This is a genomic window from Deinococcus sp. KSM4-11, assembly GCF_004801415.1.
Taxonomy (GTDB): Bacteria; Deinococcota; Deinococci; order Deinococcales; family Deinococcaceae; genus Deinococcus.
Window position 1 is genome coordinate 221,349 of the sequence record NZ_SSNX01000005.1, and the last position, 103,299, is coordinate 324,647.

The 103,299-nt window shown below is 68.1% G+C and carries 103 protein-coding genes and 2 tRNA genes (1 of these 105 cut by a window edge); 50 read left to right on the forward strand and 55 right to left on the reverse strand.

Features of this window, described 5'->3' with window-relative positions; all coding sequences use genetic code 11:
* Together E7T09_RS15185 and E7T09_RS15190 are read right to left on the reverse strand one after the other, a co-directional pair.
* On the reverse strand, positions 1-558 hold the 5' portion of the coding sequence (locus E7T09_RS15185; protein ID WP_136390030.1) for a CoA transferase. 270 nt of this gene lie to the left of the window's left edge; only the first 558 of its 828 coding nucleotides appear in the window; its start codon is at positions 556-558; its stop codon lies beyond the left edge, outside the window.
* A gap of 25 nt (positions 559-583) precedes the next feature.
* Positions 584-1,369, reverse strand: a complete 786-nt coding sequence (locus tag E7T09_RS15190; RefSeq protein ID WP_136390031.1) for a DUF664 domain-containing protein — start codon at positions 1,367-1,369, stop codon at positions 584-586.
* A gap of 234 nt (positions 1,370-1,603) precedes the next feature.
* On the opposite strand from E7T09_RS15190, the gene E7T09_RS15195 reads away from it, so the two are divergent.
* Positions 1,604-2,839: an erythromycin esterase family protein gene (locus E7T09_RS15195; protein WP_136390032.1), complete on the forward strand. Its 1,236-nt coding sequence runs from the start codon at positions 1,604-1,606 to the stop codon at positions 2,837-2,839.
* Positions 2,840-2,918: 79 nt separating this feature from the next.
* Here the strand turns inward: E7T09_RS15195 and E7T09_RS15200 are convergent, their stop codons facing one another.
* The gene (locus E7T09_RS15200) at positions 2,919-3,752 is read right to left on the reverse strand and encodes a hypothetical protein (protein ID WP_240741816.1); all 834 of its coding nucleotides are present in this window, start codon (positions 3,750-3,752) and stop codon (positions 2,919-2,921) included.
* A 194-nt stretch (positions 3,753-3,946) separates the two neighbouring features.
* On the opposite strand from E7T09_RS15200, the gene acnA reads away from it, so the two are divergent.
* The 4 genes from acnA to E7T09_RS15220 all read left to right on the forward strand — a co-directional run bounded on the left by acnA (position 3,947) and on the right by E7T09_RS15220 (position 9,336).
* Positions 3,947-6,658, forward strand: a complete 2,712-nt coding sequence (gene acnA, locus E7T09_RS15205) for an aconitate hydratase AcnA (RefSeq protein WP_136390034.1) — start codon at positions 3,947-3,949, stop codon at positions 6,656-6,658.
* Positions 6,659-6,896: 238 nt separating this feature from the next.
* The gene (locus E7T09_RS15210; RefSeq protein ID WP_136390035.1) at positions 6,897-7,151 is read left to right on the forward strand and encodes a hypothetical protein; all 255 of its coding nucleotides are present in this window, start codon (positions 6,897-6,899) and stop codon (positions 7,149-7,151) included.
* Between the two features lie 19 nt (positions 7,152-7,170).
* Positions 7,171-8,991, forward strand: a complete 1,821-nt coding sequence (locus tag E7T09_RS15215) for a glycosyl hydrolase 53 family protein (RefSeq protein ID WP_136390036.1) — start codon at positions 7,171-7,173, stop codon at positions 8,989-8,991.
* Between the two features lie 18 nt (positions 8,992-9,009).
* Positions 9,010-9,336: an HNH endonuclease gene (locus E7T09_RS15220; RefSeq protein ID WP_136390037.1), complete on the forward strand. Its 327-nt coding sequence runs from the start codon at positions 9,010-9,012 to the stop codon at positions 9,334-9,336.
* Between the two features lie 9 nt (positions 9,337-9,345).
* On the opposite strand, the gene E7T09_RS15225 is transcribed toward E7T09_RS15220, so the two are convergent.
* Together E7T09_RS15225 and E7T09_RS15230 are read right to left on the reverse strand one after the other, a co-directional pair.
* The gene (locus tag E7T09_RS15225) at positions 9,346-9,693 is read right to left on the reverse strand and encodes a heavy metal-binding domain-containing protein (protein WP_136390038.1); all 348 of its coding nucleotides are present in this window, start codon (positions 9,691-9,693) and stop codon (positions 9,346-9,348) included.
* 39 nt (positions 9,694-9,732) lie between these two features.
* Positions 9,733-10,128, reverse strand: a complete 396-nt coding sequence (locus E7T09_RS15230) for a hypothetical protein (protein ID WP_136390039.1) — start codon at positions 10,126-10,128, stop codon at positions 9,733-9,735.
* Between the two features lie 124 nt (positions 10,129-10,252).
* On the opposite strand from E7T09_RS15230, the gene E7T09_RS15235 reads away from it, so the two are divergent.
* The gene (locus E7T09_RS15235) at positions 10,253-11,638 is read left to right on the forward strand and encodes a S8 family serine peptidase (protein WP_136390040.1); all 1,386 of its coding nucleotides are present in this window, start codon (positions 10,253-10,255) and stop codon (positions 11,636-11,638) included.
* Positions 11,639-11,746: 108 nt separating this feature from the next.
* Here the strand turns inward: E7T09_RS15235 and E7T09_RS15240 are convergent, their stop codons facing one another.
* The 3 genes from E7T09_RS15240 to E7T09_RS15250 all read right to left on the reverse strand — a co-directional run bounded on the left by E7T09_RS15240 (position 11,747) and on the right by E7T09_RS15250 (position 13,969).
* Positions 11,747-12,007 carry a hypothetical protein gene (locus tag E7T09_RS15240; protein WP_240741817.1) on the reverse strand — a complete coding sequence of 87 codons (261 nt, stop codon included), beginning with the start codon at positions 12,005-12,007 and terminating at the stop codon, positions 11,747-11,749.
* A gap of 73 nt (positions 12,008-12,080) precedes the next feature.
* Complete coding sequence (locus E7T09_RS15245; RefSeq protein ID WP_136390042.1) at positions 12,081-13,205, reverse strand: enolase C-terminal domain-like protein; 1,125 nt, start codon at positions 13,203-13,205, stop codon at positions 12,081-12,083.
* The gene (locus E7T09_RS15250) at positions 13,202-13,969 is read right to left on the reverse strand and encodes an ATPase (RefSeq protein WP_370293986.1); all 768 of its coding nucleotides are present in this window, start codon (positions 13,967-13,969) and stop codon (positions 13,202-13,204) included. Before E7T09_RS15250 ends, E7T09_RS15245 begins: the two co-directional genes overlap by 4 nt.
* A 118-nt stretch (positions 13,970-14,087) precedes the next feature.
* Between E7T09_RS15250 and E7T09_RS22465 the strand changes: the two genes are divergently transcribed.
* From E7T09_RS22465 to E7T09_RS15280, 7 genes are all read left to right on the forward strand, one after another.
* Positions 14,088-14,219 (forward strand): hypothetical protein, encoded by a 132-nt coding sequence (locus E7T09_RS22465; RefSeq protein ID WP_255578435.1) that lies wholly within the window; start codon positions 14,088-14,090, stop codon positions 14,217-14,219.
* A 46-nt stretch (positions 14,220-14,265) separates the two neighbouring features.
* Positions 14,266-15,963, forward strand: a complete 1,698-nt coding sequence (locus E7T09_RS15255; protein ID WP_136390043.1) for a PRC-barrel domain-containing protein — start codon at positions 14,266-14,268, stop codon at positions 15,961-15,963.
* A gap of 72 nt (positions 15,964-16,035) precedes the next feature.
* Positions 16,036-17,247, forward strand: a complete 1,212-nt coding sequence (locus E7T09_RS15260) for a cysteine desulfurase-like protein (protein ID WP_136390044.1) — start codon at positions 16,036-16,038, stop codon at positions 17,245-17,247.
* A gap of 51 nt (positions 17,248-17,298) precedes the next feature.
* Positions 17,299-17,871, forward strand: a complete 573-nt coding sequence (locus E7T09_RS15265; protein ID WP_136390045.1) for a biliverdin-producing heme oxygenase — start codon at positions 17,299-17,301, stop codon at positions 17,869-17,871.
* Entirely contained in the window at positions 17,868-20,150 is a 2,283-nt protein-coding gene (locus E7T09_RS15270) for an ATP-binding protein (protein WP_136390046.1), read from the forward strand. The genes E7T09_RS15265 and E7T09_RS15270 overlap by 4 nt, the downstream gene beginning before the upstream one ends.
* A 1-nt stretch (position 20,151) precedes the next feature.
* Positions 20,152-20,589, forward strand: a complete 438-nt coding sequence (locus E7T09_RS15275) for a response regulator (RefSeq protein ID WP_136390047.1) — start codon at positions 20,152-20,154, stop codon at positions 20,587-20,589.
* A 2-nt stretch (positions 20,590-20,591) separates the two neighbouring features.
* A complete protein-coding gene (locus tag E7T09_RS15280) occupies positions 20,592-22,568 on the forward strand; it encodes an ATP-binding protein (protein ID WP_136390048.1) in 1,977 nt (658 codons plus the stop codon).
* Positions 22,569-22,583: 15 nt separating this feature from the next.
* On the opposite strand, the gene pyrF is transcribed toward E7T09_RS15280, so the two are convergent.
* On the reverse strand, positions 22,584-23,399 hold the full coding sequence (pyrF, locus tag E7T09_RS15285; RefSeq protein ID WP_136390049.1) for an orotidine-5'-phosphate decarboxylase: 816 nt from the start codon (positions 23,397-23,399) through the stop codon (positions 22,584-22,586).
* A complete protein-coding gene (locus E7T09_RS15290) occupies positions 23,396-24,133 on the reverse strand; it encodes a 3-keto-5-aminohexanoate cleavage protein (protein ID WP_136390050.1) in 738 nt (245 codons plus the stop codon). The genes pyrF and E7T09_RS15290 overlap by 4 nt, the downstream gene beginning before the upstream one ends.
* Before the next feature lie 36 nt (positions 24,134-24,169).
* On the opposite strand from E7T09_RS15290, the gene E7T09_RS15295 reads away from it, so the two are divergent.
* A complete protein-coding gene (locus E7T09_RS15295; RefSeq protein ID WP_136390051.1) occupies positions 24,170-25,018 on the forward strand; it encodes a DUF1028 domain-containing protein in 849 nt (282 codons plus the stop codon).
* Between the two features lie 53 nt (positions 25,019-25,071).
* Positions 25,072-25,539 (forward strand): RrF2 family transcriptional regulator, encoded by a 468-nt coding sequence (locus tag E7T09_RS15300; protein WP_136390052.1) that lies wholly within the window; start codon positions 25,072-25,074, stop codon positions 25,537-25,539.
* A 10-nt stretch (positions 25,540-25,549) separates the two neighbouring features.
* Here E7T09_RS15300 and E7T09_RS15305 read toward each other — a convergent pair whose 3' ends face one another.
* Positions 25,550-26,191 (reverse strand): hypothetical protein, encoded by a 642-nt coding sequence (locus E7T09_RS15305; protein ID WP_136390053.1) that lies wholly within the window; start codon positions 26,189-26,191, stop codon positions 25,550-25,552.
* Positions 26,192-26,319: 128 nt separating this feature from the next.
* On the opposite strand from E7T09_RS15305, the gene E7T09_RS15310 reads away from it, so the two are divergent.
* Together E7T09_RS15310 and E7T09_RS15315 are read left to right on the forward strand one after the other, a co-directional pair.
* Positions 26,320-27,483 (forward strand): N-acetylmuramoyl-L-alanine amidase, encoded by a 1,164-nt coding sequence (locus E7T09_RS15310; RefSeq protein WP_240741818.1) that lies wholly within the window; start codon positions 26,320-26,322, stop codon positions 27,481-27,483.
* Positions 27,484-27,638: 155 nt separating this feature from the next.
* Entirely contained in the window at positions 27,639-29,804 is a 2,166-nt protein-coding gene (locus E7T09_RS15315; protein ID WP_168734865.1) for an ATP-binding protein, read from the forward strand.
* Positions 29,805-29,872: 68 nt separating this feature from the next.
* Here the strand turns inward: E7T09_RS15315 and E7T09_RS15320 are convergent.
* The 3 genes from E7T09_RS15320 to E7T09_RS15330 form a co-directional block, all read right to left on the reverse strand.
* Positions 29,873-29,948: transfer RNA gene (locus tag E7T09_RS15320), tRNA-Lys, on the reverse strand.
* 89 nt (positions 29,949-30,037) lie between these two features.
* Positions 30,038-30,622, reverse strand: a complete 585-nt coding sequence (locus E7T09_RS15325; protein ID WP_136390056.1) for a hypothetical protein — start codon at positions 30,620-30,622, stop codon at positions 30,038-30,040.
* Between the two features lie 34 nt (positions 30,623-30,656).
* On the reverse strand, positions 30,657-31,847 hold the full coding sequence (locus E7T09_RS15330; RefSeq protein WP_136390057.1) for a Mur ligase family protein: 1,191 nt from the start codon (positions 31,845-31,847) through the stop codon (positions 30,657-30,659).
* A gap of 106 nt (positions 31,848-31,953) precedes the next feature.
* Here E7T09_RS15330 and purE point away from each other — a divergent pair, with 106 nt between their 5' ends.
* From purE to E7T09_RS22580, 4 genes are all read left to right on the forward strand, one after another.
* Positions 31,954-32,451 carry a 5-(carboxyamino)imidazole ribonucleotide mutase gene (gene purE, locus E7T09_RS15335; RefSeq protein WP_255578436.1) on the forward strand — a complete coding sequence of 166 codons (498 nt, stop codon included), beginning with the start codon at positions 31,954-31,956 and terminating at the stop codon, positions 32,449-32,451.
* Complete coding sequence (gene purK / locus E7T09_RS15340) at positions 32,448-33,590, forward strand: 5-(carboxyamino)imidazole ribonucleotide synthase (protein WP_136390059.1); 1,143 nt, start codon at positions 32,448-32,450, stop codon at positions 33,588-33,590. The genes purE and purK overlap by 4 nt, the downstream gene beginning before the upstream one ends.
* 107 nt (positions 33,591-33,697) lie before the next feature.
* Positions 33,698-34,852, forward strand: a complete 1,155-nt coding sequence (locus E7T09_RS15345) for a VanW family protein (protein WP_136390060.1) — start codon at positions 33,698-33,700, stop codon at positions 34,850-34,852.
* A gap of 70 nt (positions 34,853-34,922) precedes the next feature.
* Positions 34,923-35,960: a GNAT family N-acetyltransferase gene (locus tag E7T09_RS22580; RefSeq protein WP_370293989.1), complete on the forward strand. Its 1,038-nt coding sequence runs from the start codon at positions 34,923-34,925 to the stop codon at positions 35,958-35,960.
* Positions 35,961-35,987: 27 nt separating this feature from the next.
* On the opposite strand, the gene argB is transcribed toward E7T09_RS22580, so the two are convergent.
* Positions 35,988-36,737 carry an acetylglutamate kinase gene (gene argB / locus E7T09_RS15355; RefSeq protein WP_136390061.1) on the reverse strand — a complete coding sequence of 250 codons (750 nt, stop codon included), beginning with the start codon at positions 36,735-36,737 and terminating at the stop codon, positions 35,988-35,990.
* 68 nt (positions 36,738-36,805) lie between these two features.
* On the opposite strand from argB, the gene E7T09_RS15360 reads away from it, so the two are divergent.
* Positions 36,806-37,264 (forward strand): DinB family protein, encoded by a 459-nt coding sequence (locus E7T09_RS15360; RefSeq protein ID WP_168734866.1) that lies wholly within the window; start codon positions 36,806-36,808, stop codon positions 37,262-37,264.
* Positions 37,265-37,327: 63 nt separating this feature from the next.
* Here E7T09_RS15360 and E7T09_RS15365 read toward each other — a convergent pair whose 3' ends face one another.
* The 3 genes from E7T09_RS15365 to E7T09_RS15375 form a co-directional block, all read right to left on the reverse strand.
* Positions 37,328-38,404, reverse strand: coding sequence for a PilT/PilU family type 4a pilus ATPase (locus tag E7T09_RS15365; protein ID WP_136390063.1), 1,077 nt, complete (start codon positions 38,402-38,404; stop codon positions 37,328-37,330).
* Positions 38,405-38,561: 157 nt separating this feature from the next.
* Positions 38,562-39,161, reverse strand: a complete 600-nt coding sequence (locus E7T09_RS15370; RefSeq protein WP_136390064.1) for a DinB family protein — start codon at positions 39,159-39,161, stop codon at positions 38,562-38,564.
* 25 nt (positions 39,162-39,186) lie between these two features.
* The gene (locus E7T09_RS15375; RefSeq protein WP_136390065.1) at positions 39,187-39,810 is read right to left on the reverse strand and encodes a 5-formyltetrahydrofolate cyclo-ligase; all 624 of its coding nucleotides are present in this window, start codon (positions 39,808-39,810) and stop codon (positions 39,187-39,189) included.
* 71 nt (positions 39,811-39,881) lie between these two features.
* Here E7T09_RS15375 and E7T09_RS15380 point away from each other — a divergent pair, with 71 nt between their 5' ends.
* From E7T09_RS15380 to E7T09_RS15400, 5 genes are all read left to right on the forward strand, one after another.
* Complete coding sequence (locus E7T09_RS15380; RefSeq protein ID WP_136390066.1) at positions 39,882-40,364, forward strand: hypothetical protein; 483 nt, start codon at positions 39,882-39,884, stop codon at positions 40,362-40,364.
* 32 nt (positions 40,365-40,396) lie between these two features.
* Positions 40,397-41,308, forward strand: a complete 912-nt coding sequence (locus E7T09_RS15385; protein WP_136390067.1) for a carbon-nitrogen hydrolase family protein — start codon at positions 40,397-40,399, stop codon at positions 41,306-41,308.
* Positions 41,309-41,327: 19 nt separating this feature from the next.
* Positions 41,328-41,828: a GNAT family N-acetyltransferase gene (locus E7T09_RS15390; protein ID WP_240741819.1), complete on the forward strand. Its 501-nt coding sequence runs from the start codon at positions 41,328-41,330 to the stop codon at positions 41,826-41,828.
* Between the two features lie 79 nt (positions 41,829-41,907).
* Positions 41,908-42,669 (forward strand): metallophosphoesterase, encoded by a 762-nt coding sequence (locus E7T09_RS15395; protein WP_136390069.1) that lies wholly within the window; start codon positions 41,908-41,910, stop codon positions 42,667-42,669.
* 1 nt (position 42,670) lies between these two features.
* On the forward strand, positions 42,671-43,606 hold the full coding sequence (locus E7T09_RS15400) for a DNA polymerase III subunit delta' (protein ID WP_136390070.1): 936 nt from the start codon (positions 42,671-42,673) through the stop codon (positions 43,604-43,606).
* Positions 43,607-43,784: 178 nt separating this feature from the next.
* Here E7T09_RS15400 and E7T09_RS15405 read toward each other — a convergent pair whose 3' ends face one another.
* The 4 genes from E7T09_RS15405 to E7T09_RS15420 form a co-directional block, all read right to left on the reverse strand.
* Positions 43,785-44,450, reverse strand: a complete 666-nt coding sequence (locus tag E7T09_RS15405) for a Type 1 glutamine amidotransferase-like domain-containing protein (RefSeq protein ID WP_136390071.1) — start codon at positions 44,448-44,450, stop codon at positions 43,785-43,787.
* A gap of 187 nt (positions 44,451-44,637) precedes the next feature.
* Positions 44,638-45,381 (reverse strand): ScpA family protein, encoded by a 744-nt coding sequence (locus E7T09_RS15410; protein ID WP_136390072.1) that lies wholly within the window; start codon positions 45,379-45,381, stop codon positions 44,638-44,640.
* A gap of 19 nt (positions 45,382-45,400) precedes the next feature.
* Positions 45,401-46,399, reverse strand: a complete 999-nt coding sequence (trpS, locus tag E7T09_RS15415) for a tryptophan--tRNA ligase (protein ID WP_136390073.1) — start codon at positions 46,397-46,399, stop codon at positions 45,401-45,403.
* 136 nt (positions 46,400-46,535) lie between these two features.
* On the reverse strand, positions 46,536-48,452 hold the full coding sequence (locus E7T09_RS15420) for a peptidylprolyl isomerase (protein ID WP_136390074.1): 1,917 nt from the start codon (positions 48,450-48,452) through the stop codon (positions 46,536-46,538).
* Between the two features lie 58 nt (positions 48,453-48,510).
* On the opposite strand from E7T09_RS15420, the gene E7T09_RS15425 reads away from it, so the two are divergent.
* Both E7T09_RS15425 and E7T09_RS15430 read left to right on the forward strand, forming a co-directional pair.
* A tRNA-Arg gene (locus tag E7T09_RS15425) sits at positions 48,511-48,587 on the forward strand.
* Positions 48,588-48,781: 194 nt separating this feature from the next.
* A complete protein-coding gene (locus E7T09_RS15430) occupies positions 48,782-49,792 on the forward strand; it encodes an SIS domain-containing protein (protein WP_136390075.1) in 1,011 nt (336 codons plus the stop codon).
* A 19-nt stretch (positions 49,793-49,811) separates the two neighbouring features.
* Here the strand turns inward: E7T09_RS15430 and E7T09_RS15435 are convergent, their stop codons facing one another.
* Positions 49,812-50,186 (reverse strand): hypothetical protein, encoded by a 375-nt coding sequence (locus tag E7T09_RS15435; RefSeq protein WP_136390076.1) that lies wholly within the window; start codon positions 50,184-50,186, stop codon positions 49,812-49,814.
* Positions 50,187-50,245: 59 nt separating this feature from the next.
* On the reverse strand, positions 50,246-50,464 hold the full coding sequence (locus E7T09_RS15440; RefSeq protein ID WP_136390077.1) for a hypothetical protein: 219 nt from the start codon (positions 50,462-50,464) through the stop codon (positions 50,246-50,248).
* A 358-nt stretch (positions 50,465-50,822) separates the two neighbouring features.
* Here E7T09_RS15440 and E7T09_RS15445 point away from each other — a divergent pair, with 358 nt between their 5' ends.
* Positions 50,823-52,751, forward strand: a complete 1,929-nt coding sequence (locus E7T09_RS15445) for a glycosyl hydrolase family 28-related protein (RefSeq protein WP_136390078.1) — start codon at positions 50,823-50,825, stop codon at positions 52,749-52,751.
* 48 nt (positions 52,752-52,799) lie between these two features.
* Here E7T09_RS15445 and E7T09_RS15450 read toward each other — a convergent pair whose 3' ends face one another.
* Genes E7T09_RS15450 through dcd form a run of 3 tightly spaced genes read right to left on the reverse strand, consistent with a single transcriptional unit; the run spans position 52,800 to position 53,874 of the window.
* The gene (locus E7T09_RS15450) at positions 52,800-53,159 is read right to left on the reverse strand and encodes a GNAT family N-acetyltransferase (protein WP_370293993.1); all 360 of its coding nucleotides are present in this window, start codon (positions 53,157-53,159) and stop codon (positions 52,800-52,802) included.
* Entirely contained in the window at positions 53,160-53,300 is a 141-nt protein-coding gene (locus E7T09_RS22265) for a hypothetical protein (RefSeq protein WP_240741821.1), read from the reverse strand.
* 13 nt (positions 53,301-53,313) lie between these two features.
* Positions 53,314-53,874: a dCTP deaminase gene (gene dcd, locus E7T09_RS15455; protein ID WP_136390079.1), complete on the reverse strand. Its 561-nt coding sequence runs from the start codon at positions 53,872-53,874 to the stop codon at positions 53,314-53,316.
* 78 nt (positions 53,875-53,952) lie between these two features.
* Between dcd and E7T09_RS15460 the strand changes: the two genes are divergently transcribed.
* Both E7T09_RS15460 and E7T09_RS15465 read left to right on the forward strand, forming a co-directional pair.
* Entirely contained in the window at positions 53,953-54,711 is a 759-nt protein-coding gene (locus E7T09_RS15460; protein ID WP_136390080.1) for a metallophosphoesterase, read from the forward strand.
* Between the two features lie 131 nt (positions 54,712-54,842).
* Positions 54,843-55,940 (forward strand): hypothetical protein, encoded by a 1,098-nt coding sequence (locus tag E7T09_RS15465; protein ID WP_240741822.1) that lies wholly within the window; start codon positions 54,843-54,845, stop codon positions 55,938-55,940.
* Between the two features lie 58 nt (positions 55,941-55,998).
* Here the strand turns inward: E7T09_RS15465 and E7T09_RS15470 are convergent, their stop codons facing one another.
* The 8 genes from E7T09_RS15470 to E7T09_RS15505 form a co-directional block, all read right to left on the reverse strand.
* The gene (locus tag E7T09_RS15470) at positions 55,999-56,685 is read right to left on the reverse strand and encodes a Bax inhibitor-1/YccA family protein (RefSeq protein ID WP_136390081.1); all 687 of its coding nucleotides are present in this window, start codon (positions 56,683-56,685) and stop codon (positions 55,999-56,001) included.
* Between the two features lie 75 nt (positions 56,686-56,760).
* Positions 56,761-59,622 carry a malto-oligosyltrehalose synthase gene (gene treY, locus E7T09_RS15475; protein ID WP_136390082.1) on the reverse strand — a complete coding sequence of 954 codons (2,862 nt, stop codon included), beginning with the start codon at positions 59,620-59,622 and terminating at the stop codon, positions 56,761-56,763.
* Positions 59,619-61,439, reverse strand: coding sequence for a malto-oligosyltrehalose trehalohydrolase (treZ, locus tag E7T09_RS15480; protein WP_136390083.1), 1,821 nt, complete (start codon positions 61,437-61,439; stop codon positions 59,619-59,621). Before treZ ends, treY begins: the two co-directional genes overlap by 4 nt.
* Before the next feature lie 83 nt (positions 61,440-61,522).
* On the reverse strand, positions 61,523-63,661 hold the full coding sequence (gene glgX / locus E7T09_RS15485) for a glycogen debranching protein GlgX (RefSeq protein ID WP_136390084.1): 2,139 nt from the start codon (positions 63,659-63,661) through the stop codon (positions 61,523-61,525).
* Between the two features lie 219 nt (positions 63,662-63,880).
* Positions 63,881-64,765, reverse strand: a complete 885-nt coding sequence (locus E7T09_RS15490) for a hypothetical protein (RefSeq protein WP_136390085.1) — start codon at positions 64,763-64,765, stop codon at positions 63,881-63,883.
* Between the two features lie 62 nt (positions 64,766-64,827).
* Positions 64,828-65,814 (reverse strand): ABC transporter substrate-binding protein, encoded by a 987-nt coding sequence (locus E7T09_RS15495; RefSeq protein ID WP_168734867.1) that lies wholly within the window; start codon positions 65,812-65,814, stop codon positions 64,828-64,830.
* A 407-nt stretch (positions 65,815-66,221) separates the two neighbouring features.
* Entirely contained in the window at positions 66,222-66,722 is a 501-nt protein-coding gene (locus E7T09_RS15500) for a DinB family protein (RefSeq protein WP_136390087.1), read from the reverse strand.
* Positions 66,723-66,737: 15 nt separating this feature from the next.
* Positions 66,738-67,166, reverse strand: a complete 429-nt coding sequence (locus E7T09_RS15505; RefSeq protein WP_136390088.1) for a tetratricopeptide repeat protein — start codon at positions 67,164-67,166, stop codon at positions 66,738-66,740.
* A gap of 262 nt (positions 67,167-67,428) precedes the next feature.
* Between E7T09_RS15505 and E7T09_RS15510 the strand changes: the two genes are divergently transcribed.
* On the forward strand, positions 67,429-67,971 hold the full coding sequence (locus E7T09_RS15510) for a hypothetical protein (RefSeq protein WP_136390089.1): 543 nt from the start codon (positions 67,429-67,431) through the stop codon (positions 67,969-67,971).
* A 34-nt stretch (positions 67,972-68,005) separates the two neighbouring features.
* Here E7T09_RS15510 and proS read toward each other — a convergent pair whose 3' ends face one another.
* Complete coding sequence (proS, locus tag E7T09_RS15515; RefSeq protein WP_136390090.1) at positions 68,006-69,499, reverse strand: proline--tRNA ligase; 1,494 nt, start codon at positions 69,497-69,499, stop codon at positions 68,006-68,008.
* 111 nt (positions 69,500-69,610) lie between these two features.
* Here proS and E7T09_RS15520 point away from each other — a divergent pair, with 111 nt between their 5' ends.
* Positions 69,611-69,874 (forward strand): DUF2171 domain-containing protein, encoded by a 264-nt coding sequence (locus E7T09_RS15520; RefSeq protein ID WP_136390091.1) that lies wholly within the window; start codon positions 69,611-69,613, stop codon positions 69,872-69,874.
* A 227-nt stretch (positions 69,875-70,101) separates the two neighbouring features.
* Here E7T09_RS15520 and E7T09_RS21965 read toward each other — a convergent pair whose 3' ends face one another.
* On the reverse strand, positions 70,102-70,242 hold the full coding sequence (locus E7T09_RS21965; protein WP_168734868.1) for a hypothetical protein: 141 nt from the start codon (positions 70,240-70,242) through the stop codon (positions 70,102-70,104).
* 64 nt (positions 70,243-70,306) lie between these two features.
* On the opposite strand from E7T09_RS21965, the gene E7T09_RS15525 reads away from it, so the two are divergent.
* From E7T09_RS15525 to rplT, 6 genes are all read left to right on the forward strand, one after another.
* Positions 70,307-72,235, forward strand: a complete 1,929-nt coding sequence (locus E7T09_RS15525) for an alpha-amylase family protein (RefSeq protein ID WP_136390092.1) — start codon at positions 70,307-70,309, stop codon at positions 72,233-72,235.
* Positions 72,232-72,417: a hypothetical protein gene (locus E7T09_RS15530; protein ID WP_136390093.1), complete on the forward strand. Its 186-nt coding sequence runs from the start codon at positions 72,232-72,234 to the stop codon at positions 72,415-72,417. Before E7T09_RS15525 ends, E7T09_RS15530 begins: the two co-directional genes overlap by 4 nt.
* Before the next feature lie 225 nt (positions 72,418-72,642).
* Complete coding sequence (locus E7T09_RS21970; RefSeq protein WP_168734869.1) at positions 72,643-73,128, forward strand: hypothetical protein; 486 nt, start codon at positions 72,643-72,645, stop codon at positions 73,126-73,128.
* Complete coding sequence (locus E7T09_RS15535) at positions 73,059-73,460, forward strand: GNAT family N-acetyltransferase (protein WP_168734870.1); 402 nt, start codon at positions 73,059-73,061, stop codon at positions 73,458-73,460. The genes E7T09_RS21970 and E7T09_RS15535 overlap by 70 nt, the downstream gene beginning before the upstream one ends.
* 139 nt (positions 73,461-73,599) lie before the next feature.
* On the forward strand, positions 73,600-73,800 hold the full coding sequence (rpmI, locus tag E7T09_RS15540) for a 50S ribosomal protein L35 (RefSeq protein WP_136390095.1): 201 nt from the start codon (positions 73,600-73,602) through the stop codon (positions 73,798-73,800).
* 5 nt (positions 73,801-73,805) lie between these two features.
* A complete protein-coding gene (gene rplT / locus E7T09_RS15545; protein ID WP_136390096.1) occupies positions 73,806-74,159 on the forward strand; it encodes a 50S ribosomal protein L20 in 354 nt (117 codons plus the stop codon).
* Between the two features lie 75 nt (positions 74,160-74,234).
* On the opposite strand, the gene E7T09_RS15550 is transcribed toward rplT, so the two are convergent.
* The gene (locus E7T09_RS15550) at positions 74,235-74,927 is read right to left on the reverse strand and encodes a GntR family transcriptional regulator (protein WP_136390097.1); all 693 of its coding nucleotides are present in this window, start codon (positions 74,925-74,927) and stop codon (positions 74,235-74,237) included.
* A 139-nt stretch (positions 74,928-75,066) separates the two neighbouring features.
* Positions 75,067-76,074: a GTP 3',8-cyclase MoaA gene (gene moaA / locus E7T09_RS15555; protein WP_136390098.1), complete on the reverse strand. Its 1,008-nt coding sequence runs from the start codon at positions 76,072-76,074 to the stop codon at positions 75,067-75,069.
* 288 nt (positions 76,075-76,362) lie between these two features.
* On the opposite strand from moaA, the gene E7T09_RS15560 reads away from it, so the two are divergent.
* The 3 genes from E7T09_RS15560 (at position 76,363) to acs (ending at position 80,652) form a co-directional block, all read left to right on the forward strand.
* Positions 76,363-76,662 carry a DUF485 domain-containing protein gene (locus E7T09_RS15560; protein WP_136390099.1) on the forward strand — a complete coding sequence of 100 codons (300 nt, stop codon included), beginning with the start codon at positions 76,363-76,365 and terminating at the stop codon, positions 76,660-76,662.
* The gene (locus E7T09_RS15565) at positions 76,659-78,254 is read left to right on the forward strand and encodes a cation acetate symporter (RefSeq protein ID WP_136390100.1); all 1,596 of its coding nucleotides are present in this window, start codon (positions 76,659-76,661) and stop codon (positions 78,252-78,254) included. Before E7T09_RS15560 ends, E7T09_RS15565 begins: the two co-directional genes overlap by 4 nt.
* Before the next feature lie 448 nt (positions 78,255-78,702).
* Positions 78,703-80,652, forward strand: a complete 1,950-nt coding sequence (gene acs, locus E7T09_RS15570) for an acetate--CoA ligase (protein WP_136390101.1) — start codon at positions 78,703-78,705, stop codon at positions 80,650-80,652.
* Positions 80,653-80,748: 96 nt separating this feature from the next.
* Here the strand turns inward: acs and E7T09_RS15575 are convergent, their stop codons facing one another.
* The 3 genes from E7T09_RS15575 to E7T09_RS15585 form a co-directional block, all read right to left on the reverse strand.
* Positions 80,749-81,192, reverse strand: a complete 444-nt coding sequence (locus E7T09_RS15575) for a response regulator (protein ID WP_168734871.1) — start codon at positions 81,190-81,192, stop codon at positions 80,749-80,751.
* Positions 81,193-81,270: 78 nt separating this feature from the next.
* Positions 81,271-81,891 carry an SIMPL domain-containing protein gene (locus E7T09_RS15580; RefSeq protein WP_136390103.1) on the reverse strand — a complete coding sequence of 207 codons (621 nt, stop codon included), beginning with the start codon at positions 81,889-81,891 and terminating at the stop codon, positions 81,271-81,273.
* Positions 81,892-81,915: 24 nt separating this feature from the next.
* A complete protein-coding gene (locus tag E7T09_RS15585; protein WP_136390104.1) occupies positions 81,916-83,085 on the reverse strand; it encodes an aminotransferase class I/II-fold pyridoxal phosphate-dependent enzyme in 1,170 nt (389 codons plus the stop codon).
* 139 nt (positions 83,086-83,224) lie between these two features.
* Here E7T09_RS15585 and E7T09_RS15590 point away from each other — a divergent pair, with 139 nt between their 5' ends.
* Complete coding sequence (locus tag E7T09_RS15590) at positions 83,225-84,364, forward strand: N-acetylglucosamine-6-phosphate deacetylase (RefSeq protein ID WP_136390105.1); 1,140 nt, start codon at positions 83,225-83,227, stop codon at positions 84,362-84,364.
* Positions 84,361-85,389: an SIS domain-containing protein gene (locus tag E7T09_RS15595; RefSeq protein WP_136390106.1), complete on the forward strand. Its 1,029-nt coding sequence runs from the start codon at positions 84,361-84,363 to the stop codon at positions 85,387-85,389. The genes E7T09_RS15590 and E7T09_RS15595 overlap by 4 nt, the downstream gene beginning before the upstream one ends.
* 50 nt (positions 85,390-85,439) lie before the next feature.
* On the opposite strand, the gene E7T09_RS15600 is transcribed toward E7T09_RS15595, so the two are convergent.
* Entirely contained in the window at positions 85,440-85,838 is a 399-nt protein-coding gene (locus tag E7T09_RS15600) for a hypothetical protein (RefSeq protein WP_136390107.1), read from the reverse strand.
* Between the two features lie 200 nt (positions 85,839-86,038).
* Between E7T09_RS15600 and E7T09_RS15605 the strand changes: the two genes are divergently transcribed.
* Positions 86,039-86,551: a DUF2721 domain-containing protein gene (locus E7T09_RS15605; protein ID WP_136390108.1), complete on the forward strand. Its 513-nt coding sequence runs from the start codon at positions 86,039-86,041 to the stop codon at positions 86,549-86,551.
* Between the two features lie 89 nt (positions 86,552-86,640).
* Here the strand turns inward: E7T09_RS15605 and rpoC are convergent, their stop codons facing one another.
* Entirely contained in the window at positions 86,641-91,305 is a 4,665-nt protein-coding gene (rpoC, locus tag E7T09_RS15610; RefSeq protein ID WP_136390109.1) for a DNA-directed RNA polymerase subunit beta', read from the reverse strand.
* Between the two features lie 89 nt (positions 91,306-91,394).
* Entirely contained in the window at positions 91,395-94,850 is a 3,456-nt protein-coding gene (locus E7T09_RS15615; protein ID WP_136390110.1) for a DNA-directed RNA polymerase subunit beta, read from the reverse strand.
* 409 nt (positions 94,851-95,259) lie between these two features.
* Here E7T09_RS15615 and E7T09_RS15620 point away from each other — a divergent pair, with 409 nt between their 5' ends.
* The 4 genes from E7T09_RS15620 (at position 95,260) to E7T09_RS15635 (ending at position 98,133) form a co-directional block, all read left to right on the forward strand.
* Positions 95,260-96,051, forward strand: coding sequence for a hypothetical protein (locus E7T09_RS15620; protein WP_240741824.1), 792 nt, complete (start codon positions 95,260-95,262; stop codon positions 96,049-96,051).
* Between the two features lie 590 nt (positions 96,052-96,641).
* On the forward strand, positions 96,642-97,214 hold the full coding sequence (locus E7T09_RS15625) for a DUF2239 family protein (RefSeq protein ID WP_136390111.1): 573 nt from the start codon (positions 96,642-96,644) through the stop codon (positions 97,212-97,214).
* Positions 97,211-97,537, forward strand: coding sequence for a GIY-YIG nuclease family protein (locus tag E7T09_RS15630; protein WP_136390112.1), 327 nt, complete (start codon positions 97,211-97,213; stop codon positions 97,535-97,537). The genes E7T09_RS15625 and E7T09_RS15630 overlap by 4 nt, the downstream gene beginning before the upstream one ends.
* A complete protein-coding gene (locus E7T09_RS15635) occupies positions 97,525-98,133 on the forward strand; it encodes a hypothetical protein (RefSeq protein WP_168734872.1) in 609 nt (202 codons plus the stop codon). The genes E7T09_RS15630 and E7T09_RS15635 overlap by 13 nt, the downstream gene beginning before the upstream one ends.
* Before the next feature lie 239 nt (positions 98,134-98,372).
* On the opposite strand, the gene rplL is transcribed toward E7T09_RS15635, so the two are convergent.
* The 10 genes from rplL to E7T09_RS22585 all read right to left on the reverse strand — a co-directional run.
* Positions 98,373-98,738: a 50S ribosomal protein L7/L12 gene (gene rplL / locus E7T09_RS15640; protein WP_136390114.1), complete on the reverse strand. Its 366-nt coding sequence runs from the start codon at positions 98,736-98,738 to the stop codon at positions 98,373-98,375.
* 60 nt (positions 98,739-98,798) lie between these two features.
* Positions 98,799-99,296 carry a 50S ribosomal protein L10 gene (rplJ, locus tag E7T09_RS15645; protein WP_136390115.1) on the reverse strand — a complete coding sequence of 166 codons (498 nt, stop codon included), beginning with the start codon at positions 99,294-99,296 and terminating at the stop codon, positions 98,799-98,801.
* A 214-nt stretch (positions 99,297-99,510) separates the two neighbouring features.
* Positions 99,511-100,212, reverse strand: a complete 702-nt coding sequence (gene rplA, locus E7T09_RS15650; protein ID WP_136390116.1) for a 50S ribosomal protein L1 — start codon at positions 100,210-100,212, stop codon at positions 99,511-99,513.
* Complete coding sequence (rplK, locus tag E7T09_RS15655; RefSeq protein ID WP_136390117.1) at positions 100,205-100,639, reverse strand: 50S ribosomal protein L11; 435 nt, start codon at positions 100,637-100,639, stop codon at positions 100,205-100,207. The genes rplA and rplK overlap by 8 nt, the downstream gene beginning before the upstream one ends.
* A gap of 155 nt (positions 100,640-100,794) precedes the next feature.
* Positions 100,795-101,367 carry a transcription termination/antitermination protein NusG gene (nusG, locus tag E7T09_RS15660; protein WP_136390118.1) on the reverse strand — a complete coding sequence of 191 codons (573 nt, stop codon included), beginning with the start codon at positions 101,365-101,367 and terminating at the stop codon, positions 100,795-100,797.
* Positions 101,364-101,555, reverse strand: coding sequence for a preprotein translocase subunit SecE (gene secE / locus E7T09_RS15665; protein WP_136390119.1), 192 nt, complete (start codon positions 101,553-101,555; stop codon positions 101,364-101,366). The genes nusG and secE overlap by 4 nt, the downstream gene beginning before the upstream one ends.
* Positions 101,556-101,619: 64 nt before the next feature.
* The gene (gene rpmG, locus E7T09_RS15670; protein ID WP_022800165.1) at positions 101,620-101,787 is read right to left on the reverse strand and encodes a 50S ribosomal protein L33; all 168 of its coding nucleotides are present in this window, start codon (positions 101,785-101,787) and stop codon (positions 101,620-101,622) included.
* A 139-nt stretch (positions 101,788-101,926) separates the two neighbouring features.
* Entirely contained in the window at positions 101,927-102,520 is a 594-nt protein-coding gene (locus E7T09_RS15675; protein WP_168734873.1) for a hypothetical protein, read from the reverse strand.
* A gap of 88 nt (positions 102,521-102,608) precedes the next feature.
* Positions 102,609-103,169, reverse strand: coding sequence for a pyridoxamine 5'-phosphate oxidase family protein (locus E7T09_RS15680; protein ID WP_136390121.1), 561 nt, complete (start codon positions 103,167-103,169; stop codon positions 102,609-102,611).
* A 62-nt stretch (positions 103,170-103,231) separates the two neighbouring features.
* A partial coding sequence (locus E7T09_RS22585; protein WP_205747034.1) for a hypothetical protein occupies positions 103,232-103,299 on the reverse strand: 68 nt, incomplete at its 5' end.

Consider the following 103,299-nt stretch of genomic DNA (forward strand, 5'->3'; position numbering starts at 1 on the left):
GTCGGCCAGCCCCACCACCCGCTCGCGCGCCGCCGATCCGCGCTCGCGGCCCAGCAGCAGCGCCAGCGCCGCCGCGTAGGCCTCGCGGCTTCCGACCATGTCGGCCAGCAGCGTGCGCGGCATGACCGGCACGGCCGGGTCAATCAGGCCCGCCTCCACCTGATACGTCAGATCATGGCCGGGTTCCTCCGGTGCACGGCGGTCGCCCACGATCAGCACGCGGCACAGGGCCGGGTAGCGGTCGTCCAGCAGGGTTCGTCCCAGCCCGAGGCGCTCCAGGGCCGACGGCCGGAACGACGTGAGCAGCAGGTCGGCGCCAGTCAGCAGGCTCAGCAGGTCCGTCGTTCCTTCGGGCGTCTTCAGGTTCAGGGGCCGCACCTCGACGCCCTGGTGCAGGTTCGCGTACCAGCCGGGAGCCATCCAGGCCAGCGGATCGCCTGCCGGGGGTTCGATCTTCACGATCCGTGCGCCGTCATCCCGCAGACTGGCCGCCGCGACCGGGCCGGGCACGTTCAGCGCGAGGGTGACGACCGTGAAGCCTTGCAGCGGGCCGGGCATACGCCCATTGTGCCCCGGCCTGCGCTCAGCCGGGCCGCGCCCCCCGCGTCACCGTGAGGTCGTGCACGCCACCCTCCCGCTGCACCCGGAACCGGCTGGTAACTCCCGCCGCCTGCACCAGCGGCACCTCGTCGTAGAGCGTCCCGGTCATGTCCAGACCGTCGTAGTCCAGCACCACGTCCCCCACGCGCAGGCCGGCGAGGTCGGCGGGGCCACCCTCCTGCACCACCGTACAGCGCAGCCCCACGCCGTCCGACAGGGCTTCGAAGCCCGCGCCCAGCAGTCCACGGGTGCGCAGGCGGGGAATGAACTTGTGAATCAGGCGGATCTGCCCCCGGTGGTTCAGCTCGTCCTCGAACACGTGGAACCACATGAAATGCCGGTTGCCTGTGGTGCTCCACAGCGCCAGCGGCTCGTCCAGCCAGGCGTCGTCGTGCACGGCGAACCGCCGCAGCGTCTCGGCACGCACCTCCGCGAGCTGCGTCAGGTAATGCCGCAGCGGACGACCCCGGATCGCCTCGCGGCCCCGTGTGCCCAGGTCGAGCCCCGGCAGCCAGCGTGGATCGAGGAGCGTTTCCGGATCGGCGGGGTGGTCGAACGTCGCGTGCTGGTAGTAGGCCTCCACCGCCGCGAAGTGTTCCAACAGCATGCCCGCACTGTTTCCGAACTCCGGTGGAATCAGGTCGAGTTCCTCCACGCTCAGGCCCTGCACCGCCTGCAGAGTCGTCGCGCGGGCGTACTCCATCATGCCGACCAGCCGCGCGATCATGGGGGTGAAACCGGGCCGGTTGGAGAGCAGCAGGTCGGGCATGGAGTCAAGCGTACTGCGGGGTCATGACGTTACCTGCCGCACTTCTGGACGTTCACGGTGGGTCGGGGTTGCAGGGGGCGAGGTGCCCTCCCGTCTGTTTTGTAATCCGATCAAACCCACCTCGGATGATGTCAATGAAGGTGAGGTGAACGGATCCTCGTCAGTGTTCTCACATCTTCCACAGGAATGCTGGAGGAGCCAAAGCGGGCGCGCCCTCTGGCACAGGAGCCGCACATGCCAAACCGAACGCCGTCCTCGCCGGGCTGGGCACTCACCCCGCCGTCCGCTGCCCTTCACGCCTTCCTGGGCACCCTGCCCACCCCGCCCCGCCTGCTTGGCCTGGGCGAACCGAGCCACGCCATCGACGCGTTCCCAGCGTGGGCCCACCGCCTGCTCCGAACGCTGGTCGAGGAACATGGCTACCTTTCCATTGCCATCGAGAGTGATGCCATTGCTGGCCTGCGGGTGAACGACCACGTCATGACCGGCCGAGGCACCGTGGATGACGTCCTGTTTACCGGGTTCAGCCACGGCTTCGGGGCCCGGCCAGCCAACCGGGCACTGGTCGAGTGGCTGCGGGACTTCAATACGAACCGTGATCCTGCCGATCAGGTGCGGTTCTACGGCTTCGATGCCTCCACTGAGACCATGTGGGCGGCCAGCCCGCGCGCGTCCCTGCTGGCCCTCCATGGCTTCCTGGCAGCGCACCTGCCTGCGCTGCCCGCCGACGAAGCCACCATTGTCCGCCTGTGCGGAGACGACGCGCGCTGGACGAACCGGGCCGCCGCGATGGACGCCACGCAGTCCGTGGGGGCCGACGGGCACGCCCGGAGCCTGCGCTGGCTGGCCGATGACCTGCAGAGCATTCTGGAAGCGGAACTGGCCCGGCTGTCCGCGCACCCCGACGCCCTGTGGCATGCCCGCATGCACGCCCGGACGGCCCTGGGGCTGCTGCGTTATCACGCCGTGATGGCCGACGCGGCGCCCCACCGCCTGGCCCGCATGCTCACGCTGCGGGACGCGGTCATGGCCGATCACCTGCGTGCCCTGGCCGAACGTGAGGCGCCGCGCGGCCCGACCCTAGTCTTCGCCCACAACCAGCACCTGCACCGTCACCTCAACCAGTGGCGGTTCGGAGGACAGGTGCTGGACTGGTGCCCCGTCGGCGTTCGCTTGACCGAACGGCTGGGCGACCGCTACGCCTTCATCGTCACGGCCGTCGGCGAGGGCGAGGGCCTGCCGGTGCCGGCGCCGGACACCGTGGAAGGTTGGTTGACTGGGCAGTCAACGTCGCCCCGGCTGTACGCCACGCGCGACCTGCTGCCCACCGTTCCCGAGTCCCTGAGGAGACGGACGGACACGGCCGGGAACCACGCCTATTCCCCCATGAAACCCGAACACCTCCAGCAGACGGACGGGGTGCTCTTCCTCCCCAGGGTCGGGCCGCCGATGTCCACGCCGGCAGGGTGATCCGAGCGACGGCTGGCCGACAGCTTGGGCGAGTCCATCCCCCACTCCCTTCAAACCGAGTTCCGGGGTGGTTGCGATGTCAGCCCTTCACTTCCGCCACGAGGTTCAGCACGGCCTTCTTCAGGAATGGAGCCCCCTGACCCTCGGCCAGCAGCTCGCCGGTCGCGCCGTCCACGATGCGCGCCTGGGCCCGGGCCGCGCCGCCGCCATCGCGTTCCACGACGATCTCGATGCGCTGCCCCGGCCCCAAGGCCTGTCCGGCGTAGTTCACGCACCAGTCGGTCCAGTTCACGTTCTCCACGGGAGCCTTGTTGGCCTTCGCCTCCTGTTTCTCGTGGTAGGCGTGCGTTCTCTGATCCACGTGCGTGCGGATGACCTCGAAGCGCTCGGGGCTGCTCAGCGACTCGAAGGGCACCTCGTCGCCGCTGTGCGGGTGATGCACCGTGGATTCCGGCGTGAGCTTCTGCACCACGTTCGCCATGATCCGCACCTCGGCCGGGTGGGCGGAGGCGTCCCAGGGCAGGTCGTCATCTGCTCCCCCGGCGGCCTCCACCAGCCGGGCGACCATGCGCCGCTGCTCGGGCTCCAGCTCGGTCAGGATCTTAGCGGCAGGTTTCAGGGCGCGGGCCTGCCGCTCACTCTGCGGGGCGATGCCCAGGGGTTCGAGCACCCGGGCGGTCTCGGCGGCGTCGATCAGGCGGCCGGCCTGCGTGCGCGTGAAGCCCCAGCGCTGTTCCAGGTACTCCTCGAAACTCTCGAAGCTGGCGCGGTACAGCTGGTTGTCGCGGATCTGGGCGAGCGCCTCGCCGGTCCGCTGGAAGTCGCGCAGGCCGTCGCGCACGGTGCGTTCCAGGGCGTCCATGCGGGCGCGCTCGTGGGGTTCCAGGGCGGTCGGGGCGGGGGAGACGTGCATGGTCATCAGGGGAAACCTCGGAGGAGTGGGATGTCGGGCGCAGGGTAGCAAACGCATCTGTTGTCCCTGGAGTGGTTACATTAAATCGGCGTCCGTGCCTGTCCCGGTAACGCCCGGCAGCACAGCGGGCAGGCTTATGATGGGTGGGCAAAAAGCCCACGACCCACATCCGGCGGGCAAGGAGGAGTTCCACCATGGCGATGAATCTGTTCGGAGCGCGCGACACGCTCACCACCAAGAGCGGCCAGAAACTGTACTTCTACAACCTCCAGAAATTCGCGGAGCAGGGCCACGACATCAGCAAGCTCCCCGTGAGCATCAAGGTGCTGCTCGAAAGCGTGCTGCGCGAGGCCAACGATTACGACGTCCGGCGCGAGGACGTCACCACCGTCGCCGGCTGGAGCCCCAAAAACGACGAGGTGGAGATTCCCTTCAAGCCCGCCCGCGTGATCCTGCAGGACTTCACCGGCGTGCCCGCCGTGGTCGATCTGGCTGCTATGCGAAGCGCGATGGTTGCCCTGGGCGGCGACCCCAGCAAGATCAACCCGCTGATCCCGGTGGATCTGGTCATCGACCATAGCGTGCAGGTGGACGAGTTCGGCACCGACTTCGCGCTGGCGAACAACATGGCCCTGGAGTTCGAGCGCAACCGCGAGCGCTACGAGTTCCTGCGCTGGGGCCAGCAGGCCTTCGACAACTTCGGTGTCGTGCCGCCCGCCTCCGGCATCGTGCACCAGGTCAACCTGGAGTACCTCGCCAAGGGCGTGCAGAGCCGCCCCGAGGACGACGGCGTGGTCGTGTACCCCGACAGCCTCGTCGGTACCGATTCGCACACCACCATGATCAACGGCCTGGGCATTGTGGGCTGGGGCGTCGGCGGGATCGAGGCCGAGGCCGTCATGCTGGGCCAGCCCATCTACATGCTGATGCCCGAGGTGATCGGCTTCAAGATCACTGGGGCCATGCCCGAAGGCGCCACCGCCACCGACCTCGCGCTGCGCGTGACCGAGATGCTGCGCGTCAAGGGCGTGGTGGGCAAGTTCGTGGAGTTCTACGGTGCGGGCCTGAGCAACATGACCCTGCCGGACCGGGCCACCATTGCCAACATGGCCCCCGAGTACGGCGCGACCATGGGCTTCTTCCCGGTGGACGACGAGGCGCTGCGTTACCTGCGCCGCACCGGCCGCCTGGAAGACGAGATCGAGCTGGTCGAGTCGTACTACAAGGCCCAGGGCATGTTCCGCACCGACGCCACGCCCGATCCCGTGTTCACGGACACCATCGAACTCGACCTGGGCACCATCGTCCCCAGCCTCGCTGGCCCCAAGCGCCCGCAGGATCGCGTGAACCTGTCCGACATGCACACCGTGTTCGCGGACGCGCTGACTGCTCCGATCAAGGGTCGCGGCTTCGAATTGAGCGCCGACAAGCTCGCCGCGCAGGGCACCATCGGCGGCACCGACCTGAAGATCGGGCACGGCGCCGTCACCCTGGCCAGCATCACATCCTGCACGAACACCAGCAACCCCAGCGTGCTGATCGCCGCCGGTCTGGTCGCCAAGAAGGCCGTCGAACTGGGCCTGAAGAGCCAGCCGTGGGTCAAGACCAGCCTCGCCCCGGGCAGCCGCGTGGTCACCGAGTACCTGGAAGCCGCCGGGCTCCAGACGTACCTCGACCAGATCGGCTTCAATACGGTCGGCTACGGCTGCATGACCTGCATCGGCAACAGCGGCCCGCTGCCCGAACCCGTCGTGCAGGCCATCCAGGAAGGCGACCTCGTGGCCGCCAGCGTCCTGTCGGGCAACCGCAACTTCGAGGGCCGCGTGAACCCGCACATCCGCGCGAACTACCTGGCCTCGCCGCCGCTGGTCGTGGCCTACGCCCTGGCGGGCACCGTCGTGAACGACATCGTGAACGACCCCATCGGCACCGGCAAGGACGGCCAGAAGGTCTACCTGCGCGACATCTGGCCCACCGCCAGCGAAATCCAGACCGTCATGGATGGCGCGATCAACGCCGAGATGTTCCGTAAGGTCTACGACGGCATCGAGAAGAGCAACGCCGACTGGAACGCCATTCCCGTCGCCGAGGGCGCCCTGTTCGACTGGAAGGAAGACAGCACATACATCCAGAACCCGCCCTTCTTCGACAACCTCGCCGGCGGCCCCAGCGACATCATCAGCATCGAGGGAGCCCGCGCCCTGGTGAAGGTCGGCGACAGCGTCACCACGGATCACATCAGCCCGGCCGGTTCCTTCAAGGCCGACACGCCCGCCGGGAAGTTCCTGGCCGAACGCGGCATTGCGCCCAAGGACTTCAACTCCTACGGCAGCCGCCGGGGCAACGACCGCATCATGACGCGCGGCACCTTCGCCAACATCCGCCTGAAGAACCAGCTCGCGCCCGGCACCGAAGGCGGCTTCACCACCGACTACACCACCGGGCAGGTCAGCAGCATCTACGACGCCAGCGTGAACTACAAGGCCAGTAACATTCCCCTGGTCATCTTCGCGGGCAAGGACTACGGCATGGGCAGCAGCCGCGACTGGGCCGCCAAGGGCACCTTCCTGCTGGGTGTGAAGGCCGTGATCGCCGAGAGTTTCGAGCGTATCCACCGCAGCAACCTGGTCGGCATGGGCGTGCTGCCCCTGCAATACAAGAACGGTGAGACCGCCGACAGCCTGGGGATTACCGGCGATGAGACCTTCGACGTGATCCTGCCCGGCGACTTGAAGCCCCGCCAGGACGTGGTCGTGAAGGTCACGCCGCAGAACGGCCCCACCCGCGAGATCACCGTGCAGTGCCGCATCGACACCCCTGTGGAGATCGACTACTACAAGAACGGCGGGATTCTCCAGACCGTATTGCGCGGCATTTTGGCGAAGGGGAACGAAGTCAAGGCCTGAGCCTGAACGCTCTATACCGCAATGGAAAAGCCCCGCCTGGGAAACTGGGCGGGGCTTATACGATGGTTGCAGGCTTGCCCGGACAGGCTCGCCGCTCCAAGACGTCAGGGATCTGAACCCTTCAGCTGGCTCTCTTCCCTCGCTGAAGCAAAGGTTACGCCGCCACAAGTTTTGCCGGGACGCCCGAAGGCAAATGACGGGCGGTGTGCGCGACCATCATTTCGGCGATCGGGATGCCATGAGCGTCATCGATTCGGGATATTCACTCGGGGTTGTGTTAGGGTTCACACTTTGCGATCAGTGTTCGATCCTGTCCTCTCGTTGCTCTGTTCCTGCCGTGGCGAACGTGGCCGATTTTATTGTGAATGCCGCTACGACTGTTAGGGTTAACAGCCCGTACGGTGGGCGGGTCGAACCATTCAATTCCATGCCGCGCCGCGCGGTGATCCTCACGCTTGTCGTCTGCCGTGCTGGTGCTCGCGCGGCGGCCTGACCGTCCCAGGAGCTGACCCATGACCCGACCCACCTCGTTCCGCTGTGCCGTCCTCGCTCTGTCGCTCGCCGTGTCCTGCTCTGCCGTCTCCCGCGCGGCCTCCGTGCAGGACTTCATCAAGGGCGTGGACATCTCGACCCTTCAGGCGCTGGAGGACAAGGGCATCGCGTTCTCTGACGCGGGAAAGAAGGAGGATCTGCTGGCGATCCTGAAGGCGCATGGCGTGAATTACGTGCGCCTGCGCGTGTGGAACCATCCCACGGAATCCGGCGGCTACAACGACAAGGCGAAGCTCCTGCTGCTCGCGCCGCGCGTGAAGGCGGCGGGCCTGAAGCTGCTGGTGGACTTCCATTACTCGGATTTCTGGGCTGATCCGGGAAAGCAGGTCAAGCCGGCGGCGTGGGCGAACCTCAGCGGCGCGAAGTTGCAGCAGGCGGTGTACGACTACACGAAGGACGTGCTGAGTGGCCTGAAGGTCGTGAACGCCTACCCGGACATGGTGCAGATCGGCAACGAGATCAACAGCGGAATGCTCCTCCCGGACGGCGCGGTGGGGAACTTTGATGGTCTGGCGGGCCTGCTCAAGCAGGGTGTGGAGGCGGTGCGCGACACGACGCCGGCGGGGCAGCACACGAAGGTCATGATCCACCTCGCCAATGGGGGAGACAACGCCACGTTCGTGCACTTCTTCGATCAGGTGAAGGCCCGCGGGATTGATTACGACGTGATCGGCCTGTCGTACTACCCCTACTGGCACGGGACGTTCCAGGAGCTGAAGGCGAATCTCGCCGATCTGGCCGGGCGCTATGGCAAGGAGCTCGTGGTGGCCGAGACGGCGTACCCATACACGCTGGCGAACGGCGATACAAGCGAGAGGAACATCGCCGGGCAAAAGGAGACGGACACCGTGGGCCTGTCGGCCTCGGTGGCAAACCAGAAACTGGTCGTTCAGACGGTACTGAATACCGTGGCCAGCGTGCCAGGCGGGCTGGGTCTGGGCGCGTTCTACTGGGAGCCTGCGTGGCTGCCCGGTGTCGGCTGGAAGACCGGGGAGACGAACGGCTGGGAGAACCAGGCCATGTTCGACTTCAAGGGGAATGCACTGGACTCGCTGAACGCCTTCCGGTTCACGCCGGGCAGCCTGGGGGCGGCCGCTCCCGTGGCCGTGCTCGCCCCGCCACCCGTGACGGTAGCGAAGGGCCTCACGCCTACCCTCCCCGAGAAGGTGAATGTCCTGTACAGCGAGGGCAGCATCAAACCCATGCCCGTGACGTGGAGCGCCGTATCCACCGCGACGCCGGGCGGGTTCACCGTATCCGGTACCGTCGCAGACCTGCCGCAGAAGGCGACGCTGGCGCTCACGGTGACGGCCGCGGCGGTTCCGGCACAGACGAATTCCGCACAGGCGAACCTCGTGCAGAATCCGGGGTTCGAGGACGACCTGGCGCATTGGACGCTGACCGGCACGGACGCCGGGAAGATCGACAGCAAGGCCGGGAACGCGCACGGCGGCGCGAAGGCCTTCAACTACTGGTACGGCACGCCCTTCGCGTACACCCTGAATCAGACCCTCACGGGTCTGAAGGACGGCACGTACACGCTGCGCGCGTGGGCGTCCGGCCTGGGCGGCGACACGAAGGTCGCCCTGACCGCGCAGGGAGCGGGCGGTGCGCTCCGCACACCGATCACCAATACCGGCTGGAATGTCTGGAAGCTGTACACCGTGGAGAACATCCACGTGACCGGCGGCACGCTGACCATCGGCTTCGACGTGGCCGCACCCGGCGGAGTCTGGGGCTTCTTCGACGACGTGGAACTCGTGCCGGTGGCCGGGAACTGAGCACCGTATCCTGCGCGCATGGCACGTAAACGTGGAGAAGAGAGCTGGTACGCGGAACCCAAACCCCCGGAAGTGTGCGTGCTGTGCGGGCGCGAGGCCCCGAACCTCACTGACCACCACCTGGTGCCCAAATCGCAGGGCCGCCGCCAGGGCGTGAAACTGGGCGACATTCCCACCGTGAAGATGTGCCCGGCGTGCCAGGGGTACCTCAGCAAGACCTTCAGCAATGCGGAACTGGCCAACGAACTGAACACCGTGGAGGCCATCCTGGCGCGCGAGGAGGTTCAGAAGTTCGTGAAGTGGGTGCAGAAGCAGCCGATGACCAGGGGCGTGCGGGTGCACTGATAGCGGCGCTCACCGGTCATCGAGGCTGATGGTGATGCCCACCGGCGCCATGGCAGGGGCCGTGGCCGGGGTGTCCACCTGCGTCACGCTGGTGCCGGCGGCCAGGAATTCGAACACCTGTTTGTCCCAGTGCCGGGCCTGCTCAGTGAATTTCACGCCGATGATGCCTGTCGCGCCGTCGTTGATGGCCTCGGCCTGCATGCGGTCCATGGCCAGTTCGCGGGCGTGGTAGATGGCCTGGGTGTACTGTTCCAGTTCACCGTTTCGCGTGGGTTTCTGATAGGAATAGTTGCCCTGCGCCGCCACGTGATACACGCAGTTGCCTATCACCAGACTGACCGGCCGGAAGCCGATCACTCCGTTGGGTCGTCCGTTCGCGGCGCTGCACGGGTGGAATTACGGGGATGCATGCACGGTGAGCGCCGCGCCGCAGGCCGTGGTGTTGACGAGGTTGGTCATGCCGCCCAGCGTGACCGGTGTGGACGTGATGGTGCGGACATCGCTGCCGGGAACTCGGCGCCCGTCTGGCAGGGTCACGGTCACGTCCCCGGCGGCGAGGGCGTCAGTCCACGAGGGGCAGATCGCCTGCACGCCCGTGATGGTGCCCCGGATGGTCTCGCCGGAAGCCAGGGTCAGGAGGGCGGGCGTACTGAGGCTCAGGGTGGCGTCGCCCGGCGGGGGAGCCGCGGTGGCGGCGGGCGCGGCGCCGCCCGAATGGGCCATCAGCCACCACACGCCGGAGAGGAGCACGCTCAGGATCGCCCAGGCCGCCTGGTTGCGGAGGAACTTCATGGTTCAGGGTACGCGCCGGCGTGGTCTCGGTGGAGGTTCGGCGTGCGTGATGGGCCACTCGCTAGGTCTGTGAGGGCTGGACGCGGTTCACTGTCCCATCAGCCCGAAGCGGTATATGTGTGCCATGACCTTCACGAGGGCGGCCCTGGCGCTGCCATGCCTGCCCCTGCTGCTGCTGGCCTGTTCGGCCCCGACCACGCCAGTGCCGGTCGTGGTCTGCCCCCAGTCCGTGTCTACGGGCCTGTCGGCTTCCAGCCTGCAGACCCCCGGCGCGCTGTCGTCGTTGGGGGTGGCCCAGGCGGTGGCGGCCGCCTCGCCCGTGGCGGCGAACTGGTCGGCACCGCATGTGGCAGGGCGGGTGCTGGTCACGACAGGTGCTGGTTCGGGCGCGCCGTCCCTGAGGGCACAGTCTCTCGAGGCGTTGGGGGCCGTGTCGGTGCAGACGGTCATGCCGGGCCTGCTGCGTGTGGCGACGCCAACCGGACAGTCCGATCAGGTGTTCGCGGCGGGCCTGAGGGCAGCGGGCCTGCATGTGCAGCCGGATTACCTGTACCGGGCCCTGGCCACGCCGGATGATCCCGGGGCACCCGGCAACAAGGGCATTACGGTCGCGACCGCGCAGGGCACCAAGACCATGAACCAGACGTACTTGACCCGGATCGCCGCTCCGCAGGCCTGGGCGTTCCTGAGGGCCTGCGGCAAGACCCCGGCTGCCGCGTCGACCGCCATGCTGGATACGGCGGTCGACACCACGCACCCGGAATTGCAGGGCCGGATCGTCAACCAGATGTCCTACCTGCCCTCCACCTTCACCCAGACACAGGATCACGGCACGGCGACCACCGGTGTGCTCGGGGCGACCACGAACAACGGCGCCGGATTGGCGGGCCTCACGTGGAGCGGGCCGGTGGTGTCGGTGGAGGTGCTGGGAGCCGAGGGCACGTCTACCTCAGCGGTCGCGCAGGGCGTGAACTACGCCGTGCAGAAGGGCGCGAAGGTCATCAACATGAGCCTGGGAGCGGCCGGGATCACCTCCGACTCGGTGCTCGACGCGGCCCTGACGGCCGCTGCGAATTCCGCCGTGCTGGTCGCGGCGGCGGGGAACACGCCGGGGGACGGCGTGTATTACCCGGCCAGTCACCCGGATGTGATCGCGGTCGGCGCTGTGGGCGTCAAGGACTCGGTGCTGGCGTGCTACAGCGCGCGGCCGTCGGCCAAGCTGCCGCGCAAGTTGGACATCGTCGCTCCGGGCGGCGCGAGCTACGGCACGTGTGCTGGCACGGTCGCCACGGATGACCTGCTGCTGCTCGCTCCGGGCGGCGGGTACGCCCTGGAGGCCGGGACGAGTTTCTCGGCCCCGCTGGTGAGCGGGGTGGCCGCCCTGATGCGCGCCGCGAATCCCGCGCTGACGGCTGCCCAGACGAAGACGCTGCTGCTGGGCAGCGTGAACAGCGCCGGCGGTCTCCCCCTGCTGGACGCGAACGCGGCCGTGCAGGCGGCCACCCACTGATCGGCGAGTCAGAAGATCGCCCGGAGAAGGACCGGGAAAAGCGCGCCCTGCTCGTGGCTGGGGCGCGCTCGTTGTGGTGCTCTGGGTGATCCTGGGTCAGGATGGCAGTCAGCGCTGGTGGGATCGGGATTCGGGGGCCAGCGTCGGGGTCTGGAGGTGATGCACCAGCAGGAAGAACACGACGGTGGCGTGCACGGCAAGCAGGGCGAACAGTGGCGCCCCCTGCTGCGTGAAGTACCCGTACGAGCCGAGCAGCTGGAACAGGGTCATGACCAGCAGCGCGCGCGGGCGGCGGTCGTGGAAGCGCAGGTAGGCGTACGTGCCCGCGCCCATGCTGAAGAGCAGCGGGAAGAAGAGTGTATTAAGCATTTCTTGACCCATGCCTCATTGTCGTCTTCACACTCTTGCAAATTTGTGACTTGCCCGCAGCCCGTTCCCAGGGTCACACGCGGTAACGGGCCACGCGCTCCGGGTCGAGGGCATGGTCGCGCAGAGCCGGAACATCGAGCCAGCCGTCGTTGAAGGTCACAGGTGCGCTTAGCAGATCCTCCCGCAGCTTGAGCACGAAGCTCAGTTCGCACGGCTCGGTCACCTCGCCCTGAGTAGACAGGAGCGCGGCGTGCAGGGTGCCCAGGCCACTGCTCGCCTGCGAGCCCACCATGCCGCGCCGGCCCTGCGCAGAGGCGCGGCGCAGCATGCCCAGGCCGTCCGTGAAGCCGTTGCGGGCCGTTTTCACATTCAGGATGTCGAAAGTGCCGAAGTCCAGTTCGCGTTCCAGATCGGCGGGTGTGAAACAGGAATCGTCCGCGACGATGGGCAGCACGCCCTGCGCGTGCAACTCGGCGCGGGCCCGCAGGTCGCGCACGGGCAGCGGTTCCTCCACGTAGGTCAGGCCCGCGTCCTTCATGGCCGCCAGGATGTCCGGCGCGCGGTCGGCCGTCAGGGTCTCGTTCGAGTCGGCGTACAGCTGCACGGCGTCCCCGTATTCGGCCCGCAGGTCGCGGATCACCGCGAGGTCCTTGACGTGGTTCCGGCCGACCTTCACCTTCAGGCAGCGCACGCCCGCCGCCACGACCTCGCGCGCCTCGGCGAGCATGTCGGCGGGCGGCGCGATGCCCAGGATGAAACTGACGCGCACACGGAGATTGGGCCCCAGGAGGGTGTCGAACAGGCTCGTGCCCTGGGCGCGGGCGCGGGCGTCGTGCAGGGCCATGTCGAGGGCTCCGCGCGCCGTGTGGTTGTTCGCCACCGAGTTCCGCCCCCGGTTCAGGGCGGCCGTGTCCGCAATGTCCACGCCGCGCAGGCTGCCCTCCAGGTGGGCCAGGATGGCGACCACGCTCGCGGGCGTCTCGCCGTAGATGGTCGGGCGCGGCGGGGCCTCCGCGATGCCCACCGTGCCGTCCGAGAGGGTCACCCGCACCAGGACGTGCTCGGCGGCGGTCATGGCCGAGTGCGCGCCCCACGCCAGCGCCGACCGCAGCGGCAGCCGGAAGGGCCAGCCCTCGACGCGCTGCACGGTCACGCCCGTCGGCATGAAGTCCGTGCCCGGCGTGTCCGGGCCGGTCATGCCCACGCCCGCACAGCCTGCCCGACCTGTGCGGCGTCCAGCGCCACGGTATCCAGCAGCAGGGCCCGCTGCGGCCCGAGGGTGCCCAGGAAGGCCTCGGCGGCGGCCGGATCGTAATTGCGGCGCTCGCTCACCACGATCCGCACCTTCGCGAGCACGTCGGCTGGCGCGAACCCCTCGCCTGGCAGGGCTGCCAGGGCGTCCCGCTGCTCCGGCGTGAACACGCTGTCGATCCCGGTCAGGGCGTCCAGGGCGGCGCGCAGGTCTGTGCCGGTCGCGCCGCCCTTCACGCGGTCGAAACTGTCGGCGCGGCCCAGCAGGCGTCGCACCCGCACGCTGTCCGGCGCGCCCAGCGCCACGAAGCGCCACGCGGGGTAGGTGGTCGCCGCGTACTGCACCTCGTCCAGGCCGCGCAGGCCGTCGAACACCGGCCGCTGCCCCCAGTGGCGGGTGTCGCCCACCAGGGATCCCAGCGCCTGCGCCATGCCGCCCGGATGCCCCTGGCGGTACGCGGCGGTCAGGCGGAAGCGTTCCTCACGGTCTGCCACGCCCTGCGGCGCGTGCGGCAGGATCATCACGGCGTCCGTCACGCGGCGGCGGTCCGGCAGCACGCGTTCGCCGCCCAGGGCGCCCAGCGCGGTGCTCTTGCCCACGCCGGTCACGCCCACCAGCACGGTCAGCGCGAGGTCGCCCAGCCGCGCCTCGAAGGTGGCCGGGGGTGGCGGTTCAGTCCGCAGGAAGGGCAGGGTCATGCTGGCGGTCACGTCCCAGAGGCTACAGGCAAGCGCGCATAAAGGCGCACGCAAGGTTCAGTCAAGTGACCGTAAGTGGCTGGCATGACCGGCCGGTCAGCCGCGTCCATACACTGACCCTGGAGGCTCTATGACCCGACTCAAAGGCAGCTCAGGCGGCGGTGGCCGCTGGTGGCTGATCATCCTGATCCTCGTGATCCTGTTCCTGCTCGTCTACTTCCTGTACCTCAAGCCCCAGGGCATCCTCAACCTCGGCTTCTGAGCCACGTTGACTGCCTGTCATCACCCAACCCCCAGGAGGCATGTTCATGATCAAAGGCAAAGACATTCTCGGCCGTCCCATCGTCGCCGTGAACAACGGTGAGAAGGTCGATACCGTGCACGACGTCGTGTTCGACCACAATGCCAACCAGGTGCTGGCCCTGCTCGTTGATGAGGGCGGCTGGTTCAGCGCGGCGAAGGCCGTGCCGTTCGCCAGCATCCGCTCGTTCGGCGAGGACGCCATCATGATCGGCTCGGCCGACGACGTGACCACCAGCCGCGAGGACGGTCAGCTCAAGGACGCGCTGGCCGCCAAGCACAGCCTGATCGGCATGAAACTGCTGACCAGCGACGGGCAGGATCTCGGGCGCATCGCCGACGTGTACTTCGACGAAGAGACCGGGCACGTGCAGGGGTACGAGGCGACCGGCGGGCTGTTCTCGGACATGAGCAGCGGGCGCACCTTCGTGCCAGCGCCCGAGCAGGTGCAGATCGGCGAGGACGCCGCCATCGTTCCCGTAACGGTCGCGGCCGCCATGCAGGAACAGGAACCCGGCGGCATCAAGGGAGCGCTGCAGTCCGCGTCGGCCAGCGTGAAGGACGCCTACGGCAACGTGGCCGAGGGCGTGCAGGGGGCCTACGTCAGCGCGGCCGGTTCGGTGAAGGAGACCTACAGCAATATCGCCGACGCGACCCGCGAACGCCAGAAGGAGTACGTCGTGGGCCGCACCGCCGGCAGCGATCTGCTGCTCGACGACGGCAGCGTGCTCGTTCACAAGGGCGACACCATCACCGCCCTGCAGGCCGAGCGGGCCGACACCGCCGGGAAGCTCACGGCCCTGGCGACCAGCGCCACCGGCGGCACCCTGGCCGACGCCTACGGCACGGCCGTGCAGGGCGTACAGGAGCGCTACGAGGACGTCCGGGACGCCACCGCCGAGCGCCAGAAGGCGTACGTGGTCGGCAAGACCGCCAGCCGCGACATCACCACTGAGGCAGGCGAGGTGATCGTGCCGCAGGGCGCGGTGATCACCACCTTCCAGGCGGATCGGGCCGAGGCGACCGGCAAGCTCGCCGCCCTGACCGCCGCCGCGACCGCCGGAGCACTCAGCACCAGCGCTCAGGCCCTCACGGCACGCGCGGATCTCGATCCGAACGATCCCCAGGCCGCCGTGGGCCGCCGCCTGCAGGCGGACGTCCGCGCGCCCGGCGGCAGCCTCGTCGGCGCGCAGGGGCAGATCGTGACACCCGCGATCCTGGAGCGGGCACGCCACCTGGGCGTGGAGCAGCAACTGCTGGCGGCCACGCGGTCCGGAGGCACGGCGGTCGGTTCCAGTGTGGCCGGAGCGGGCGCGGCCGTGGCTGGCGGTCTCGCGACCGTGTCCGAGGGAGCCAGCGGCCTGCTCGACCGTGCCAAGTCCTGGCTGGGCGACAAGCGCGAGCAGGCCGAGTCGGCCCTCGACGAGCGGCAGCAGGAGGCGCAGGAACAGAAAGTCCGGGACGCCCTGGGCCGTCCCGTGAACCGGGTGATCCTGGCGCCGGACGACTCGATCATCCTGAACGTCGGCGAGATCATCACGCACAAGGCCGTCCAAGCGGCCCGCACGGGCGACGTCCTCGACATCCTGCTCGACAGTGTCAGTAAGGAAGTGCCGGACATCGACCCGCTAGCCAGCCGCCCGCATGAAACGGGCACCGCCGCGCTCGACGGTCAGCCGGATCCGACCGCGCCGCAGCGCAGCTGACCCCAGTTCTTGGCGGGCCGCCCACGCTGAGTGGGCGGCCCGCGCCCTGTGGCTGGCACTATGCTGGGCGGCATGACCACCTCCACGGTTGAAGCTGTCGCCCAGGCAGCCCTGCGCGCGCAGTTCCCCCCGCTGGCGTCGGGCCGCGCATACCTCGACAACGCGGCGGGCGGCCTGCTCCCGGAACGCAGCATCCACGCCGTCACCGCCCACCTCACGCAGTACGGCGCGGTGAACGCCATGCCCTCGCACGAGCCGGGGCGGGTGGTCGCCGGGCTGCGGGGGCAGGCGCGGGCGGGCACGGCCCTGTTCCTGAACGCCGATCCGGCCGACGTGGCCCTGGGGCCGAGCGCCACGGCCCTGGCCTTCCGGGTCGCGGCGGCCCTCGCGCGCGTGTGGGGGCCGGGCGACGAAGTGATCGTGTCGGGCCTGGAGCACGAGGCGAACGCCAGTCCGTGGCGGGAACTGGAGCGCGTGGGCGTGACTGTACGCGTGTGGCACGCCCGGCAGCCGGACATGCGGCTGCACCCGGACGATCTGGCGGCGCTGCTCGGTGCCCGGACGCGGCTGGTCGCGGTGACCGCCGCGAGCAACGTGTTGGGCGTCATGCCGGACATTGCCGCCATCACCGCGCAGGTGCGGGCCGCCGGAGCGTGGACGGCCGTGGATGCCGTCCATGCTGGGCCGCATCTCCTGCCGGACGTCCAGGCCTGGGGAGCGGAGATCGTGACCTTCAGTCCGTACAAGGTCTTCGGCCCGCACCTGGGCGCCCTGTGGCTGCGGCCCGAGGTGCGCGCCACCCTGCCGTGGCCCCGGCTGAGCTTCATGCCGGAGGGCGATATCGCCGGCATCGAGCACGGCACGCCGCAGTTCGAGCTGCTGGCCGGCTGGCTGGGCACCCTGGACTACCTCAGGGAGCTCGGCGGCGCGGAGTCCCTGACGCGTTCCGCACTGGAACAAGCCTACGTGCAGATCGCGGCCCTGGAAGCTCCGGTGGCCGCCCGCCTCGTTCAGGGGCTGCTGGACACGCCCGGCGTCACCGTGTACGGCCCCCAGAACCTCGAGCACCGGGTGGGTACCGTCGCCTTCCGCGTGCACGGCGAGACGCCGGACGCCACCGCCGTCCGCCTCAGCGCGCAGGGAGTAGACGCCGGTGCCGGTCATTTCTACGCCGTGCAGCCCCTCACGGATCTGAACCTGTATCCGCAGGGCGTGGTGCGCGCCAGCATCGCGCACTACACCAGTGTCGACGACGTGAACCGGCTGCTCTCGGCGCTGGGGTGACCGCCGCCCGCCCGCCGAACTCCCCGGCGTTTTTGCGGTAAAACAGGGGGCGTGATCCTCGCCCAACTCAAGGCTGACACGCGTGAGCTGCATGACCACGCCGAGGCCGCCCTGAACCTCCTCGACCCGGCCCTGACCCGTGAGCGGTACGTGGACGTCCTGCGCGGCCTGCACGCGCTGTACACGCCGCTGTGTGAGGACATCGGCTCCTGGCTGGCGCGGCGCGCGGAGCTGGACTGGCCCGCGCGCCACGCCGTGAAGGCCGACGCCCTGCGCGCCGATCTGCACGACCTCGGCATTCGGCCCAGCGCACCCCGCGTTCTGGCCCCCCTGCCGGACGAGGCGCATGCCTGGGGCGCGCTGTACGTGCTGGAGGGTGCGACCCTGGGGGGTCAGCTGCTGCGGCGCCACCTGGCCTCACGGTTGAACCTGGATGGGCGGGGGCTGGCGTTCTTCAGCAGTTACGGCGAGCAGGTCGGCCCCCGCTGGAAGGCCTTCGGGGCGGCCCTGGCTGCCCGGTGCAGCACAGAGGACGCCGCCTTTCAGGCCGGCGTGCTCGACGGGGCCACCCGTACCTTCGCCCTGTTCGGCACGCTGACCGAACGAGCGGGTGTGGGCGCATGACCGGCAATCCTGGCGAATCCCGGCCCGTGGTGCAGCTCGGCGCGCAGCCGGTCGACCTGACGAACTGCGACCGGGAACCCATCCACATTCCCGGCGCGGTTCAGCCCCACGGCGCGCTGATCGCCCTGGATCACGGCCGCATCGTGGTCGCCAGCGACTCGGTTCGCGAGCATTTCGGCCTGGACGTCTCACAGCTGCTCGGGCAGGGCCTGGACCTGCTGCTCGAGCCCGAGGTCCGGCAGCGGGTCGAGACGGCCCTGACGCGGGAGAACCTGGAGCACAACCCGCTGTTCCTGCTGAGCACCTCCGTGCGTGGGCGCGGCTCCTTCGACGTGATCGCACACGCGCGGGACGGCCTGCACCTGCTGGAGTTCGAGCCGGGGGGCGGGCGCACCCAGGTGGATCCGGCGGCCCTGATCCGTGGGTCGCTCGGCGCCCTGAACGCCACGCGCTCCCTGTCGGACTTCGCGGGCGTGCTGGCACGCGAGGTGCGCCACCTGACCGGCTTCGACCGCGTGATGGTGTACCAGTTCGCGCCCAACGGCACGGGAACGGTGGTCGCAGAGGAACTCGCGGCGGGCATGGAGTCGTTCCTGGGCCTGCGCTACCCCGCGTCCGACATCCCGCAGCAGGCGCGGGCGCTGTACGTGCTCAACATGATCCGCATCATCAGCGACGTGCAGGGCACCCCGTCGCCCCTCTCGGCCCTGCCGGAGCACGCGCAGCCGCTGAACCTCAGTTACGCGGGCCTGCGGGCCGTGTCGCCCATCCACATCCAGTACCTGCGCAACATGGGGGTGGGGGCCAGCATGAGCATCTCCATCGTGCGCGGCCAGGAACTGTGGGGCCTGATCGCCTGCCACCACAACAGCGTGCGTGTGCTGCCCTACGACGTGCGCGGCGCCTGCGAGTTTCTGGGACAGGTGGCCAGCGTGCAGCTCAGTGCGCGGCAGGAGCGCGACGAGCAGGCCTACGAGCTGCGCCTGCGGTCGGCGGAATCCGGACTGATCAGTCAGCTCGCGCAGCAGCTGGATCCGCTGGAGGCGCTCAGCGACCCGGAGGCCAACCTGCTGGGCTTCATCGACGCGCCCGGCGCGGCCATCTCCTACGGTGGAGAACTCGTGCGGCTGGGGGTGACGCCCAGCGCGCCGCAGATCACGGAGCTGTGCCGGTGGCTGGCCACGCAACCCCAGGCGCAGGTGCTGCACACGGACGCCCTGGGCCAGGAGTATCCGGCCGCGCAGGCCTACGCGGATCGCGCGAGCGGCGTGCTGGCCGTCCCCCTGAGCGGCAACCGCCACGACTACGTGCTGTGGTTCCGCCCGGAGCAGCTTCAGACCGTCACGTGGGCCGGTGACCCGAACAAGCCCGTGCAGGTCGACGAGTCCGGCCTGGGCCGCCTGACTCCCCGGCAGTCCTTCGCGGCGTGGCAGGAGACCGTGCGGGGCCGCTCGGCCCCGTGGCAGGGTGCGGAACTGCAGGCCGCGCAGGCGCTGCGCCGCGCCATCACGTCGGTCACCCTGCGCCGTGCCGAGGAAACCCACGAGCTGAACGTGGAATTGCAACGCTCGAACGCCGAGCTGGACGCCTTCGCGTACATCGCCAGCCACGACCTCAAGGAACCGCTGCGGGGCCTGCACAACTACTCGGTGTTCCTGCTCGACACCTACGGCCAGCAGCTCGACGAGGACGGCGTCGCGAAACTCAGGACGCTGGTGCGCCTCACGCAGCGCATGGACGACCTGCTCGACTCGCTGCTGCTGTACTCCCGCGTGGGCCGCGTGGACCTGCACTTCCAGCCCACCCCCCTGGACACGCTGGTACGGGAGGCGCTCGACACGCTCAGTCCCCGGCTGCATGAGACCGGCGCGGCCGTCACGGTGCACGACCTGCCCACCGTGAAGGTCGACCGGGTGCGCGTGGCCGAGATCTACCAGAACCTCATCGCCAACGCCCTCAAATACACGACCCGCGCGCACCCGCAGATCGAGATCGGGATGCTGGCCCCCGCAGACCGGGCCGCTCATCGGGTGCCGCCCGAGGTTCGGCCCGACGCCCGGATTCTGTACGTGAAGGACGACGGCATCGGCATCCGCGAGCAGCATTACGAGAACATCTTCCGTATTTTCAAGCGGTTGCATGCCCGCGAGCAGTTCGGGGGCGGCACCGGGGCCGGACTGACCATCGTGCGCAAGATCGTCGAGCGGCACGGTGGGCAGGTCTGGGTAGAGAGCGAGTTCGGGCAGGGCAGCACCTTCCTGTTCACGTTGGAGGCCTGACATGAACCTGCTGCGCCCCCTGCTGGTCATCGAGGACAGCGACGAGGATTTCGAGGCCGTGCGCTGGGCCATGCAGCGCCTGGGCCGCACCGTGCTCCTGGAACGCTGCATCGACGGCGACAGCGCCCTGATCCGTCTGCATGACGCCGCCCTGCCGTATCCGGGTCTGATCCTGCTCGACCTGAACCTGCCCGGCACGGACGGCCGCGAGGTGCTGGTACACCTGAAACGCGATCCGATCCTGCACGTCCTGCCGGTGCTGGTCATGTCCACCTCGGTCAGTGAACGCGACGTGCGCGCGTGCTACGACGCCGGCGCCAACGGCTACCTGGTCAAGCCCGTGAACTTCGAGCAGTTCACCCACCAGATCCGCGTGATGTGCGACTTCTGGCTCGATACCGCCCAGTTGCCGATGCCGGCGGCCCCGGAGCAGGCCTGACCATGTCGCGACCCGAGCCCCTGCGCGTGCTGATCGTGGACGACAGCCCGGAAGACACCGAGATCTTCTGCCGCTACCTCACCCGCTGGCCCGAGCAGCCGGTCGAACTGCACACCGCCCTGCTGGGCGAGGACGCCGTGGACATCCTGCGCGCCACGCCGCCGGACCTGCTGCTGCTCGACTACTCGCTGCCCGACATGACCGGCCTGGAATTCCTGACCGTGGCCCACCCGGACTGCGCGGTGATCATGCTGACCGGCCTGGGCGACGAGCGGGTGGCGGTCAGCGCCATGCGGGCCGGCGCGCAGGACTACCTCGTCAAGGGCCAGCTGAAGGCCGAGGACCTGTGGCGCGCGGCTGCGAACGCCGTCGAGCGCCGCAGTCTGGAACGCGACCTGCGCCGCGAGCAGCAGCGGTCACAGGCGATCCTGGACAGCGTCACGGACGGGGTGCTGTCGCTGGATCGCGACCTGAACGTGAGCTACCTGAACCCGGCAGCCGAGCAGCTGCTGGACGTCCGTGCTGCCAGCATCCTGCGCCAGCCGCTGGAGCGGGCCCTGCCGTGGGTCGCCGGTACGGCCCTGCTCCCCTCGCTCCAGGAGGCCCAGCGGGATCAGCGTACGGTGGCGCAGGAGATCCACGACCCCGGCAGTGGCCGCTCGCTGGAACTGCGCGTGTACCCGGCCGGCGACGGTCTCTCGGTCTACGTGGCCGACATCACCCTGCGCGTGCAGATCCAGAACCGCGACCGCCACGCCACCAACCGGCTGAGGCAGCTGTACAGCGCGTCCCTGGCCATGAACACCGTGCTGCTTCAGGCCGACGTCCAGCAGCTGATCGTGGATCAGGCCCGGCAGGTGCTGGGCGCCCACGCGGCCGCCCTGGCCCTCTACGTGCATCCGGGCGAGGATCTGCAACTGGATCTGGTGGCGACGGCCGGCCCGACCCTGGACCTGCCGGCCCCGCCCGCCCGCCTGCCGCTGGACGCCGCCCACCCCCTGGCCCACGTGGCCCGTGACGTCGAGGCGGACCGGTCGGACGTCGCCCCCCTGGCGCCCGGCGACCATCCGGGCACCTGGACGGTGCTGCCGGTCATGCAGGGAGGGCGTCCCCTGGGTGTGCTGGGCGTGCTGGACGCCCCCCTCGCCTCCGCGGACGACCGCACGCTGCTGCTCACCTACGCGGAACTGTGCGCCCAGGCGCTCGACCGCGCCACCCTGGTCGAAGCCGAACGGCAGCACCGCCTGACGCTGGAACGCCGGGTGCAGGAACGCACCGCCGCGCTGGAACGCAGCAACCGGGAACTGGAGCAGTTCGCGTACGTCGCCAGCCACGACCTCAAGGAACCCCTGCGCACCGTCAGCTCCTTCGCGCAGCTCCTGCAGGGCCGGCACGGGAACCAGCTCGACGAGCGGGGCCAGCGCTACGTGACCATCGTGATCGAGGGCGCGCAGCGCATGTTCACCCTGATCGAGGACGTGCTCGCCATGGCCCGCGTGAGTCACGCCGCCAGCCCCCGCACCGTGAACCTGGATGCCCTGCTGGACGACGTGATCTCCAGCCTGGAGTCACTGACCCGGGAGACCGGCGCGCAGATCACCGTGTCGTCCCTGCCCAGCGTGCTGGGCGACCCCACACAGTTCGTGCAGCTGTTCCAGAACCTGATCGGAAACGCCCTGAAGTTCCGGCAGTCCGGCGTCCCGCCCCGCGTGCAGGTGAGCGCGCAGGCCAACCCCGACGGGTGGCAGTTCACGGTCGCGGACAACGGGATCGGCATGGAATCCCAGTACCTCAAGCAGGTGTTCACCATCTTCCAGCGCCTGCACAGCCGACAGGCCTACCCCGGAAACGGCATCGGCCTGTCGGTGTGCCAGAAGATCGTGGAGAGCCATGGGGGCCGCATCTGGCTGGATTCCACGCCCGGCGAGGGCACGTCGATTCACTTCACGCTGCCAGACCGGCCGGTCATCCCGGCCTGAGTCCGGCCGCCTTCGTCAGCGGCCCGTGACGCCGAGGGCCGCGTTCAGGTCATCCCGGAAGGTGTGCGCGGCGTGAACGCTGGCCTGCACGTCCAGCCCGTTCGCATACTGCACGCCCCGGCTCGCGCTGGCGAGCGCCCCCACTCCGCCCGGCCCGAAGGCCCCGGCCAGGTCTGCGGCCACGCCACCCTGCGCCCCCAGGCCCGGCAGCAGCAGCAGCGCGCGCGGCATCAGCGCCCGGAAGAGCGTGAGATCCTGCGGGTGGGTGGCGCCCACCACCGCGCCCACGCTGGCGTACTCGCCCTGCGGTTCCTGGGCGCACAGCCGGGCGACCTCGACCGCCACCCGCTCGCTGACCCCGCTGCCCTGTAGGTCGCCCTGGCCGGGATTGCTGGTCTTCACGAGCACGAACACCGCGCCGCCGTGCGCCCGCGCGGTCTCCACGAAGGGCGTCATGGTCTCGAAGCCCAGGAAGGGACTGATGGTCAGGGCCGCACCGGCGTGCCGGCCGGTCAGCCAGCCCTGCGCGTAGGCCAGGGCGGTGCTGCCGATATCGCCGCGCTTGCCGTCCAGCAGGACGGGCAGCCCCAGCGTCCGGGCCGCCGCGCAGACGTCCTCCAGGATCTTCAGGCCCTGCAGGCCCAGCGCCTCGTAGAAGGCCAGCTGCGGTTTCACACACGCGGCGTAGGGAGCGGTGGCCTCCAGCACATCCAGGGTATGGTCTCGCAGCTGATCGGAGTCGCGGTAGGCGTCCAGGCGAGGGTCGAGGCCCACGCACAGGCGCGTGCCGAGGCGGCGGGTGCGGTCCGTGACTGCATACGCGAACGTCATCGGGCCGAGGCTAACACGTCACGGGCGGCGCTCACGAGGGCCGCGTTGCCCGGTGCGGACGAGCCGTCCGGGAGGTGCAGCGTGTCTTCCAGGCCGATCCGCGTGAAGAGGCCCCGGCGGGCGGCCAGCTGCACCAGCGGCCACGCGCTGCGATCCAGGCCGTGCAGAAGCACCAGAATACCAGGCACGACCCCCTCCAGGCCGCGCAGGAGGTCGTCGGCCAGCGGGAGGGCCATCTCCTCCGGCTGATCCGGGAGTTCCACCAGCACCCGCAGTACCTGCGTCCGCGGCGGCCAGTCACGGAACACTGCGAGCGCCGCCGGCGTCCACAGACCCGCCTCGACCCCGATCCCGGCGTCCAGCAGCACTCCGGCCAGCGCCAGCGCGTGCGGCTCGTGCAGGTTCACAGAGACGAAGTCCGGGCGCTCCACCGGCCCCAGAGCCGCGTAGTCGCGGGCCGCGGCCAGCTGCGCTGCCACATCCGGCAACATCCAGTACCCGCTCGAGATGCCGACCGGCACGCCAGGGCACGCGGCACGCACGGCGCGCAGGGCCGCCGCGACATCGGCCACCGCGAGGCTTTCCTGTCCGTCCGGGCCACGGGGGTGCAGGTGCAGGGCTTCGGCGCCCGCCCTGACCGAGGCAGCCGACTCGCGCGCCAGGGCGTCCGGCGTGACGGGAACCACCGGCCACCGCAAGGCGTTCCGGGGGCCGTTCAGGCAGGCCTTGAGCATGGCCCGATGCTACGCCCGCACTGCTACGCTGCGCGCATGACCTTCTCGATCGTGGCGCGCGACCCGCTCACCGGCGACCTGGGAGTGGCCGTCGCCAGCAAGTTCCTGGCCGTGGGGGCGCTGGTGCCGTGGGTGCGGGCCGGGGTGGGGGCGGTCGCCACCCAGAGTTACGTGAACCCCACCTTCGGCCCGGAGGGGCTGGCCCGTCTCCACGCGGGCCACGCTGCTTCCGAGGTCGGCGCGCAGTTCCAGCGCGAGGACGGGGGCATCGCGCAGCGGCAGTTCGGGATCGTGGACGCGCAGGGGCGCAGCGTCACCTTCACCGGCCCGTCATGCCACGCCTGGGCGGGGGGCGTGGCACTGCCAGACATCGCCATCCAGGGCAACATCCTGACCGGGCCGGAGGTCGTGGATGCCATGCTCGACGCGTGGCACGCGGGCCATCAGCTGGCGCTGCCCGCACGGCTGCTGTGGGTGCTGCGGGCCGGTGACGACGCGGGCGGCGACCGGCGGGGCCGGCAGTCCGCCGCGCTGCTGTGTGCCGGGCCGGGACGCGGCTACGGCGGCCTCAGCGACGACTGGGTGAACCTCCGCGCCGACGACCACCCGAACCCCTGCCAGGAACTCGTCCGGCTGTTGGACGTCCACGACCTGCTGTTCGGCCGTCCGCGGGACACCCGCCCGCTGGACGCCTCCGAACTGGGCTGGCTGCGCGCCCGCCTGATCCGCCAGGGCTACGCGGCCCAGCTTCCGGACGGCCCCTGGGACGACGCCACCGAACGGGCCGCCTGGGCGCTGTACGGCACGGAGAACCTGGAGGAACGCTGGGTGCCCGGAGGGAAGATCGATCCCGTCGCCCTGGCCTACCTGCAGGGCCAGGACTGAGCGGGACGACCGGGACAGCGCGGAAATCGGCGCGCAGCCGCTAGACTGCGGGCATGCGGCTTTCCGCGACGGACGTGTACGCCTTCCAGGCGCTCGGCTTCCTGGGCTCCCAGGACCTCGGCCGCTGGATTTCCAGCGATGAGATCAGTGAATCCACCGGCGTGCACCGCCCATACCTGGTGCGCATTCTGGCCGCCCTGACGGCCAAGGGCGTCGTAAAGAGCAAGAAAGGCATCGGCGGCGGCTACGCCCTGGCGCGCAAGCCCCACCTGATCAGCCTGTGTGAGGTCGTCCGCTCGATCGACGGGCCGGTGGCGCCGCTCTCGTGCATCAGCCTGAACTGGCATGACGCCTGCGAGGAGGAGGATCGCTGCCACGCCCGCGCCACCGTCTACACCCGCATGCGCGACGCCATGCTCGGCGTGTTGCAGGAATTCAGCGTGCAGGATCTGGTGACCGACGCGAAGCAGGGAGTGTCATACGGTCACTGCCTGACTCACCTGCTCAAACCCAACGCCTGACGGCCGGATCTCACTTCAGGTAGGGCTGGAAGCGGGCCAGGTCGCCCGTGTCGGGATCCGCTGAGGATCGCACGACGCGGTTCCCGCCGAACACCAGCAGCAGCCGCGAACCTGCCGCGCCCGAGGCGTTCAGGGTGCCCTGCTGCGCGCGGTACGGGCCGGTCAGAACCGCCTGCATGGTCGCCGGATCGAAGACCAGCGTGCTGCCCGCCAGGCCTGGCGCGGCGGCCTTCACGCTGCCCGACGCGACCACGAACCCGGTCTTGACATCCACTGTGATCTGCCTGGCGCTCAGGCCCCGGAGGCGGGCGTCCGAGTACGTCACGTCCCCGGTGGCGGTGACCGTGCCCGCCGCGAGGTCGTAGCGCACCTGCGCGGCCCGGAGGGTGCCGCCCTGTCTGGTGGTGAGGGTCGCCCCGGTCGCGATCAGGTACGCGCCGGGCTTGAACTGCATGCGCCCCGCGTCCAGCGTCAACTGCCCCCGGCTGTCGGTGGCCTTTCCGCCCTGCGGCAGTTCGGTCAGGCCCGTTTCGAGGTTCAGGGACTGGGGGCCGCGCGGCGTAATGGTCAGGCCGCCGAAACTGACGGCGCACGCGGCCCCCAGGAACAGCGCGGCCACGGCGGCGGCACGGATGGACGAAAGCACTCTCATGAGGTCACCGTAGCGCCCGCACCGGAGCGCCCTGTGAGGACGTCGGTCAGACCCGGTTCAGACAGGCGGCGCCGATGCCCTCATGCCCTCCCATCCGCAGATCACGCCGGGCAGGTACACTCCGCGCAGTGAACGGCTTTTCCCTCCCCCGCACCAAAGGGGCGTCCGGACGACTTCCACGCCCCAGGCTCCTGCCGGCCCTGCTGCTCACCGCGCTGTGCACGCTGCCCCACGCCGCCCACGCCGCCCCGCGCATCGGCACCCACGACACCTACACCCGGCTGGTCTTCGACCTCCCCAAGACCAGTGCCCTCGATGTCAACGTCACCGCCCAGAGCATCACCGTGAAACTGGGCGTCAAGCTCAAGTCCGAACAGGGCGCGCTCAAATCCCCTGGCGTCACCGCGTATGCCGTCTCTGGAGGCACAGTCACCGTGACCCTCGCCAGCGGGTACGGACACGCCAAGGCCAGCGTGCTCCCCGCCCCGGCCGGCCAGGGCGCGCGGCTCGTAATCGACGTGCTCAAGGGCGCGACCGTGGGTTCCGTGCCGGTCACTCCGCCCCGCACGCCGAGCGCCGTGACCCGCCCCGCCAGCACGTCCTCGCTGCGCCGCCCCAGGGTGGTGCTGGATGCCGGGCACGGCGGCATCGACCCCGGCATGTCCAGCGCATGGGTCGTGGAGAAGGACGTGACCCTGGACGTCGCCCTGCGCACCCGCGCCGAACTCGTGCGGCACGGGGTGGATGTCACTATGGTGCGTTCCACCGACACGCAGCTCAGCACCGTCAAGCGCACGGATCTCGACGCCCGCTCGCGCCTCGCCACCTCCGGCACCGTGAGTGCGTACGTCAGCATTCACGTGAACTCCGGCGGGGCGGCCGCGCAGGGCATCGAAACGTACTACTTCGGACAGCCGCTGGGAGGCAGCAACCGCAGCCTGGCCGTCGAGGAAAACGGTGGCGGCAGCACCGGCGAGGAACTCACCCGGCAGGCGGCCAGCAGTGCCCAAAGCGCCCTGGGCGACATCCTCTCGCAGGCGAAACTGTCGTTCAGCCGCGACCTGGCCCGCCGCGTGCAGATCAGCCTGGTGGCCGCCACCGGCGCCGTGAACCGGGGCGTGCTCACCGACGCCTTCTATGTGATCAAGAACCCCACCACGCCCGCCGTGCTGGTCGAGGTCGGCTACGGCTCCAACCCCAGCGAGGGGCAGAAACTGGCCACCGCCGCCTACCGCGACCGCCTCGCGCAGGGGCTCGCCCGGGCCATCCTGGACTTCCTGCACACCGACTGACGGGGAGCACACCCGTCTCCAGCCGGGGGACACGTTGAGGCCGATGTGCGGGGGGATCGCACGGCCCGGCGGCAGCGCACCCCGGTCCACGCTCAGCACCCTGACCAGCCCCGTTCACCCACGGGCCACCTTCGATGTCAGACTGGGCACGACCCATGACCCTGCCCCCGTCCCAAGACCCCGGCCTCGCTGCCACCGACCTGCAGGCCATCCTCGACAGCAGTTCGGACTGCATCAAGGTGCTCGACCTGGACGCCCACCTGCTGTCCATGAACGCCGGTGGGATGGCCGTCATGGAGATCGAGGATTTCAGCGTCTGCGAGCACGCGCTGTGGCCCACCTTCTGGGAGGGCGTCGCCCGCGAACAGGTGGAGCACGCGCTGGAGGCCGCCCGTGCCGGGCACACCACGACCTTCGAGGGCCCGGCGCAGACCTTTGCCGGGACGCCGAAGTGGTGGGAGGTGCGGGTCTCTCCGCTGCGCGATCCGGACGGCGGGATCACCCGCCTGCTGGCCATCTCACGGGACATCACCGCGCGCAAGGTGGCCGAACAGCAGTTGCAGGAGATCCAGCAGCTGCTGAGTGACCGGGCCCAGACGCTCGAAGTGCGGGTCAGTCAACAGGAACGGGCGCTGGACGCTTTCGTGCGCTTCACGACCCAGGTGGCCAGCATCACGGACCTCGAGGAACTCGCCATGGCCGCCGGCGACATCATCAAGGACGCCGTGGGGGGAGCCACCAGCGGCCTGTACCTGATTCGTGGACAGACCGCGTTCCCGCTGGCGTTCTCCCGGAACACCCCGCCTGCCGTCCGGGTCGCCCGGCAGACGGGGGTGCCGCTCAGCATGCCCCTGGCGGCGGAGGCTGTGCAGGCGCGCCGGACGGTCTTCGCTCAGGGTGAGGACGGCCGGGTGCAGTCGGTGGGGTATGCCAGTGCCCTGAGCATCACGCCGTATTTCAGCGGTCAGCGACCGTACGCCCTGTTCGCGGCCGGAACGGGCCGGCCCGAGTGGACGGCCCAGGAACAGGCGATCATCGAATCGGTCGGGCGCGGCCTGGGCCTGGCCCTGGAGCGGGCCGAGCAGACCCGGCAACTCCAGGAGCGCACCGCCAGCCTGGACGCCTTCGTGGCCTTCACGGAAGCGGCGGGGGTCGCCGTGGACGGCCTGGTGCTGGCCCGACAGGCGGAACTGGTGCTCCGCGCCACCCTGGATCAGGTCAGCGTGGCGGTGTATGAACTCGAAGACGGCCTGTGGAAAGCCCGGATCTGGTCCGGAGACATCCAGCCGGAGGTGATCGCCGCCATCCAGCAGGGCATTCCTCAGGATGCCCCGAACTTCGCCGAGGCGGCGCAGTCCGGCACCGGGGTCTTCGTGGACGGCTGGAAGGCCGAGGATGACCTCGCACCGAGCGCCTCGAACTATGGAGCGGTGGCCATCATCCCCACACAGGGGGGGCCGACGCCACAACTGTTCACCGTGGGCACCCTGGCAGCCCGTGCCTGGACGCCCCGCGAGCAGGCCATCATCCGGGCCGTCGGCGGCGCCCTGACCCTGGCCCTGAAACGCACCGAGCTGGCCCGGCAACTCCTCCTCCAGCGCGACGCCCTGGATCGCCGCACCCAGGAACTGATGGCGGCCAACGAAGAACTCGAGGCCTTCACCTACTCCGCCTCACACGACCTGCGCACTCCGGTGCGGCATGTCATGGGATTCGCGGATCTGGCACGGCGCGCCCTGGATCAGCAGCAGCCCGAGAAGGTCGTACGCAGCCTGGGCATCATCCAGCAGGGAGCCGCGCGCATGGAGCAGCTCATCGACGGCATGCTGATGCTGTCCCGTGCCGGCCGGCAGGACTACCACCCCCGGATGGTCGCTCTGGAACCGCTGCTCACGCAGGCCCAGCGGGACGCCGAGCTGGACTTCCCGGCGCAGACCATCGAGGTGACCCTGCCCACGCCGGTCATGGTGTGGGGCGACGCGACCCTGCTCCAGCAGGTGATGACCAACCTGATCAACAACGCGGTGAAGTACTCCAGCGGGCGGGACGTCTCGGAGGTCACGGTGCACGTCAGCGACACCGACGCGGAATGGGTGATCACCGTTCAGGACAATGGCGTGGGATTCGATCCGCGCTACGCCGGGAAGCTCTTCGGGATCTTCCAGCGGCTGCACACCCACGACGCCTTTCCGGGCATCGGGGTGGGACTGGCGACCGTACGGCGGATCGTGCTCAAGCACGGCGGCCGGGTCTTCGCCGACAGCGTGGATGGCCAGGGAGCCACGTTCGGCGTGGCCCTGCCCAAACCGCCGGAAGCGTGACGAACTCGGGACACTGAACGTCCGGCGGCTGTGGTGCAAAAAATACCCCGTCTGGGACGGGGTCTATCTGGTGGATCGTGTAGGAATCGAACCTACAACCCGCTGATTAAGAGTCAGCTGCTCTGCCAATTGAGCTAACGATCCGGTCTGCTGGGGCGCCGGCGGTGACCGGGCGGAGTGGAGTATAGGCAGGGCCCGGCGGCACTGTCAAGCGCGGGCCCTCCCAGCGGTCGTCAGTCGGGCAGGGCGGCGTTCAGCGCGGCGGCGGCCACGCCCAGGCCCAGTCCGTACGCGAGGTGAGCGCCCAGCCGGTTGGCATGCGTGCGGAGCTCGGCGCCGCGAGGGCCGTCCTGGAGGCCCAGCAGGGGGGTGATGGTTTCATCCAGCACCAGCCACAGCCCAGTGCCGAACAGCAGGCCGGTCAGCGGCCCCTGCCGGCGTGCGGCGAGCGCGCCATAGGCGGCGCCGCCTACAACTCCGGTGCCCCAGTGCACGGCCTCGCTTAGCGCGGTGCGGGTGCCCTTCTGCGGCATCTGGTGGTTGATGAGCTGGTAGAGGTGGCGGCCGAGGGCGGCGGTGGAACTCTCGCCGGGCACATGCTCCTGACCCAGTGGGCTGATCACATCCTGGTCGGGCTTGGGCGGTGCGGATGCTTCCTGCCCGCCCGTGATCAGTGGAGCGATGCGGGTCGACCACTGGCCCATCAGGAGGGTGCCGGCGGTTCCGGCCAGCAGGCCGATCACAGCGTCGCGGTAGGCGGGCGAGGACACGGGCTCGGGGTGCAGCAGGGCGCGGGCAGCGGACAGCAGGGAGGGCATACCTCACCCTAGGCCAGGGCACGGCGGAACAGCATTACGAGTCGCTTGACCTGCGGCTCAGCTCGGCGCGTACCGTGCCCGCCAGATACAGGCTCCCCGCGACCAGCAACGTGCCTCCCGCCGGGGTGAGGGCCAGCGCACGGGCCAGGGCGGCCCTGGGTTCAGGCACGGCCTCGCCACCGAACGTGGCCGCCAGATCGGCGGGCGGGGTAGCCAGATCGCCGGGCGACGTGTAGACGCGCACGGGCGCCAGGGTCAGCAGGGGGGCCAGGGTCGCGGCCGTGTCCTTGCGGGCCAGGTTTCCGAACAGCAGCACGTCCGCGCGGGGCACGGCGGCGGCCAGGGCGCGGGTGGCGTGTGGGTTGTGCGCGCCGTCCACCAGCACGGTGCGGCCGCTCACCGTGAAGCGTTCCAGTCGGGCGGGGTGGGTGGCCAACAGCGCGCCATCTACCCCGCCCGCGTACCCCAGCGTCCGGAGGGTCGCCACGGCCAGCGCGGCATTCTGGAGCTGGTGCGGCCCAACCAGGGCGGGCGGCCGGGGCAAGCTGAAGAGTTCCGGATGCGTGTCAGGGGTGAACAGGGGAGCCCCGGCCGCCGTGGCGACGTCGCGGATGACCTCCAGCGCGCGGCCCGTGGCGGTGGTCAGCAGGGGGACGCCCGCGCGCGCTGCTCCAGCCTTGTCCCGTGCGATGGCTTCCACCGTGGTTCCCAGCACCCCCATGTGATCCAGATCCACGTTCGTGATTGCCACGGCCGCCACGTTCGTCAGGGCCTGCGTGGCGTCGCTCAGGCCACCCACGCCCGCCTCCATCACCGCGATCTCGACCCGGTTCTCCGCGAAGGCCGAGCAGGCCAGGGCCAGCGTGAGGTCGAAGAACGCCGCGTCCGGCACGTGTGCCTGCGCCCAGGTGATGAAGGCCGCCGTCCGGGAGGCGTCCAGATTCACGCCCTGGAGGCGGATGCGCTCCTCGTACTCGTGCAGGTGCGGGCTGGTGAAGCGTCCGGTACGCAGGCCGGCGGCGATCAGTCCGGCCTCCAGCATGGCGCAGGTGCTGCCCTTGCCGTTCGTGCCGATCACGCGGACACTCCGGAACGCCGCGTCTGGCCGACCGAGCGTGTCGAGCAGCGCCCGCGCGCCTGCCGGCCCCCGCTCCCGCCCGGAGCGCGTGCGGGCATACAGCCAGCCGTAATCGGGAGAAGAGGAGGGTACGGGCGCGTCCGTCACGCGCCAACGCTAGCGCGTCCAGAGGGGCCTGGGATGACCTGCGGCCGGGCCGGGTAGCATGCAGCCCGTGACGACCGACGCCTCCACCGGTTCCGCCTCGCCCCGTGTGGGCGTGGTGATGGGCAGCCGCAGCGACTTCGAGACCATGCAGGGCGCCCTTGACCTCCTGCGCGACCTGGGTATCGCCTACGAGGTGAGGGTGCTGTCCGCCCACCGTACGCCGGGCCTGCTCGCCACCTACGGCGCGCGGGCCGAGCGGCTGAACTTCGCGTGCCTCATCGCAGGAGCGGGGGGCGCGGCGCACCTGCCGGGCATGCTGGCGGCGTTCACGCGTGTGCCAGTGCTGGGCGTGCCGGTGCAGTCCCGCGCCCTGAGCGGCCAGGACAGCCTGCTGAGCATCGTGCAGATGCCCGCCGGGATTCCGGTGGCCACCTTCGCCATCGGTGTGGCCGGTGCGAAGAACGCTGCCCTGTTCGCCGCCGCTATCCTCGCCACCACCGATTCCAGCGTCCGAGCGGCCCTTGACACCTTCCGGCAGCGCCAAACACAGGCCGTGCTGGACGAGCCCCACTTCGACGGCCACCCGCAGGCGGGGACCGAATGACCCCCTCCAGTCCCGGTTTCCTGCCCTCAGCGCACCTCGGCATCCTGGGGGGCGGGCAGCTCGCGCAGATGCTCGCGCTGGCCGCCCAGCCGCTGGGCGTGCGTGTGACCGTGCTGGAACCCGACGCCCAGGCCCCGGCCCGGCTGTGTGCCGACCATCTCCACGCGCCGTACACGGACGCCGCCGGTCTAGACACCCTGGCCACCTGCGACGCCGTGACGCTGGAGTTCGAGAACGTGCCCGTGGCGGCCCTGGACGCCCTGCGTGGCCGCGTCCCGGTCCGTCCGGGCGCGTCTCTCCTGGCCCGCAGCAAGCACCGTGCCCGCGAGAAAGAAGCCCTGCGTGCGGCCGGAGCGCAGACGGCGCCCTTCGTGACCATCGAGCAGGAGACCGACCTGGACGGCGCGCTGGAACGCGTGGGCGGCCTGGGCATTCTGAAGACCAGTGAACTCGGGTACGACGGCAAGGGCCAGGCCCGCGTGACCTCGGACGCCGAACTGCGGGAGGCGTGGCGGGCCATGACGTCCGTGCCCTGCGTGCTGGAGGGTCTGGTGGCCTTCGAGCGGGAGGTCAGCCTGGGGGTGGCCCGCACGCCCGGCGGCCAAGTGGCGTTCGGGCCGCTGGTAGAGAACGTGCACAGAGGCGGCATCCTGCGCACCAGCGTCTTTCCGGCGGACGTGCCGGCCGGAGTGGAGCGCGCGGCCCGCGAGCAGGCCCGCGCCGTGGCCGATGCCTGGGCGCTGGAGGGCCTGATGACGCTGGAGTTCTTCCAGCTTCCCGGCGGTACGCTGCTGGTGAACGAGGTCGCGCCGCGCGTCCACAACAGCGGGCACCTCACGCAGGACGGCGGCGGGGTCAGTCAGTTCGAGGCGCAGGTGCGCGCCGTGCTGGCCTGGCCGCTGACCGACTGGCGGCCCCTGCACCCCAGCGCGATGGTGAACGTGGTCGGCGTGGCCGGGCCGGACGGGAGCGCGCTGGAGCCCGACTGGTCGGGCATCGATGCGCTGGAGGGGACCCGCGTCCACCTGTACCACAAGGCGTGGCGGGCGGGGCGCAAGCTCGGGCATGTCAACCTCGTCGCGCCGGAGATGGCCACGCTGCGCGCCCGGCTCGCGCAGCTTGAGGCGCTGATTCCCTGATCGGGGCGGGTGGTGCCCCCGGAGCGTCAACGCCGCCGCAAGTGCCCGTAAGGAGCGGCCCAACCTGCGCTCACGGCCCAGCAGGCGCGCGCCCCTAGCCTGAACGGGTGAAGCGTCTCCTGCTGTCCCTCCTGACCTGCTCGCTGGTGAGCGCCGCGCATGGCCAGGCTCCCTTCAAACTCATCCTGACGGCCAGCGAACACAAGATCCAGAAGGGCGAGGTCACCACTGCGACCATCGTCAAATCGTGGGTGCTGCCCGCAGCGGGGATCAGGGTTAGCCGGAAGTTCGGCAAGGTCAGTTCCACCCTGACGCCCGTGCTGGCGCAGATCGCGAAGGCTGTCAATGCCCGTAGGCCCCTTCCCGCCACCTTCAGGAACGTCGGCGGGGCGTGGGTCGCCACCGAACAGACCGGCTGGATCTTCGACCGGGACGGCACCAAGGCGAACCTCTTGAAGGCCCTCGCAGGGGGCAGGGGCAGCGCGCCGGTCGCGTACAAGCGCGTCGAGCCCCGGCGCCGCGTGACCGTGCTCGCGCAGCGCGGCGTGCGGTGGCACGTCTCGACTGGAACCAGCTCCTACCGGGGCAGTCCGGACTTCCGCGTGAAGAACGTCCTGGTCGGTGCGGGCAAGCTCGACAACTTCTTCATCGCGCCCGGCCACGAGTTCAACTTCAACCGGGAGGTCGGGCAGATCGACGCCAGCACCGGCTTCGTGAAGGGCTTTGTGATCAGCGGCGGCACGCTCGCGAAAGAGGACGGCGGCGGCATCTGCCAGGTCAGCACGACCATCTTCCGGGCGCTGTACGGCGCGGGCCTGCCCATCGTGGAGCGCCACGAGCACAGCCACCGCGTGGAGTACTACGACCCCGTGGGCTTCGAGGCGACCGTGTACGCCCCGTACAAGAACCTGCGCATGAAGAACGACACCGGCCAGTACCTGTTCGTTCAGGCCGCGTGGGATACCAGGGCCCGGACCCTGCGCTTCGACGTGTTCGGCGCGAATACCGGCCGCAAGGTGAGTGTCGGTCGGCCGGTCGTCACGGCCTTCGAGGCGCCTGCCCGCCCCACTTACACGCCGGACGTCCGCGTGGCCACCGGGGGCCGCCGCCTGCTCGACACGCCCATGCAGGGTATGACCAGCGTCATCACCCGCACCATCAGGATGGGGGGGAAAGTCGTGGGCACCGACACGCTGAAAAGCACGTACAACCCGTGGGGAGCGGTGTACGGCGTGCCCCCTGGAGACCGTCGCCTGAACTGAGGGCGCCGACGCTCCTCGTCTGGGCCAGGTGGCGGATGTGGCCCACATGCTGGAACGACATCATGCGGCCATGAGCGTTCCGGACTCCGCCTTCCAGTCCCGCGCGGTGCGCGCCCTGACCCTCCTGCATGAGGACGCCCTCCGGGATTTTCTGCCGGTGTGGAGGGCGGCGAGGGAGGCCAACGTCGCCCTGCCGGAGACGACCGACGAACCGTACCGTTCGCTGGAGCATCTGCTGGTGCATGTCCTGGAGTGTGCCGGGTGGTACCTCACCAGCCTGGCCGAGCACCTGACGCTGCCTAGGCCTGCGCTTCCACCCCTGCCGGAGCCCGCTCAGGCCGCCGGAAACGCAGAAATGTATGTCGACGCCCTCCTGCCTGTCTGGCGGCGCACGCTTCAGTCCGTGCGGAACGCCGATCTGGAACCCGAGGTGACCCTTCCGGGCCTGCCCTCCTGGCTGGGTGCCCTGCTGGAACACGCGGCCATGCACCCCCAGCGGCACGCCTTCCAGCTGCGCGAGCTGATCCGCGCTCAGGCCCCACCACACCCCAGGCCCGCGCCCCACCTGCCCACGGAGTTCCGTACCGCGCGCCTGCTGCTGCGCGCTCCCCGACCGGACGACGCGCAGGCGCAGGTGGACGCCGTGAACGCCAGCCTGCCGGAACTGCGCCGCTGGATGGTCTGGGCGCAGGAACCGCAGACGCTGGAGGGTGCGCGGGAGAACCTCGCGCAGGCGGCTGAGGCGTACGCGCGGCGTGAGAATCTGCGGCTGCTGGTGTGGAACGCCGCCGGCACGGAACTGCTGGGTTCCACCGGCTACCACTCGCTGGACTGGCGCGTGCCCAAAGGGGAGATCGGGTACTGGATCGCCACGGCGCACACTGGGCACGGCTACGCCCAGGAGGTCGCGGAATTCCTGACCAACTATGCCCTGACCGACCTGGGCTTCCGGCGCGTCGAGATCCGCTGCGACGCACGGAACGCGCGCAGCGCCCGTATTCCCCGCGCGCTCGACTACACCCTGGATGCCCGCCTCGTGAACGACGACGTGGCTGCCGACGAGCCCGCACGTCTGCGCGACACGCTGATCTTCAGCCGGACACGCTGAGCCCCAGCGAGCCGCATGTCCCGGCCTTCAGGGAATGAGGCGCGTTCCCGCTTCGCCGCGGGCGGCGGCGGCGAGCACGCCCGCCGTCATGCCGCTGGCGATGGTGGCAAACGGCGCTCCCCGGTCGAGCGCATCCAGCGCGGCCTGCACCTTGGGGATCATGCCGCCCGCAATCCAGCCCGCCGCGATGCCGCCCTCGGCCTCGGCGCGCGTTAGGGTGGCTGCGCGGCTGGCCGGGTCGGGGAACGCGCGGTAGACGCCGTCCACATCGGTCAGGAACACGATGCCCTCGTGCAACGCGCCCGCGACCGCGCCGGCGGCCGTGTCGGCGTTCACGTTCAGGGCGTCCCCGTCCGGCCCCACGGCAATGCACCCCAGGACCGGCGTGATCCCGGCCCCCAGCAGGGTGCGCAGCAGGTCGGCGTTCACGCCGGTCACGCGCCCCACCCGGCCCAGCTCCGGGTCGAGCACCTCGGCGCGCAGCAGGCCGCTGTCCCGGCCCATCAGTCCGACCGCCTGCCCCACGTCCTGGGACAGCTGCTTGTTCAGCTGACACAGGGCCATCTCCACGATGTCCATCGCTTCCGGCGTGGTCACGCGCAGGCCGCCCCGGAAGCCGCTGGTCACGCCACGCGCGGCGAGTTCGCGCTCGATCACCGGCCCGCCCCCGTGCACGACCACGACCGGCATCTCCGACCGCAGCGCGGCGATCTCCGAGGCGACCGCGCGCCGCAACTCAAGGCTTTTCATGGCGTTGCCACCGTACTTCACGATCATGCCGCTATGGTAGTGGCTGACCGGGTGCAGTGAGTCCTGCGTTGTAACCCGCGCCCTGGGGGATGACCATGGATGACGCCACGAAGCACATCGTCTGGCAGCAGTGCGCCGCGGCGCTGGGCATGCTGGAGCACGCGGTGCGGGCCTGTCCGGACGACCTGTGGCACGACCCGGCCGAGCCTCGATTCGCAGTGCTGGTGTGGCACTGCCTGGACGCGCTCGACCGCTACCTGGAGCGCGTGGTGACTGATTTCCCCTCGCCGGAGCCGTTCACGTCCCTCTCCGCCGCGCCCGTCCCGCTGACCCAGGTGCCCACCTACGGACGCGATGACCTGCTGCTCTACCTGGCGCATGGCCGCCGCAAGGCCGGGGCCGCGCTGGAACTGGTGGGCACGGATCATCCGCAGGCGACGCTGGCCTTCGAGCTGCTGGTGTACAACACCCGCCACATCCAGCACCACACCGGACAGCTGTATCTGATCCTGAGGCAGAGGGGTGGCTCGGTGCCGCCTTGGATCGGGAAGTAAACGGACGACGACAGGGGGCCAGGAGCGGATCATCCTGGCCCTCTGACCTGTCCTCTGGCTGGATTACGCGAACTGGGCGCGCATCATCATGATCTTCAGTTCGTGCGGGCTGGTCGCGGAGGCCATGGCGTCCTCGGCCGTCATCTTGCCCGCCGCCACCAGTTCCGCGAGGTGCTGGTCGAAGGTGTGCATGCCGCGTGATCCGCCCTCCAGCAGGGCCTGCTTGATCTCCTCGGTGCGTTCGGAGTCCTTGATGCACTCGCGCACGGTGGGCGTGCCCAGCAGGATCTCCATGCCCAGCACCCGGCCACCGCCGGCGCGGGGCAGCAGGCGCTGGCTGACGATGCCTACGATGCTCTCCGAGAGGCCCAGGCGGATCTGGTCGCGTTCGTGCGGCGCGAAGAAATCGATGATGCGGTTCACGGTCCGGACGGCGTCCTGGGTGTGCAGTGTACTGAACACCAGGTGGCCCGTCTGCGCGGCCGAGAGCGCGGCCTCGACCGTCTCCTTGTCGCGCATCTCGCCGATCAGGATGATGTCCGGGTCCTGGCGCATGCTGGCGCGCAGGCCGTTCGCGAAGCTCAGGGTATCCATGCCCAGTTCGCGCTGGCTGACCATGGCCATCTGGTCGCGGTGCAGCACCTCGATCGGGTCTTCGAGCGTCACGATGTTCACGGGCTGCGTGGCGTTGATGTGGTTCAGGATGCTGGCTAGCGTGGTGGTCTTGCCGCTGCCGGTCGGGCCGGTCACCAGCACCAGACCGCGCTCATGGTGAGCGAGCGCTTCGAAGGTGTCCTGCGGCAGGCCCAGATCCGCGAACGACGGAATGGGCTTGTCCTCGATGACGCGCATGATCAGGCCGATCGTGCCGCGCTGGTAGTAGGCGTTCACGCGGAAGCGCGCCAGGCTGGCAATGCCATACGCGAAGTCCGCCTCGCGTTTGGTTTCGAAGTGCTGCCACATGGCGGCCGTCATCATCTCGCGGGCGAAGCCCTCCACATGCTCGGGGCTCAGGCGGGCGTCGCCGTACCGCTTGATCTCGCCGTCCACCCGCCCGGCCGGGGCGCTTCCGGTCCGCAGGTGGATGTCGCTCGCGCCGTCTTTCACGATCGCCGTCAATACGCTGTTCAGGACACTCATCTTGCGCTCAGCGTAGGGAGGGTGCTCTTACAGAACTCTCTGTGGGACGGGGCTCCATCCGGCGATGCTGGCCGTGATCACGGCGTAACCGAGGAATCCGCGGGGGCCATACCCCCAGCGGCGGGCCCAGTACCCCCACCGGCGGGAGGAGATGACTTCAGGACGCGGCGCGTTCCGGCACGCTGTGGGTTTCCTGTCCACCCCGCAGCCGGCGGCTTTCCAGATCCGCGTGCTGCGTCAGGTAGCGCAGCCACGCCTTCGCGGTCAGTGGCCCCAGACTGTTGTGCTCGACGGTCACGTCGTCCTGCGGCGGGTGCCGGTGCAGGTTCCGGGTCAGCTCGACCGTCCCCGCCCGCGTGCTGGACAGCAGCCCCCGCAGTTCATCCATGCTCAGGGTGGCAGGGGGGCGGTAGGCCGGAGACTCGTCTTTCACGAATGGCCGCTCGCCCAAGGCCACCCGCAGGCGGTTCTGCCCCCAGCGTTCGATGGTGATGATGTGCGCGAGCACCTCGCGGTTGGCAGGCGTGTCCGAGGCCCGCGCGGCCCGGCCCGCGAGGTGGTTCCCGGCGCGTTCCAAGCTCTGCGCGAGGTCCGTGTACGAGCTGCGGCCGGCGGGCGCTTCCAGGACGCGCGCCACCACGAAATCCTTCACGTCGCCCTTGCGCTGCCGGGCGAGGTAGGCCGCGCCGGCCGCCACGCCGACCCCCGCGACCGTCAGGATGGTAGGCACCAAGAGTTTGCTGCGGGAGGACGTCATGCCCCACAGTACGCGCCACGCGCGTTCAGGGTTCCGAGTCGGGCGCGGGCGTTCGCACTCCGATCACCCCGCCGGGCGTCCCGATCAGCGCCACCCGCGAGTCCGCCGCGCAGGGCAGAACCGGCGTCATCATCAGCGGGTGGGCCAGCGTGAACTCCGGGAGGCCCAGCTTCAGGCCGCGCGCTGCCCAGCCGAAGCCCTTGCCGAGGCGCTGTCCGGCATCGTCCACGGCCACGCAGGCGATCACGGCTCCCTGGGCGCCCTCGGGGCGGCGGACGGCCTCGCCCACGTGCGGCATGGCCGAGAGCCGCGCGCCCGCCGGATCCGTGAGCCGCCAGTACCAGCCTTCTTTCTTCTGGTGCGGCACGTACAGGATCACGCCCGCCTGCAGGGCCAGCTTCCGCAGCGGCTGGAGGGCACGTTCCGGCCCCACGATCAGCACCCGCAGGGCCGCCACGTCCGGGTGGGTCAGCAGGGCCTGTGCGGCGGGGCGTGCGCCCTTGAAGTTCGGGTGGTGGCCGTGTGGAGGCAGCGGATAGCCGCAGGCATGGGCACGCAGCAGGGCCGTCCACACCTGCTCGCGGTACGCACCGGCCGTCACGGGAGGGTGCGGCAGGAGCGGGGGAGACGGGGCCGGCGCCACGGTCATGCCCCACCGTAGCGTGCCGCCCGGCTGGCCGGGTACAGTGACTCATCTTCGAGCGCCAAGTGGAGGTTCACGTGACGAATTCCCTGCTGCCCCGCCCCGTTCTGGTTCTGCTGACCCTGAGTACCCTGTCGGGGAGCGCCCTGGCCGACCGCACACCGGCCAACCTCAAGGCCTTCAAGACCGTGTGCGTGAATGCCGGGTACCACGAGCAGGACAAGGAGAACGACGCGATCCGCACCAAGCTGATCCAGCGGATCTACGACGCGCTCGACGCCGCCAAGATCGCGGTCGCGGACTCGCCCTGCCAGCCCAAGGGTCTGAGCAGCACCGGACAGCTGAACCTGTACTTCGATTTCACGACCACCACCGACGGCAAGACCTTCGACGGCACCCTGGAAGGCTGGCTCACCAAGGACGGCACCTACGACAGCGTCACGCTGTGGCAGGACAACATCTTCGGCTCGCTGGACGTGGGCGGAGGTGCGCTCGAAGCGGCGGACGTGCTGGATGAACTGGTGGGCGGCTTCGTGAAGGACTGGCAGGGCGTCCACTGAGACCGGGCTGGCCCCGCCGCTAGACTGCCGGCATGACGGTCATCCGAGTGGCAGTGGCAGCGTACCCGGTGGAGTTCCACCCGGACTGGGCCGCGTACGAGGCGAAAGTGGAGCGGTGGATGCAGGACGCCGCCGGCCAGGGCGCGACCCTGCTGGTCTTCCCGGAGTACGGAGCGCTGGAACTCGTCAGCCTGCTGCCGCCGGAACTGCACCACGACGTCCTGGGCATGCGGCCCGAGTTGCAGGCCCTGCTGCCCGCGTTCCTGGCGCTCCACACCCGTCTGGCCCGGCAGCACGGCGTGTGCCTCGTGGCCGCGAGTTTCCCGGTCGCGCACGCGGACGGTTTCGTGAACCGTGCGTACGTGATCGGCCCGGACGGCGCGGTCTCCTGGCAGGACAAACTGATGATGACCCGCTTCGAGGCCGAGGAATGGCACATCATGCCTGGCCACGGGGTGCGCGTGTTCGACCTGGGTGGTGTGAAGTTCGGAATCGCCATCTGCTACGACAGTGAATTCCCGCCGCTCGCCCGCACGCTCGCGGAGGCAGGCGCGGAGCTGCTGATCGTGCCCTCGTTCACCGGTTCGCGGCGCGGCTACACCCGCGTGCGGGTGGGCAGCATGGCCCGTGCCCTGGAGGGCCAGCTGTACGCCCTGCACGCTCCGCTGATCGCGGACGCCATGTGGAGCTACGCCGTCGAGGACGCGCACGGCATGGCGGCCATCTACGCGCCGTCGGACGATGGACTGCCGGAGGATGGCGTGGTCGCCCAGGGTGCGTGGAACGGAACCGGCTGGCTGGTGCACGACCTCGACCTGGGCCTCACCCGGAACGTGCGCGTGGATGGGCATGTCCTGAACTGGCGGGATCGGGTGGCCGCCCAGGAACGCCCCACCACGCCCGAGACGGTCATCCTGGCGATGCCCGACCGCGTCCGTGGCTGAGCACTCCGCGCCGGTGGGCGTGAGCGTCCGCCCCCTGACCGCTGCCGACGCTGCCGCGTACCGCGAGGTGCGTCTGGCTGCCCTACGCGCCGACCCGCCCGCCTTCCTGACCACTGCCGACGAGTTCGCGGCCAGGCCACTTGACGAGGTGGCGGCCCGCTTGCACCCCAACGCGCAGGCCGTGACCCTCGGTGCATTCGTGGACGGTACGCTGGTCGGCCTGCTGACCCTGGCGCGCGAGGAGGCCGCGATCATGGCGCACCGCGTGAACGTGTACGGCGTGTCGGTCGCGCCCGCCGCCCGTGGGCGCGGTGTGGGGGACGCGCTGGTGCGCGCCGCCATCCAGCACGCGGAAACATGGCCCGGCGTGACCATCCTCGTCCTCGCCGTCATGGACACCCAGGCGGCGGCCCGGCGGCTGTACGAACGCCACGGCTTCCGCGTGTGGGGACGGCAGCCGGACGCCGTGCGCCGGGACGGTCAGGTGCTGGCCGAGGACTGGATGTCGCGGCCTATCTGAACGGGCGGCCAGGTCCCGGCCGGGGTCATTGCGCCAAGTGGCTGAAATCGTCGGCGCGCGGAGCGGCGGGGGCGCTATCATGAACGGTGTGCGGCTCCTGCTGCTTTCTGACATTCACGCCAACCACACCGCCCTTCAGGCGGTCCTCAAGGATGCCGATTCCCGCAAGTACGATCAGGTGATCCACCTGGGCGACGCCATGGGCTATGGCCCGCACCCGCGCGAGGTGCTCGACATCCTGCGTGACCTGGACGCCGTGTGCATCATGGGCAACCACGACCAGATGCTGCTCGAGTACGCTGACGGCAAACGCGAACCCAAGGACAGTGTGGTCTCGCTGGCCCTGAAGTACCAGTTGGAACGCCTGTCCGAACGGGACGTCGCGTGGGTGCGACTGTGGCGTGACGGCGTGGACGATCCGGACGTCGGGGCGCGCTACCGGCACGGCACACCCACCAGCCTGGACGACTACACGGACTCCGTGACGGCCGCCCGCGAGGCCTTCGCGCAGTGGCACGGGCGGTTGGCCTTCGTGGGACACACGCACGTGCCCGCCGTGTACGCCACGCTGAACGCTCCGGTCGGCGAGTGGATCAAGATGCAGCCCTTTCAGGACGGCGGCAGTTATCTGGTGCCCCCCAGCACCCGCGTGATCCTCAACCCCGGCAGCGTGGGCCAGCCCCGCGACGGTAACCCCAAGGCCAGCTACGCCGTGTTCGATTCGACCCGCATGCACTACGAGGTCTTCCGCGTGTCCTACGACATCGAACGGGCACAGGAGGCCGCCCTGGAGGCCGGTCTGCCCCAGGTGCTCGCCGCCCGCCTCGCCATCGGGAAGTAGGATGTCGCTCCCCACGACCCTGCACCCGCAGGTGCTGGAACAGGCTGGGGCCTTCGGTGGCAACGCCCTGCTGCTCAGCGGCCCGGCCCGTGTGGGCAAACTCGGTGTGGCCCTGGCCATTGCTGCCGCACAGAACTGCTCCGGCCCGCGTGGCCCCGGCGGCGAGGCCTGCGGCGCATGCCCGTCGTGCCGGGCCCTGAGTGCCCGCAGTCACCCGGACGTGCTGCACGTCGAGCCGCGCGCCACGACCGCCACCGGCAAGGCCGCCCGGCGCAAGCTGATTCCCATCGGCGCGATCCTGGAAGCCCGCGATAAGGCCCACGAGTTCGAAGTGCACGTGTTCGAATTCCTGGAGGTGCGCCCCACCCACCGGCGCCGCGTGGTGATCGTGAACGGCGCGGAATACCTGGGCGCCGAGTCCGCGAACGCCCTGCTGAAACTGGTGGAGGAACCCCCGCACGGCGCGCTGTTCCTGTTCCTGGCCGAGGACGTGCGCGCGGTGCTGCCCACCATCGTGAGCCGCAGCGCCCGCCTGGGCGTGACGCCCGCCAGCGACCGCGCCCTGGAACACGCCCTGACCCGTGCCGGGCACACCCCGGAACCCGAGCTCATCGAATTCGCTGCCGGACGCGCCGGCGTGCTGGACGACCTGGAAAAGATCCGGACGGCCCTACAGGACGCCCGTGACCTTGGTGCCGCCCTGCCCGACGGCCTGCTTCCGGCCCTGGAGGCCGCCGAGGCCCTGGAAAAGCGCTTCGACCCGGCGTGGCACCCGGAGACCCTGCGCTTCACCTGGCGGCATCATCCGGCCCACCAGCGGGCCCGCGCAGACAGCGCCCTGGACGCCCTGCAAGGTGCGCTCGAGGCCTACGCCAGCCCCAGCCTCGCCTTTCAGGTCTTCGCACTCGCCTTGCGGGATGCCTTCGAACTGACGTAGGGCATGCCGCTGACGGCCGAGTAGAGCGAAGAAATCCCGTGCTGGAGTGCGTGCAAGCGGAACTGGCTGGGTGCGTCTCCGATTCGACGGAACACCCTTAGCCCTGCTGTCCACCGTACAGCTCAAGTGTCGAGTTACACGTCTTTTTCGCCCTTGATTCGACAGGTGCCGACAGCCCCTAGGGCGTGAAGAGTCTCCACTGCCCTTCGGAGACCACCTCGACACGGCCTCCCTGCACCTTGATCGCGGTCTGGTCGTCGATTCCATAGGTTGGCACGGGCACCTCGGCGGCCATTCGCTCCACTTTGGCTGAGGCACTTTCCGGGTGGTTCTTGTGATCCAGGTGCGGAAGCAGGGCAAAGTCTACCAGTCCCAGCCCCTGATCGATGACGAAGGGCTTCTCCGGATCGTCGTACGTCTCGCCGAAGACAGGGGCCGTCACCATACTGCCGGCGCTCACCCCCACGTAGACCTTCTCGCGGAGCGACGGCAGGAGGTCGGCCAGCCCGGACTCCCTCATCCAGCGGCACAGGTACCAGACGTCACCGCCGTACACCAGCAGGGCGTCCGCCTCCTCGACGGCGGCGATCCAGTACTCCTTCTTGATGCTGGGCAGGGCCGTGAGTTCCAGCACGCCCAGCGACTTCCACCCCAACTCGACCAGGGGGTTGGCGGTCGCGCCGCTAAGGAACCGGTAGGCCATGGTCGGCCCACCGGGGAAGGGCAGGATCGCAGTGGGAATGCACAGGGCGCTGGCCTCGGCAATCGGTTTACCCAGCAGGTCGACCAGTGCGCCCTGGATACTGGGGTTCTTGATCCCGGCAGACGTGAGCAGGAAATTCACCGTTCTTCTCCTTGGTACGAGTGGCCCTGATGGGAGCATGGAGCCAGCGGGTGTTCCTGCTCCTCCGTCAGTGTAGTGCGTTGAGCCACATGGTTTTTTCGCGTGTGAATGCCGGTCTGCGCGCCGTACTCTTGGAGGCGCGGCGGTGTCATTCCGGTGACAGGGTGGTGCTGATCCGATGTCGGCGTTATCCGTCCACCAGGTGCGACGCGACGGCAATGTCTCCGTAGACCTCGTCCTGCTGCACGCTGAAGCTGCCCTCCTTGACGCCCTCTAGCAGGGCCGCGAAGTAGGTGGTGCGTTCGCCCCAGTCCTGGGTGGGCACGCCCCGGAAGGTGAAGGTCCGCAGCCGCCGTCCGAAGGAACGCAGCGCGCCCAGCGCGTCCGCCAGGGTCAGGCGCTCACGCGACAGCAGCGGCACCTCGACCTGCCGCACGGCGTTCTGCGCGGCCTTCACGAGTTTGGCGAGGCTGCCCTGCGGATTGCGGGGCCGTTCGCGGCGGGGCAGATTCACGGGCACCGGGCGGCCGGGCAGCAGGCCCTCGCGTTCGCGGCGGCGGGCGGCCAGGAAGCTGACCAGCGCGTCCAGTTCCGCCAGCGCCTCGACGCCCTGCGTGACCTCATCCAGCAGGTCGTCCGGTTCGGGAGGGAGGTCGTCCGGTTCCGGTGGCGGCAGCAGCAGGCGGGCCTTGAGGGCGATCACGCCGGCCAGGGTGGGCAGCACTTCCGGGTGGGTGTCCGCCAGGGTGGCCGGGCCGCCGCCCGTGAGCGCTGAGACCCAGGCCAGCACCTCGCGCGTGAGGCGCAGCAGGGGCACCTCGCCGGGCAGCACGCGGCCGGTGCGCAGCGCACCAGCCAGGTCGCTCAGGGTGCCGCAAAATGCGGGCAGGGTCACCTGAAAGGTGCCGGACGGGGCCAGCAGCGTGGTCACGACGGGCGCGCGGTAGGCATCAGAGGCGCAGGAATCCGACCTTCGTGCGGACTTCCTCCATCACTGGCGCTGCGATCGCCCGCGCGTCCTTCGCACCCTGCGCCAGCGCGTCCCGCACGGAGTCCAGGTCGCCGCGCAGCTCCTCGCCGCGTGCCTGGATGGGGGTCAGGTGCTCCGTGATGCCGGTCATCAGGGCCTTCTTGCAGTCCACGCAGCCGATCCCGGCGCGGCGGCATTCGGTGTCCACCATCTGGATGGTATCCAGCCCGCTGAACAGCTTGTGGTAATCGAACACCAGGCACACGTCCGGGTTGCCGGGATCGGTGCGGCGCACGCGGGCCGGATCCGTGGGCGCCACACGCAGCTTGGCCCAGATGGACTCCATGGGTTCGAACAGGCCGATGGTGCTGGACTCGCCCTTGCTCTTGCTCATCTTGCCCTGGCCGTCCACGCCGGGAATGCGGAGCGCCTGCTTGTTGTACACGGCCTTCGGCTCCGGGAAGGTCTCCCCGAAGGCGTGGTTGAACTTCCTGGCGACCTCGCGCGTCAGCTCAATGTGCTGCGTCTGATCCTCGCCGACCGGCACGGTGTCGGCCTTGTACAGCAGGATGTCGGCGGCCATCAGCACCGGGTACATCAGCAGGCCCGCCGGCACGCTTTCCAGCTGCCCGGCCTTGTCCTTGTACTGCGTCATGCGTTCCAGATCCCCGACAGGCGTGATGTTCGTGAACACCCACGACAGTTCCTGGTGCTCGGGCACATGCGACTGTAGGAAGAAGATCACCTGCGACGGATCGAGCCCCACCGCGAAGTTCGCGACCGCCATGTCCAGCGTGCGCTGCGCGAGCAGCCGGGGGTCGAAGGCGGCCGGATTGGTCAGGGCGTGCAGATCGACCACGCAGTAGATGGAGTTCTTCCTGTACTCCTGGCCCAGCTTCACGTAATTCTGCATGGCCCCGAAGTAGTTCCCGATGTGGGGTTCACCGGTCGGCTGGATTCCTGAAAACACGCGCGACATAACCAGGGGATTGTAGCGGTCGGGTGGGCAGGGGCGCAGCGCCGCCCTTACGGTGCAAGCCAGCCGACGAACCAGAGAAGACAAAGGAAAAGGGCGGCCCGCTCACGCGAGGCCGCCCCGGAAAGGCTGAACAGGTTTACTTGGTGGTGGGTGTGGTCGTGGCCGGTGTGCTGCCTGACGAGGGCGTGCCGGTGGCCGGGGTTCCCGTGGCGGGCGTGGTCGCGCCGCTGCCGGTGGCCGGGGTGGTTGCCTTGGGCGTGGCCGCCGCGACGCGCTTGGCCTGGGCCGCCAGGACGTCCTTGAGCTTGTCCACGGGCTTGAGCGTGGCGACCTGCGCACTCAGGAACTTCTGGCCTTCCGCCTGCTTCTTGCTGGCCAGCACCTGCGTCTCGATCTGCGAGCGCACGGCGCTCAGGGGCTGCGTGGCTGCCGCCTTGAGATCCGTCACGTACAGCACCGAGTAGCGGTCGCCGGACTTCACGACGTCACTCAGGCTGCCCTCGCCGGCGGTGCGCAGGGTCTTGGCCGTGAACACGGCCGCGTTCAGATCCGTGGCCAGTTTGCCGTCCCCAGCCGTGACGGCGCCGTGTTCGCTGACGGTGCCGCCCGCCTTCGTGGCGGCGCTGGTGAAGGTGCCGCTGCCGTTCCAGCCGCTGCGGAAGGCCACGGCCTTGGCCTGATCCTTGAAGTTCGCTTCCGACACCGTGCCGCTGGCAGCGGTCTGGAACTGCGACTTGTTCTGATCATAGAACGCCTGAATATCGGCGTCCGTGACCTTCACGTCGCGGGCCCCGTACGCCGCGAGCCCGGCAGCCACCTCCTGACGGCTGCCCGCCAGGTTCAGGTTCAGCTTCTGGGCAATGGTCGGCGCGGCGTAGCCCTGGATGAGCTGCTGCATGACCTGGGGCTTGAGAATGCCGTTCACGAGCTGCGCGGCCTGATCGGCCGGCACCTGCTGGAGCAGCTGGCCGAACTGCTGGTTGTTCACGACCTGTTCCAGCACGTCGGAATACGGGATGTTCTGCCCGGCCACCGTGGCGACGGTGGGGTTCTCGATCTTCCAGTTGGGATCTTTGAACTCGATCTTCTCGTCTTTTTCCAGTCCCGCGATCCAGCTTTCCAGCGCAGCATTCTTCTTCTGCTCGTTCACGGCGGTCACGGCGTCGGCCTTGGCGTCCGCGAAGGGTTTCGCGGCGGGGGCCAGGTACTTCTCGACCTTCACGATGTAGAACTTCCCGCCGCTCGACAGGACGTCCGTCACGCCGCCCTGCGTGAGGGCGAAGGCGGCCGGGCCGACCTCGGTGGGCAGCGCCACCTGCGCCACGGGGCGCGGCGCGCCGTTCTCGATAGGCCCCAGGGCCCCGCCGCGATCCTTGAAGTCTGCGGCGGCGTTGTTCGTGCTGGCGAGCTGCGCGAAGTCTGCGCCGCCCTTGACCTGCGCCAGCAGCGCGGCGGCCTTGGCCTTGTCGCTGACCACGATCTGGCGGCCCACGATGCGCGCGTCGCTCTGGAAGGCCTGGGGGTTGAGGTCGTAGTAGGCCTTGACCTCGGCGTCCGTGGCGGCGGGCGCGGCCTTCTTCAGATCCTCGACCTTGCGCTGGTACGCGAGGCTGGCGCGCACCTGCTCCCGGAAGGAGGCGTCGGTGAAGCCCCGGCTCTGCAGGGCGTCCGTCCAGGCCTTGTCGTCGGTCAGCTGGTTCTGCTCGCGGATCTTCTTGACGTCCGCGTTCACGTCGTCGCGGCTGACCTTGATGTCCTTCACGGCGTCGGTGATCAGCTTCTCGCGCACCTTGCTCTGTACGATGTACGTCTTGAAATCATCGGCCAGAACGCCAGTGTCCGTACTGGCGAGCACCTGGTTACCGGCTTTCACGGCCTCGAGTTCCTCCACCGTGACCGTCTGGCCGTTCACGGTGAGGGCCGGCGTGCCCGTCTGCTTGTTGCCGAACAGGGAGCCACTTTGCAGGGCGGGTGTGAACTGGTAGGCCATGCCGGCCACCAGCAGGATGGCCAGCAGGATCAGCAGACCATTGACGAGCGGTTTACGATTCACTTGAACTCCTTTGAGGCAGGTGCTAGGGTACCGGGGCTCTGCACTGACGGAGCAGCGCGCACTCGTAGCTCAGCTGGATAGAGCGTTGGCCTCCGAAGCCAAAGGTCGCTGGTTCGAGCCCAGTCGAGTGCACCACGCAGGACACGAACGCCACCCTCCGGGGTGGTGTTTGCATTCATGGCCGCTGCACGCAGGCCGCCGGGGAAACACACGCGCAGGATTCTAGCATGCAAGGTTAAACGGGTATGAAGCTGGAAATCCCGTTCGCAGCGCCATATTTTCCGGCGCGACCCGGCCGGTGTGGCCGCTTTGCCTGTACCCTGGACGGTATGACGGCTCAAGCATCGACCCTCCTGACCCTGCTCGAAACCCTGAGCGGCAGTTACGCCGGCCCCACAAAGATCGAGAGCGGCCCCTATGGGCTGGTCGGCACCGGCGAGGGGACCCTGGCTGCCCACCTGGCCCAGACCCTGGTGCCCGGCGTGCTGGCCCGCAGCGGCACGCAGTTCGTCCTGGGCAGCCCCGACGCCCGCAGCGCGGCCACGGATTACGCCGATCTGGCCGAGGTGGCTGGGGCCAGCGTCCGCCACGCGAGCACCGGTGGCGCGCCGGGCGAGATTGACGTGCTGGTGCCCGGCGGGCCACTCGCCACGTACCACTTCGCGCAGTACCTGGCCTACGCCAGCGGTCACGCGGACGAGGCGCAGGCCGCCGACGCGCTGATCGCCAGCCTCGCGGCCCGCTGTGCCCCGCACATCGAGGAAGGCAACCCTGCCCGTGACCTGGCGTGGAGCCTGTGGGGCCGCCAGCCGCTGCTGCTCGCCGCGCCCGATGCGGAGGCCCTGCCGCACGCATGGCAGCAGCTTCTGGCCCGCGTGGGCAAGACCCTGGCAATCCCGCTGCTGGGCGACCCGCTGCCCCTGACGACCGGCGCCTTCGAGGCCCTGCACGAGAAGGGCGATGCGAAAGTCGCGCTGGTTCTAGGCGACCTGGACGACCCCCTGCGTCTGACGAGCGAGATTCTGACCACCCGCATCGACGAGGTCATCCATGTCGAGTATCCGGACGGCGCGCAGGGCTACGCCGGTCAGCTGGGCCTGTGGTGCTTCGGGGTGTGGGTGGCGGCGTATCTGGCCGAGCGCTACGGCACGAGCCCGGCCGACCTTGCAGTGCTGGCCCGCGCGCAGGCGGTGCTGGCCGGCGAGGACACCGGCGACGACGAGACCCGCCTGAGCGCCCCGCGCGACGACCTGCGTCGCACCGCACTGGGGGCCGGCTGGGAGGGCGACGAGCCCGGCTTCGATGTCGACGACCTCGACGACGCGGATGACGAGGACTGAGCGGAACCAGCGCCCGGCTTCAGTCGGCTGAGCGCCCCGCCCGCCAGACCAGCCACATCAGCAGGGGTTGCAGCGGCAGCCGGGCCCACAGTGCCCAGGCGGGCAGGCCGTAACGCTCCGGATGCTGGGCCATGAACACGTTGGCCGGAAACACGGCGGCCAGCAGGGCGAGCAGACCCCAGTGGGCGGCCGGACGGGTGGGCGACCACAGCAGGCCCAGACCACCGGCCAGTTCGGCCGCGCCGCTGATCAGGGTGGCACTCCGGGCGGACATTGGCGTGCCCGGCGGAACCACCTGATCGAAGAGGCCGGGGCGGACGAAGTGGGCCGTCCCGGTGAAGACAAACAGGGAGGCCATGGCCAGGGCACTGCGGGAGAGGTGGGGTCTGGTCATCTGGGCACCGGGGCATAAAAGTCCGGAGCCGATTCATTCAGCTCCGGAGGAGGGAAGGCTTACTTGCTGGCGGGAACGCTGCGGGCCTCTTCGCGGTCTTTCAGTTCCTTGTGGCTCAGGCCGTCCTCGGTGTTGCGGGGAGCCTTGGCCTCGCGGTCGTTGTTGTCCTTGAACGAGGGGCTGTGGCCGTCCTCAATCCCGGTGACCTCCGTCTTGGTGCGGTCGTACTCCTGGGGCTGGCTGGTGTGGCCCGAGTTCTTGTCGTCTTTGTCCGGCATGTCTTCACCCTGACAGGGCCGCGGTGGTGGCGGGCACCGCCGGGTTGACGCTCTGTTCACAGATGAACGGCCCCTTAACGTTGGCCCCAGTGTGACGGGACGCTGGGGCAGGAGGGCTCCAGGCCGGGTCGAAGAAAGCGCTTTCAATACCCAGTGAAGTGTGTCATACTCCACTCACCTCAACCTGTCGTGCCCCATCGTCCTGCCGCTGGACGGTACTTTCCCATATCGTTCAGCGCCAACCGAGCGGAGCGTCGCGGTTCCCAGGCACCCAGGCCTCAGGCAGAAAGGAGGATGCGCCCGTACCCGTCCCGGCCCGATGTCCCGTCGCCCCACGCCGCGCCCAGCGCCAGAGAGGATGCCCGTGACAACCCAATCCGTGCCCACCGCGCCATCCGTTCTACCCCGTTCCTCCCGCCCTACTGCCGCCCTGCTCGCCGGCCTGGGGCTGCTCCTCGGTGCCTGCGGTCAGTCCCCGGTCGCCACGTCCGACGCCGTCCTGGCCGCTGCCAAGATCACGGCCCAGGATCTCGGCCCGAACGTGAGGGTCTTTGACCCCAGCATGAGTACCGCCGAGATCCGCGCGGTCGCCAATCAGATCGCGGCGCAGCAGGTTTCCAACCAGTTCGGCCCCGAACGCTACGCCCTGCTGTTCAAGCCCGGCACATACGGCTCGGTAGACGATCCCCTGAACGTCGAGGTGGGTTACGGCACCGAGGTCGCGGGCCTGGGAGCCAGCCCGGACGACGTGACCATCGTCGGCTCCGTCTCCGTGCACAATCAGTGCGATGCTGGCAGCTGCATCGCCCTGAACAACTTCTGGCGCTCGCTGTCGAACATGAAGATCAACGTCGCCAACGCGAATGGCTGCTATACCGGCGAGTTCTGGGCGGTGTCGCAGGCCGCGCCGATGCGCCGCATGCATATCGTCGGCAACGGCCAGAACATTACGCTGATGGACTACTGTACTGGTCCGTCGTATGCCAGCGGCGGCTTCATTGCCGATTCTGCCTTCGAGGGCACGGTCATCAATGGCTCTCAGCAGCAGTTCTACACCCGCAACAGCACCATCGGCGGCTGGTCAAACGGCGTATGGAACCAGGTGTTCTCCGGCGTGGTGGGGGCACCCGCGCAGGTCTTCCCCGGCACGTCAACCTCTGGCCCCTACACCACCCTGCCCACCACGCCCGTGTCGCGCGAGAAGCCGTTCCTGACCGTGGACAGCAAGGGCGCGTACCAGGTGTTTGTGCCTGCCCCGCAGACGAATTCCAGCGGTACCACCTGGCAGGCGGGCCCGGCGGCCGGACGCTTCCTACCCCTGAAAGACTTCTACGTCGCGCACCCCGGCGACAGCGCGCAGACCATCAACTCGCAGCTGGCGCGTGGCCAGAACGTCCTGTTCACGCCCGGCGCGTACAACCTGAAGCGCAGCATCGACATCAAACGGGCGAATACGGTGGTGCTCGGTCTGGGATTGCCACTCCTCACGCCCCAGCAGGGCGATGCGGCTATCACCGTCGCCGATGTGCCCGGCGTGGACGTGGCCGGGCTCATGATCGACGCCGGCCCCGTGAACTCCGACGTGCTGATGCAGGTCGGCACCCGGCATGGCCGCGACGGACGTGGCGATGATGGCCGTGAGTGGGGGAACGACCACCACGGCAGCGCCGCCAACCCCACGGCCGTGCAGGACGTGTTCTTCCGGATCGGCGGCGCGCAGGCGGGCCGGGCCACCGTGAGTCTCGAAGTGAACAGCGACCACGTCATCCTGGATGACCTGTGGGCGTGGCGGGCCGACCATGGCAATGGCGTGGGCTGGACTATGAACACCGCCGACCACGGCGTGATCGTGAACGGCGACAATGTGACCGCCACCGGCCTGTTCGTCGAGCACTACCAGAAGGACGAGGTGATCTGGAACGGGAACGGCGGCCAGGTGATCTTCTTCCAGAACGAGATGCCGTACGATCCGCCCAGCCAGGCGGCGTGGATGTCCGCGCCGACCGTCAAGGGCTACCCGGCCCTGCGGGTCACGAAGGGCGTCAGGGCCTTCAATGGCGCGGGCATGGGCAGCTACAGCTTCTTCAACCAGGGCATCGACATCTACGCCGACAACGCCTTCGTGGTGCCGACCACGCTGCCCGCGGGCAGCCTGCGCGACCTGCTGACGATCTTCCTCGACCCCGGAAACGGCAAGGGCGGCATCCTGAACGTGGTCAACGGCGTGGGCGGTTCTTCGACGATCGCCAATCCCGATGTGCCCGTCACGGTGGTCGCCTACCCCTGACCCTCGCCTGAACCCAGCTGGCCCCTCCGTGTGGTGGAGGGGCCACTCTCATGGATTGGGCGAGACGTACACCCGGACGAGCGGAACGGTGCCGTCCGGTTCCAGCCAGTCACCCTCCACCGTGGCACTGTGTTCCCAGCCCGAGCGGTCGTACAGCCGGATGGCCGCGGCGTTGCGCGTGTGCACGTCCAGCACCGCGCGCCGCTTCAGCTTGCGGGCCGTGGCCCACGCCGTGTGGAACAGCGCCTGGGCCATTCCCACGCCCCGCCCGGCCGGGCTGACGAACAGCCGAGAGATCACCGCCAGCTCGTCTGCGGGTTTCTCGGTCACCCGCGCCCAGGGCGGCAGGTCGTCCGGGAGTGCTCGAAGCACCACCTGACCCACGGCGCCATGCCCCGCCTCGGCCACCTACGCGCCCAGCGTGCCCGGCGGGTTCAGGAAACTCTCGGGATCCTCCGGCCACACCGACGGGTAGGCGTCCCGTTCATGCACCTCGCGCAGCGCCCGAACCAGCCGGGGAAGATCCGCCTCCAGACGTGCCCGGATCACGGGCCCGCACTTCTCAGAGGCGGGGCAGGGTCACGCCGCGCTGACCCTGGTACTTGCCCTTGCGGTCGCCGTATGTCACCTCGGGCCGCTCGCCCTCGAAGAACAGCAGCTGCACGCAGCCCTCGAAGGCGTACATCTTCGCGGGCAGCGGCGTGGTGTTGCTGAACTCCAGCGTTACGTGGCCCTCCCAGCCGGGCTCCAGCGGCGTCACGTTCGCCACGATGCCGCAGCGGGCGTACGTCGATTTTCCCAGGGCCACGACCATCACGTTGTCCGGGATGTGCAGGTACTCGTGGCTGCGGGCCAGCGCGAAGGAGTTCGGCGGAATGATGATCTCGGCCGCCTGGATGTCCACGAAGGAGCGCTCGTCGAAGTGCTTGGGATCGACCACGGCGCTGTTCACGTTCGTGAAGATCTTCCATTCGTCGGCGCAGCGCAGGTCGTACCCGAAGGAGCTGAGGCCGTAGCTGATCACCTGCGCGTTCTCGGCGGTGCGCACCAGCCGATCCTCGAAGGGGTCGATCATGCCAGCGAGTGCGAGTTCACGGATACGCCAGTCGGGCAGGATACTCATGGCCCGCATGCTACCTGGGAACGGCGACGGGGCCTCGTGTGGGCTGTGCCGTGTCCCGGACGCGCTAGCCTGCGCCGCGTGAGGGTCGCAGTGATCAGTGACGTGCATGGCAACGCGTTCGCGCTTGAGGTCGTGCTGGAGCAGGTGCGTGCGGCGTCACCCGACGCGCTGCTGAATCTGGGCGACCAGATCGAGGGCAGCGCCGATCCGGGCCGGGCGGCCACCCTGCAGGCCGAACTGGGCGCGGTCGAGGTGCGCGGCAACAACGAGGAGAAACTCTGGCCGGATGGCCGGAGAAACGCGCTGTCCATCGAGATCGGCGCGTACCTCGACCAGCACGTGACGGCCGCCCGGCGCGCGCACCTCGCGGCTCTGCCCCTCACCGCCCGCCTGGGCAGCATCCTCGCCTGCCACGGCACGCCGGGAAACGCCTGGAACAGCCTGCTGTGGATGTGGGAGCACGGCCAGGACGGTCAGGAGGGCTATTACCGTTCCCGCGATCCCCTTGACCTGTGGCAGGAGGTCGCGCCACTACACGCCGAGGTCGTGGTGTGTGGGCACACGCACCGGCCAGGTTCCACCCGTGTGGGCGACACGCTGGTCGTGAACGCCGGTGCAGTCAGCGATCAGGTGGACGGCGACCCGCGCGCCCGCTGGACGCTGCTGGAACACCGGAACGGCCACTGGACGGCGGATTTTCGCGTGGTGCCCTATGACGTCAATGCGGCCGTCGCCTGGGCGTACGCGCATTCGCCGTTCGGGCCGTTCGAGAACGACCTGCTGCGCTCCGGCCGCTTCGACCGCCGGGGCACACCGCCGCTGCTCGAACCCCTCTGAGCGTCCAAAAATGGGTGTGGGCATGGTGCAGGAACGGAGCGAGTGGGGTTTACCCGGCAGGATTGCACTGAAGCGACCAGCCCTCCTGTTTCTGGCCGCGTCTACCGGCAAACTGCTCTAGCCTGAGCAGCGTGAGACTGCTGCTGACCACCCTGACCCTTGCGCTTCTGGCGCACGCGGGGGCGCAAGACCTGCACGAGTGCGGCGGGCAGCCGGGCCTGCCCACCGGCGCCCACGAGGGTGTGTACCGGGGCACCCTGGGGGGACGGCCGATTGCCCTGAGCACCGCAGGAACCGACAGTCCCGGCCTGCGGTACACCTACGAGCGGATCGGCCTGGACATCCAGCTCACGCCCTTCCACCAGGGCAGCGCCCTGATCCTTCAGGAGGAGGTTCGCAAACAGGCGGCCGGGGAGACCGTCGTGACCGGCTGTTTCACGCTGAGCCCGGCTGGGACGGGCCTGAAAGGAACGTGGCGGGCTCCGGCCAAACTCGGAACCTCGTTGCCCGTCGTGCTGAACGCCGTGGCTGTCGTGCGCATGCCGCTGAAGCTGCCGTCCACACCGGGCCTGCTCCGGCTCCGGCATGACGATCCGCTCACCTTCCTGAAACTGAACCGCGCGTGGGTGCGGGCGTCCGGCGGCCAGAGCGTGCGCGAGCCCGTGTCGCAGCTCGCCTACCCGCGGGTGCTGGGTGGGAGCGCGGCCCTGAACGGCGCGTTGCAGGACCGTCAGCTTCAGCATGCAGCCGACGCCCTGGACTGCCGCTCGCAGCTTGCAGAGGACATGCAGGGTGATCTCAGCAACGGGTACGATCTGACCGCGACGGTTCCGTACCTCAGCGCGCGCCTCGTCAGTGTGCGCGAGGACGTGTATTACTACTGCGGCGGCGCCCACCCCGACAACTACACCCATGGGCTGATCCTCGACCGCGCGACCGGACGGGAGGTGAAGGTCACGCAGCTCTGGCCGGGCCTGAGCGCCGCGAAGCAGGAGGCGCTGTACCTCGCGCACCCGGCCCCGGATCTCGACCCGGACTGCCGGGACGTCCTCACGGCGGGCGGTCTTGAGTTCACGGTGCACCTGAGCTCAGCGGGCCTGAACCTCACGCCGACCAGCCTGCCGCACGTGGTCGCGGCCTGCGGGGATACGGCCGTGATTCCGTACTCGGAGGTCAAGGCCCTGGCCGACACGCATCTGCCGTACTACAAAGACCTGTACCCGCGCTGAGAGCAGTGATGAAAACGCCCCGGCATCTTGACCGGGGCGTTGCTCATGGCGCGTGACCTTAGCGGCGGCCACCGCCGAAGATCCGCAGCAGGAACAGGAACATATTCACGAAATCGAGGTACAGGGCGAGTGCGCCGTTGATCGCGGCACGCTCGGCCATCTCGCCGCTGACGCCGCTCAGGGCCAGCTTGCGGAGCATCTGGGTGTCGTATACGGTCAGGCCGGCAAACAGCAGGACGCCGACCACCGAGATGCCCAGCGTGAGGGCGCTGCTGGCCACGAACAGGTTCACGACCATGGCCACGACCAGACCGATCACTGCGAACATGAAGAAGCGGCCCATGCTGCTCAGGTCACGTTTGATGGTGTACCCGGCGACGCTCATCGCGCCGAAGGTCAGGGCCGAGGTGGCGAAGGCGGCCGTCACGGCGCTTCGGTCGTAGGCGAGCAGGATCGAGCTGAAGGTCAGGCCGGTCAGGGCGGCGTACGCGATGAACAGCGCGCCCGCCACGGTGCTGCTCAGGCGCTGCGCGAACATGCTCAGCACGAACACCAGCGCGAGCTGCGCCAGCAGCAGCGGCAGGCGCAGCTGGAACACCTGCAACGCCAGGGCGTCGTTCGAGGCGGTCAGCCACGCGATGCCCGCCGTCAGGGCCAGACCGGCCGCCATCCAGGAGTAGGTGCGGGCCATGAACGTGCGAACCAGGTCGGCCGTCTTGGCGGAAGTGGAGGGAAAAGTCTGCATACGCCCTACAGTACGCGCTTCCCGTGAGCGGAGTTCCCGCAGGTGCCCTCCCCCGGCCGGGGGAGCTGTCCAGTCTCAGCGGCGGATCAGCAGGGCGGCCGGAAAGTCCTCCAGCACCTTTGCGAGGGGGATGCGGGGCGTGCGGGCGCGCAGCTTCTCGCCGGTCAGGACGTTCTCGTAGGTGCCGGAGGCGGGCAGGGTCAGCTGCCGCGTGCCCCACGCTTCGCCCAGTGCCCAGGGTTGCTTCTCGCGGGTCAGGGTGAGGGTGAGGCGGGGCGCCACGGTCACGGCGACCTGTCCGGCGTGCTCGCGGCTGAACGCCACGACGTATTTCCCAGCGTCGATGGGACGGTACGATCCGTGGCGGAACAGCTCGGGGTGCGCCGCCCGGACTTGCAGGACGGCCCAGGTGATCAGGGTCTTGACCTCGCCCGTGCCGTAGGTGCCCAGCAGGCGGCGGGCCACCCCCAGGTCGTGGCGGCGCTCCAGGCTCGCCACGCGGCGGCCCATCAGGGCGTAGTCCACGGGACGGCGGTTGTCCGGATCGACCAGGCTCTGGTGCCAGCCCTCGGTCCCTTGGTAGGTGTCGGGCACGCCGGGCGCGCTCAGGCGGATCAGGGCGGCACTCAGGCTGTTCTGCGCGCCGTACGGACTGATCCGTTCGTGCAGCGCGAGCAGCGGCGCCTGGAAGTCTGGGTGGGCCAGGAGCTGCTGCACGAACCGGGTGAGGGCGTCCTCGTACTCCGGCAGGGGGGAGGCCCACGAGGTGCGGAGTTTGGCCTCGCGCGCGGCCTTCACCATGTACGCCGCGATCCGTTCCGTGAAGCCGCCGAGCTGACCATCCAGCGGGTACGCCCCCAGGACGGTCTGAAGCAGCACGTACTTGTCGAGAGGGCTGGGCGCGCGGCCCAGATCCTGCTCCTCACTGAGCGCCAACAGCAGCGGAGCGGTCGCGTTCAGGAACACTCCCCACGCCTGCGGGATCTCGCTGATCACGGCGATCCGCGCGCGGGTGTCCTCGCCGCGCTTGGTGTCGTGCGTGGACCAGCCGAGCATGGCGTGCGGCCAGTGCTCCGCACGCTGGCGGGCCATGCTGTGGAAGGTGCGCAGCGGCGTGCCGAACAGGGCCGGGTCGCCGCCGACCTCGTTCAGTGCCAGCAGCCGCGCGTAGCGGTAAAAGGCCGTGTCTTCAGCTCCCTTGGCGGTCACGGGGCCGGTCAGCTGCTGGAACTTCAGGGCGAAGTCCGCGTCGTCCGTGCGCATGCGCGTGTCGGGGGCGTCCAGCGTCAGGACGCCTGCCAGGAACTCGAAGACGGTCGGATCGAGCGGTTGCCCCGCCCGCAGGTTGTGCGCCTTGGCGTCCTGCACGGCGCGGGCGATCTTGGCATTGTCGCCGGGCTCGCGCTGGCCGTCCGAGCGGATGTATGTGCGGTACACCGGGAACGACGCGATCACCTCGCGGATCGCGCCGCGCAGCGTGCTCAGCGTGAAATCCCGCGAGTTCAGATCGGCCTCGGCCAGCCGTTCGAGGTGTTCGGCGAGGACGTTCACCTCGCCGGGCAGGCTGGAGCGCTGAATCAGGTGCTTACCCACATACAGGTGCTCGCCGTACGAGGCGCGATCCGCGGTGTAGCGGCGGTAGATGGCGCTCAGGTCGTCCTCGTTCGCGCCATCCACGAACACCCCGCCCAGCTGCGCCAGGAAGTCGTAGCCGGTCGTGCCGTGAATCGCCCAGCTCTGGGGCAACTGCTCACCGGGTTCCAGGATCTTCTCGGCTACCACGTACACCGGCAGGTGCGGGCCAGGCACCACGCCCAGCGCCGCCGCCGCACCCTCCTGCAACGCCAGGAAGTACCCGGCCGGGTCGTACAGGCCGTCCGTGTGGTCGAGCCGGACCCCCTGGATCACGCCGTCGCGGAGCAGATCGAAGAGGGTCGCGTGGGCCCACTCGAACACCCGCCAGTCCTCCATGCGCAGCGCCGCCAAGTCGTTGATGTCGAAAAAGCGCCGGTAGTTGATCTCCTCCGACGCGACCTTCCACGACGCGAGGCGGTAATTCTGTTCGGCGACCAGCACGTCGAGCTGGGCAGGGTCGGCATTCAGGTCGGCCAGCACGCCGTCCAGCGCCTCCCGCATGGCCCGTGAGCCGTCCAGCAGCGCGGCCAGCCGCCGGGTCATGACCTCCATCTCCTGCGCGCGTTCCTCGCGGTCGTCGTCGGTCAGGTGCAGGGCGGTCGAGCGGGGCAGGTTCGCTACAGACCTGGCGATGCTCGCCAGTTCCGCCCGCATGAGATCCGTGGTGCGGGCCGGCAGGCGCTCGCTGGCCCCGGCCAGCAGCGTGGACAGGGATTTCGGCGAGATCGGCAGCCGGCGCTCCCAGTAGCGGAGGTGGAAGGTCGCGCCGTCGCGTTCCAGGACGAGTTCCCGGCGCTCCAGCACCCGGCCGTACTGGTCGCCCAGCACCGGCAGCAGCACCTTGCCGTCCAGCGCGCGCTTGAGCGGCTGCCAGGAGATGTCGAAGAAGTGCGCGTAGCGGCTCGCCTGCCCGTGCGTGAGCACGTCCTCCCAGTACGGATTGTGCCCGCCCTGGATGCCCATGTGGTTCGGTACGAAATCCACGATCAGGCCCAGCCCTAGTTCCTTCGCCCGCGCGGAGAGCCGTTTCAGGCCACCCATCCCGCCCAGTTCCGGGTTGATCCGCGAGTGATCCGTGACGTCGTAACCGTGCGTGCTGCCCGGCGTGCTGGCCCAGATGGGCGACAGGTACACGTCCGACACCCCCAGCCTCGCCAAGTACGGCAGGATGCGCCGCGCCGCCGCGAAATCGAAGTCCCGGTGCAGTTGCAGTCGGTACGTGGAGCCCGGCAGGTGCGTGACTGGTGTGGGCAGAAGCGGGTTCGGCGTGGTCTCGGGGTGGGGTGGGGGAAGGGCGGTCATGCGGTTCCTCCGCCGCTCCCTCCGTACAGCACCGCCTCACCCGGCTCAAGGAGGCCCGACGAGGGCAGGGCGTCCGTGAGACCGACCTCGCTGTGCAGGATGACTCGCCCCGGAAGGTCGAGGGTCAGGGCGTCGACCGGCACTGCCTCCTGCCCCAGGTTCCACACCAGCAGCCGGTCGCCGGCGTCGGTGTGGGTGCGAACCCACAGCACGTCCAGCACGTTCCCGGCGTGCAGGTTCTTCCGGGAGCGCTGCGCGAGCACCGGGTCCTCGCGGCGCAGGCTGGTCAGCACCCGGTACAGGGCCAGCGTCCGGCCGTGTTCGCCCACGTCCAGCTCGCTCCAGTCGAGTTTCGAGGCCCGGAAGCTTGACTCCGCCTGTGGATCGGGCACGCTCTCGCCGGAGAAGGAGCTGAAGTACGCGAATTCACGCTTGCGGCCCTCGCTGACCAGGCGGCCCAGTTCGCCGTGGTGGTCGCTGAAGAACAGGAACGGCGTGCCCGCTCCCCACTCCTGTCCCTGAAACAGCAACGGCGTCATGGGCAGCGTGAGCAGCAGCGTGGCCGCTCCCCGGTACTCCTGCGGTGTCACGTCGTGGTGGTGGTTCAGGCGGTCGCCGGTCGCGCGGTTCCCGATCTGGTCGTGGTTCTGGATGCAGTACACCAGGCTGGGCGCCTCTAGGGCGTCGGCCGGCTTGCCGCGCTGGTGCTCCTCGCCCGTCACGTTCCAGAACTGGCCCTCGTACTTCCAGCCGCGCCGGATGACCTGCGCGAGTTCCGCCGCGCCGCCCTCGAAGCCCCGGTAGTACCCCTCGTGCTCGCGGGTCAGCGTGACGCGCACCTCATGGTGGAAGTCGTCCACCCAGATGCCGTCCAGGCCATAGTCCGTGACCAGCATGGGATCGTTGCGGTGGTCCTCGGCCAGCAGCAGGTGCGTGCCGCCCAGCTTGTGCACCTCCTGCGCCAGTTCCTTGAGGATGTGCACGTCGCTGTCGTCCTGCATGGCGGCCGTGGCGTCCAGCCGCAGGCCGTCGAAACCGTAGTCGCGCAGCCACATGCGGGCGCTGCCCGTGATCAGGCGGCGCATGTGCGGCTCGGCGTAGTCCAGCCCCTCGCCCCACGCCGACTGGAAGCGCTCCGTGAAGTACGTGGGCGAGTACGCCTTGAGGTAGTTTCCGTCCGGCCCGAAGTGGTTGTACACCACGTCCAGGAACACGCCCAGGCCCAGGGCGTGCGCGGCATCCACAAAGGCCATCAGCTCCTCCGGGCGACCGTACGGCGCGAAGGGCGCGTACAGCGCCACGCCGTCGTACCCCCAGCCGCGCTGGCCGGGGAAGGCCGCGACTGGCAGCAGCTGCACGGCGGTCACGCCCAGGTCTTTCAGGTACGGCAGGCGCTCCTGCGCGGCCCGGTACGTGCCTTCGGGAGTGAAGGTGCCCACGTGTAGTTCGTAGAACACGCAGTCGGCCAGCGCGATCCCGCGCCAAGTGGTGTCCTGCCAGCGGTAGTGGTCGAAGTCAATGACCTCCGCCTCGCCGTGCACGCCGTCCGGCAGGAACCGCGCGTACGGATCGGGACGATCCATGCCGTCCAGGATGAAGATGTACCGCGCGCCCGCCCCGACCGGCAGGACCGTCTCAAAGGTGCCGTGCCCCAGCGCGGTCATGGCGTGAACGGCGCCGTCCACCCGGACGTGGACGAGGGTGGCCGTGGTGGACCAAACGCGGAAGCGGGTGCCGGCGCCGTCCGGCAGGAGCTGCGCCCCCAGGCGCGTCGAACGGCCGTCCGGGGAGTCGTGCAGGTGCGACAGTGGAATCATGATGGTCCTCTCTTCCTGAGCAGGAGACCGGGAAGCGCAGGCCACGTGCCCCGTCCCGACCGAACCCGGCGGGGCAGGAACGGTCAGGTGCGGCGGCAGCGGTAGAGCTTCACCGAGCGGGCCTTGAGGGTCGTTTCCTCGTTCGCGTTTTCCATGCCATGTGCGGTGTCGTCCGAGGTATCGAGCAGCAGTTCCCACTCCGCACAGTCCGCCAGATCCGGCAGCACGAACGGCAGGTCGATGTGGGTGGCCGACAGCAGCAGCAGCAGGTGATCGTCGCGCAGCGCTTCGCCGTTCGCGTCTACGTCGTCCAGGCCGTCGCCGTCAAGGAACAGGCCCATGGACTGCGTCTGTGGGTTGTTCCAGTCCTCGTCGCCCATCTCGCTGCCGTCGAAGCGCAGCCACACAAGATCCCGCACGTTCTCACCACGGATGGTGCGGCCGCTGAAGAACTTGCGGCGGTGCAGGCCCGGGTGTGCCTTGCGCAGGCGGATCACCTTCTTGGTGAACGCCAGCAGGTTCTCGTCGAGGTTCGCCCAGTCGTACCAGCTGATCTCATTGTCCTGACAGTAGGCGTTGTTGTTGCCGCCCTGGGTGCGGCCAAACTCGTCGCCACCCAGCAGCATCGGCGTGCCCTGCCCAAGCAGCAGGGTCGCCAGGAAGTTCCGCATCTGCCGCGCGCGCAGTTCCTGAATCTCAGGATCGTCCGTCTCGCCCTCGGCCCCGCAGTTCCAGGTGATGTTGTGGTTGTGGCCGTCGTTGTTGCCTTCCTGGTTCGCCTCGTTGTGCTTCTGCTCGTAGGTCACGGTGTCGCGCAGCGTGAAGCCGTCGTGCGCGGTCACGAAGTTGATGCTCGCGTACGGCTTGCGGCCGTCGTTCTGGTACAGGTCGCTGCTGCCAGTCAGGCGGTACCCGATTTCACTGGCCAAGCCGCCGTCTCCCTTCCAGAAGGCGCGGATGTCGTCGCGGTAGATGCCGTTCCACTCGGCCCAGTTCACGGGGAAGTTCCCCACCTGGTACCCGCCCTCGCCTACGTCCCACGGCTCGGCAATCAACTTCACCTGCGAGATGATCGGATCCTGGTGGATGATCGTGAAGAAGCCCGAGAGCTGATCCACCTCGTGCAGGCCGCGTGCCAGAGTGCTGGCCAGGTCGAAGCGGAAGCCGTCCACGTGCATGTCGGTGACCCAGTAGCGCAGCGAGTCCATGATGAGTTGCAGGGTCTGCGGATGACGCACGTTCAGGCTGTTGCCAGTGCCGGTGTAATCGAAGTAGAACCGCGGGTTATCGGCCACCAGCCGGTAGTACGTGGGGTTGTCGATGCCCTTGAAGGACATGGTCGGCCCCATGTTGTTGCCCTCGGCGGTGTGGTTGTACACCACGTCCAGAATGACCTCGATCCCGGACTGGTGCAGGGCGCGCACCATCTCCTTGAATTCGTTGACCGCGCCGGCCGGGTTGCCGCGCCGCGCCTCGGCCGAGTAGCGCACGTCCGGCGCGAAGAAGTTCAGGGTCGAGTAGCCCCAGTAGTTGGTCAGACCCTTGTCGAGCAAGAAGGGATCGTCCACGTGCTGGTGCACCGGCATCAGCTCGATGCTGGTGATGCCCAGTTCGCGCAGGTAGAACAGGATCGGCTCGCACGCGATCCCGGCGTAGGTGCCGCGCAGTTCGTCGGGCACCAGCGGGTGAGTCATGGTCAGGCCCTTGACGTGGGTCTCGTAGATCACGGCCTGGTGGAAGGGGATCTTCGGCCGGCGGTCACCGTGCCAGTCGAAGTCCGGGTTGGTCACGATGCCCAGGGGCGTGCCGCGCTGCTCCTTGCGCCCCTTGGTCAGGTCGTCCTTGCCGGCCACGTAGCCGAAGACGCCCCGGTCGAACTCCTCGGTGCCGTCGAGCGCCTTGGCGTACGGGTCGAGCAGCACGACTTTCGGGTTGAAGCGCAGGCCCTTCTTGGGAGCGTACTCGCCGTAGACGCGGTAGCCGTAGCGCTGGCCGGGAGCCACATCCGGCAGATACCCGTGCCAGATGAACGCGGTCTGTTCGTTCAGGCGGTACCGCGTCTCGGTGCCCTGCTCGTCGAACAGACACAGCTCCACGCCAGTGGCGTTCTCGGAGTACAGCGCGAAATTGGTGCCCTGCCCATCCCAGGTCGCGCCCAGCGGGTACGACGAGCCGGGGCGAATGCGGATGGCAGGAGTGTGTCGTCGTTCGGTGGTCGTCATGAGGGATTCTCCTCAGGGCAGTGGTACGCCCGGTTGTCCTTGGATATGCAACGGGCCGCCACGGAGCCGGCCACGCACGCCGGGCACGCTACCAGACCACCTTCCCTGGAAGCATGGAACTGGATACATCACCAACCGAACCATTAAAGTGACATGAGAATTCTCAGCAACGCTCCGACCCGAACCGCCGGCGAATAGCCGCCTTACACCCTAGGCGGTTCAGAAGTCCAGTCGGCCGCGCGGGCCATCCAGGAAGGCCAGTTTCTCGGGCGTCCACAGTTCGTAGGTGTACATCGGGTATTGCCGCTTGAAGCGCCCGACCCGATCCCACACCTCGCGTGATTCGAAGGGAATCACCAGGATCAGGCGAATCACGCTGTCCTCGTAGTCGTACACGTAGAAATCGAAATGAAAGGACTGCTCGTGGCCCTTGTCCGTGAACAGAGGAAACGCGAACGGACGGTAGCGCCACGCCTTGCGTCTCTCGCTGAGGATCCGCGCGGCCACGCGCTTGAGGTTGCTGTCCTGGAAGGTCAGCTGTTCGCCATCCCGATCCACGAACACCGTGTCCGGGGCGGGCGCGTCGAGCGGCACGCGTTTGAGCTCCGGCAGGGCCTTCCGCACCTTCGGTGGCGCGCGCCGGGTAGACCCGCTCGCCGAGGAACTGGCCGTCTTGGCACCCGCTTTCGACGCCCCTGATTTCGCCGTCCCGGACGAGGCTCTCCCGGCCGTTCCAGCGCTGGATTTCGCCGTACCGGGGCGCGAACTGGACGCACGGGCCGTGCCCGAAGCCGCGCGGCCCGTGCGGCTGCCGCGTTCACCTTCACCCTCGGTGCGTTCGCCCGCCTTGCGCCGAGCTGGATTGGTCGCGCCACCCCGCCCCGTTCCCGCCGAGGCGCGGCCGCCCGGCCCACGGCTGGAGCCGGCGCGTGTCCCGGCGCTCCGTGATGCCGGTGCCGCGCGGCTCTCGCCGTCCCTGGAACCGCTGGGCTCCTCGCGCCGCTCGCGAGCCGGCTTCACCGTATCCCGCGTGGTGCCGCCGCGTCCCTGCGCGGTCGTTTTTTTCGGGCCTCGACCCCTTGATCCTTTTCTTGGCCCAGTCATGAGAAGCAGTGTACCGGGCAGGAGCACCACACAAAGGTGCCGGGCGAAGAAACGCCGCCTTCTTACTTTGTCAGGCTGCGGATCACGCTCAGGTCAACGAACTTGCTCAGATCCGGCACGTCCCGAGCGAAGCCCGCTTCCTTGTTGAGCTGCGCGTACTCTCCCAGGGTGGTCAGGTTGATGTCCCACGTGACCTTCGTGCGGGCCAGCGCCTTGAACAGTTCGTTCGCGTTCGGCCGCTTGCCCGTGAACGTGTAGATCTGATCCGCGATGGCCTTCTGCGCGCCCGCGTTGCTGCCCTGAATGAAGGCGATGGCGGCCAAGTGACCCCTGAGCAGCCCCTTGACCGTGTCGGGATTCGCGGCGGCGTACTTCGTGTTCACGGTCAGCACCGTGGTCGTGTAATTTCCACCCGCCCAGATGGCCTTCTCGTTCGCCACGAGCTTCGCGCCCTGCGTTTCCATCACGGCGCCCCAGGGCTCCTGCACCAGCGCGGCATCGACCTGTTTGCTGGCGAAGGCGGCGGGCATGTTCGCCGGATCGATGGGCACGATGGTCACGGCGCTCCCGTTCGCGCCCGCCTCGTCGCTGGCCTTCAGGCCATTCTCGTGCAGCAGGTGGCGCAGGCTGATGTCCTGCGTGCTGCCGCGCGTGGGCACCGCCACCTTCTTACCCGCCAGGGCCTTCACGTTCCGGATGCCGGTGTCGCCACGTGCCACCAGCACCGCGCCCGCATTGGCCGCCCCGGCGATGACCTGGATGGGCACGCCGCGCATGAAGGCGTTCATGGCAGGCCCAGGACCCACGTACGCCGCGTCGATGGCCCCGGCCGCGTACGCCTCGTTGACCTGACTTCCGTTCGCGAACTCCGTGACGACCAGCTTCACGCCGTCCGGCAGGTTCTTCTGGATCAGGCCACGCTGCACGCCGACCAGCGCGGCCGCGTGTGTCACGTTCGGGAACACGCCCAGGCGCAGTTCCCTGGCCTGCTGGGCACTGGCGCTGGCGATCAGGGAGAGGGTCAGGAGGGGAAGGAGGACTCGCTGCATGCGGTGGAGCATAGCAGAGCAGTTGAGCAAGATTATCAACTAGAGCCCGAAGTCTGGCGTTCACTAGGAAGTCACGCGACGGTCACGGCCTGGAGCCTACGGTGCGGGCGGAAGCGGAGGCGTCCGTCCGAATTCCACCGCTTCGCCGGAGGTACCGTCATGCTGAAGAGCGTCAGGTTCACCCTGCTGGTTCTGGTCTTTGTGGGCTCGTATGCCGCGTCCCGCGTGAAGTCCCGGCTGTTCGACCGCGCTGGAATCATCGGCGCAGCGAGACGGGGGCGCAGGCGTCGACGCTGCCCACGGCCCCGACCCATCCTGTGACCGTCGAATTCGACTCGGGTACGGCCGCCGATGCCGACTGTGAGCAGGACTGACGTCACCAGCAGTGTGGTTCGGTGGCTCCGGGCTCAGTCCGCCCGATCCAACAACCGCCGCAGCAGCGCCAGTTGCGCCACGTGGTAGGCGTTGTGATCCGCGACCACCAGGAACTCTCGCAACCACGTCTGCCCGCCGGCCCCCACGCCGTTCGGCACCACGGCCAGCAGGTCGGTCGCCGGGTCGTCCAGCAACGCGATCAGGGCGTCCATGTCCGAATGGAAGGCGGCCACCTGCGCGTCCCACTCGCGGGCGGAGCTTTCCGGATCGTGCGGCCAGTACCCGTCCGGCCAGTTCGTATGCCCGTAGGTCTCGTCGCGCACGAAGTCCAGGATGTCGCGCTGCGTGAAGCGCAGGTGCCACAGGATCTCTGAGGCCGAGTAGGGAAGTCCGTGGAGGCGCTCCCCGGCGCGGGCGGTCGGAAAGTCCTTCAGCACGTCGTCCAGCATCCCGTGCGCCTGTGGGCTGGTCAGCAGCGCGCGGACGTGGGCGCGCAGGGCGGCGTCGGCCTCGGGGGTCAGTACACTAGTCATCCCCGGACTTTAATCCTATCCCGTGAGCGAGCTCCCGTAATTCCCCACCGACCGCTGGTAACGCGGCAGGTGTGGCGCCAGGGCCGATAGGGCCAGCGACAGGGCTTCGCGTTCCCGACCCAGGTCAGCCAGGGTGAGGGCCAGAAAGGCCGCGACGGCGTCGTCCAGCTCATCCGAGGGGTGTTCGCGCTCCGCCGACAGCAGGCGCAGACTTTCCTGGGCACCTCCGATGTTCCGCAGCGAACTGGACAGCTGGATCACCGCCCGGCGTCGCCGGATTCCGGTCAGGCCCGCGGCCAGCGCCGCGCGGTACAGCGGCACCGCCCGGTCGGCATGCCCGGTCGAATCCTGCGCACACGCCCGCTCGAAGAGTGCGGCGGCATCCCCGTCCGGCCGCTCGGCAGCCAGCGCTTCGATCCGCGAAACGAACTCCTCGTCCGGCAGGTCGTCGAGTTTCGTTCACAGCGCGGTCACGCGCGTATACCAGTCGGAATCGTGTGTCATGGAGGCACCTTAGCGGCGTGACAGGTCGGGCGCATCCGCCGCATGGCCAGTGAGAAAGGGGGCACGTCTGTGCCGCAAGTCTTCTCTGCTCTTCTAAGAATTTGTAAGTCTACTACAACCAGCAGTAGATAGAGTTAAGATTGGTGAGTCCGCCTCCGCTGAGGCCACAGGATAACTCGACCATGGATTGGGTGCATTTTGTATGACCGCTAAACAGACTCATTTACTTAATCTTGAAGACTATAGAATACTAGTCGCAACGTGGATAATGTCTTGCAATGACCAAATTCCAATGATGACTTATAAGGGTATTGCAAAAAGACTTGACGTAAATGAACAAAAAGTGATCTCTCTGATCAAAGAATACCCGGAATTGTTTAGGCAGAGAACGCCAAATAGTATTACGCAGTTTTGGAAAGATCAGATGAAGACTGGAAATCTCCTACCTGCATGGATTCGCGATATAGATACCAACATTGAGCGAGAAAAGGCCATCCAGGAACTCACCTCAGACGATATATTCAGATCGCAGTTTCGGACGAAACGCGACTCTCCGGCCTCAGAGATGGAGATTTTAAAATGGGGCCTGGAGTATTTGAAGAGTATGAGAGATATAAATAATGATCAGCTAAAAGAGCGACGTGACGTTCGAAATCAAGCCACAACTCTAATCATAACGGCCATTAGTTCATTTCTTGGCCTTTTAATTTCTATTGCATCACTAGTTGTAAACAGCGGCAAGTAATTCTAATGCTTGCCGTTGACACTCTGAGTCGTGCTCAGTACTGCCGCCCGAAGATCACGCGTTTGCCGTACGCGCTCGGCTTCCCGCAGCGCACACAGGTTCCCTCACCTTTCTCGCTGAAGAACTCGGCATCGTCCAGGGGGATGTTGCGGGTGGTGGCCTTGGTGTCGTCCTTGATGGCCTTCTCGCAGTCGGCGTCGCCGCAGTGGTACGCGCGCACCCAGTTCCCGGCCTCGATGGCCGTCTTGAACGCGTCGTAGTCGTTCACGTCCAGCGTGTGGGCCAGCATGTAGTCCGTGGCGCGGGCCAGCAGCCAGTCGTGGATTCCGTCCAGACGGGCGGTCATGCCGCTGACGGCGTTGGCACGGTTCAGCGTTTCCTTCTCGTCGCCGTTGCGGTTCTTGACCACGACCACGCCACTCTCCAGGTCGCGGGGGCCGAGTTCCACGCGCACTGGTACGCCCTTGAGTTCCCAGTCGTTGTACTTGAAGCCGTTCGTGACGCCATCGCGTTTGTCCACCTTCACGCGGAGGCCCTGGGCGCGCAGTTCGGCGGCCAGCTTCTCGCCCTCGGCGACCATCTCGTCGAAGTTGTCCTTGCGGCCCACCGGGATCACCACGACCTGCACGGGCGCGATGCGGGGCGGCATGATCAGCCCGAAGTCGTCGCCGTGCGTCATGATGATCGCCCCGATGATCCGGCTGGAGATGGCCCAGGACGTGGTATGCGCGAATTCTTCCTTCTGTTCGCGGGTCTGGTACTTGACCTCGAAGGCCCGGCTGAAGTTCTGGCCCAGGTAATGGCTGGTGCCGCTCTGGAGGGCTTTGCCGTCGCGCATCATGCCCTCGATGCTGTACGTGGCGACCGCCCCGGCGAACCGCTCGGAGGCCGTCTTCTCGCCACGCACCACGGGCAATGCGAGCACGTCGCGGCAGAACTCGTGGTACAGGTCGAGGATCATCCGCACCTCGGCGCGGGCCTCGGCCTCGTCGGCGTGCGCGGTGTGACCCTCATGCCAGTAGAACTCGCTGGTTCGCAGGAACGCCTTGGTGCGCAGTTCGGCGCGGAACACGCTGCCCCACTGGTAGTGCAGGAACGGCAGGTCGCGGTAGGAGTTCAGCCAGCCAGCCCACATGTGCCCGATGATCGTCTCGGACGTGGGACGCATGACATAGGGCTCGGCCAGCACCTCGGTGCCGATCTTGTTCACGGTGAACAGTTCCGGCGCGAAGCCCTCGACGTGATCCGCTTCTTTCATGATGAAGCTCAGGGGGATCAGGGTGGGGAAGACCAGCGACTCGTGGCCGCTCGCCTTGAAGCGGTCGTCGAGCCAGCGCACGATGTTCTCCCACAGGGCCGAGCCGTAGGGCCGCACGACCATCGCGCCCGCCACCGGCGAGTTGTCGGCCAGATCCGCCTTCTTGACGACCTCGTTGTACCAGTCGTTGAAATCCACGCTCTGGGGCGTCACGCCGTACTGCTGCGCCTTCTTGTCCTGCCCCTTGCCCTTGCTGCCGTCGCTAGTCATCACCGGCCATGATACCGGCGGTGGCTGGATAAGGGGTCTCTCAAGGTCTCGTAACACGAGTCTGAACCCGGCAATCACCTGATTGCCCCGTTCGGCGCCAACACTGGCGACATGACGCAGAACCAGGCCGGAGAAATCACAGACCGCATCGCCCAGGATCTCAAGGAGCGTCTCGCTAAGGACGGCGAGCACCTCCAAGTGAAGGACGTGAATGGTGAACACGTCGGAACCGTCGATCATCTCGACGGCGACCAGCTCAGACTTACGAAGTCCGACTCGGCCGATGGGCAGCACCACATGGTGCCCCTGTCGCAGGTCGAGAGCATGGACGACGTGGCCGTCTACCTGAACGTCGAGCACAGCGCCATCGCCTGAGCATCGGCAAGCTCATCCGGACATGCCGCCCTGTGAGATTGCGGCGTGCTTTCATGTCGCGCAGTCCCGTCATGCCTGCCACGCACCGATCCGCCTTCAGGGACTTCAGGTCGAGTCCGTGATCCTCGCCGGCCAGCAGATGGATTGCGGCCTCGGCGAAATCCAGGGTCTAGTGAAGCCGGACGACCAGTCTGGCCTCTTCCCATGGGCACGCTCGACTTGCCCGGTCAGCCGTTGCGCATGCGTCCGGGCAGTTCACGGACGATGTCACGCAGGACGACCAGTACTTCGAGGCCCAGCCCGCGCGCCCAGCGGTAGATGCGCAGTTCGCTGCCACACCAGCAGATCCAGCCGTCGTCATCGATCAACACCGAACCCGGCCCCACCTTGGCCCGTGGAACCCGTTCCAGATTTCGCCGTATGCTGGGGGCCATGCTGAATTCAGAGCTGGGAGCTCAGCTCCGGCTGGCCTTCGACGACGATCGTGACGCCGATACCTTCCTCATGCGCCTCGACCGCTACGGGCCGGAGCTGGTCGCCAGCCTGCGGGCCGTGTATGGCGACCGTACCGACGCGCTGCTCGACACCCTGATTCCTGTGCTGCTCCACGCCTTCCACACCCGCCCGGCCGACCTGAAACGGCTGGACGAGGCGCGGCTCCTGCGCCCGGACTGGCTGCAGGGCCCGGATGTAGTCGGGTACGTGGCGTATACCGACCGGTTTGCCGGCACCCTCAAGGGCGTCGGCCAGCATCTCGATTACCTCCAGGGACTCGGCGTGACCTATCTGCACCTGATGCCGCTGCTGAAACCCCGCGACGGCGAGAACGACGGTGGCTACGCCGTGCAGGACTACCGCGCCGTCCGCGACGATTTGGGCACCATGGACGACCTGTCGGCGCTGGCCCGCGATCTGCGGGCACGCGGCATCAGCCTGGTGCTCGATCTGGTGCTGAACCACGTGGCGCAGGAGCACGAATGGGCGGTGAAGGCCCGCGCGGGCGACCCCGCATTCCGCGACTACTTCTACCTGTACCCGGACCGTACGCAGCCCGACGCCTTCGAGAAGACGCTCCCGGAGGTCTTCCCGGATTTCGCGCCCGGCAACTTCACGTGGAACGAACCCGCGAAGGCCTGGGTGTGGACGACCTTCAACACCTACCAGTGGGACCTGAACTGGAGCACCCCCGCCGTCTTCCAGGAGTTCGTGGACATCATCCTGCACCTCGCCAACCGGGGGGTGGAGGTCTTCCGCCTGGACGCGATCGCCTTCATCTGGAAGCGGCTGGGCACCGACAGCCAGAACCAGCCGGAAGTGCATCACCTGACCCGCGCCCTGCGCGCCTGCGCGCGGATCGTGGCCCCGGCCGTGGCATTCAAGGCCGAGGCGATCGTCGCGCCCGCCGACCTGATCCATTACCTGGGCAGCGGCGACCACCACGGCCGCGTGAGCGACATGGCGTACCACAACAGCCTGATGGTGCAGATCTGGAGTTCGCTCGCCTCGCGCGACGTGCGCCTGATGACGGCGGCGCTGCGGGCCTTCCCGCCCAAACCCACCAACACCACCTGGGGCATGTACGTCCGGTGCCACGACGACATCGGCTGGGCGATCAGCGACGCCGATGCAGAGCGGGTCGGCATGAGTGGCCCCGGACACCGCCACTTCCTGTCGGACTTCTACAGCGGCGAGTTCCCCGGTTCCTTCGCGCGCGGCCTGGTGTTCCAGTACAACCCGCAGACCGGCGACCGGCGCATCAGCGGCAGCGGCGCCAGCCTCGCCGGGCTGGAAAGCGCGCTGGACGCCGGGAACCACACCTGGGCCGAGTACGCCGTGCGCCGCATCCTGCTCTCGCACGCCGTGATTCTGGGCTTCGGCGGGGTGCCCCTGCTGTACATGGGCGACGAACTCGCCATGCTGAACGACTACACCTACGAAACCACGCCCGAGCACGCCGCCGACAACCGCTGGGTGCACCGCCCCCGCATGAACTGGAGCCAGGCCGAGAGCGTGACTGCCGACCCGTCGTCGCCCGGCGCGCAGGTCAACGCGGGCCTGCGGCAACTGATCCAGGCGCGCAAGCACCTGCCGCACCTGCACGCCAGCGTGGAATCCGAGGCGCTCGACAGCCCCGATCCCTGCGTGCTGCTGCTGCGCCGCGACCATCCCTCAGGCCGCTTCCTGGGCGTGTACAACTTCAGCGAGCACCGCATCCAGTTCCCCGCGTACGCCCTGCGTGACCAGGTGGGCGAGTTCGCGCTCGATCACCTGACCGGCAGCGGCTTCAGCCTGTACCGCCCGACCATCACCCTGGAACCCTTCCGTGCGCTGTGGCTCACCCCGACCCAGATGACCATATGAGTCGCCCCGGCCGGACACGTGTTCCCACCGAGGCCCTCCTGACGGCCGCCCGTAGCGCTGCCGACCGCCTGACCCACCTGTCCCGCGACCCGGACGTGCGCCGCGAGGCCGGGAACGTCGCGCAGGCCATGGGAAAGCTGCTCGAAGCGATCAGGAACGCGGGTCAGACGCCACGTAAATGAGCTGACAGACCTCACTCCGGGGCGGATAAGCCAGGTGGCCTGTCCGCCCCATCTGCGTGCCGGACGGTGGTCATGATCCGGTACCATCGTGGGGTTCACGGGAGGTTCCTCATGAAGCGATTCGCCCATGCCTGTACCCAGTGGTTCGCCTGCCCCACGGTCACTGCCGACTGAACCCGGCTCCACGAACTGGAACCCGTGACCGGCCCCGTCCGAGGTCATCCCTTGCCCAGCTTTACCCTCCAGGCCGCAACGCTGGCTACCCTGCCCGAGCTGTACGCACTGAATCCCGATGCCGTCGAGAACGCCCGGCTCCTCAAGACCTTGCGCGGCAAGATTGAACGCGGCGAGGCTCACCTGTCGAACACCCTGATTCTCCGCACGGCACGGGGCGTCGAGGGCACCGTCTTCTTCGGCCCTGCTCCGCACCCATACGTCTTTCCCGACCTTCGCACCGACGCCCCCGCTGAAGCCATTACGGCGTTCCTGCGGACGCTGCGCCGAAAGCTTCAGGGCACGTCCGAGCGCCAGCTCGTGCTGGACAGCGCCCGTGCCGATGTCTCCACAGAAGCCGTGCTCAGCGCGGGCTGGGCATTGGACGATTCCCAAGTGGTCTACGAAACGGATCTGCGCGCGTTCACGTGGCGTGGCTCCCCGATCCGGAGGTACGCCCGCTGGACGCCGGACGGCCGGACGTACAGGCCGCGCTGAGCGACCTCGGACGCGCAGATCTGGCCCTGCGGGACGGCTGGACACTGCACGGCCTGTTTCGCGGCCAGGAGCTCGTGGCGCTGGGTGCCCACGGAGCCAGTGGCCGCCCCGGTGGCGTGTTCGAGGCAAGCATCGACATGATCGGTGTCCGTCCAGCCTTCCGGGGACAGGGCCTTGGACGGCGGCTGCACGCGCACCTGCTCGGGCGTGCGGCAGAGCGCCACGACTGGCACCGGGGCGGAACGGGTGCCGACAACCACGCCATGCGCCGTATCTTCGAGCACAGTGGTTCCGTGCTCCTGGGCACGCAGCGCTATTTCCGGCAGCCTTGACCCGTTCCCTGCTCCTCGCGTATAGTTCTCTCTTGGTCAAGTGGGGCAGGGCGACCAACGGCTGACCCCGGTCAGCGGCCCGCACCCCAGACAGAAGCCTCCGGACTGGAGTGCGACTGGACTAGCAAGGAGGGCTCCCATGCCCAAAATGAAGACCCACAAGATGGCCGCGCGCCGGATCAAGATCACCGGTACGGGCAAGGTCATGGCGTTCAAGAGTGGCAAGCGCCACCAGAACACCGGCAAGAGCGGCGACGAGATCCGCGGCAAGGGCAAGGGCTTCGTCCTGGCCAAGAGCGAATGGGCCCGCATGAAACTCATGCTGCCGAAGGGGAAGTGAGTTAAATGCCACGCGCCAAGACCGGGATCATCCGCCGCCGCCGTCACAAGAAAGTCCTGAAGCGCGCCAAGGGCTTCTGGGGCAGCCGCAGCAAGCAGTACCGCAATGCCTTCCAGACGCTGCTGAACGCGGCGACCTACGAGTACCGCGATCGCCGCAACAAGAAGCGTGACTTCCGCCGCCTGTGGATCCAGCGCATCAACGCTGGGGCCCGCCTGCACGGCATGAGCTACTCGGTGTTCATCGGCGGCCTGAAGAAGGCCGGGATCGACCTGAACCGTAAGGTGCTGGCCGATCTGGCCGCCCGTGAGCCGGAAGCCTTCAAGGCTCTGGTCGACGCCGCGAAAGCCGGCAAGTAAGCCAACGCTCCACGCTGAACGCCGCCTCCAGTGATGGGGGCGGCGTTGTGCTGGTTCTCGAGGGCAGTTCCCGACTCAGGGTTCGAAGGTGTCCTGGAAGGCGTAGCGATCGCCGCGCACCCAGTAGTTCACGTAACTGGCGCGGCGCTGCCCGCTGTACGTGGTGCGGCGCAGCAGGAAGGCGGCGGTGCCGAGGGGCACGCGCAGCAGTTCCGCTTCCTCCTGGCGCAGGTTCACCGCTTCCAGGTTCTGCTCGACGCGCTGGAGGGGAACGCCGAGGGTGACCATGGTCTCGTGGATGCTCTCTACGCTGAGGTTGTGGTCGAGCAGCTTGGGTACCAGCGCGGCGTTGATGTAGCGCTTCTCGATGACCAGGGCCTCGTCGCCCGCCGTGCGCAGGCGGTGCACGAAGATGACAGGGTCGCCCGGCTGGATTTGCAGCACGATGGCGATCTCGGGCGTGGCCTCGATCTGCATGGCGCGCAGCACGGTGGTTCGGTGATCGGGGTGGCGGGCCCATTCCTTGAAGGGGCGCACGCGGAACATGCCCTGGCGGAAGCGCTTGCCGGTGGGGAAGGTGCCGGCGCCCTGCACGCGGTACACGTAGCCCTCGCGTTCCAGTTCGTCGATGGCCCGGCGGGCGGTCATGCGCGACACTTCGAATTCGCGGGCGAGTTGCGGTTCGCTCGGCAGGGGGAGGCCTTCGGTGTAATGGCCGCCCAGCAGGCGGTCTTTCAGGGTTGATTTGATGAGCGGGTACTTCGCCATGCATCCCTCCGGTCGCTTCCGCTGGTGCGGCGCTTCAACTCATCTTAGGGTTAGTGTCAAGAGGACACAAGGTTGTCTGGTCTGTCCCGCAGGTGGGGACAACACATCCGGGTCGCTTACGCCAGTCCTGACGCGATCCTCAGCCCCCGATGTGTGACATCTCCACCTTGGTGGCCCGCTCCAGGGTGGCCTCGCCCCGCTCCTCGCTGTAGCGGTCACGGCGGGCCGCCCACACGCCGGAGATCAGCGTGTGAATCTCGGGATCGCTGGCTCCGGTTCGCAGGGGCGCCCGCAGATCCGTGCCCACGCCCGCGAACAGGCAGGTGTACAGCACGCCCACGGCCGACAGCCGCGCCCGCGAGCAGTCTCCGCAGAACGGCGCACTCACCGACGAGATCAGGCCGACTTCATGCCCCTCTCTGTCCACATGCCGGGCAGCCACTTCGCCCCGGTACCTGGGGTTCACCGGCTGGAACTCGCCCCCCGTTCCATCGGCACTCAGGCGGGCCAACACCTCGCGTGAGGGCACCACGCTGCCTAAGTTCCAGCCGTTGTGGTTGCCCACGTCCATGAACTCGATGAACCGCACCACGGCCTTCTCGCGCAGCGCCAGCCACAGGTTCCGCAGGCCGTCCTCGTTCACGCCGCGCTGCACGACCGTGTTCACCTTCACACCCAGCCCCGCTTGAAGGGCCGCCTCGATGCCGTCCAGCACCTTCTGCGGGTGCGTACCCAGGCCGTTCATGCGCCCGAACACGTCAGGATCGAGGGAATCGATGCTGACGGTCACGCGGTGCAACCCCGCGGCCTTCAGGTCGGCCGCCAGCCGGGGCAACAGCAGGCCGTTGGTGGTGAGGGCCACGTCGTCCACACCCTCGATGCGGCTCAGGCGGGCGATCAGCTCCGGCAGGTCGCGGCGTAGGGTGGGCTCGCCGCCCGTGATGCGCAATTTGCGCACCCCCAACGCCACGAATACGCGGGCCAGCCGTTCGATCTCCTCGAAGCTCAGCAGCTCGCTGCGTGGCAAGAACGCGTAGTCCGGGCCAAACACGTCGGCCGGCATGCAGTAGGTGCAGCGCAGGTTGCAGCGGTCGGTCACGCTGATGCGCAGGTCACGCAGGGGCCTTGCCAACTGGTCGCGGAGCATTGCCGCTTACCATACGCGCCGCACCGTTGGAATTCAGAGGGGGCCGCTCCATTCCCACTCCGCGCCATCACCGGGCATGTGCTGGCTGGACACTCCCGTTGCCTGGACGGGCACGCGGCGACCTGCCGGACGGTCGCCCTGACGCCTGTTCCACAGGCAGAACCACCTCTGGGCCGTCATGATCCATTGATTTTGGCTTCCCTTGCTTCTACGCTGTGGCCAGTCACACAATCCGGCCCCGGCTCCCCCCGCCCCGCCCTGTCCAGTTCCGTCACGCAGGAGGCACGCATGACCGTATCCCAGTCACGCCCGAGTCCCGCCCCAGCCCGCAACGCCGCGTACCAGCAACTGGTCGCGCAGCGGAATTCGTTCACGGTCACCATGACGGTCACGTTCCTGGTGTTGTACTTCCTGCTGCCGATCCTGGCCGGGTACAACAAACCCCTGATGGCCACCAAGGTCTTCGGGAACGTCACCTTCGGGTACGTGCTCGCCTTCCTGGAATTCGTGATGGGCTGGGTCATGGCGTACATCTACGTGGTTCGGGCGCGCGCCTTCGACCGGCTGGCCGAGGAAGCCCGCCGATGACGTTCCTGCTCGCCGCGATCATCGTCGCCATCACCCTGGGCGTGACCTTCTGGGCCAGCAAACGCAACACCAGCGCCGGAGACTTCTACGTCGCCGGGGGTCGCATCAGCGCCACGCAGAACGGCATCGCCATCGCCGGGGACTACATGAGCGCCGCGTCGTTCCTGGGCATCACCGGCCTCATCGCCCTGAACGGCTACGACGGCTTCATGTACTCGGTCGGGTGGTTCATCGCGTACCTGACCGTGCTGTTCATCGTGGCCGAGCCGCTGCGCAACCTCGGCAAGTACACCCTGGCCGACATGCTGGTCTACCGACTGAAAGACCCGCGCGTGCGCACCTACGCTGCCGTGAGCACCATCGGGATCAGCACCTTCTACATGATCGCGCAGGTCGTGGGCGCGGGCAGCCTGATCAGCCTGCTCTCCAAGGGCGCCATCTCGGCCGACCTCGCCATTCCGCTCGTCGGGGTGCTGATGATCATCTACGTGGTCGTGGGCGGCATGCTCGCCACCACCTGGGTGCAGATCATCAAGGCCATGCTGCTGATGTTCGCCACCATCGTGATGACCCTGCTGATCCTCACGAAGTTCGGCTTCAGCTTCTCGAACCTGCTCGGGCAGGTAGAAGCTAAGAATGGCGCGGAGTTCCTGGGCGCAGGCGTGAAATACAAGAATCCTGTCGACCTGATCTCGCTGTGTCTCGCGCTCGTGCTGGGCACCGCCGGGCTGCCGCACATCCTCGTGCGCTTCTTCACCGTCCCCACTGCGCAGGATGCCCGCAAGAGCGTCGTGTGGGCCATGGTACTGATCGGCGCGTTCTACGTCATGACCGCCTTCATGGGCAACGCCGCGAACGTCCTGCTGGGCAAAGACGCCATCGAGACCGCCAACAAGGCTGGGAACATGGCCGCGCCGCTGCTCGCGCAGGCCCTGTTCGGCGGGGCGGGCACGGCCGGTGGCGAGTTCGGGCTGGCCTTCGTCACGGCCGTGGCCTTCGCCACCATCCTCGCGGTCGTCGCGGGGCTCACCATCAGCGCCAGCACCAGCTTCACGCACGACATCTACAACGGCGTCATGCGCGGCGGCCAGGCCAGCGAACGTAACCAGTTCCGCGTGGCCCGACTGGCCACCGTCGCCGTCGGCATCGCCGCCATCATCCTGGGCCTGCTCGCCAAGACGCAGAACGTCGCCTTCCTGGTCGCGCTGGCCTTCGCGCTGGCCGCCAGCGCCAACCTCCCGGTGATCCTGTTCACGCTGTTCTGGAGGAAGTTCAACGCCACGGGCGCAATCTGGGGAATCGTGGGCGGCATCGTGTTCACGCTGCTGCTGATCGCCATCAGCCCGAACATCATGAAGATCGACCCGGACACCCTGACCACCGGGCGCCACCTGATCCAGGCCAACCCGATCTTCCCGCTGGAAAACCCCGGCATCATCAGCATTCCTGCCGGCTTCCTGTTCGCCTACGTGGGCACCCTGCTTGGCGCCGCCCGCCGCAACGCCGCCCAGGACGACCGCGACTTCGAGGAGATGCAGTACCGCGCCTACACCGGGGCGGGCACCGACGGCACCGTCGCCGCGCACGACTGAAAACATTCAAAAGAGGGGCGCACGGATCGCATGATCCGTGCGCCCCTCATTCCGGCCCAGGCGTGGTTGGCGAGCCAAGTCATGACCGCTCCGTCCGGGCACACCGTCTGGTGGCCGGAACCGGCGACGTCGCCCCGCTGACCGGGATTCGATTCTCTAGCGCCAGGAGGTACGGTCCGCCGCTCTTGCTGGCGGCACCATCTTGGCTGCGTCCTCGCCGCGATAGGACGCTGTAGGGGCCGTCGATGAAATCAGACGACGGTTCACCCCCCCTGTTCAATCTGGCGAGAACCGCCGTCATGACGGCCCGGTGTACCGGGTGCAGTACCCGGCGCGGGACGGCAGCCGGATTCCCACCTTGGGCACGGTAAATTAGGTTCAACGCGTTTTGAGAGCCCGAGCCCCGTCCCTGGGGATCACCCACCTGCACCCCGACCCGGAGGTCTTCATGCCCGCACAGCCAACCGACCACATTGACGCCATGCTGCACGAGAGCCGCGTGATCCCGGCCAGCGCTGATTTCACTGCCCACGCCCGCGTGAACCGTGAGGAGTACGAGCGCCTGTATCGCCAGAGCATCGACGATCCCGACACCTTCTGGGCGGATGTGGCCGCGGATCTGGACTGGATGACGCCCTGGACGCAGGTGCTCGACTGGCAGGAGCCGCACGCGACATGGTTCGCGGGCGCGCAGACGAACATCGCGTACAACGCCCTGGATCGCAACGTGGCACGCGGCTTGGGCGACAAGCGCGCCATCGTGTGGGAAGGCGAGGACGGCGAGGTTCGCACCTACACCTACGCGCAACTGCTGGCCGAGGTGAAGAAGGCCGCGAATGCCCTGACCAGCGTGGGCGTGCAGCCCGGCGACCGCGTGACCCTGTACCTCCCCATGATCCCGGAGGCCGCGATCGCCATGCTCGCATGCGCCCGGATCGGCGCGGTGCATTCCGTGGTGTTCGGGGGCTTCAGCGTGTCCGCGCTGTCCGGCCGCATCAACGACGCGCAGAGCAAGGTGCTGATCACCGCCGACGGCGGCCTGCGGCGTGGGAGTCTGGTGCCCCTCAAGGCCAATGCCGACCAGGCCGCCAAGGACGCGCCGGGTCTGGAAACCGTCATCGTCGTGAACCGTGGGAACAGCAATCCGCCCATGCAGCAGGGCCGCGACGTGTGGTGGCATGATCTGCTCGCCCAGGCCAGCGAGGAGCACGACGCGCTCCCCGTCGACAGCGAGCATCCGCTGTTCGTCCTGTACACCTCGGGCAGCACCGGCAAACCCAAAGGGGTGCTGCACACCACCGGCGGGTACATGGTGGGCACGTACCTGACCACCCGCACAGTGTTTGACCTGCGGGACGACGACATCTACTGGTGCACGGCTGACATCGGCTGGGTGACCGGGCACAGTTACATCGTCTACGGGCCGCTGTTGAACGGCGCGACCGTCCTGATGTACGAGGGTGCGCCCAACCAGCCCGACTGGGGCCGCTTCTGGGACATCGTGCAGAAGCACAGGGTCAGCATCCTGTACACCGCGCCCACCGCCATCCGCGCGATCATGCGTCAGGGCGACGAGTACCCGATGAAGTACGACCTGAGCTCGCTGCGGCTGCTCGGCTCGGTCGGCGAGCCCATCAACCCGGAGGCGTGGATGTGGTACTACCGCGTGATCGGCGGGGAACGCTGCCCGGTCGTGGATACGTGGTGGCAGACCGAGACGGGTTCGATCATGCTGACCACCCTGCCCGGCGCGTTCCCCAGCAAGCCCGGCAGCGCGGGGCTGCCGATGTTCGGCGTGGACGCCGCGATCATGACCCGTGGGGGAGAGGAACTCGGCCCCGACGACGGCGGCCTGCTGGTCATCAAGAAACCCTGGCCCAGCATGTTGCGCACCGTGTACGGCGACGACGCCCGCTACCAACAGGCGTACTGGGGCGAGATCCCGCACGTGTATTTCGCCGGCGACGGGGCCCGCCGCGACCAGGACGGCTACTACACCGTGATGGGCCGGGTGGACGACGTGCTGAACGTGTCTGGCCACCGCCTGGGCACCATGGAGATCGAGTCCGCGCTGGTCGCCCATCCTTCGGTCGCCGAGGCCGCCGTGGTCGGCAAGCCCGACGATGTGAAGGGCGAGAGCGTCGTAGCCTTCGTGCTGCCCCAGGGTGGCCATACCATCGACCCCACGGTGCTGCGCGCCCATGTCAGCAAGGAGATCGGCGCGCTGGCCCGGCCGGACGCCATCATCATCGGGGACGCGCTGCCCAAGACCCGCTCGGGCAAGATCATGCGCCGCTTCCTGCGGCAGATCGCCGCCGGGAAGGCCATCGAGGGCGACACCAGTACCCTGGAAGACCCCAGCGTGCTCGAACGGCTGGCGGCGACCGAGTCCGTCTGACAGCAGCAGAGGTCTGATGCCAGCCCACTTCTGATTCCAGCCCACTTCAGCGCGTCCGGGCTTCAGGCCACGGGCGCGCGGCTCTCTCGGTTCAGGTCAGGTGGGCAGGCTGGCGGTCTGCATCCAGAAACTGCGGACGGCCTGCACCACGGTCTCGTACTCGCTGAACAGGCGCGGCTTACAGATGTAGCTGTTCGCATAGTTCTCGTACGAGCGGCGGATATCGCTGCGGGAATTGCTGGTGCTGAACACCAGCACCGGCACCGGCCGCAGCGCCGGGTCGTGCTTGAGGTGTTCCAGCAGCCCGAAGCCGTCCATCCGCGGCATGTTCAGATCCATCAGGATGATGTCCGGCAGGGACTGGCCCGCCTGCACCCGCCCGTGCAGGTACTCCATGGCCTCCACGCCGTCGGCACAGACCGTGAACTGCGGGGTCGGCTCCAGGGTCAGGAAGGCTTCCTGCGTGAGGAAAGCGTCATCCTGGTTGTCCTCAACCAGCAGGATATGCAGGGGCAGGTGCGCAGTCTGGCGAACAGTCATGGGAGGGCTTGATGATAAAGCAGAACCTTTCATGAATGGTGCCGCAGGCAGGATTACCCCCACCGAGTTCCAGGCCCCTCACTCCAGCGTGAAATCTACCGTCAACTCGACGTCCAGCGGCTGGGTGGCGCTGTACTCCACGCCCACGTCCAGCGGGGTCGCCCGCGACCGGGACATCAGGGCCATGGGCGCGTCGCTGCGCAGGTCGATGGTCGTGCTCGGCATCTGCCACGAATCGCTGGCGCTGTGCACGCCCACCACGCGGTGTCCGGCGGCGGCGGCGATCACGTCGGCCTTACGCCGGGCACGCTGCATGGCCTGAGCGGCCAGCGGCAGGCTCGCCTCGAAGGCCTCGAAGTCCCAGTCCAGCCGGGAGAGCTGGGCGTGCCGGTGCGCCGCCACGGCCCCCAACACCTCTGGGAGCTGAACCGGCGTGCTGCGGACGGCCAGGGTGTAGGTGGCCTTCTGCTGGCGACCCAGCACGCCGCCCGCCCCCGCGATCCGCACGCCATGAACGTGCAGATCGGCGTCCGTGACGCCAGCGGTGCGCAGGGACGTCACCAGCTCCCGCAGCTCCCGCGCGCCGTTCAGCGCGGCGTTGCCGATCACGAACGTCTCGGCCTCCACACTCAGGTGCAGGCGCACGCCCGTCGCCGTGACCTCTCCATGTTCCTGTACCGTGACGCGCAGCAGTCCCATGCGACCAGCGTACGGGATGGGCGGTCAGGTCGCAGATGCCAGGTGCGGCACGGCCACGTCCGCCAGGGCCTGCGCCGCCGCCGTCAGCACCTCCGGCGGCTGCACCAATGCGAAGCGCACGAAGCCCTCGCCCTGCGCGCCGAAGGCCCGGCCCGGACTGATCGCCACGCCCGTCTGTTCCGCCACGCGGAGCGCGAAGGCCACGGAATCGTTCAGGCCCGGCACACGTGCCCACGCGAACATGCTCGCCTGAGGCCGCGTCACGGCCCAGCCCAGGTCACGCAGGGCCGGCACCAGCGCGTCCCGCCGGGCCTCGAAGGTGGCCGCGCCGACCCGGCCGACCGCGTCCGGCAACCCCAGCGCCACGGTCGCCGCGCGCTGGATACCCAGGTACGGGTGGAAGTCCACCGCGCCCTTCACGCGGGCCAGCGCCCCCAGCGCGCCCGCATCGCCCGCCGCGAAGCCTACCCGGAAGCCGCCCATATGGTGTGTCTTGCTCAGCGAGTGCAGCTCCACGACGCCGTCCAGTCCTGCCTGAAGCGCACTGGGGGCGAGGTACCCGCCGAAGGTCAGCTCCGCGTAGGGGTTGTCATGCACCAGCAGGACGCCCCGCTCCCGGCACCATTGGGCCGCCCGCTCGAAGAACGCTGAATCCGCGACCGCCGAGGTCGGGTTGTTCGGGTAATTCAGCAGCAGCACGCGGGGCCGGACGCTCTGCGGCACGGCGTCCAGATCCGGCAGGAAGTCCTGGTCGGCGTGCAGCGGGAGTGTGACCACGTTCAGGCCCGCGACCGCCGCCGCGCCCAGGTACGGGGGGTAACACGGGTCGGGCAGCAGCAGCGTGTCGCCGGGATCCGTCACGGCCAGCAGCAGGTGCGCGAGCCCCTCCTGCGCGCCGATCAGCGGCACGACCTCGCCATCGGGATTTGCATCCACCCCAAAGCGGCGCGACAGGTATGCCGAGGCCGCAACCCGCAGGGGCCGGGTATCGCTCACCATCGGGTAGCGGTAGGTGGCCGGATCGCGCGTCGCCTCGCGCAGCGCCTCCAGCACGATCTCCGGAGGGTGCAGATCGCTGCTGCCGATGCTCAGGTCGATGACCTGCTTCCCGGCAGTTCGCGCCCGGCCCATGGCCTGATCCATCAGCGAGAACACGCTGCCCGGCACGCCCGTTGCCCGCTTGGAAGCCCACATGGGGCGCAGCCTACCAGAGCCGCTGCCACCGCCCCGCTCCAGTGATCGGCACCACTGGACGCCGCCCCGCATGGCCCACTGCTCTACGCTGAGGATCGACGGTCTGCCTGTCGCCAGCCTTCACTCCTCTGAGGTTCCCATGCCCGCACCCACGCCCACCACCCGCCTGACCGGCCAGCTTGTCCTCGGGGATCAGCTGATTCCCGGCCGGATCGACTTCACGGAGACCATCACCACCGTCACCCCGCTGCCCGCCGCTCCGGCCGATGCGCTGATCCTGCCGGGGTTCATCGACGCCCACGTGCATGGCGGAAACGGCGCCGACACCATGGACGGCCCGGACGGCATCAGGACACTGGCGCAGTTCCACGCCCGGCACGGTACGACCACGCTGCTGCCCACCACCATCACCAACGCCTGGGAGAACGTCCTCAATGCCCTGCACGCCGTGAGCGACGTTATGCGCGGCGGAGTGGACGGCGGCCCGGATATCCCCGGAGCCCACCTGGAAGGCCCCTTCATCAGCCCGGATCGGCTGGGGGCACAGCCACCCTTCACCGTGCTGCCCACGCCGGAGCTCATCGGGCAGGTGCTGGACATCGGCGTCGTGCGGGCCGTGACCATCGCGCCGGAACTGCCGGGGGCACTTGACGCTGCCCTGGCGCTGGGCGGGGCGGGCGTGCGCATCGGGATTGGGCATACCCGCGCCGACGCCGCGACCGTCACGGCCTTCCTGATCGCCCTGCACGCGCAGGGCATCCGCACCTGCTCCACGCACCTGTTCAACGCCATGGGCGGGATCGAGGGCCGCGATCCCGGCGTGCCCGGCGCGCTGCTGGCCGACCCGCACGCGTTCCACGAGGTGATCCTCGACCTGCTGCACGTCCATCCCACGTCGTTCCGGCTGGCCCGCGCCGCCGCCCCGGAACGCGTGACGCTGGTCACGGACGCCATGCGCGCGGCTGGCCTGGGCGACGGCGACAGCGAGCTCGGTGGGCAGCGCGTCATCGTGCGGGGCGGCGAGGCGCGGCTCCCCGGTGGTTCCCTGGCCGGCAGCCTGCTCACCATGGACATGGCCCTGCGCAATGCCGTGACCAGCGGTGTACCCCTGCCCGAAGCCAGCCGCCTGCTCAGCGGGGTTCCGGCGGCGTCCCTGAACCTCACGGATCGCGGGTCGTTGAAGGTTGGGCAGCGGGCCGATGTGGTCGTGCTGAACGCCGATTTCGATGTGGAATCCGTGTACGTGGGCGGTCGTCACATCCCCGGAGCGGGCGCATGACGGCCGATTCCCTGATGCTCCTCGAAGCCCGCGAGGCTCCGCAGGTGATCGCCCGGCAGCTCGTGGAGAACGCCGGAGTCTGCGCGGCCCTCGGCGCCGCCATCCGTGAGCGGCCGCCCGCCTACGCGGTCACGGTCGCGCGGGGCAGCAGCGATCATGCCTGCACGGTGCTGAAGTACGCGCTCGAGACGGAACTGCGCCTGCCGGTGGCCAGCCTCGGCCCCAGCGTCCTCACCCTGTACGGCGCGCGGCTCGACCTGCGCGGCGCCCTGCTGATCGCCGTCTCCCAGAGCGGGGCCAGCCCCGACGTGGTCGAGAACGTCCGCGCCGCCCGTGAGAGCGGAGCCCTGACGGTCGCTCTGGTGAACGTGGAGGACAGCGACCTGGCTCATACGGCCGAGTTCGTGCTGCCCCTGCGCTGCGGGGAGGAACGCGCGGTGGCCGCCACCAAGAGCTACCTCGCCAGCCTGGGGGCCTTCCTGCCAGTGATCGCCGCCCTGACCGACGACGCCTCCCTGACAGCCGGTCTGGCCGGACTGCCGGACGCCATGACCCGCGCACTTGCCTTGGAACCCCAGGCGAGCGCCCTCGCGGAACGCTACCGGTTCGCGGAGAACCTGCTGGTGCTCGCGCGCGGCCTGCACTTCGGGGTGGCGCAGGAGGCAGCCCTGAAACTCAAGGAAACCAGCGGCATCCACGCTGAAGCGTACTCCGCCGCCGAATTCGCGCACGGCCCCCGCCGCCTGCTGGCCGAGGGCCTGCCCCTGCTGGGGTTCGCTCCCACCGACGCCGCGCAGGAGGCCTGCCGGACGGCCTACGCCGATCTCCGTGCGGCCGGAGCCGACCTGCGCACCCTCGGCCCCGCCCTGGACAGCACCCTGACCACCCCAGCTACCGGCCACGCCCTGACGGACACGCTGCCCAGCGCCCTGACCTTCTACCTGTTCGCCGCGCACCTCGCCCAGCACCGCGGACTGAATCCGGACGCGCCTCCGGGTCTGAGCAAGGTCACCCGCACCCGCTGAACAAAAAAACTCCCCCAGAACGGGGGAGTGCACCTAGACCGGAGCGGCACTTATTCGCCGTAAGCGGCACCGTAGACGGGAATCGACACGTTCGTCAGCACGTCTCCGCCCGAGGTCAGGGCGATGTTCGCCACGCTGTTCACGAGCGTGGACGTGTCGGAACGGCTCACCGTGACGTGCAGCAGCGCCGATTCTCCACGGATCGTGACATCGTTCAGCGCGATCGTGGTACCAGCCGGCAGCCCGGTCACGGCGATGTTCAGGTCACTCGGCACCGTGCCGCCCAGCGCGGACAGCGGCACTTCCAGCGCCATCCAGGAGCTTTCCGTCTGGAGCGCCGTGTACTCGGTTCCGCTTTCATCGCTGGCGTACACCTGCGGCGCGGCGGCAAACGCGGTGGTGGCGGTCAGGGTCAGGGCGGTCACGGCGGTCATCAGCAGCTTCTTCACGGTCGTTCTCCTTGGCACGCGGGTGCGGCCCCTCTGGCCCCTGCCTCCCGCTCTGAGAAGAGGATGCCCGCCACGTTCGCAGGGTACATGCATGGACTTTGAAGATTGATCGAATATGGACGGCCCGACTTCACGTGCCAGACAGGCAATTCACATCAGGTATCCATATAGACGCGCCCGGCCCTCATACAATCGGGCCTATGGCCGATCCCAGCCTGCAAGTCCTCACCTCGATGATCACGCCTGCCGTGCTCATCTCCGGGGCCGGCACCCTGCTCATGAGCACCAGTACCCGGGTGGGCCGCGCCACAGACCGCGTCCGGCAACTCACCGCGCGTTTCAAGGTGCTCGTCAGCGAGACCGGCCGTCTGGAACCCCTCGCCCGTGAGGAAAAACAGATGATCATGCGCCAGCTTCCCCGCCTGGCCCGGCGCAGCCAACTCCTCACCCGCGCCATGACGGCCATGTACATCGCCGTGGCCCTGCTCGTCCTGACCAGCATCCTGATCGGCGCGGGCAGTCTGAGTCACCTGGACTTCGGCCTGCTGCCGGTGCTGATGGCCATTCTGGGGGCCGGCTCGCTGGCCTTCGCCGCCCTGACCCTCAGCTTCGAGATGCGCCTCAGCGCCCGCACCACCAAGGAAGAGATGGGCTTCCTGGTGGGCCTGGGCCAGCATTACGCCGGACTGTACGCCGACCGGGAGGAAGCGTAGACATACTCACCGATGAGCTTGATCTGCCATCGTGCAGCAACACGAACCCCCACCCGTTTCCAGGTGGGGGTTTGCTTGTGACCTTCAGCTCAGTTGGTGTAGGTGACGTTCTCGTTGACCACGCCGGGGCGGGTGTCGTCGTAGGAGCGGTCACCGGTGACGGAGTCGGTCGAGTTGTTGCTCTCGCCGTACTTCTCGAGGGTTCGGTCGTCGGCGACCTGCATGTCGCGCACGGTCTGGAGGCCGGTGCCGGCGGGAATCAGCTTCCCGAGGATGACGTTCTCCTTGAGGCCGATCAGGTCGTCGACCTGGCCCTTCATGCTGGCTTCCGTGAGCACGTGGGTGGTGTGCTGGAAGCTCGCGGCCGACAGCCACGACTTGGTGGTCAGGCTGCTCTTGGTGATGCCCAGCAGCACCGGCTTCCAGCTGCTGGGGGTGGTGCCTTCGGCCAGGGCGTCGTTCGCCGCGTCGACTTCCCAGCGCTCGACGGTCTGGCCTTCGAGCAGGTCGGTGTCGCCGCCGTCCACGATTTCCACGTAGCGCAGCATCTGGCGGATGATGACCTCGATGTGCTTGTCGTGCACCTTCACGCCCTGCGAGCGGTACACGCGCTGCACTTCGTCCACCAGGTACTTCTGGGCGGATTCGTTGTCCTTGTGTTCCAGCAGGTCGTGGGGGTTCACGGCCCCGCGCGTGAGCTGCTGCCCGGCTTCCACCCGCACGCCGTCACGGATATCGGGCGCGAGGCGCGTGGCGCGCGAGACCTTGTGCAGCTTGCCGCTGTACTGGGTGTCGTCGGCCTCCACCTTGATCAGGTAGCGTTCCTCTTCCTCGGTGATGTGCAGGGTGCCGGTGGTGTCGGCGATGAGGGCGGGCACCTTGGGCTTGCGGGCTTCGAACAGTTCGATCACGCGGGGAAGACCCATGGTGATGTCGCCGCTGCCGGCCACGCCGCCGGTGTGGAAGGTGCGCATGGTGAGCTGCGTGCCGGGCTCGCCGATGGACTCGGCGGCGACCACGCCGACCGCTTCGCCCATGGACACGGGCTTGGCCTGCGACAGGTCGTAGCCGTAGCACTTCTGGCACACGCCGCTCTTCACGCGGCAGTTCAGCGGGGTGCGGACGAAGATCTCCTGAAGGGCCTTGGCGTCCTTGGTGATCGCCTTGACGTCTTCCAGGCTCAGCATCTCGCCCTCGCGGATGGTGTGGCCGCTGGACAGTTCCACGTCGGCGGTCAGCGTCCGGCCGTAGATCGAGGTCTCGATCTCGCTGGCCTTGCGGCTGCGCCACTCGCCGGTGCGGTCATCGTTGGCCCCGAGCGAGATGGTGCTGTAGTCGGTGGTCCCGCAGTCCACGTCGCGCACGACGACTTCGTGGGCCACGTCCACCAGCTTGCGGGTCAGGTAGCCGGAGTCGGCGGTACGGAGCGCGGTGTCGGCGCCGCCCTTTCGCGCGCCGTGCGTGCTGATGAAGTACTCCAGCACGGTCAGGCCTTCACGGAAGGACGCCAGGATCGGCACTTCAATCGTTGAGCCGTCGGGGCGGGCCATTAGGCCACGCATCCCGGCGAGCTGCGTGATCTGCTGCGCGTTGCCGCGCGCGCCGGACTGGCTCATGATCCACAGCGGGTTGAAGGGGTAGTTCACCTCGAAGTTCTTGAACATGGCGTTCTTGACTTCGTCCTTGGTGTCGTTCCACAGCTGCACGACCTGCTTGTACCGCTCTTCTTCTGTCATGAAGCCGAACTCGTAGTTCTGCTCGATTTCCGCGACCTGCGCGTTGGCGTTGGCCAGGATCTCGGGCTTGCTGGGCGGAATCACGATGTCGTCAATGCCGATGGTGATGCCCGACGACGTGGACAGCTTGAAGCCCGAGTCCTTCAGGGCGTCCAGCAGGCCCGCGGTCGCCTCGATGCCCAGGTGCTTGAAGCACGCCATGACCATGTCCTTGAGGTGGTCTTTCTCGTACGCGGTCTCCAGGTTGACCAGGGTATCGACCAGGTACGCCTGGGTGCCCAGGGCCTCCATGACCAGGCGGCGGAACATGACGCGCCCGGCGCTGGTGTCGTACGTGGTGCCGTTCAGGCGGATGCGGACGTGATCCTGGTAGTCGATCTCGCCGCGCTCGACGGCCATGATCGCCTCGTCCGGGGTGCTGAAGATGTACTTCAGGCGGCCCGCGCTGAGGTTCTGGCCGCGCAGCGTGACCGGGCTGTTCAGCGCAATCTTGCCGTCTTCCAGGGCCTTGAGCAGATCCTGCTCGGTGCTGAACTCGCTGCCCGCGCCCAGGTTGTCGGTACGCAGCAGGGTCAGCGTGAAGATCCCCAGGATGATGTCGCGGCTGGGCTTGACGTTCGGCTCGCCGTTGGCGGGCGAGAGCAGGTTGTGCGAGGCGAGCATCTGGATGCGCGCTTCGGCCTGCGCCTGGGCGCTCAGCGGGACGTGAATGGCCATCTGGTCGCCGTCGAAGTCGGCGTTGAAGGCTTCACAGACCAGCGGGTGGAGCTGGATGCTCTGGCCTTCCACCAGCACCGGCTCGAAGGCCTGGATGCCCAGACGGTGCAGAGTGGGCGCGCGGTTCAGCAGCACGACCTTGTCCTCGATGACCTCTTCCAGCGCGTCCCACACGGTGTCGCGGGTGTCGCGGTAGCGTTCGAGCATCTTGCGGGCCTGCTTGATGTTGGTGACCTCGCCCTTCTCCTCGAGCACCTTGAACAGGAAGGGCTTGAAGAGTTCCAGCGCCATGCGCTTGGGCACCCCGCACTGGTGCAGCTTGAGCTGCGGGCCGACCACGATTACCGAGCGGCCGGAGTAGTCCACGCGCTTGCCGAGCAGGTTCTGCCGGAAGCGGCCCTGCTTCCCGCCCAGCAGGTCGGTCAGCGAGCGCAGGCTGCGGTCGGAACCGGGGTTCGTGACCGGGCTGCCGCGGCGGCCGTTGTCGATCAGGGCGTCCACCGCTTCCTGAAGCATGCGCTTCTCGTTGCGGATGATCATGTCGGGCGCGCCCTGGTTGATCAGCTTCTTCAGGCGGTTGTTGCGGTTGATCAGGCGGCGGTACAGGTCGTTCAGGTCGCTCGTGGCAAAGCGTCCGCCGTCCACCTGCACCATCGGGCGCAGGTCTGGCGGCATGACCGGCACGGTGTTCAGGATCATCCACGTGGGGTTGTTGCCGCTGCGCTTGAAGGCGCGCGTCACTTCCAGCCGCTTGCGGGCCTTGGCGCGCTTGTGGCGGCTGGAGTCCTTCATCTGCTCGCCCAGCTCGGCTTCCAGGGTGTCCAGGTCGAGGTCGTCCAGCAGTTCCTTGACGGCCTCGGCGCCCATCTTCGCCTCGAAGTCGTACGACTCGATGACGCGCACCTGCTTGCGCACCAGGTCGATCTCGATGCGCCCGCTGATCTCGCTCTTGAGGTTGCCGGAGTCGGCCAGCTCGTCGCCGGGCTCCACACGGTCGCCGTTCACGACCAGCGGTTCGTCCTGGTACGGATAGACCTTCGCCTTGCTCACGATCACGCTGGCGGGGGCGTGCAGCGTGATGACGCCGTCGGCCTGCGCGATGATCTCCTCTTCCTTGTCGATGGCCCCGATGACCTTCTGGCCCTTCTTGACTGCGGAGCCGTCGCCGACCAGCACGTGCATCGTGGGGTTGATGGCGTGCTCGGCCCGCCGCATCCAGTGCGCGGTGACCGTCACGTCGCCCTTCTTCTTGGGGAAGGTCACGCCGCTCAGGCTGGAGTCGCGGCTGACCCGCAGGCGCTGTCCGGCCTTGGCGGTGGCCAGCACCGCGCCGGCGTCCACGATCTCGCCGTACGCGACCTGCACGTCCATGCCGTGCGGGATGTACACGCGGGCGATGATCTCGCCGGCGGGCACGGGGGCGGCGGGCGTGGCGTCCTCGTCGTCGTCCGTTTCGGGAGTGCTGGGGGCCACGGCGCTCTCGCGCAGTTCCACCATCACGCTGTCCTCGCCCATGTCGTGCAGGAAGGCGGTGCCGGCCACCGGCGCGGTGATCGTCACGTCACTTTCCAGCTCGGCCAGGATTTCCCCGGCGCGGAAGGCGTCCTGCTCGACCAGCGCCTCGGCGGGCACGGGCAGGGTCGCCTCGACTTCCTCGCTGTACGCGAACTCGGCGCGGCGCGGGAAGCGGAACTGCGCCAGGCCGTCCATCTTGGCGGCGACATTGCCCCCCAGGATCTGCCCGCGCGTGACGTACTCGCCGTCACGGATGACGGCTTCCTGCCCGTTCGGGATGGTGTACGTTTCCTGCCGTCCGAAGCGCAGTTCGCGGTACTCGTCGTCCGTGAGCAGTTCGCCGCGCTTGAGCGGGCGGCCTTCCTTCTGCGCGTTGCGGGGATCGGTCACCAGGAAGGAGCTGAAGTACAGCACCTTCTCCAGCTGCCCGGCCGAGAGGTCGAGCAGCGTGCCGATCTTGCTGGGCGTGTCCTTCACGTACCAGATGTGCGCGGCGGGCGTCGCCAGGTCAATGTGGCCCATGCGGTAGCGCCTGACCTTGCTGCTCGTGACTTCCACGCCGCAGCGTTCGCAGACCTTGCCCTCGTAGCGCTGGCGCTTGTACTTCCCACAGGCGCACTCGTAATCCTTCTGCGGCCCGAAGATGCGCTCGTCGAACAGGCCCTCGCGCTCGGGCTTCAGGGTGCGGTAGTTGATGGTCTCGGGTTTTTCGACTTCGCCGAAGCTCCACTCGCGGATCTTCTCGGGCGAAGCGATGGCGATACGTACTTTGCTGAAATCTTTCATTGAGACTCCTGGGAGGGGAGGCTTGTGGTCGTGGGTCTGACGGCCCACAGGTGTGTCCGACCGTCAGACGACGCAGAGCGCGACGGCACTCAGCGCTTGGGCATCATGCCTTCGAAGATGTCGACGTTCTTGTCGTGCGTGTCGAGCACTTCCACGTCCAGGCCCAGCGAGTGGAGTTCCTTGACGAGCACCTTGAACGACTCGGGGATGGTGCTGCCCGACACTTCCTCGCCCTTGACGATGCTCTGGTACGCGGCGTCGCGGCCGTCGATGTCGTCGGACTTGATGGTCAGCATCTCCTGCAGGGTGTGCGCCGCGCCGTAGGCTTCGAGCGCCCACACTTCCATCTCGCCGAAGCGCTGACCGCCGAACTGCGCCTTGCCGCCCAGCGGCTGCTGGGTGATGAGGCTGTATGGGCCGGTCGAGCGGGCGTGCAGCTTGTCCTCCACCATGTGGTACAGCTTCATGACGTACATGGTGCCCACGACCACGGGGCCGCTGATCGGTTCGCCGCTGCGGCCGTCGTACAGGATGCTCTTGCCGGTGCGGGCGAGCTGCATCTGCGCGCGCTCGTAATCGCCGTTCGGGGCGTCCACCACGCCGACTTTTCCGGCGCGGTCGAGCACTTCCTGCTCGCGCTTGTCGAGTTCGAAGCCCTCATCCTTGAGGCCCTGGAGGCGTTCGGCCGCGGCCACTTCCAGCATTTCCTTGATGGTCGCTTCCGTGACCGAGTCGAAGACCGGAGTCTCGAACTTCTGGCCGGTCAGGCGGGCCACCTCACCCAGGTGCGTTTCCAGGATCTGGCCCAGGTTCATGCGCGAGGGGACGCCCAGCGGGTTGAACACCAGATCGACGGGCGTGCCGTCTTCCAGGTAGGGCATGTCCTCGGGGGCCATGATCTTGGAGACCACGCCCTTGTTGCCGTGGCGGTTGGCTACCTTGTCGCCCACCTGCAGCTGACGCTTCTGGGCCACGTACACGCGCACCATCTCGCGCACGCCGGGCTTGAGATCCACGCCCTCGTCGCCGCGGCGGAAGCGCACGGTCTTCACCACGATGCCGCCCTGGCCGGACTGCACGCGCAGCGAGGTGTCCTTCACTTCACGGGCCTTCTCGCCGAAGATCGAGCGCAGCAGGCGTTCTTCCGGCGTGGGCTCGCTTTCACCCTTGAAGGATGTCTTGCCGACCAGGATGTCGCCGGGCTTCACTTCTGCCCCGACGCGCACGATGCCGTCCTCGTCCAGATCGCGCAGCGCGGCCTCGGACAGGCCGGGGATGTCGCGGGTGATCTTCTCCGGCCCGAGCTTGGTGTCGCGCGCCTCGATCTCGTCTTTCTCGATGTGCACGGACGTGTAGTAGTCCTTGCGCACCAGGCCCTCGCTGATGCAGATGGCATCCTCGAAGTTGAAGCCGTCGAAGGGCATGATCGCGATGGTGATGTTCTGGCCGAGCGCCAGGCGGCCCATGTCGCTCGCGGGACCGTCGGCGATGACCTGTCCGGCCGTCACGTCGTCCCCGGTGCTCACGATGGGGTGCTGGTCGAGGTTGGTGCCCTGGTTGCTGCGCGTGAAGCGCACGAGCTCGAAGGTGCGGACGTTGCCCTTCACCATGCCGGCGGCCGAGGAGTCCTCGGTCAGCGTGATCTGGATGTTGCGGGCGTCCACGTAGGTCACGCGGCCGGTCACGTCACTGACGACACTGGTGCCGGAATCCGTCACCACGCGGCGCTCGACGCCCGTGCCCACGGCGGGGCTGTCGGCGCGCACGAGCGGCACGGCCTGCGACTGCATGTTGGAACCCATCAGCGCGCGGTTCGCGTCGTCGTGCTCCAGGAACGGAATCAGCGACGTGTTGATCGACACGATCTGCTTGGGCGACACGTCCATGTAGTCGACTTCTTCATGCGTGTACCACAGCGGGTCGCCCTTGCGGCGGGCCAGGACGCGCTCGTCGGCGAAGGTGTTGTCGGCGTTCAGCGGGCTGTTCGCCTGCGCGATGGTGTAGCGGTCTTCGATGTCGGCCGTCATGTACTCGACGGTCTCGCTGACCTTGCCGTCCTTCACGCGGCGGTACGGCGCCTCGATGAAGCCCAGCGGGTTCACCTTGGCGTAGCTGGCCAGTGAGGAGATCAGGCCGATGTTCGCGCCTTCCGGCGTCTCGATCGGGCAGATGCGGCCGTAGTGCGTGCGGTGCACGTCGCGGACGTCGAAGCCGGCGCGCTCGCGGGTCAGGCCGCCTGGCCCCAGCGCGGAGATGCGGCGCTTGTGGCGCAGATCCGACAGGGGGTTGGTCTGATCCTTGAACTGCGACAGCTGGCTGCGCCCGAAGAACTCGCGCATGGCCGCCACGATCGGACGGTTGTTCACCAGTTTGGTCGGGGTCGCGGCGTCCGGGTTGCCGAGCAGCATGCGCTCACGCACGCCACGCGCCATGCGGCCCATGCCCACGCGCAGCTGATCCGCGAGCAGTTCGCCCACAGTGCGCACGCGGCGGTTGCCGAGGTGGTCGATGTCGTCCTCGCCGACCGGCACCTCGCCCACCTTGCCGCCCTCGCCGACCATGCCCACGGTTTCCTTGCCGTACTGCAGCGCCATCAGGTAGCGGATGGTGTCCACCAGACCGGCGTCGCTGAACTTGCCGTCCTGGAAGGTCAGCAGCGTGTGCTCACTGCGCTGCACGCCCAGCTTGCGGTTCATCTTGAAGCGGCCGGGTTCGCCCAGGTCGTAGCGGCGCGGATCGGCCAGCAGGCCGTACAGGTACTGGATGGCCTTGTCGCGCTTGGGTGGATCGCCGGGGCGCAGCACCGTGAACAGGCGCAGCAGGGCCTCATCGGCGCCCATGCCGGCGCTCTTGTCTTCAGGCAGTTCCAGGTCGGGCTCGAACTCCGTGAACAGCGCGCGCAGCTGGGCGTCGTCGTAGCCGAGCACGCGCAGCAGCATCGCCACGGGGAACTTGCGCTTGTTGACCTTCATCTCCAGGATGCCGCTGGCGAACTCCAGCTCGATCCACGGACCGCGCTTGGGCATGGGGATGATCGCGCCGGTGTACATCTTCTTGATGCCCTTGTAGGAACTCGTGAAGTACACGCCGGGCGAGCGGTGGATCTGCGAGATCACCACGCGGTCGGCGCCGTTGATCACGAAGCTGCCGTCCTCGGTCATGAGGGGCAGGTCGCCCAGGAACACCTGGTCTTCCTTGATCAGGCCGCTGTCTTTGTGGATCAGCTGGAGCTTGGCGTACATCGGGGCCTGGTACGTCAGATCCTTCTCGCGGCATTCCTCCGGTGAGTACGGCGCGTCGCCCAGGCGGTACTCCAGGAAGTCGAGCACCAAACCGGTGCTGCGGCCCTTCTCAGTCTCGTCGATGGGGAAGACTTCGCGGAAGGCACTCTGCAGGCCGACGTTGTCGCGCTTCTCCATGCTCTTGTCAGCCTGGAGGAAGGCGCGGAAGGAGTTGACCTGCACTTCCGTCAGGTTCGGAAGCGGAATCACTTCCGAGATTTCACCGAAACGTTCGATGCGGGGTTCTTGTTTGTTGAGCGTCATGCACACCTCTCGCAGCACCCTGCGTCACACCTGCGTCCCTTCGGGGCCAAAACGGCGCAGGAGGAACCGCAACCCTTCCCGGTCGCGTCCTCTGAAATAAGAAATTAGTTGTGGTGTCCGCTGGATACCAATGAACTCCCGCCTGACCCATCATGGTCGGCCAAAGGCTAGTATACCCCCCAGGGGGGTGAAGGGTCAACCCGGCCCCACTCACCATCGGCGGCCCCAGGCAGCACGCTCCCTCACATGGGTTCATTCACCGTCACGCTGGTGAAACGACGATTCTCTGCGCCTTAGCACCCTGCGGGGATTGACCCTAGCTGTGCTGATCCACCTTCGATTCCTTTCGGGTCATGACCATTCCTTAGGCTCGCCTGTTCCTGTCCCGACCGGCGTTTACGATGGGAATGTGGAGTCCCTGCAAGCCTACCTGCCCATGATCTACACCATCCTGCGCGCCCTCGCCGTGATCAGCCTGATTCACGCCATCGCCACGCGGCAGCCGCCGTATTGGATGATCACCCTGGGCATCGCCGCCTTCCTGGGCGGCATCTTCAGCACGATCCTGTCGCTGGTCTACTTCTTCACGGTGTTCGTTCCCAGCCTGCGCGGTGGCGGTCGCGCGGCGGGTCAGGCCGTGTCGCGCGGCATCGACGCCCTGAAGCCCCTCGACCTGCGTATCCGAGACGCCCAGGCCGAACTGGCCGAGAGCGATACGCTCCAGAACCGCGCCGATCTGGCGGCCCTGCAAGCCCGCGCAGGCCGCCCCGACGAGGCCCAGGCAACCCTCCACCCATTGCTGCACGGTATCTATGCCGATGACCCGGTCGTCCTGCTCACCAGCGCTGAACTCGATCTGGCCCGCACCAATCCCGCCGACGCTGAAGCCAAACTCAATCAGGTCGATCTGAAGACCAGCGCGGCCACCCGCACCCGCACCCTGACGCTGCTCGCCCAGGCACAGGACGCGCAGGGCAAGGCCGATGCCGACGCGACCTTTCGGCAGGCTATGGTCGCCGCGACTACGGAGGAGCCGCGCGCCCGCTACGCCGCGTACCTCGTCAGGCAGGGCCGGGGAGCCGAAGCGCGGACGCTCCTGGAACAGATGGCTAAGACCGAAGCGCGGGCCACGTCCCTGTACCGGCGGCAGGAACGGGAATGGTTCCAGATGGCGGCCGGACTGCGGCGCGAAGTGAAGTAGCGCCTGCGGGTGGGGCATCCGTTCCAGGCCAGAGAGTCGCTCCAGTAGTCCCCGAACACCCTGCTCATCGTCTGCCTCCAGGAAGAGCGCAAGGCGGTCTGCCAGTGGACGGACGCGTCCTATTCTGTCGTGGCGCGGCAATTGCTAAGGCCACGCTGGGCGCAGCGCACGGCAATGCGATCCGTCGTGCGCTGTGTAACTCGGAGCGAGGTCTGGAACTGCCCCAGGGAGTCGTCAAGGTGCTCCAAGTTTGGTGCCACCAGCCCGAGTTAGCAGGTATTCACGGCCCTACCATCTGGTGACGTTCATTCTTGAAGCAGGCCCGCGCGGCAGGCCAGTCGCCGTTACCGCTGGCCACCGGCCTGCCCGTCTCGAATTCGATGCGGGCCTCGTCATATCTGGTGAGCCGATGTCAGGATGGAGCGGTAATGACTCCTGCGTCGCCCGCCCTGTCCTACATGAACAGCGTCCGGCCGCGTTCAAGGTCGTTTTGGAGTCTCGGTGGCCGACTGGCCTGAGATCCGGCTGTAAGCCATTCATATTAGCCGGGTAATATTGCCATTTTGATTCTACCCGGTTAATATTCGGACATGACCACCGACCCCACCCATACCGTGTTCCTGGGCCAGCGGCGACTCCTCACGGCCCCGCTGCCCGAAGTCCTCACGCACCTCAAGTCCCTGGAACGCACCACGCGCGAACCGCTGCTGGTCTTCAACGACCAGACCGGCCGCACCGTCGACTTCGACCTGACCGGTACCCTCGACGACGTCCTGGCGCGTGAAGTGCTCGCCCCCGCGAAGACCGGCCCCGGCCGTCCGAAACTGGGCGTGGTCTCCCGCGAGGTGTCCCTGCTGCCCCGCCACTGGGACTGGCTGGAAAGCCATCCCAGCGGTGCCTCCGCCGCCCTGCGCCGCCTGATTGACGAGGCCCGCAAGGCCGATCCGGCCGCCGAACGCCGCCGCATGGCGATCCTCCCGACGGATCGCTTCCTGACGGTCATGGGGGGAGATCTGCCCGGAGCGGAGGATGCCAGCCGCGCCCTGTACGCCGGAGACGGTGCGGCCTTCCGCGCGCTCGTCGCTCCCTGGCCTGAGGACATCCGCCTGCATGTCCTGCACCTGGCGTCCCCAGCCTTCGAGCCGGAGACAGCCACCCCGTGAGTCCGGTCATCCCGACGCCCCGCCCGGGCATCTACCGCATCCTGCACGTGCCCTCCGGGCGCAGCCTTCTGGGCTCGAGCGTGAACGTGGACGCCCTCCTCAACCGCACGCGCTTCGAGCTCCAGACCGGGACGCACCGGCACCCAGCCCTGCAACGGGACTGGACGGCTGACGGTTCGGAAGGGTTCACCTTCGAGGTGCTCGATGTCCTCACCATGGATCTGCCCGGCGACCCTTCCCTCACACCCCTGAACGACGACCTCAAGGAGCTGCTGCGCCTATGGCAGGAGAAACTCGATCTTCCCCCAGCTTGCCTGTACTGACCCCGGACACCCCGGCCGCGCACTTAGAGCGGTATGCCACCCACGAGGACGCCGGGGTACGTGCGGCCGTCGCCGCCCACCCGAACACACCACCAGACGTCCTGCGTGCTCTGGCCCCGGACTTTCCGGGGGAGGTTCTCGGCAATCCAGGTCTGCCCCTGCTGCGGCTGGCGCACCCGAGGTTGATCCTCGACTGGCCGCGTGACACGCAACTGATCCTGATCCGACAGGAGCAGGCCCCGCGCTGGTTGCGCCGCTTCGCCATGACCCACGCACAGGCGGATTTTCAGGTGGCCCTGGCGACCAACCCGCAGCTGGAGGCAGAGGACGTGGCAACCCTCGTGCAGCACAACGCATGGCAGGTGCGCGCCCGCATCGCCTCCCGACCGAACCTGCCCGCCACGCTCATCGACACGCTGGCGGCCGACCCGGATTACGGTGTCCGCATGTACATTGCCGCCCGCGCGGATCTGCCCGAGTCCGGCATTGCCCGGTTGCGCCGCGATTCCTCGGTCTTCGTGCGGCAGGTGCTGGAGCAGACGCAGCGTGCCGGTTTGGCGGCGTTCTTCCTCGGCCTGTGTCTGCTGGGAAGGTAAAGCCTCACGGGTATTGTCCGGCACTCCAGTCGAACAGGTAGTCAAGTTAATGGAGGGCTGGAGTGCCGACAGAGGGTCTGAGAACGCCTGAGAACTTCACCGGGGGACACCTAACTCTGCTCAACAGGTGAAACGGAACTCGGCCACACGACCTGTCCCCGCTTCGGCGGGGTTTTTGATCTCGCAGCAATGAAAAACCCCCACCTTGCGGCGGGGGCTGCACTCCGGTGAGGGGAGACTTACTTGAGTTCGACCTTGGCGCCGGCGGCTTCCAGCTGGGCCTTGATCTTCTCGGCTTCGTCCTTGCTGATGCCTTCCTTGAGCGCGCCGCCCTTCTCGCTCATGTCCTTGGCTTCTTTCAGGCCCAGGCCGGTGATGGCGCGGATTTCTTTAATGACGTTGATCTTGGACGCGCCGGCATCGACCAGCACGACGTCGAATTCAGTCTTCTCTTCTTCGGCAGCGGCGGCGGGGCCAGCGGCGGGGCCGGCGGCCACAGCGGCGGTGACGCCCCAGGTTTCCTTCAGGCCGTCGATGAGGTCCGCGAGTTCCATGATGGTGAGGGTGCCGAGCTGGTCAATCAGAGCCTGTTTGTCGTAAGCCATTGTTGTGTCCTCCGTGGTTGAAGTGGGTAGTGCGGTGGTGCGTGAAGCGGGGAACGCGGGTTAGGCGCCCTGTTCTTCGAGTTTGGTCTTGTACGCTTCGAGGATGCCCACGAAGCTCGACAGGTGGGCACTGAGCACGCCGACCAGTTCGGCCTGCAGCTGCTGCTTGCTGCCGAGGCTGGCCAGACGCTGCACGACGGCGACGTCGACCTTGTTGCCCTCGACAAAGCCACCCTTGATGGTCGGGATGCCCTTGTCGTTGCTCTTGGCGGACTCGCTCAGCGCTTTGGCCACGCCGGCGGGGTCATCCTGGGCGAGCACCAGGGCGCTGGGGCCTTTCAGGGCGTCCGTGAAGTCACGGCCGCCTTCCTGAAGGGCGAGGTTGATCAGGGTGTTCTTGGCAACAATCAGCTGCCCGCCCTTCTCGCGGATGTCCTTGCGCAGTTTGCCCAGCTGGCCAGCGGTCAGGCCCTGGTAGTCGACCACGTAGAACGTGTCGATGTCCGTCAGGCTTTTTTGCAGGCTGCTGAGGGTCTGCTGGTTCTTTTCGTTCGCCACGCAGTACCTCCTAGGTGGGAACAAGTCCAGGTGCAGCTTGAGCAGTCTTTCAACGTGCGGTCGCAGCCTGGCAACTCGGCGGGATCTTTAAACGTTGGCGCGTCCCCGCTGTCTTTGGTGCCGGAATGAGGGCGTATTGGAAAGGTGCGAGCAAGCTTGCACCGGGGTGCCGAAGTGGGGTGGGGAAGAGGGACTGGCCCGTTTCCCCAGACGATCAGGCGCTCACGCCGCCCGACAGGGTCAGCGGAATGCTGGGCCCCATGGTGGTCGTGAGGTACGCGCTGCGCAAGAACACGCCCTTGGCGGAGCCGGGCTTGGCCCCTTCCAGGGCGCTGAGCAGGGCGCTGAAGTTGGCGCTCAGGTTGGCCGGGTCGAACGACGCCTTCCCGATGGGGGCGTGCACGACACCGGTCTTGTCGTTGCGGAACTCGATGCGGCCGGCCTTGAGGCCGCGCACCATGCCGGTCACGTCGGGGCCGACGGTGCCGCTCTTGGGGTTGGGCAGCAGGCCGCGCGGCCCGAGCAGACGCGCGAGCTTCTGGCCGATGGCGGCCATCATGTCGGGCGTCGCCACGACGGCGTCGAAGTCCATGAATCCACCGGCAATGCGCTCGATCAGCTCGTCGCTGCCGACGGTGTCCGCACCGGCGGCCTCGGCGGCGGCGAGGTTGTCGCCCTTGGTGATCACGGCAACGCGCACGGTGCGGCCGGTGCCGTGGGGCAACGCGACCGTGCCACGCACGTTCTGGTCGCTCTTGCGGGGGTCGATGCCGAGACGGAAGTGCACTTCCACGGTCTCGTCGAACTTCGCCGTGGCGATGTCCTTCACGAGCGCGGCGGCCTCGTCGATGGTGTACTGCTTCTCGCGGTCAACCTTGCTGACCAGCGCGGCGTAACGCTTTCCGTGCTTAGGCATTCGGGGCCCCCTCGATGGTCACGCCCATGGAGCGGGCGGTGCCGGCCACGGTGTTGGCGGCGGCTTCGACGGAGCCGGCGTTCAGGTCGGGCATCTTGGTCTTGGCAATTTCCAGCACCTGATCCCAGTTGAGCTTGCCGACCTTGGCCTTGTTGGGGGTCGGGCTGCCCTTCTGCAGGCCGGCGGCCTTGCGGATCAGGTAGCTCATCGGGGGGGTCTTGGTGATGAAGGTGAACGAACGGTCGGCGAAGATGGTGATCTCGACCGGGATGATCGCGTCGCCCTTGTCCGCCGTCTGGGCGTTGAAGGCCTTCGTGAACTCCATGATGTTCGCCCCGTACTGACCGAGGGCCGGGCCGACCGGGGGGGCCGGCGTGGCCTTCCCTGCCGGGAGTTGCAGCTTGACAATCCCCATGACTTTCTTCATTTGAAATCCTCCTTAGCTCCCCCAGGCCGCACGTGGGCGCGTCCGGGGTGCTGGCGCTAAGTCCTGCGTCTGCCCTGGAGGGGCAGGTTGACAGCAACTTTCCTATTTTACTTCACCCATGACCACCCTGCCAAGCAGGGCCGGGCGGGGTGTGCTTACCTTGCGACCTGGGCGAAGTCCAGCTCGACTGGCGTTTCACGGCCGAAAATGCTGACCAGCACCTTGACCTTCGCCTGCGGGATGTTGACCTCGCTGATCACGCCGCTGAAATCCGCGAAGGGGCCGCCGGTGACGCGCACCATGTCGCCCGCCTTGAAGTCCACCTTGATCCGGGGGGCTTCCTCGACCTTGGGCTGCGCGGCCACGCCAACTGAGGCCAGCAGACGCTGCACCTCGTCGAACGAGAGCGGTACGGGGCGGGTGGCGGTGCCTACGAAGCCGGTCACACCGTTCGTGCCACGCACCACTTCCCACGATTCGCCCAGCTCGCCGGGCGCGTCGTCGTCCTCGACGTCCATCTGCACGAACACGTAGCCTGGGAAAAGCTTGCGCTCGACCTCGACCTTCTTGCCGCCTTCCTGCAGTTCGACGGCCTTCTCGGCGGGTTGCAGCACCTGGAAGATCTTGGTGCCGCGCATCCCGAGTTTGGTCGCCCGATCCATGAGTTGCGTTTCCACGCGGTCTTCCTGCCCTACGTAGGTGTGCACGGCATACCATTCGATGCTCATGCGATCTTCCCTTGCAGGATCAGGTGGATCAGGGCGCTGAAGCCCACGTCCATCAGCCAGACGACCAGCGTAAGTGCCACGACGAAGATCAACACGGCCTGCGTTCCCTCGAGCACTTGGGCGCGCGTAGGCCACGAGACGCGTGAAAGTTCCGCGCGCGAGTCGCGGAAGTACTGGATCAAGTTCATGCATTCACCTGCGCGAAAGGAAGGAGGTCTGGTGAGCGCCGGGCACGCTGGCCCGGAGCGGGCATCAGACCTTCTTCTCCTTGAAGACCACGTGCTTCTTGGCCACGGGGTCATACTTGCGCAGTTCCATCTTGGCCTGCGTGTTGCGGCGGTTCTTGGTGGTCGTGTAGTAGAAGCCAGTACCTGCGCTGCTTTCCATCTTCACGATGATGCGGGGGCCGTCCTTCGCCATGTGACTCTCCTTTCGCAGCCATTCCTTTCAGTCCGGCGGCTCCCAGCGCCCGCTTGCACGGGGTTCCCGGTTCGGGATGAATTCGCTGGTAAAAGCCCGCCTTCTGGCGGGCAACATTCCAAGTATAGGCACTTGCGGCTCAGGTGTCCACTGCCGCGTACCGAGTCTGCCGCAGGGTCTGCTGCACGAAGCGGGACGGATCCCGGCCCAGCGAGGCCCGTTCTGCGGTGCCCAGGCCCGGACGGCTGGCCACCGCCAGGCGCACGCTGTCGTCCGGATCATGCAACAGACGCCTCAGGAGGTCGGCGGGCAGCTCCGGCCGGGCGGCGATCCTGGCCCGCACCAACCACGCCGGATGCACGGAGAGCACGTCGGCCAGCGCCTTAGGAAGACGCGGATGGCTGGCCAACGCCACCTGCACCTCCACGCTGCGGTGGGCCTGAACCTGCCGGAGCAGCCAGTCCGGAGCGTCCGCCTGCCGGATGAGGGCCAGCAGCGCTATCACCGGCCAGCGCAGCACCAGTCCGGGCTGAGCGAGCCGCAGCAGCGGAAGCGCCGGATTCCGTAACACCTGCGCCGGGAACTCAGCCGCCAGAGTCCCCAGGATGAACGCCGAGGTATTCGGGTGCGCAGCCACGGCCCGCCTCACGCCTGCGTCCCGGCTCAGGGACAGGTTGGCCAGCTCGGTGGCCGGCAGGCACATGTCCAGCATGGGTTGTTGATCCGGTGGCATTCGGGCGACCTCCCACGCTGGGCAGACGATGACCTCAGCATGGAACGCAACCGGGTCGTCCCGACGGTACCGGCCAGGGAACAGTTCGTCAGGAGGCCGTGGCCGGTTCCGCAGGAAGTCCAGTCGGAAAGCCGTCGATGCTGCAGATATTTTTCTGCTGCCGATAGTCATCGAGACCGGTGGGCGTCTTTTGCAGCGCCCACCCGTTCAGATCGTTCCGGTCGCCCTGATACTCCATGAGCGGCACGGCCATGCCACAGGACGTCTGCACCAGATCGACCTCCAGCACATACACCTGCCGGGCGCCGGGCAGCGGAGGAAACAGCGCCGTCAGGTCACCCCATTCGGCATCGACCGGCTGCACCATGCGCGCCGTACCGTACAGGCGCAGGATCAACGGCGGCCCTTCCAGAGCGCAGAACATCAGGGTCATGCGTGGCAGCTGAAGCAGGTGCGCGGCCGTCTCGTTGCCGCTGCCGGTCACGTTGAGCCACGCCACGCGGTTCTGGCCGAGCACCCGCAGGCTGTCCATTCCTTTGGGCGACACGTTCACCCGCCCATCCTGCGCGGCCGTCGCCACGAAATAGAGGTGCTGCGCCTCGATGAACGCGCGCAGGTGGTCGCTGATCGCCGGAAGCTGTTTGGCCATGTCCAATGCTATCCAACGAAAAGGGGAGGCCCGTAGGCCTCCCGCTTCCAAACAGTCCTGGATTATTCGATGACTTTGGAGACGACGCCGGCGCCGACGGTGCGGCCACCTTCACGGATGGCGAAGCGCA

Excerpts from the sequence above, each read along its gene's own strand:
- rpoC (WP_136390109.1), bottom strand. The coding sequence starts at position 91,305 with ATGAAAGATTTCAGCAAAGTACGTATCGCCATCGCTTCGCCCGAGAAG.
- E7T09_RS15370 (WP_136390064.1), bottom strand. The coding sequence starts at position 39,161 with ATGACGTCCTCCCGCAGCAAACTCTTGGTGCCTACCATCCTGACGGTC.
- glgX (WP_136390084.1), bottom strand. The coding sequence starts at position 63,661 with ATGACGACCACCGAACGACGACACACTCCTGCCATCCGCATTCGCCCC.
- rpmG (WP_022800165.1), bottom strand. The coding sequence starts at position 101,787 with ATGGCGAAGGACGGCCCCCGCATCATCGTGAAGATGGAAAGCAGCGCA.
- E7T09_RS15605 (WP_136390108.1), top strand. The coding sequence starts at position 86,039 with ATGGCCGATCCCAGCCTGCAAGTCCTCACCTCGATGATCACGCCTGCC.
- E7T09_RS15435 (WP_136390076.1), bottom strand. The coding sequence starts at position 50,186 with ATGACCAGACCCCACCTCTCCCGCAGTGCCCTGGCCATGGCCTCCCTG.
- E7T09_RS22465 (WP_255578435.1), top strand. The coding sequence starts at position 14,088 with ATGACCCGACTCAAAGGCAGCTCAGGCGGCGGTGGCCGCTGGTGGCTG.
- rplL (WP_136390114.1), bottom strand. The coding sequence starts at position 98,738 with ATGGCTTACGACAAACAGGCTCTGATTGACCAGCTCGGCACCCTCACC.
- E7T09_RS15200 (WP_240741816.1), bottom strand. The coding sequence starts at position 3,752 with ATGCACGTCTCCCCCGCCCCGACCGCCCTGGAACCCCACGAGCGCGCC.
- E7T09_RS15430 (WP_136390075.1), top strand. The coding sequence starts at position 48,782 with ATGACGGCTCAAGCATCGACCCTCCTGACCCTGCTCGAAACCCTGAGC.
- E7T09_RS15520 (WP_136390091.1), top strand. The coding sequence starts at position 69,611 with ATGACGCAGAACCAGGCCGGAGAAATCACAGACCGCATCGCCCAGGAT.
- E7T09_RS15615 (WP_136390110.1), bottom strand. The coding sequence starts at position 94,850 with ATGACGCTCAACAAACAAGAACCCCGCATCGAACGTTTCGGTGAAATC.
- rplK (WP_136390117.1), bottom strand. The coding sequence starts at position 100,639 with ATGAAGAAAGTCATGGGGATTGTCAAGCTGCAACTCCCGGCAGGGAAG.
- rplT (WP_136390096.1), top strand. The coding sequence starts at position 73,806 with ATGCCACGCGCCAAGACCGGGATCATCCGCCGCCGCCGTCACAAGAAA.
- E7T09_RS22580 (WP_370293989.1), top strand. The coding sequence starts at position 34,923 with ATGAGCGTTCCGGACTCCGCCTTCCAGTCCCGCGCGGTGCGCGCCCTG.
- E7T09_RS15230 (WP_136390039.1), bottom strand. The coding sequence starts at position 10,128 with ATGAAGTTCCTCCGCAACCAGGCGGCCTGGGCGATCCTGAGCGTGCTC.
- acnA (WP_136390034.1), top strand. The coding sequence starts at position 3,947 with ATGGCGATGAATCTGTTCGGAGCGCGCGACACGCTCACCACCAAGAGC.
- nusG (WP_136390118.1), bottom strand. The coding sequence starts at position 101,367 with ATGAGCATCGAATGGTATGCCGTGCACACCTACGTAGGGCAGGAAGAC.
- E7T09_RS15590 (WP_136390105.1), top strand. The coding sequence starts at position 83,225 with ATGCCCGCACCCACGCCCACCACCCGCCTGACCGGCCAGCTTGTCCTC.
- E7T09_RS15220 (WP_136390037.1), top strand. The coding sequence starts at position 9,010 with ATGGCACGTAAACGTGGAGAAGAGAGCTGGTACGCGGAACCCAAACCC.
- pyrF (WP_136390049.1), bottom strand. The coding sequence starts at position 23,399 with ATGACGTTCGCGTATGCAGTCACGGACCGCACCCGCCGCCTCGGCACG.
- E7T09_RS15305 (WP_136390053.1), bottom strand. The coding sequence starts at position 26,191 with ATGAGAGTGCTTTCGTCCATCCGTGCCGCCGCCGTGGCCGCGCTGTTC.
- proS (WP_136390090.1), bottom strand. The coding sequence starts at position 69,499 with ATGACTAGCGACGGCAGCAAGGGCAAGGGGCAGGACAAGAAGGCGCAG.
- E7T09_RS15255 (WP_136390043.1), top strand. The coding sequence starts at position 14,266 with ATGATCAAAGGCAAAGACATTCTCGGCCGTCCCATCGTCGCCGTGAAC.
- E7T09_RS15270 (WP_136390046.1), top strand. The coding sequence starts at position 17,868 with ATGACCGGCAATCCTGGCGAATCCCGGCCCGTGGTGCAGCTCGGCGCG.
- E7T09_RS15595 (WP_136390106.1), top strand. The coding sequence starts at position 84,361 with ATGACGGCCGATTCCCTGATGCTCCTCGAAGCCCGCGAGGCTCCGCAG.
- E7T09_RS15365 (WP_136390063.1), bottom strand. The coding sequence starts at position 38,404 with ATGAGTGTCCTGAACAGCGTATTGACGGCGATCGTGAAAGACGGCGCG.
- E7T09_RS15290 (WP_136390050.1), bottom strand. The coding sequence starts at position 24,133 with ATGCTCAAGGCCTGCCTGAACGGCCCCCGGAACGCCTTGCGGTGGCCG.
- argB (WP_136390061.1), bottom strand. The coding sequence starts at position 36,737 with ATGATCGTGAAGTACGGTGGCAACGCCATGAAAAGCCTTGAGTTGCGG.
- E7T09_RS15315 (WP_168734865.1), top strand. The coding sequence starts at position 27,639 with ATGACCCTGCCCCCGTCCCAAGACCCCGGCCTCGCTGCCACCGACCTG.
- E7T09_RS15575 (WP_168734871.1), bottom strand. The coding sequence starts at position 81,192 with ATGACTGTTCGCCAGACTGCGCACCTGCCCCTGCATATCCTGCTGGTT.
- E7T09_RS15400 (WP_136390070.1), top strand. The coding sequence starts at position 42,671 with ATGTCGCTCCCCACGACCCTGCACCCGCAGGTGCTGGAACAGGCTGGG.
- E7T09_RS15325 (WP_136390056.1), bottom strand. The coding sequence starts at position 30,622 with ATGCCCTCCCTGCTGTCCGCTGCCCGCGCCCTGCTGCACCCCGAGCCC.
- rpmI (WP_136390095.1), top strand. The coding sequence starts at position 73,600 with ATGCCCAAAATGAAGACCCACAAGATGGCCGCGCGCCGGATCAAGATC.
- E7T09_RS15550 (WP_136390097.1), bottom strand. The coding sequence starts at position 74,927 with ATGGCGAAGTACCCGCTCATCAAATCAACCCTGAAAGACCGCCTGCTG.
- E7T09_RS15385 (WP_136390067.1), top strand. The coding sequence starts at position 40,397 with ATGACGGTCATCCGAGTGGCAGTGGCAGCGTACCCGGTGGAGTTCCAC.
- E7T09_RS15360 (WP_168734866.1), top strand. The coding sequence starts at position 36,806 with ATGGATGACGCCACGAAGCACATCGTCTGGCAGCAGTGCGCCGCGGCG.
- E7T09_RS15195 (WP_136390032.1), top strand. The coding sequence starts at position 1,604 with ATGCCAAACCGAACGCCGTCCTCGCCGGGCTGGGCACTCACCCCGCCG.
- acs (WP_136390101.1), top strand. The coding sequence starts at position 78,703 with ATGCCCGCACAGCCAACCGACCACATTGACGCCATGCTGCACGAGAGC.
- E7T09_RS15490 (WP_136390085.1), bottom strand. The coding sequence starts at position 64,765 with ATGACTGGGCCAAGAAAAGGATCAAGGGGTCGAGGCCCGAAAAAAACG.
- rplA (WP_136390116.1), bottom strand. The coding sequence starts at position 100,212 with ATGCCTAAGCACGGAAAGCGTTACGCCGCGCTGGTCAGCAAGGTTGAC.
- E7T09_RS15585 (WP_136390104.1), bottom strand. The coding sequence starts at position 83,085 with ATGTGGGCTTCCAAGCGGGCAACGGGCGTGCCGGGCAGCGTGTTCTCG.
- E7T09_RS15525 (WP_136390092.1), top strand. The coding sequence starts at position 70,307 with ATGCTGAATTCAGAGCTGGGAGCTCAGCTCCGGCTGGCCTTCGACGAC.
- treY (WP_136390082.1), bottom strand. The coding sequence starts at position 59,622 with ATGACCGCCCTTCCCCCACCCCACCCCGAGACCACGCCGAACCCGCTT.
- E7T09_RS15190 (WP_136390031.1), bottom strand. The coding sequence starts at position 1,369 with ATGCCCGACCTGCTGCTCTCCAACCGGCCCGGTTTCACCCCCATGATC.
- E7T09_RS15235 (WP_136390040.1), top strand. The coding sequence starts at position 10,253 with ATGACCTTCACGAGGGCGGCCCTGGCGCTGCCATGCCTGCCCCTGCTG.
- E7T09_RS15530 (WP_136390093.1), top strand. The coding sequence starts at position 72,232 with ATGAGTCGCCCCGGCCGGACACGTGTTCCCACCGAGGCCCTCCTGACG.
- E7T09_RS15275 (WP_136390047.1), top strand. The coding sequence starts at position 20,152 with ATGAACCTGCTGCGCCCCCTGCTGGTCATCGAGGACAGCGACGAGGAT.
- E7T09_RS15675 (WP_168734873.1), bottom strand. The coding sequence starts at position 102,520 with ATGCCACCGGATCAACAACCCATGCTGGACATGTGCCTGCCGGCCACC.
- E7T09_RS15300 (WP_136390052.1), top strand. The coding sequence starts at position 25,072 with ATGCGGCTTTCCGCGACGGACGTGTACGCCTTCCAGGCGCTCGGCTTC.
- E7T09_RS15510 (WP_136390089.1), top strand. The coding sequence starts at position 67,429 with ATGACCGCTAAACAGACTCATTTACTTAATCTTGAAGACTATAGAATA.
- E7T09_RS15500 (WP_136390087.1), bottom strand. The coding sequence starts at position 66,722 with ATGACTAGTGTACTGACCCCCGAGGCCGACGCCGCCCTGCGCGCCCAC.
- E7T09_RS15580 (WP_136390103.1), bottom strand. The coding sequence starts at position 81,891 with ATGGGACTGCTGCGCGTCACGGTACAGGAACATGGAGAGGTCACGGCG.
- E7T09_RS15245 (WP_136390042.1), bottom strand. The coding sequence starts at position 13,205 with ATGACCGGCCCGGACACGCCGGGCACGGACTTCATGCCGACGGGCGTG.
- E7T09_RS15295 (WP_136390051.1), top strand. The coding sequence starts at position 24,170 with ATGACCTTCTCGATCGTGGCGCGCGACCCGCTCACCGGCGACCTGGGA.
- E7T09_RS15280 (WP_136390048.1), top strand. The coding sequence starts at position 20,592 with ATGTCGCGACCCGAGCCCCTGCGCGTGCTGATCGTGGACGACAGCCCG.
- dcd (WP_136390079.1), bottom strand. The coding sequence starts at position 53,874 with ATGAGTATCCTGCCCGACTGGCGTATCCGTGAACTCGCACTCGCTGGC.
- E7T09_RS15240 (WP_240741817.1), bottom strand. The coding sequence starts at position 12,007 with ATGCTTAATACACTCTTCTTCCCGCTGCTCTTCAGCATGGGCGCGGGC.
- E7T09_RS15210 (WP_136390035.1), top strand. The coding sequence starts at position 6,897 with ATGAGCGTCATCGATTCGGGATATTCACTCGGGGTTGTGTTAGGGTTC.
- E7T09_RS15215 (WP_136390036.1), top strand. The coding sequence starts at position 7,171 with ATGACCCGACCCACCTCGTTCCGCTGTGCCGTCCTCGCTCTGTCGCTC.
- E7T09_RS15445 (WP_136390078.1), top strand. The coding sequence starts at position 50,823 with ATGCCCGTGACAACCCAATCCGTGCCCACCGCGCCATCCGTTCTACCC.
- E7T09_RS15680 (WP_136390121.1), bottom strand. The coding sequence starts at position 103,169 with ATGGCCAAACAGCTTCCGGCGATCAGCGACCACCTGCGCGCGTTCATC.
- moaA (WP_136390098.1), bottom strand. The coding sequence starts at position 76,074 with ATGCTCCGCGACCAGTTGGCAAGGCCCCTGCGTGACCTGCGCATCAGC.
- E7T09_RS15395 (WP_136390069.1), top strand. The coding sequence starts at position 41,908 with ATGAACGGTGTGCGGCTCCTGCTGCTTTCTGACATTCACGCCAACCAC.
- E7T09_RS15560 (WP_136390099.1), top strand. The coding sequence starts at position 76,363 with ATGACCGTATCCCAGTCACGCCCGAGTCCCGCCCCAGCCCGCAACGCC.
- E7T09_RS15495 (WP_168734867.1), bottom strand. The coding sequence starts at position 65,814 with ATGCAGCGAGTCCTCCTTCCCCTCCTGACCCTCTCCCTGATCGCCAGC.
- secE (WP_136390119.1), bottom strand. The coding sequence starts at position 101,555 with ATGAACTTGATCCAGTACTTCCGCGACTCGCGCGCGGAACTTTCACGC.
- purK (WP_136390059.1), top strand. The coding sequence starts at position 32,448 with ATGACCCCCTCCAGTCCCGGTTTCCTGCCCTCAGCGCACCTCGGCATC.
- E7T09_RS15565 (WP_136390100.1), top strand. The coding sequence starts at position 76,659 with ATGACGTTCCTGCTCGCCGCGATCATCGTCGCCATCACCCTGGGCGTG.
- trpS (WP_136390073.1), bottom strand. The coding sequence starts at position 46,399 with ATGTCGCGCGTGTTTTCAGGAATCCAGCCGACCGGTGAACCCCACATC.
- E7T09_RS15625 (WP_136390111.1), top strand. The coding sequence starts at position 96,642 with ATGACCACCGACCCCACCCATACCGTGTTCCTGGGCCAGCGGCGACTC.
- E7T09_RS15260 (WP_136390044.1), top strand. The coding sequence starts at position 16,036 with ATGACCACCTCCACGGTTGAAGCTGTCGCCCAGGCAGCCCTGCGCGCG.
- E7T09_RS15375 (WP_136390065.1), bottom strand. The coding sequence starts at position 39,810 with ATGACCGTGGCGCCGGCCCCGTCTCCCCCGCTCCTGCCGCACCCTCCC.
- E7T09_RS15440 (WP_136390077.1), bottom strand. The coding sequence starts at position 50,464 with ATGCCGGACAAAGACGACAAGAACTCGGGCCACACCAGCCAGCCCCAG.
- treZ (WP_136390083.1), bottom strand. The coding sequence starts at position 61,439 with ATGATTCCACTGTCGCACCTGCACGACTCCCCGGACGGCCGTTCGACG.
- E7T09_RS15470 (WP_136390081.1), bottom strand. The coding sequence starts at position 56,685 with ATGCAGACTTTTCCCTCCACTTCCGCCAAGACGGCCGACCTGGTTCGC.